Here is a 110,304-nt window from a genome sequence, read left to right on the forward strand (position 1 = left end):
CTTCACCTGGACCAAGACCGCCGACGAGATCCTCAACTCCCTCGCCGACTACCTCACCAAGGTCGGTGCCGGCAGCCAGATAACCGAGCAGAACTAACCCTCAGGATTTCTGGCGCATCACACTAGCTGTCCGCGTAGGTGCGTGAGTCCTTGACCAGGTCGTCGCAGAAAGCGGCGACATCGTTGCCGATGAGTTGCAGGACTCCCTTGCCGGACGCCACGCCCTCCTCGAAGAAATCGACAATCCCTGTGAGCAGTTGCCCGTCGGACAGGTCGACCGCTGCGGCGTCGACCACTGCGACCTTGAAGAGATACCTCTGTATTTCCTTGTAGACGATCTGGTAGTCCGGCGGCAGCGCCTTGACCCGTGCCAGGTGCGCCCGCCACTGCTTCTTGCCCTCGATGATGTCCTGGATGCCCACGTCAGCCTCCCAGTCGGCTCAGTTTCCTTGCGACGTTCCTGTTCAACTGCTCGCGCCACCGGTCGCGATGGCTTCGGGCTCCTTCTCCGCCGGCCAGTGCGGCGCAGAAGCCCTTGATGTCGTCGTCCAGCACCTCGTGAATGCTCTGTCCGTCCGCCGCTGTTTCCTCGAGCAGCCCCAGGGCGTTGTCGAGGATCGGCATCAGGTTGCGACCCGTGAAGCCCGCGTAGGGGAAGAGGTGAACCGTGATCTGATCCCACGCCGCCCGGTGGTCGGCCGGCAATGCCTCGGCCCGGGCTCCGAACGCCTTCCATTCCCTCGTGAGATCGCTGCCCGTCATGGTCTCCCAGAGCTTCATCTCCCGCCCTCCTTGAGCTTGTCGATTCGTGATGAGACGTACTCCCACTTCGCCCAGAACCTCGCGAGTTGCTCGCGCCCCACGTCGTTGAGCGCGTAGAACTTGCGCGGCGGCCCCATCCCGGAGGGCCGCTTCGTCACCTGGACGAGTCCGTTCTTCTCCAGTCGCAGCAGGATGGTGTACACCGTCCCCTCGACGACGTCGGCGAAGCCGAGCTCGTTCAGCCGACGTGTGATGGCGTACCCATAGGTCTCCTCGCCACCGATGATTTCCAGCACGCAGCCCTCGAGCGTGCCCTTGAGCATCTCCGTCAGGTCGTCCATCGCGGCCTCTTCGATCTCCTGGTACTGCGTGACACTTAGTACCACTACACAGTGCCACCGGATAGTGGGTCATGTCCAGCACATGTCCCCTGCGGCTGACCGGAGTTGATGGATGCTCTGACGCCGCTTCACCTCATCTGGCACAGTGAGACAACGAAGAACCAGGGACGGTGCCGCCGCATGGAAACAGCCTCCTTACCAGCGCAGCGCAAGATCCTGGGCTGGGTTCTGCGCGTCACGGGCTGGATCCTGCGCATAGCGGGCAGCGTGGCGATCCTGGGCAGTGTGCAGCGCTCCAAGACGCTGTCGGCGACCACGAACGCGCCCGGTTACACGGGGCCTCCCTGGTTCGTCCAACTGCTCATCTGCCTCGGCATCATGATCGCGGGTGGTGTGGTCTTCTGGCTCAGCCTGGTCGTGGGGCGGCGGGCCCGTGTGCATACGACGCACCTCGTCGCCGATCTGTCGGCCCTCGTGCCGGGTTCGTATGTCCTGTACCTGCGCCCCTTCACACAGGACATGAGCTCCTCCGGCATTGCCCCGGCCGCGGAGAACGACAACGCGTTCACCAACCCCGTTCGGTCGATCGCGCGATCGGGCCGCACCTACGAGGAGCGGCTCCGCAGGATGTTCCGGCAGTTCGGGCCGATGATCGCGATCGGCAGACCGGGGGAGGCGCTGCCCGGCGGGTCCGGGGCGCGCAGGACCTACCTTCCGCTCGACGACTGGAAGGACACCGTCGGGGAGTTGATCGACAACGCCCGTCTCGTCATCCTCGGCGCCGGGCCGGGGCCCGGCACGGTGTGGGAGTACGTGGAGATCATGCGCCGCAGGGACCCGTCCCGGCTTGTCGTGCTGGTCACCAATGCGGCCGAGTACCTGCGGTTCAAGGCATCGACCATCGCCGAGGTCGAGGGCGTGCTGTTCGAACTCAAGCACAAGTACGGCGACTTCTGGCAGCCCCCGATCCTGCCGGACCTGCCGGCACCGGCGAACCCGAAGGTCGCACGGGCCTTCTACTTCAAGGCGATGATCTATTTCACCGACGGCTGGGAGCCCCATCTCGCCTGGTTCGACAGGTCCGCCGTGAAGGGCACCAACACCAGAAGGATCGCCAAGCACTTCACGCGGCAGCTGGAGCCCGTGATGACGCACATCAGCCGGGGATCCCAGCCCCCGGTCCGGCAGCCCGGGAGCGGGTGACACGGTCATGCGCGGCGGCGTGGATGGCCTGGAGGTACGGCAGGTCCTGGCGCTGGGTGGGCTCGTCCAGTGACTCGTACGGGACGAGAGCGGGATGCTGGGGGTTGCGGGTCTCCATCCAGGCCGCCCAGGCGTTGTGTACGTCAACCTCCGTGACCTGCATGCCCTTTGCCCGCATGAGGACGGCGTACAGGAGGAAGAGCGCGTCGGCGTCCTCCGGCGGCTGGGCGTGTGCGGGCAGGTGGGACCGGATCAGACGGGCGTCGTCGCGCAGGTACGTCATGAGAGAAGCCTGCCCAGACACAGCAGTCCGTGCAAGAAAGCGAAGACCCAGGGGATCATCCGCTCGCTGAAACCGAGTTCGGCGTAGCGGGTCCGCCAGGAGGCCGCGGGCGTACGGGTCAGGTGCTCCCACTCGTCGGTGAAGACCTTGACCGGGAGCTGTGTCTCGAGCGTGTTGATGACGTCGAACTTCGCCCGGTTGAGGTCGCGGTAGCTGCGCAGCTGGAGCCACCAGGTCATCGAGATCGCCAGTCCTGCCAGGGCGATGACCGGGGCGGCCCACAGAGGTGCGTGCCGGGGATTGGTCAGGGAGATGCCGACCGTGCCGACGAAGGCCGTCTGGACGGAGAGGAAGAAGGCGTTGGCCAGGCCCCGTCGTGCGGACACCCGGTCGGCCATTTCCACGGCCAGTTTGTACAGCTCCAGGACCGCTGCCGGGGGCTCTCGGTCCGCCGAGTCGGCGGTCGGTGTCGGTGATGCGCTGCGGGGGTCAGGGATCACAGTCATCATGATGACGTACGGCAACCGGCCTGCCCAGCAAGCCGGTTGCCGTACCGTCACGTCACGCGCGTTCCGCTGCCGGGACCTCCTCCAGGAGTGCCTCGCCGTAGAGGTCCTGGACCCAGTTGGTCTGGTACACCGTGTCCAGGTACCGCTCGCCGAGGTCAGGGGCGATGGCGACGGCCGTGAGGTCGTCGGCGTCGTGCTTGTCGAGCCAGGTCAGGGCGCCGCTCACCACCGTGCCCGTGGAGCCTCCGAAGAGGAAGCCGCGGCGGGCCAGGCGGTGGCAGGTGCGGATGGTGTCCGCCTCCTCGACCAGGATCACCTCGTCGACGTAGGAGTCGTCGAGGATCGCCGGGCGGACGCTGGTGCCGAGGCCGGGGATCATCCGGCGGGCCGGCGGGCCGCCGAAGGTCACCGAGCCGACGGCGTCGACCGCGACGACCCGTACGTCGCGGTGCGCCTCGCGGAAGTAGCGGGCGCACCCCATCAGGGTGCCCGTCGTGCCGGCGCCCACGAACAGGACGTCGAGGCGCGGGAACTGGCGGTCGATGGCCGGGGCCGTGGTGCGGTAGTGGGCGCGCCAGTTGGCCGGGTTGGTGTACTGGTTGAGCCATACGTACCGGTCGTCGGAGGCGCACAGGGCGTGTACGTAGGCGATCCGGGCGCCGAGGAGGCCGCCGGTCGCCGCGGGCTCCGTGATGATGTGCACCTGGCTGCCGAGTGCCTCCATCAGACGCCGGGTCGCCAGGTTGCAGCGGGCGTCGGTGACGCACACGAAGCGGTAGCCCTTGCTTGCGGCGATCATGCTGAGGGCCACGCCCAGGTTTCCGGAGGAGGACTCGACGATGGTCGAGCCCGCGTGGAGGGCGCCGCTTCGCTCGGCGGCCTCCACCATGGCGCTCGCGGCCTTCAGCTTGATGGAGCCGGCGAAGTTGAAGCCCTCGCACTTGAGGAAGAGCGAGTGACCGAGGATCGGCCTCAGGTTGACGTAGAGCTCGTCCTCGTTGAAGTCCATGGGGACGGATATGACGCGTTGCACGGTACCCCCCTTGTCCGACACGCAGCTTCGGCCGGTCACCCGTACCTGCGCAGTTCGTGGAAGAAGTCGTCGACGACGTGCAGTTCGCCGGAGCGGACGACTTCGTCGTAGACGTACTTGCCCACGGCGAGATCGAGCACCCCCAGCCCGAAGGGCGAGAAGATCACCGGACGGTCCAGCGGGACGGATGCCTGTCCCGTCAGTACGTCGTGGAGCGTGCCGTCGAGGAAGTCCCGGCGGCCGGTGCGCTGTTCGGCGAGGTGGGGTGAGGTGTCGGCCTTGAGGCAGTGGTCGACGTCGTCGACGAAGTTGGCCGAGGCGAGCACGATGTCGGGGGAGAGGTCGCGCAGGGAGACGTGCAGGACCAGCGGGTTGTGGTCGAACCACGACACGTCGTGGACGTGCGGCTTGCCGGCGACGGTGGCGAACACGACCAGGTCGCTGTTGCGGATGAGCTGTTCGGCGCTGTCGTGCACGGTGATCCCGGCGGTGGCGCCGGACTGTTCGAGGTAGGTCCGGAAGCCGGCCGCGCTGTCGGCGGAGAGGTCGTGCACCCCGATGCGGTCGAACGACCAGCCGGTGCCGGCCAGGAAGGTGTGGATGTAGCGGGCGATCAGGCCCGTACCGATGAACCCGACGCGCGTGGGGCGGCGGCGCCGGGCGCTGCTGAGCCGGTCGGCGGCCAGTGCCGCGGAGGCGGCGGTCCTGGTGGCGCTGATGATGGAGCTCTCGAGGCAGGCGAAGGGGTATCCGGTGCGGCGGTCATTGAGGATCAGTACGGCCGAGGCCCTCGGGACGCCGGAGGCGATGTTCTCCGGGAAGCTGGAGATCCACTTGAGGCCGTCGACTCCGACACCGCCGCCGATCGAGGCGGGGAGGGCGATGATGCGGGAGGACGGACGGTCGGCGAAGCGCAGGAAGTAGGACGGCGGGTTGACGGAGTCACCCGCCCCGTGCACTCGGTAGGTGGCGTCGACCACCTCCACGATCTCCTTCTCGCGGCCCTTGAGGGCCTTGTGCACCTGCCCGCCGGAAATCACCGCGAAGGGCGGCACCGTGACCGCTTCGGGTTCCTCGGCGTCCTGGGGGGTGGAGTGGTGCGTGGTCATCGGGTGGTCACCTCGAAGGTCGGATTGCAGTCGGCCAGGCGCACCGCGTCGGTCATCGCGACGAGCACTTCACGCGGTCCGTCGAAGGGCTCTCTGCTGTGTGCGGTACGGATGTTGTCGACGAGGAGCACATCGCCGGCCTGCCAGGGCTCGCGGACGGTGTGGGCCTCGTAGACCTCGTTGAGCAGCTGGACGATGTCCTCGCCGACCGGGTCGCCGTTGCCGAAGCTGGTGTTGAACGGCAGGCCGTCGGCGCCGTAGACGTCCACGAGGTACTCGTGGATCTCCGGGGCCATGGTCCATTCGTTGAGGAACGCGATCTGGTTGAACCAGCAGCGCTTGCCGCTGTTGGGGTGGCGCACCACGGCGCTGCGGCGCTGCCGGGTGCGCAGTCCGCCGTCGGGGAGCCACTCGAACTCGATGGCGCGGGCGCGGCAGTAGGCCTCGACGGCGCCGCGGTCCTCGGTGCCGAAGGCCTCCTCGTAGGACGCGCCGATCTCGTCGTTGTAGTTGCGGGTGAGCAGCCAGCCTTCGCGCTCGAAGCGTGCGACGAGCTCGGCGGGCAGGGCCTCGAGCACGGCGGGGGAGTCGGCCACGGCGGTGGCTCCGCCCTCGGTGGGTGCCTTGAGGCAGGCGAAGAACATCAGGCCGGGGAACTCCAGGGTGTAGCTCATCTCGTGGTGCATGCACATCGGCTGGTTCTGCGGCCACTTGGTGGAGGAGTAGATGCCGTCGGCGTAGGTCTTGCGGGGCGCGAAGGTCTCCGTCTCGGTCATCAGGCGGCCGGCCAGCTGCCGGAAGACGGCGGCGGTGCCGTCCGGGTCGTGCAGCCCGAGGCCGCGGACCAGGACCGCGCCGTGGACGGCGACGGCCGCGCGCAGGGCGTCCCGGTGCTCGGCCGCCCAGCGCGACGGGTCTCCGGTGTCCTTGGCCAGCAGGATCGGGGGCCGGCCGGGGTGCACGTCCACGTCGAGCAGCGGCGCCGAGGATGACGATGGCATGGGGCAGTGTCCTTTCCGATTGCGTCAGGAGGAGGCCGTCACGTGGGCCGCGTCCAGTACGGCCTGTGCTGTCAGCTCCGGGCGGGTGCGGGCGAAGTAGTGGCCGCCGTCGGGCAGTACGCGCAGCTCGACGTGGCCGGCGAGGAACTCCCAGGCGCGGTGGCGGTCCGGGGCTCCCGTGGTGAAGGGGTCGTCGGCGGCGAGGACCACGGTGACCGGGGCGGTGAGCTTCACCGCGGGCGGGTCGTCCAGGGCGCCGGCGAGGTGACCGTGGGCGGATACGCAGTCGTGGCGGTAGGCGGCACCGGTGTGCTCGGCTATGTCGCCGAGGTCGGTGTAATCGCCGGCCGCGGTCAGCTCCTTGGCTATCTCGGCGTCGCCCATCTCCGTCAGGCGCGCGATCTCCTCGCGCCGGTAGGCGGCGGTGCCGGGCAACTGGGATCCGAGGAAGACCCGCTGGACGGGCGTCCCGCGCTCCTGGAGACGGCGGGCCGTCTCCAGGGCGATCGCGGCGCCCGAGCAGTGGCCCCACAGCAGGACCGGGGTCGTGCCGAGCCGGACGATCTCGTCGACCGCCCGCTCGGCCACCCGGTCCATGGGGGCGAAGGGCTCGGTGCCGGCGGCCGGGTCGTTGCCGGGAGGTTCGGCCGCGTGGACGGCCAGCCCGCTGCCGCGCAGCGCCTTGGCCAGCGGCTGGAAGTTGACCGCGTTGCCGCCGGCGTAGGGGAAGCACACGAGGGTGCCTGTCCGTTCGCCGTCCGGCTCCGACAGCGGCTGCAGCAGCCCGGGGCGGGGTGCCGACCTGCCGTCGATGAAGTCGGCGAGGTCGGTGAGTACCGGGTGGCGGGTGAGGTCCTTGAGGGAGACGGTACGGTCCAGGGCGATCGCGAGCTTCACCGCCGAGAGCGAGGTGCCGCCCCGGTCGAAGAAGTGGTCCTCGCGGCCGATTCGTTCCTGCGGGACGCCGAGCACCTCGGCCCAGGCCTTCGCCAGCCGCCGCTCGGTCGGGGTGCGCGGTGCGTCGTACTCCTCGCCGGCGCCGTCGAGTTCGGCGGCGAGCGCCGTCAGCGCCTTCCGGTCGATCTTGCTGTTGGCGGTGAGCGGCAGGCGCTCGCGCCAGTGGAAGGCGGTCGGGACCATGTACGCGGGCAGCGACGCCCCCAGTTGCTCCCGCAGCGAGGTGGTGTCCAGGGGGGCGGTGCCGGAGTAGAAGGCGACCAGGTACTTGCCCTGGCCGCCGTCCCGTTCGGCGACCACCACGGCACCGTCGCGGACGCCGGGCACCAGCAGGAGGGCGTTCTCGATGTCGCCGATCTCGATCCGGAAGCCGCGGACCTTGACCTGGCTGTCGCGCCGGCCGAGGAACTCCAGCTTGCCCTCCGGCAGCCAGCGGCCGAAGTCGCCCGCCCGGTAGAGCCGTTGGCCCTCGCGGTGCGGGTCGGGCATGAAGGCGAGCCGGGTGCGCTCGGGGTCGTTGACGTAGCCGCGGCCGACGCAGACGCCCGAGAAGACGATCTCGCCGGGGGCGCCCAGCGGCACGGGCGACAGGTGCTCGTCGACGATATAGACGCGCACGTTGTTCACGCAGGGGCCGAGGGGGACCCGGTCGCGGTCCGGCACGCGGTCCATGACCTCGTGGTTGGTGTCGTCCGACGTCTCGGTCAGGCCGTAGGCGTTGACCAGCTTGATGCCGGGCTCGGCCGCGAACCAGCGCTGGGTGAGCTCCTTCTTCAGCGCCTCGCCGGTGACCGACACACAGCGCAGGTCCGGCAGTTCGCGGGAGTCGCGCTCGAGATGGGACAGGACGGCCTCGAGATAGGAGGGGACGACCTGGAGCACGGCGACCCGGCCGTCCGTGATCCTCTCCACGAACCGCCCGACGTCCAGGACCACTTCCTGCTCGATCAGCAGGGTGCGCCCGCCGACCAGGAGCGCGGAGACGAGCTGCCACAGCGAGATGTCGAAGCACTGGGGCGCGGTCTGGGCGACCGTCGTCCCCTCGCCGATGCCCAGGTCCTCGATCTTGGCGTAGAGGTGGTTGAGCATGCCCGCGTGCTCGCACATCGCGCCCTTGGGCTCACCGGTGGAGCCGGAGGTGAAGTAGATGTAGGCGAGGCGGTCCGGTGCGATCGCGATGCCGAGGTCGTCCTCGGCGTGGTCCTCGCGCACGGCCTCGTCGATGACGAGCGTACGGACGCCCGGCAGTGAGCCCAGGGCTTCGTCGAGGGTGGTCGTGCTGCCGGTCTCGGTCAGGACGAGGCGGCACTGCGCGCGGGAGAGCATGGAGACGATGCGCTCGGCCGGGAAGTGCGGCTCGACGGGCAGATAGACGCCGCCGGCCTTGAAGACGGCGAGGACGGCCGTCATCCAGTCCAGGTCGCGCTCGGTCACCACCGCGACCACGCCCTCGGCGTCCAGCCCCCGGTCCAGCAGGGCCCGGCCCAGGCGGTTGGCGCGGGCGTTGAGCTCCCGGTAGGTCAGCTCCCGCTCGCCGTGCACGGCGGCCACGGCATCGGGGTGGGTCCGTACCCGCTCCTCGAACAGCTCGTGGAAGCGGCGGTCCGGCAGCTCCCGGTGCGGCCCGGCGAGCCCCTCGAGCTGGAAGCGGAGTTCCCCGGCGGACAGCAGGCTCTGCCGCGCGTGCGCGGCGTCCGGGTCGGCCGTCATGAGCGTGAGCGCGGTGAGGTGGTAGCCCGCGATTCTCGCGGCGCAGTCCGCGTCGAACGCGTCCGTCCGGTAGCGCAGCCGCAGCACGGGCCGGCCGCCGCTCCGCGGGACTCCCACGCCCAGCACGGTGGAGGCGGCGCGCTCGCCGCAGTCGCCGGACGGATGGAACACGGTCTCGAACAGCGATCTGCTCAGGCCGAGTTCACGTCTGAGGTCCTCGAACGGGACGTCCCGGTACGTCAGCAGCTCCGACTCGGCGAGCCGGACGTCCAGCGCCAGCGCCCGCCACGACTTGGGCCCGGCCGTCAGCCGGCAGGGCAGGACGGGGCCGGCCTCCCCGGCGGCGTAGCCGGTGGTGACCTCCTGCTCGCCGGAGAGCGCGGCGAGCACCTTGACGTGCGCGGCCAGCAGCAGCGACCCGAGCGGCACCGCCAGGTCGTCCGCCAGCGTGCGCAGGGCGTCCGCGAGGTCGTCGGGGATCGCCGTCTCGTACTCGGCGACTCCCGGCGCCGGGGCGGACGTCCACCGCGGGATCGCGGTGAAGCCGCCGGCGGTCAGCGTTCTCCGCCAGAACTCCCGGCCGTTGTCCAGTGACATGTTCATCGAACCTTCCCCCCTCGGCCGGTGACGGCCGCGGTGACCGGTGCCGCCGGGTTGCCGCCCCACCGCGCGTGCGGGGGGATGTCCTCGCCCTTCATGAGGAAGGAGTCGGCGGCGAGCACCGCGCCGTCGCCCATCGTCACGCCGTAGTGGACGAGGGAACCGACCCCGAGAGTGCATCCGGCACCGAGTGTGCTGCGGTCGGACTTGAACGTGCCGTCCTCCTGCGAGTGGCACTGGATCCTGCTGCCCGCGTTGAGCGTGCAGTCGTCCCCGACGGTGGTGAGTGTGCGCTCGGACGGGTAGCAGCCGTCGTCGAAGACGCGCTTGCCGACCCGCATGCCCAGCAGCCGCCAGATCATGTTCTTGAACGGAGTGCCGTTGAACGCGGCGAAATGGGTGTCCGGCACCTTCCACAGGCGCTCGTGGTGCCAGAAGTAGCGGTCGTAGATGGAGCACACCTGCGGCTCCAGCGGACGGAAGCGCGTCATGCACCGCTCGACCAGCGCGTAGTAGAGGGCGGTCCACGCCAGCGCGGCCACCAGGACCACGGCGTCCAGCACATGCCCGGCGGCGCCGTAGCGGCCCATCGTCGCGAGCGCCAGCAGCGTGAGCCCGAGGATGTGCACCCAGCGAATGAACAGGACGACGCCCATGGTCCGCAGGTTGTAACGGTTCTTCAGGGAGAGGCGGTGGTGCAGTTCGTCCCCGTCGCGCAGGTGGTCGAAGCGGGTGTCGCGCTCCACGGACCGGGGAATCTCGAAGCACGGCGAGCCGAGCAGGCCCACGTTCTCGCGGATCTCGCCGTCGAGCGGGACCATCACCTTCGTCGCCATGAGGACGTTGTCGCCTGTCCTGCCCCCCGAGGGGTAGGCGACGTGGTTCCCGAAGAAGCTGTGCTTCCCGATCGTCGTCCGGGACACGTTGAAGGACGTGCTGGAGAAGTCGGCGTTGATGATCGACAGCCCGTCGGCGACCATCGTGCCGCGGCCGAAGGAGCTCAGGTACGGCGTCTCGTGCTGCAGGCCGATGCCGAAGTTGGAGCCGGTCTGCTCGGCGTTGGTCAGGTCGTACCCGAGGCAGCGCAGGTAGTGGACGATGTAGGAGCTGTCCCCGAAGAGCCAGATGAAGAACTTGGTGTTGGTCATGCGCGCGATCGACCGGTGCAGGCCGTAGCGGAAGCCGTACAGCGGATAGACCGTGTCCGGCTTGATCACCAGACGCATCAGCCGCGGAACGGTGAACAGCACCACCAGGCCCACGACCACGAGGCCGGCGAACAGCAGCAGGGAGACCAGCAGCGCGTCGGTCCAGAACGCCCCCGACGTGATCGGTTCGGTGACCGCGTCCTTCCGGCCGACCAGCTCCGGCGCATGGTCGAGCAGGAGGTACGGGACCACGACGAACAGGGGGACGATCAAGAAGAACGCTTTCAGCAGACCGAACAGCCCGAAGGTCGCCCGCCGCAGCGAACCGCACTTCGCCGGTGCGACCCTGATGTAGTCCACGTCCGTGCGCTGCGCCGGGGACCCGTGCCAGTGCTGTCCCTCCGGGACGGACTGGCCGCTCTGCAGCGCGGACGTGTGGCCGAGCTGGGAGCCGTCGCCCATCGAGGTGTTGATGTCGAGCACGGTCTTCTCGCCGATGTACACGTCACTGCCGAGGGTCACCGTGCCGGTCTGGATCCGCCCGGCGTGGGCCCGGTAGCAGAGGAGGAACGCTTCCTTGCGGATCACCGTCCCGGAGCCGACCGTCAGCAGGTCGGTGCACACCGGCAGGGAGCGGGACAGGATCGTCACGTGCTTGCCGATGCGCGCGCCGAGGGCCCGCAGATACAGCACGTACAGCGGGCTGCCGACGAAGAGGACCAGCGGGTTGGCGTGCACGAGCACCTTGACGATCCAGAAGCGCAGATACGTCAGGCCCCAGACCGGGAACTCACGGGGCTTCCACCGCCCGACGAGAATCCATTTCGCCACGACCGGGAAGGTGCACAGGCCGATGAACTCGGCGCCGCCGAAGACGACGGCCCGCCCGTAGACGCCGGCCACGCCCGAACCGTCCGCGACCCACCCATAGCCCCGGGTGGTGGCGAGAGCGGTGAGGTAGGAATACCCGAGAAAGAACAGGAGTTGGAACGTACCGCAGAGGACATAACGCGCCGTGCTGCCCGGCTGCACCACCTCGACGGGTTCCGGAGGCGGGGGTTCGGCATGAGCGGGTTCGGTTTCCGCGAGGGCCGTCGCCAGGCTCCGGACCGTAGAATTCCGGTAGATGTCCTTCATGGACACCGTCGGCAGCTCCGGACGCTTTCTGACCTTCGCACAGAAATGAGCCATGACCAGCGAGTCGGCGCCGAGATCCTCGAAGAAGTGGCTGTCGGGCCCGACTTGAACGGTGCCCACGAGCTCTGCCAGCACTTCGGCGAAGATTCTTTCCGTGTCGCTCGCCGTATGGACGGCAACTCCCGGCGAGCGCAAGGAATCGGCGGGGTCGTCGGCCGAGATGTTGGCGGGTTTTCCCACCACGTGAGCTCCTCCCGAGTAGGTGCGGTGGTGCGAATGTGCCGATGGGGACGTGAAGTTACCAGCGTGACGGATGTGTTGATCACGGAAGATGACCGGGAATCGGTGGCGCAATCAGGCCGCGTGCGCGATGATCTCCGTGGGAAAGGCGAACCTTAGAGAAATGATCTAGTGATGCCCCACGGCGTCAACAGCGCCGGTCTCTGGCAGGGGTCGGAGCATCGTATACAGACTTTCGCATCGGCGCCTCCCCTCCGCTCCGAGCATACGGGACTGTTGAAGAACGTAAGGTTCGACCCTGGGCCAAGCCAGCGGAGAAATAGGCCAACGGAAAATGATGCGTACCTATGCCGGAACCCGTCGTCCGCCCTCCGGTACCGGACGGGTGTCCGCTGAGCGGTGAAATGGCCCGCCACCTGTTATTACGCCGCCGTTTTCCCCGCCCCGCGGACCGGGTCCCGCCGCCCACTTCCGCGACATGGAGCGCACGCGTCCGCCGCTCGCCAGGGGAGAAACGGCCGATGCGCGCGCGTCCATTGGCTCCGGCTCTGGCGCAAAACAGGTAGCGGGACCGGTTTCCTTCATAAAAATTTGATCCCTGCACGGTAATGACGCGCCATGATTCTTAAACCAAGCGTCAGTTCGTACGTAACGGCACTGTGAACATCCCGCTACGCCGCCCCGTGATGCCGGAGCACGCCGAGCAGCACCTCGGTGAACTCCTCGGTGCCGGCCGAGCCGCCCAGGTCCGGGGTGCGCACGTCGGTCGTGGCCAGGGCCGCGGCGATCGCCTCCGTGACGGCACGGGCCGCGGCGGGGTGTCCCAGGTGGTCCAGCATCATCGCGGCCGACCAGACGGCCCCCACCGGGTTGGCGATGCCCCGGCCGGCGATGTCCGGCGCCGAGCCGTGCACCGGCTCGAACATCGACGGGTACGCCCGCTCCGGGTTGAGGTTGGCGGCGGGGGCGAGGCCGATGCTGCCCGCGACCGCGGCGGCGAGATCGCTGAGGATGTCACCGAACAGGTTCGATCCCACCACGACTTCGTAACGTGAAGGATTCAGAACGAACTTGGCCGCCAGCGCATCGACGTGTTCCTGTTCCCAGCGCACCTCCGGATGCCGCTTCGCGGTCTCGCGCACCAGCTCGTCCCAGAACGGCAGCGTGTGCACGATCCCGTTGGACTTGGTGGCCGAGGTCAGCAGCCCGCCGCGCCGCTCGGCGAGCGCGAAGGCGTACTCGAGCACCCGCGTCACTCCGGGGCGGGTGAACACCGCCTGCTGGACGGCCATTTCGTCGTCGAAGCCGCGGTTCATCCGCCCGCCGATCTCGCTGTACTCGCCCTCGACGTTCTCCCGCACGACCACGAAGTCCACGCCGTCGGGCCCCACGGTCCGCAGCGGGCTCGCCACCCCCTCGAAGACCCGGATCGGCCGCAGGTTGACGTACTGGCGGAACCCGCGGCGGATGGGGATCAGCAGCCCCCACAGCGAGACATGGTCCGGCACCCGGGGATGCCCGACCGCGCCCAGCAGGATCGCGTCGTGCTCCCGCAGCCGGTCCAGTCCGTCCTCGGGCATCATCGCCCCCTCGCGCAGATAGCGCTCGCAGGACCAGTCGAACTCGGTGTAGGAGAGGGCGATGTCGTGCCGGGCGGCCACGGCGTCCAGCACGCGGCAGGCGGCGGGCAGGACCTCGGCGCCGATGCCGTCGCCGGGGATGCGGGCGATGCGGTGATGGGTTGTCATGGTATGGATTGCAGCAACGGGACCGCGAACCCGTCCAAGACGAAAGGCCCATGGGACTTATAGGACGCACCTATCCACGGCTGTCCTCGGCTTCCACGGCACATGCGAGGAACGCCCGGGCCGCCGGGGTCGGGGCCGTCCGCCGGCTCACCAGCGCCACCCGGAGGCTCGTCACCGGCTCGATGTCCAGCACCAGCGCCCCGGCCCCCTCCGCGAACTCCCGCCAGGAATCCGTCACCACGGCCAGACCGGCACCGCCGAGCACCAGCGGAAGGATCGCGATCCGGTGCTCGGTCTCCACGGCGGTCACCCACGCGATCCCCGCGTCCCGGAGGCCGTCCACGTACGCCCGTATCCCCGTCCCCCGCTGGCCCACGATCAGACGCTGCCCGGCGAGCTGCTCACGACGCACGGGCGAGCCGGGCGGGAACGGCCCGTCGGGCGCGGTGAGCAGCACGAACCGCTGCTCCAGGACGGGATGGTGACGTACCCCGGCCGCCTGCGGCATCTCCTCGAGGGGCCCGGAAGTCGCCACCAGCCCCAGCTCCGCCGCCCCCGTCCGCACCGCCTCCATCACCTCCCGCGGCGTGAACGCCGCCCGGATCACCACCGAGACCCACGGGTACCGCTCGGAGAAACGCCGGACCATCCCGGTCAACGGCTCGATCGACTGCGAGGGCATCGCGGCGATGTCGACCCGGCCCCCGCGCAGCCCCTCCACCGACTCCACGGCCGCACGCGCCAGTTCAAGGCTCCGGACGGCCTCACGGGCCGGCCCGATCAGCGCGGCCCCGGCCTCGGTCAGCACCGCCTTGCGGCCGATCCGGTGGAACAGCTCGCTGCCCAGGTCGCGTTCGAGCGTACGGATGGTCTGAGACAGGGACGGCTGCGCCAGATAGAGCGCGGACGCCGCGCGGTTGAACCCGCCGTGGTCCACGACGGCCAGGAAGCACTGGAGCTGCCTGACATCCACCGCTGCGCCCCTCCTTGCAGGTCTCCTTATAGGCCCGGCCTATGAGCATTGTCGCGGAATGCTCTTGGACCGCGGGACGCGGGGCTGGTGTGATCGGGAGATGAGCGGACTCCTGCCCTCCGAGTTCTCCCCTCACCTCGTGGATGCCGACGGTGTGTGCATCAACACGCGCATCGCGGGCGACGGTCCGCCCGTCCTGCTGCTGCACGGCTATCCACAGACCCACCTGATCTGGCATCAGGTGGCACCCGCGCTGCTCGCCGCCGGGCACACCGTGGTCCTCACCGACCTGCGAGGGTACGGCGACAGCGACAAACCGGACTCCACGCCGGACCACGCGGCCTACTCCAAGCGCCGCATGGCGCACGACCAGTTGCTGGTGATGCGCGACCTCGGCTTCGACCGCTTCGCCGTGGTCGGCCACGACCGCGGGGCCCGGGTCGGCCACCGCCTCGCCCTCGACCACCCGGACGCCGTCACGGGGCTCGCGGTCCTCGACATCGTCCCCACCCGGCACGCCTTCCGGAACGCCGACGCCGCCTTCGGACTCGGCTACTACCACTGGCTGTTCCTCGCCGCCGGTGACGGCATCCCCGAGCGCCTCATCGGCGCCGACCCCGGCTTCTGGGTCCGCACCCGCATGACCGCCCGTCACCGCGGCGGCACCCCCTTCAGCCCCGCCGCGCTGGCGGAGTACGTACGGTGCTTCTCCGACCCCGCCGCCATCCACGCCTCCTGCGAGGACTACCGCGCCGCCGCGGGCATCGACCTGGTCCACGACGACGAGGACGCCGCCGCGGGCCGCCGCGTCATGTGCCCGGTGCTCGCCCTGTGGGGCGAGCACAGCTTCGTGGGCGGCCACTACGACGTGCTCGCCGCCTGGCGGGAGTACGCCGCGGACGTACGGGGCCGGGCGCTGCCCTGCGATCACTACCTGGCGGAGGAAGCGCCTGGTGAGACGGCCGAACTGCTCGGGGAGTTCCTGGCCGAGTTCTCGGAGGTCACTCGAATGGAGTAACGCCGTGTGCGGCGCCGCGGCCGCGAAGCCAATGCTGGGTGTCTGTTCGCGCATTTTCGCGCGACGAGGGAGGTTCCCATGCAGATACGCCGGATCCTGGCTCCGCCGGTCATCGCAATGACCCTCACCGCCCTCGGCGGCACCGCGGCGACAGCGGCGCCGACAAGACCCGCTGATCCCACGCCCGTTTCCGAAGATCTGTGTGAACGAGGCGGTGGTTACATCGACATACCGGGCGACGACCTGGACGGCCCGCTGTTCGTCTGTGTCGGCGGCATGTACGACGGCTACTTCGTCAACCTCGGCGACGACGGGGACTACGGCGACTGGTGGTCGTGAGCCTGCCCCCTGCCCTGTTCGACCAGCCGCGAGCAGGGCAGGGGCATGTTTTCGGGCCAGTACTGCCTCAGGACACCGCGGCCGACAGCTCGTGCAGATAGCCGGCCAGGTAGCCCAGGTCGGTGGCGCGGGCGAAGGCGGGGTGGTCGCGGAACTCGGGGAGGCGGGACAGGGCCTTGCGGCCGTAGTAGCCGCCGTGGGCGGCGGCGGGGGACGGGAGGCCGTCGCCGGGCCAGTCGGGGTCGGCGGCCACGAACGGCAGGCAGCGTTCGAAGAGTTGGTGGCAGACCGCGAGGCCCCGGCGCAGCACCACGTGGTAGGGCTCGTCCGGGCCGATCGGGTAGGGGACGGTGGCGAGGAGCGGGCCCGTGTCGATGCCCGCGTCCACCCGGTGGAGCGTCGCGGCGAACTCGCGCTCGCCGTGCAACATGGCGTAGACCAGCGCGACTTCGGGCAGGCCGCGATAGGCGGGCAGCGGTCCGTGATGGACGTTGATGACGCGCAGCCCGGCGGAGAGCACCGGGGCGCGGAAGAGCATGGGGTTGTTGACCGACCAGACGATGCCGTCCGTGGAGACCGCGGCCAGTTCGCCCGCGGCCTCGTTGACGTCCGTGACGGGCAGGAAGGGGACACCGTGCCGGGAGGCCGGGGCGGCGTCCGCCGCCGACCGGCTGCAGACGGTGTCCACCTGCATGCCGCTGTCCAGGGTGTGCCGTACGGCGCGCCAGAGCAGCGCGCCCTCGCCAACGAAGATCATGGCTTGCTCCGCAGTGCTTCGACGGCCTCGACGACCCGGCCGAGGGTGAGGTGGTCGCCGAGCGGGCCGAGACGGTCCAGGAACTGCTGCTCCGCCGCCTGTCCGAGCACCTCCGCGCCCAATGCGGCCAGCATCTCCAGGACGGTGAGCGAATCGCCGCCCAGCGCATGGAAGTCGGAGGAGGCGTCGAGGTCCGCGGCGTCGCAGTGCAGGACGCGGGCCCAGATCGCCGTGGTCACGTCCGTGGCGTCGGTGCCGGTGCCGTTGTCGGTGTCGTTGTCGGTCGGGGGAGCGTCGTGGAAGGGGCTCGGGAGTGCGTTGCGGTCCGTCTTGCCGCTGGACGTCTCCGGCAGTTCCGGCAGTGCGCGGATCACGGTGGGCACCAGGTGGGGCGGCAGCGTACGCGCCAACTCGGCCCGCACCGCCGCCTCGTCGACCGTCGCCGTGCCCTGGGCGGGGACCACGAAGGCGCACAGGGTCTGCGCGCTGTCGTCGTCCTTGCGGCGGGCGACCACGGCGGCCTGGGCGATGTCCGGCAGCGCGGTGAGCGCCGCCTCGACCTCGGCCGGTTCGACACGATGGCCCCGGATCTTCACCTGGGCGTCCATCCGCCCCGCGTACTCGAGCTGTCCGTCCGGCAGGCGCCGGGCGAGGTCGCCGGTGCGGTAGGCGCGGCGGCCGTCCGGCAGCCGGACGAAGCGTTCGGCGGTGAGGTCGGGGAGGCCGAGGTAGCCGCGGGCCACCTGGACGCCGGTGACGTGGAGTTCGCCGAGCGTTCCGTCGGGGACCTCGGCCTGCTGCTCGTCCAGTACGGCCACGCCGGTGCGGTGAACCGGCACGCCGATCGGCGAGTTGGCGCGCGCGGTGTCACGGTCGACGACGGCGACCGTGCAGGAGATGGTCGCCTCGGTGGGGCCGTAGACGTCGGTGATCAGGCAGTCGGGGCCGAAAGCGGCACGGGTACGGCGGGCGGTGGCCGCGGTGAGGTTCTCGCCGCCGATCTGGAGGGCACGGATGCCGCTCGGGCGGATGCCGAGCCGGTCGGCCAGGTCGAGGTGGGTCGGGGTCAGGCCGAGCGTGTTGGCCTGCCTGCCCGAGAACATCGCGCGCAGTTTGAGGTGGTCGAGTTCCCCGCGCACCGGCACGACCGCGCCGCCGTGCAGCAGCGGCGGGAAGATCTGCATCATCGACAGGTCGAACCCGGGCGAGAAGGAGTACGCCATGCGCGTCTGTTCGTCGCACCGCTGGAACGGGGCGAGCCAGCCCGCCGCGTTGGCCAGGCTGCGGTGCTCGACCTGAACTCCCTTGGGCCTGCCGGTGGAACCGGAGGTGTAGATGACGTACGCCAGGTCGTCCGGCGCGGGGTCGGCGGCGGCGAGGGCCGTCCTCGTCCGCAGGTCGACCTGCTCGAAGGACGCCAGATCCTCGAGCACGACGGCCGTGCAGTCCGCCTCCTTCGCCTTGGCGGCCTCGGCCGCCTCCGCGAGGCAGAAGCGGGCGTGCGCGTCGTGCAGGAGTTCCGCGACCCGCGGTGCGGGGTTGCGGATGTCGATGGGCAGGAAGGCCGCGCCCGCCTTGAGCACGCCCCACACCGCGGCCAGGCCGAGGGCCGAGCGGTCGGCCAGGACGCCGACCACCTCGCCGCGCCGTACCCCTTGTTCCAGGAGCAGTCCGGCGACGATGTCGGAGCGGCGGTCGAGTTCCCCGTACGTCCAGTCCGGGCCGTCGCCGGTGACGGCGACGGCGTCGGGCCGCGAGGCGGCCTGGGCGCGGAACAGCCGTACCACCGTGTCCTCGAGGGACGGCAGCCCGCCCGGCCGTGGTGCCAGGAGCCGCTCGGCGACCTCGGCTCCGGTGGGGCGTGCCGCCGGAGCACCGGTGTGCAGCACGGCCTCGATGCGGTCGAGCAGGGCCTCGCAGCGTGCTCCGGCGTCCGCCGCACCACGGGCGGAGACCACCAGCTCGGTGTGGCTGTCCAGTTCGAGCATCACGATGCTGACGGGGATCAGCGGCGCGTGCACGGGCAGGACGTACGCGGTCGTGGCGGTGAACTCCGCGGCGGTGAACTCCTCGAGCTCCAGACGGCCCGCGTGGGAGACGACCGCCGAGGCCAGGTGGCGGTGCCGGGAGTGGGAGGCGGCGCGCGCGGTGCGTACGGCCGCCGCGGCGGCCGGCAACGGCAGCCGGGCCAGGGCGGTTTCGAAGCCCGGCGCCAGCTCGCGCCGGGCGGCGAGGGCGTCGAGCAGCCGCCGCTGTACGGCGTCCGGGCCCTCCGAGGGCGTGACGTCCAGGAACACCGGCAGCGCCAGGTTGGCCGTCGAGGCCAGGCCGGGGGCGTGGCGCCGCAGGTCCACCGGCACCATGATGCGCGCCGTACCGCCGGTGGCCTCCGCGACTGCCGCCGCCACCTTGGCCGTCGGCGCCGCGTGCCGGCCCGGCACCGTACGCCGCCGCCACGCCGCGCCCGTGCCCGCCCGGCCGCCCAGCGGCGAGCGCTGGTCGAGCCCGGTGCGAGGCCGGCGGCCGGTGTGGCCGAGCGTGGCGAGCAGGCCGTGGTCGGTCTCGGCATCCGCGGCGCCGCGCAGCGGTTCGCCCCGCAGCGCGCGGAACACCTCCGCCGCCCACAGCGTCAGCCCCTTGACGTCCATCACGGCATGGGAGGCCCGGAAGACCACGGTGCCGGGCCCGCCCGTGACCAGCAGCACCTCGCAGCCCGGCCGGCCCTCCGACTCGGCCAGCGGCAGCGACAGTTCGGGCAGACCGGTGAACGCGGCGCGGTCGAAGCCGTCGCCGTCGGTGACCACGACCCGGGCGGGCCGGCCGCTGTCCGTCCACGTCCGGCCGCGGCGGACGAGCCGCGCACCGGGGCAGACGGCCGAGGCCTCGGCCACGGCCCGGCTCAGCGCCAGCGGGTCGAGCGCGCCGGTGCCCTCGATCACCAGCTGGATCACGAGCAGTTCGCCCAGCCGCGCGGCGGCCAGGTAGGACCACTCGGTCGGGGAGACGTCCCGGCGGAAGACCGGGGTGCGGGGTGTGATGGTCAAGGTGTCACCCTCCGGACGAACGTGTCGGTGCCGCCGATGTCGTCGATCCATGCCGCGAGCCGGGCCATCCCGGTCTCGTGGTCCACCGCCGGTGCGCCCAGGTCGCGCCTGGCCGCCGAGGTGTCGTACGTCGCCGACCGGGTCAACAGGGCCACCGAGTAACGGGAGATGGAGGGTGCGACGTGCCGGGCCAGTGGGGGGAGCTTCCAGAGCAGGTCCGCGGTGAGTGCCGCCGCGTCCAGGAGCGGGCGGGGGACCGTACGGGTGGGGGGCGTGCCGCCGAAGCGTTCGGCGAGGCCGGCCAGCAGGCCCCAGAGCTCCACCGGCTCGTCGTCGGCGATGAAGTACGCCCTGCCGCCGACCCCTTCGGCCCGCGTCGCCCGGACGCTCGCCTCGGCGGCGTTCTCGCAGTAGCACAGCGAGGCGTACACCGGCCTGCCGCCGGAGAGGTCGGGCAGGCCGCCCGTCAGCATCTTGCCGAGCAGCCGGGGCATGAAGCCGGAGTGGTCGCGCGGGCCCCAGACGGCGCGGGGGCGCAGGGCGACGGTGGTGAAGTCCGGCCGGTCGTGGGCCAGTACGAGGCGCTCCGCGGCCGCCTTGGTCCGCGAGTAGTGGTTGAGGAAGTGCCGGGGGTAGGGCTCGCTCTCGTCGATGCCGAGCCGGTCCCCGTCACGGATGCCCATGAGCGCGCTGGGGCTGCTGATGAAGACGAAGCGCCGGGCCCCGGCCTCGCGGGCCGCCGTCAGCAGCCGCCGGGTGGCGAGCACGTTCTCGTTGAAGAACTGGGCGCGGGTGCCCCGGTCGGTGACGCGGGCCGCGCTGTGGTGCACCGCCTCGATCCCGGTCATCGCCTCGCGGACCGCCGCCGCGTCGCGCAGGTCGCCGTGGACGAACTCGACGCCGGGGACGGTGCGCAGATGGCTGAGGTCGCTCGTGTGCCGCACCAGGACCCGTACGGTGTCGCCCGCGCGCACGCAGGCGTCGACGATGTGGCCGCCCAGGAACCCGGACGCGCCGGTCACCAGCACCTTCATGCGCCGGCCTCCTTGCGTCCGCCGGTCCGCCACCAGGTGGCGCCGAACAGCATGGTCAGCCCCGCGGTGGCCAACGGCCGCCGTCCGGTGGCGCGTTCGTGCTCGGCACGCAGCGCGGCCGGGATCTGGGCGGCGTGCACGCCGACGCTCAGGGCGGCGTCGACCCACCACAGGGCGGTGAGCGCCCTGGTGCGGCGGGACTGGAGCGGATAGCCCGCGAGATACGCCCAGCCGAGCACGGGCACGGAGCGCAGCGCCAGATCCGCGGCCGTGGGGCGGCGGCTGCCGGTGAGTCGGTCCTCGGCCCAGCCCGCCAGCAGCTCCCGGCGGATCTTGGCGTTGTGGCGGACGTCCACGGGGAAGCCGGGATGCGGCAGGAAGTCCGCGACCGGCTTGGTCATCGGGTGGTTCGCGCCGCGTTCGCGCAACTCGGCCTCGATCCGCGGCCATTGGATGCTCTTGATGCCCGGTTCCAGTTCCACGCAGAGCACCGGCCGCTGCCCGCCGTGCGGGCCGAAGCCGACGAGCGCGGTGCGCGCCACCTCCGGGTGGTCGTTGAAGACGCTCTCGCAGCACACCGTGTGCAGGTCGCCGTCGGCGGCGCGGACCCGGTGGCTCTTGCGCCCGCAGAACCAGACGCGGCCCTCCTCGTCGATGCGGCCGACGTCACCGGTGCGGTGCCAGCGGACCTCGCCGTCCTGGATCTTGTGTGCGGCGTCGGCGTCCGAGGCTTGGTAGTAGCGCGGGCTGACGGCCCGGCCGCTGACCACGATCTCGCCCATCTCGCCGGGGGACACCGGAAGTTCGGGGCTCCAGTGAGGGACGGGGTCGTCGTCGACCGCGATGACGCGCACCGAGGTGCCGGGCGCCGGGCGGCCGACGCAGACACCGGGCTTCTCGATGGGGAGGCCCTCGGCGGGCAGGGCCTCGGCCTCGCGGCTCTCCAGGAGCGTCATGGGCAGGGCCTCGGTCGCGCCGTACGTGCTGTACACCCGCGCCTGCTCGGGCAGGACGGCCCGCAGCGCGGCCATCAACTCGGGCCGCACCGGGGCCCCTCCGGATATGAGCATGCGCAGCGACGGCAGTCGGGTGCCGGTGCGGGCCAGATGGGCCTGGAGCGGACCCAGCAGGGCGGGGGAGGCGAACATCGCGTTGACCTCGAAGCGGCTGATCGCGTCGGCCAGCAGCTCCGGGTCGGCGGCGCCGACCTTGCCCATGTCCATCTTCGGCACCACCACGGTCCGGCCGGCCGCGAGGTCGAGCACGCCGAGGAGGGGCAGGGTGACCAAAGTGGTGCGCAGGTCGGGCGTGTAATGGCCTTCCTCGAGGCCGTACGCCATGCCGCGCAGCATCTCCACGGTGAACTCCACCGGTTTGGCCGGGCCGGTGCTGCCCGTGGTGTGACCGATCATCACCAGGTCGTCCGGCCCGGAGGGCGGCGGGGGCAGCGGCGGCCGGCCCGCGCCGAGGGTGATCAGCTCCTCGAGCATGGAACCGTCCCTGCGGCCCACCGTGATCACGCTGCGCACCCCGGCGAAGGCCCGGGGCCGCAGCAGCCGCAGGGCGTGGGCCTGCGGCACGCCGACGAAGGCCTCGACACCGGCCCGTTGGAAGCAGTCCAGCATCCTGCCCGGTCCCATGCCGGGGTCGGCCACCACGGGGACCGCGCCGAGGCGCAGCATCGCGAACACCAGGGTCAGCAGGTCGGCGCCCGCCGGCACGAGCAGGGCCGTACGGGTTCCGCGCCCGACGCCGTGCTCGCGCAGCCCGGCGGCGCAGGCGGTGACCCGGGCGGCGAAGCGGGCGTAGTCGACGGAGGCGTAGGCGGGGCGGCCGGAGGGATCGCGGCGGTCGCCGTCGGGGTGAACGACCGCCGCCTTGCGGGGCGTTCGGTCCGCGTGCCGGGCGAGCAGGTCGGGCAGGAGGGCATCGGGGAGGGTGACGGTGTCGGTCATCGGCGCACCGTCCCGTCGGCCGTGGCGGGCAGGCGGTACAGCGAGGCGGCGGAGCTCGGCCCGGCGCCGACGGTGAGGAAGAGAACCCGGTCGTACTCGCCGAGCCGGCCCGCGTCCCGCGCCTGCTCGAGACCGTGGACGAGCGCCGAGGTGTGCGGGTCGCCGCGCAGGCCCTCGACGGTGACGGCCGCGTCGGCCGACAGGCCCAGGCGTGCCGCGAGTTGAGCGGCGAAGTCGGGCGATGGCTGGGAGGTGACCAGCAACGTGCCGTCCGCGTCGGCGCCTTCGGCTGCCAGGACGCGGTGCGCGGTGTCGGCGGCGAGGTCCAGCATCCGCTCGAGGGCGTCGTCGTCGCGGTCGACGACGATGGTGTCCCGTCCGCCGGAACCGGCCTCCCGCATCGGCAGATGGCCGTTGACGCCGTGCGGGCCCGGCAGCGTCCGGTGGTGCACACGGCCGAAGCCGTACGCGTCCTCGGTGCGTTCGAGCAGCAGCGCCCCGCCGGTGCTCGCGTAGGGGAACGCGGTGGTGCCTGCCCGGTCCGGGTCCATGGAGGGGTGGGTGTCGGAGGCGACCACCATCACCCGGCGCGCCCCGCCGGCCGCCAGCAGCGCGCCCGCCGCCTGGACGGCGTTGAGCATGCCGCAGGCGCCGTTCATGAGGTCGAAGGAGAACGCGGCGTGCCGGCCGGGGTCGCGCAGGTAGTCGAGGTTGATGCCGATCCGCTTCTGGATCAGCGCGGCGTTGGAGGGTTCGACGGTGTTGCGGTCGCGGTAGACGCCGACGTTGATCAGGACGTCGACGTCCGCGGGGGTGAGCCCGGCCCGTTCCAGGCACGTGCGGCCCGCCGCCGCCGCGTACGCGACGGAGCTGCCGGTGTCGTCGGTGGGGCTCACCGCGGTCGAGGTGATGACGGTCGCCACGGTCAGACCTCCAGGGATGACACGGTCGCGGACAGGAAGCCGGCCACCACGCCCGAAGCGGCGGGCACCATGAGGATCTTGGATCCCTTGGGGATCCGCCGCTCGGCGAGGGCCTGGTGCAGCACCAGGTAGTGGGAGGTGGTCGCGGTGTTGGCGAACTTCTCGACGATCGAGACGGTCTCCGGCATCGGGGTCTCGAAGAGACGCCCGCCGAAGTCGTTCACCATGTCGATGAACCGGCTGCCGACCTGGTGGTGGATGACGAAGTCATAGCCCTCGTCCGCGAACCGGCGTCCGCTGCGGGCCAGTTGGTCGCCGTGGAAGGCGGGCCACAGCGAGAACCGGTCCTCGTTGTGCATCTCCTGGTTGTTGGTGTACATGGCCAGGTCACCCGTGTCGTCGCTGGGCATCGCCAGGCACAGGTGCGAGTACTCGGAGCAGGTCATCAGCTCGATGTCGTGGATCACGTCGGCGTCGTCGGTGGCCCGGTCGACCACCACCGCCACCGCCGAGTCGCCCACGGACAGCGAGGCGAACTGGGGGTCGCGGCTGTGCTCCATCTCACGCGCGGCGGTGAAGGCGATGGGAGTGGCGTGCTCCCCGCTGACGACGATGCCGTTGCGCACCTCGCCGGAGCGGATCATCCGGTCCAGCAGATAGACGCCCGTCATCATGCCCGCGCAGGCGTTGGACACATCGAACCGCACGGCGGAGACCGCGCCGATCTCGTCGGCGATGCGGTGCGCGAGCGAGGGCTCGAACTGGAAGCGCCGCCCGTCCGTGGTGCGGGTGATGGAACAGGAGATCACGACCTCGATCTCCTCCGGGGCCCAGCGCGAGCGGTCCAGGGCGTCGCGGGCCGCCGAGACCGCCATGGTCAGGCAGTCCTCCGGAGCGTCCCCGGAATCATCCGCGACGCGCCGCTCGGCCATTCCCGTGATCTTGAAAAGATCGATTTCCGGAGCCTTTTCCATACGGGCGAGGAGTTCCGGGGTGCTCATGGCCTTCGCGGGCAGATACGTGCCGATGGCTTCTAACCTGCTCTTGTTCACAATATTCTCCCGGCCTGCCTTGAGCCGTTAAATGGGTGACGAAATCCGAGTGGCATGCAAGTGCCGTGTGACGGGCGCCACGTTGCAGGTCGGAGGGGTGGTGTCCGGTCCGACCGCTATTCGACGATAGGACGTCGAGGGGTTGGTTCCGCAAAATTTCCGCTCAGTCCCGGCGGCCGGTCGCGCCGGTGGCGCGCTGTTCTGCCTTCGGTTTCCCCGGGTTACCCCGGCGATTTCGCCATGGAATTTTTGTCCGGATCTCGACCATGCCGCCGTTCGACCCCGTTCGGCCCTTGCGGAATTTGATGAAGGCTTAACGACGCGGGAGTTGCGACGGAAATACGGGCACGGGTCGGGGTCCGGGACCGCCCTCGCGCCCGTGGGCGCGATTGGGGCCGTTTCCATGGGTTGGCGTACTATGTCCCGACGTCGTTCTTTGCGTTCTCGGCCGTTGGCGAAACACGTAGGGCCGGTACGCAGTGCAGTTGGCGCTTTCCGATCGGTACGGCAGAGGTGCACAGGCGCGTCCTGACCCATGTCACCGGCCAGAACGGAAAGCACCTCGTGGATGTGAGCGCGGCCCCGCGCAAGGGCCTCAGCCTCTTCGCCCTGATCATGATCGGTCTGGGATCCATCTTCGGCTCCGGCTGGCTCTTCGGGGCCGGCCAGGCGGCCCAGGTCGCCGGGCCCGCCGCACTGGTTGCCTGGGTGATCGGCGCCATTTTCATCGGCATGATCGCCATGTCGTACGCCGAGGTCGGCGCGGCCTACCCGCTGCCGGGCGCCATGGCGCGGTTCGGCTCGATCACGCACGGTCCGGTGCTGGGCTTCATCACCGGATGGGCCGTGTGGATCGCCACCGCCTCCCTGATCCCCATCGAGGCCATCGCCGGCACCCAGTACATGTCCTCGTGGAGCTTCGGCTGGGCGCGGGACCTGGTCTCCGGCGGCAGCCTCTCCGGTACGGGCATGGCCATGGCCCTGTTCCTGACCGTCGCCCTGTGGTTCGCCTGCTACTGGTCGGTCGCGCTGCTGGCCCGCGCCAACAACCTGCTCACGCTGGTCAAGTTCGCCATTCCGGTCCTGGCCTGCGGCGCGCTGATCGCCTCCGGCTTCCACACCGGCAACTTCACCAACCACGGCGGCTTCGCCCCCAACGGCTGGTCCGCGGTGCTCACCGCCGTCACCGCCTCGGGCGTCGTCTTCGCGTTCAACGGCTTCCAGGCCGTCGTCAACCTCGGCGGCACCGCGAAGAACCCGGGCCGCGCCATCCCGCTCGCCCTCGTCGGCGCGCTCTCCCTCGGCCTGGTCATCTACCTCGCCCTCCAGGTCGCCTTCCTCGGCGCCGTGCCGCCGGAGCGGCTCGCGGAGGCAGGCGGCTGGAGCGGCATCAACTTCGCCTCCCCCTTCGCCGACCTCGCCAAGCTGCTGATGCTGCACTGGGTCGTCACCATGCTCCAGTTCGGCGCGTTCATCTCGCCCAACGGCGCCAACATCGGCAACGTCGCCTCGGCCGCGTACCTCGCCCAGAACCTCGCCGAGACCGGCTTCTTCCCCAGGAAGATCGCCGAGGTGCACCCCCGCTACGGCGTCGCCCGCCCCGCCATGTGGCTGAACCTGGGCTTCTCCGTGCTGCTGCTCGTCACCATCGGCCACAGCTGGGAGGCCCTGGCCAGCGTCGTCTCGGCCGCCATGGTCGTCTCGTACCTGATGGGCCCGATCGCGGTCGGCGTCCTGCGGCAGACCAAGCCGGACCTGCCCCGCCCGTTCCGGCTCCCCGCCGCACGCGTGCTGTGCCCCGTCACCTTCGCGTTCGCGGCCTGCGCCCTGTACTGGTCGAAGTGGCCCAACACCGGCAAGGTCGCCCTGCTCACGCTGGTGTCCGTCCCCATCGCCGCGGCCGTGCTGCGCCGCCGGGGCGGCATGAGCCTGCGCCGCCAGTTCGCGCCCGCCTGGTGGATGGTCGCCTTCCTGCTGTGGCTGGCGCTGCTGTCCGCGCTCGGCAGCACGAAGTTCGGCGGCCACGGGGTGATCCCGGGCGGTCTCGACATCGCGCTGGTCGCCGTGTCGGCCGTGGGCTTCTACTTCTGGGCCGTACGCGCCGGTGTCCTCGCCCACCGGGCCGGGCTGCCGGGCCCCGACCCCGTGCTCGACACCGACCCGCGCCCCGAGCGGGAGCCCGAGCTCGTCGCCGCCTCCTGACGCGTACGCATACAACGGGACTGCCCCCGGCCGGAGTTCACCGGCCGGGGGCAGTTCTGCTGTGTTGAATTCAAAGCTGTGTGAAGCTTGTCAGGCGAGCTTCGCGATCGCCTCGTTGAAGGTCCGCGACGGACGCATGACGGCCGAGGCCTTGGCCGCGTCGGGCTGGTAGTAGCCGCCGATGTCGGCCGGCTTGCCCTGGACGGCGTTCAGCTCGTCGACGATCTTCTGCTCGTTGGCGGTGAGCTCCTCGGCGAGCGGGGCGAAGACCTTGGCCAGCTCGGCGTCCTCGGTCTGCTTCGCCATCTCCTGCGCCCAGAACAGGGACAGGTAGAAGTGGCTGCCGCGGTTGTCGATGCCGCCGACGCGGCGGGTCGGGGACTTGTTCTCGTTGAGGAAGGTCGCCGTGGCGCGGTCGAGGGCGTCGGCGAGGACCTGGGCGCGCTGGTTGCCCGTGGTCTTCGTGTACTGCTCCAGCGACGGCACCAGCGCGAAGAACTCGCCCAGCGAGTCCCAGCGCAGGTAGTTCTCCTTGACCAGCTGCTGGACGTGCTTCGGCGCGGAGCCGCCGGCGCCCGTCTCGAACAGGCCGCCGCCCGCCATCAGCGGGACGACCGACAGCATCTTGGCGCTGGTGCCCAGCTCCAGGATCGGGAACAGGTCGGTCAGGTAGTCACGGAGCACGTTGCCGGTGACGGAGATCGTGTCCTTGCCGGCGCGGATGCGCTCGACGGAGAGCTTGGTCGCCTCGACCGGGGCCAGGATGCGGATGTCCAGACCCTCGATGTCGTGCTCGGTCAGGTACCGCTCGACCTTGGCGATCAGCTGGGCGTCGTGCGCGCGGTTCTCGTCGAGCCAGAAGACCGCCGGGTCGCCGGTGGCGCGGGCGCGGGTGACGGCCAGCTTGACCCAGTCACGGATCGGGGCGTCCTTGGCCTGGCAGGCGCGGAAGATGTCGCCGGCGGAGACGGTCTGCTCGAGGACGACGTTCCCGGCCTGGTCGACCAGGCGGACGGTGCCGCCGGTGGCGACCTCGAAGGTCTTGTCGTGGCTGCCGTACTCCTCGGCCTTCTGCGCCATGAGGCCGACGTTCGGGACGGAGCCCATGGCGGCCGGGTCGAAGGCGCCGTGGGCGCGGCAGTCCTCGATGACGGCCTGGTAGACGCCGGAGTAGCTGCTGTCCGGCAGGACCGCGAGGGTGTCGGCCTCCTGGCCGTCCGGGCCCCACATGTGGCCGGAGGTGCGGATCATGGCCGGCATGGAGGCGTCGACGATGACATCGCTCGGGACGTGCAGGTTGGTGATGCCGCGGTCGGAGTCGACCATCGCCAGGGCCGGGCCCTCGGCGAGCTCGGCGTCGAAGGACGCCTTGATCTCGGCACCGTTCGGCAGGGACTCCAGGCCCTTGAGGATGCCGCCGAGGCCGTCGTTCGGGGTGAGGCCGGCCGCGGCCAGGTCCGCGCCGAAGGCCGCGAAGGTCTTGGGGAAGAAGGCGCGCACCACGTGGCCGAAGACGATCGGGTCGGAGACCTTCATCATCGTGGCCTTCAGGTGCACCGAGAACAGCACACCCTCGGCCTTGGCCCGGGCGACCTGGGCCGAGAGGAACTCGCGCAGGGCGGCGACGCGCATGACGGAGGCGTCCACGACCTCGCCCGCGAGCACCGGCACGGACTCGCGCAGCACGGTGGTGGTGCCGTCGTCACCCACGAGCTCGATGCGCAGGGTGCCGTCCTCGGCGATCACCGCGGACTTCTCGGTGGAGCGGAAGTCGTCGGCGTCCATGGTGGCGACGTTCGTCTTGGACTCGGCGGTCCAGGCGCCCATGCGGTGCGGGTGGGTCTTGGCGTAGTTCTTGACCGACGCGGGGGCGCGGCGGTCCGAGTTGCCCTCGCGCAGGACCGGGTTGACGGCGCTGCCCTTGACCTTGTCGTAGCGGGCGCGGATCTCGCGCTCCTCGTCGGTCTTCGGGTCGTCCGGGTAGTCCGGCAGCGCGTAGCCCTGCTGCTGCAGCTCGGCGACCGCGGCCTTCAGCTGCGGGATCGAGGCCGAGACGTTCGGCAGCTTGATGATGTTGGCCTCGGGGGTCTTGGCCAGCTCGCCCAGCTCGGCGAGCGCGTCACCGATGCGCTGGCTCTCCTCGAGGTACTCGGGGAAGAGGGCGATGATCCGTCCCGCCAGGGAGATGTCACGGGTCTCCACACGGACCCCGGCCGTCGAGGCGTACGCCCGGACCACCGGCAGGAACGAATGCGTCGCCAGGGCAGGGGCTTCGTCAGTGTGCGTGTAGATGATGGTCGAGTCAGTCACCGGGTGCTCCGCTCCACGTCTGCAACATTGCTCGACATCAAGATATCTCGTGGCCGGACCCCTCTCGACATGACCCTGCCCACCGGCGGCACGGACGGGACACGTGCCGCCGGGAGGCGGGCGTCACCGCGCCCGGCACACGCGCGGGGCCTTCTCCTTCACGCCGAGCAGCCGGAAGTAGTTCTGCCCGAGGGCGATGTCGCGGAACGCCTCGTCACCCAGGGCCTTGTTGATGCGGCTGGTGACCTCCAGCTCCTGCTCGTAGACCGCGTAGTCCTTGTCCCGGGACGCCACGAAGTCGGTTCCGGGAATGGCCCTCGTCGGGTGCCGGTCGAGGAACGCGGCGTATTTCTGCCGGACCCCCGGTTTGCTGAAGTAGCTGTCCTCGAGCACCCGCCAGCTCAGGTCGAGCGTGAGGTCGGGGTGGGCGTCGAGGAGCCGCTCCATGATGCGGATGTGCCGGTCGGGGTCCATGGTGGTGAGTTCCTTCGAGAGCCCCATGTGCGCCCACACGATCTTGTTGTGCGGATAGAGCCGGAGGGTCTCCTCCATCAGGTGCAGGTATTTCGTCGGTTCCGCGTCGTTCCCGAGATCCGAGTGGAAGGTGATCGGGATTCCGCGGTCGCGCAGCACCTTCATGAACGGTGCCCAGTCGCGGATGTTCGCGCTCGTCGCGGCCTTGTGGTGGTTGGGGAACAGGGCCTGTTTGACGACGTTGACCTCGCCCGCCCACCGGAACATCCCCGGGAACTCCCGGTCGTAGAGGGCGATGCCGGGCGGAATGGTCTCCGGGCGGTTCAGGTCCATGAAGGTCATGGAGAGGGCGAGCCCGGGGTCCTTCGGCCGGTTCTCGAGGTAGTTCTCGGCGTTGACGAAGTCGTTCGCCATGCTCGGCCGCACGGGCGTGCCCGGGCAGTTGAGGTAGTACGTGCAGGCCGAGCCCGCCGGTACCTTCTGCCCGATGCCGTACATGCTCGCGTGGCGGACCCCGCTCTTGCGCAGGTAGCCGGTGAGTTCGTCGAACGGGATCGCCTCGCCGCCGAAGGGGCGGAAGTGGAGGTGGCTGTCGACCGCCGAGGTCCAGGGCTCCTTCGCCCGGTCGAAACAGCCCTGGTCGGCCAGGGCCGTGCCGGCTCCCGCCGGGGACGCGACGATGGCCGCCGCCGTCACGAGAGCGGCGGCGATGCCGATTCTTCTGCTGATACGTAATGTGCTGATGGCGGCCTCCGGATGTCCTTGTGACCCACAGGGGAATGTGGGCTTCCGGAGTGTGCCCCGGACAGGAGGGGCACAGTCATCACACTTGTATTGCCCGTGACCACAGTTCGCAGCCGAGCACGAGCGGCATGGAACCCTCGTGGATCCGGGCGGTGTAGGGGCGGCGGAACAGCTCGCGCACCGGAGCCGGGTCGATCAGCCCGAGCTCGGCCAGGCGGGAGGTGTCCCACAGCGCGGCCAGATCGTGGCGGGCCCGTTCGAAGCCCTCGGCCGCGATGGTCGTACCGTCGCCCTTGGTGCGCCGGGCCAGGAGCTCACGGGGCATGACGTCCGCCATGGCCGCCTTGATGAGCGGCTTGAACTCCCAGGGCGTCACGCGCTGTTCGGGCCTCACGGCCAGGCAGGCGCCCACGACGCGGTCGTCGAGGAAGGGGGAGGCCGGGGCGTGGTCCGGGGCCTCGAGCAGCTGGTGGAACTGACGGATCAGGCGTCCGGCGCCCTGGACCGCCAGCAGGTCGGAGTGCCGGCCCCGCGCCGGGGCGAGCGGTTCGGCCGTCCGCGCCGCGTCGCGCAGGGCGCCGGTCACCAGGTGCCGGGCCTCGGGCGTGAGCCACCGCGGCAGTTGGACGGTGCCGCCCCAGTCGAAGAGGCGGTTGCGCTCGGCGCGTGTGTGCCCCCGGGACAGGGCCTGCGCCTCGGCCGCGAACCAGCGGCGGTACGAGCCGCGGTCCGCCAGGGTCCGGACCGTGGGGCCCAGGGGCAGGCCGGTGAGCCGGTGCAGGGTCCGCAGCCGTTGGACGGCCGGCAGCGGCTTGCTGTGCAACAGGTCGTGGTAGTAGGCGGGGTGGCCCGACAGGAGCTGGTCGCCGCCGAATCCGTCCAGATGCAGGCGCGCGCCGTGCGCGCGGGACCTCTCCCGCCCGTTGCGCAGCCTCGGGCCGGACAGCAGGGCGATGGACGGCTCGTCGGGGAGGCCCTCCATGCCGAGCAAGCCCTCGAAGAACAGGGGGAGTTCGCTGCCGGGGAAGACGACGTGCTTCACCTGCGGCAGAGCCTTCGCGGCCTTCCTGGCCCAGTACAGGTCATCGTCCGCGGTGTCGTCGTTGTCCATCGTGAACGCGGTCAGCGACGGGTGTTCGCGGGCGGCCAGCACGGTGAGGGAGGTGGAGTCCATGCCGCCGGAGAGGTCGGCGCTGACCGGCTCGTCGCCACGGGTGCGTACCCGTACGGCGTCCTCCAGCGCCTGCCGCAGCACCCCCGCGCCCTGCGCGAGGGAGAGCACCGGCTCCGGGGCCTGCCACCAGCGCTTCACCGCGGAGCTCCGCCCGTCCGCGGTGAGCGTGAGGTACGAGCCCGGGGGCACCGCCGCGACGCCCTGCCACAGCGGCCGTTCGCCCAGGGGGTGCGGCAGGGTGTCGAGCAGCCGCAGGGCGAGTGCGGTGCGGTCGAGCGGTGCGTCGAGCAGCGCGGCCAGGACGTCGGCCCGGTCCGCCGCGACCGTCGTTCCGCCGAGGCGGCCGTGGAAGACCCGGCGCATCGAGGAGGCGCTGCCCTGGACCCTCAGGCGTCCGCCCACCGACGCGACGATGTGGAAGCTCCCTGCCCAGGACGCGCCCAGCGAGTCGAGTTGTGCGAGGTCGTTGATCCGGGCCGCTGCTGCGGCCAGTTCGGCCTCCGTCACCGAGCACTGGCCGATGACGGCGAGGCGGGTGTCGCCGTGTTCGGCGCACCGTACGTGCGCCGCGGCCGGCCGGCCGGCCACGAAGGGCCGGCCGGACCGGTGCGTCATGATGTGCGCGGCACCCGGCGGGAGCCGGTCGGCGGCCATGGCGGCCGTCTCGTGGTCCGGCAGGACCACGAAGTACTGCTTTCCGGTACCGACCATGTCGACCTCTTTCACCGGGTCCGGCGCATCATGCGCGATTTACCAGAAGTCGCGCGGGATCGAGCCAATCGGCTCGAAGTTCTTGAAGCCGAAGTAGCCGGTCTCCTCCTGGAAGGAACCGCACTCGAACATCTCCGGGGCCTCGTAGGCCCGGAGCTCGCGGTCCTCCATGCGCTCGTCGCTCTTCATCACGCATTCACCTCCTGCTGATGTGACGGCCCAGGGTGCACCGGACACCGCTTCCAACAGCCAAAAGAGGCCGGTGAATTCGGATCCTCGCACTGTTTCCCTGGCGAACGTTCGAACACTAACCGCGGCCGGTCGTGGTGATCAAGGATTCTTTTCCTTCGACAGGCGCAAACGGAAGGTCAGGTACCGCATTCCTCTAGGGTAGTTGACCTCGTCTTTACTCGAATATCTACCATAAGGCGGTCATTTCGGTGGAACTTCCACGCGTCGAATTCAGGATGCTCGGGCCTCTCGAAGCCGTATCCGGCGGACGTGCCCTTCCGCTCGGCGGGCCGAAACAGCGGGCCCTGCTCGTCACGCTGCTGGTGCACGCCAACACCGCGGTGTCCGGGGAGCGCCTGTGCGACGCGATCTGGGGAGCCACCCCGCCGGCCTCGGCCCAGGCCAATGTCCGCAGCTATGTCGCCGCCCTGCGCCGCGTGCTCAACACGCCCTCGGGAGAGGGCAGGCTGAGCATGGGGCACCAGGGGTACCGGCTGCGCGTGTTGTCCGACGAAGCGGACCTGCACCGCTTCGAGGACCTGGCCGCGCGCGGCCGCACCGCGCTCGCCAAGGGCGAACCCCGGGAAGCGGCCTGCCTGTTGAAGAAGGCCCTCGACCTGTGGCGCGGCGCCGCCTTCGAGGGAGTGACCCTCCACGAGGCCCTGCACATCGAGGCCATGCGCCTGGAGGAGTCACGGCTGGCCGCGTTCGAGGACTACGCCGAAGCGCGCCTGGCACTCGGCGAACACCACGAGACCGTGGGCATGCTGCGGGCCCAGGTGGCGCAGTACCCGCTGCGCGAATCGCTGTGGGCCAAGCTGATGACCGCTCAGTACCGCTGCGAACGCCCCGGCGACGCACTGGAGTCCTACGCCCTCGCCCGCGCCGCGCTGCGCGACGAACTCGGCCTCGAACCGGGCGCCGAACTGCGCCGGTTGCACCGCGCCGTACTCACCCGCGACCCGGCACTGGGCGCGCCGCCCGCCCCCGTACGGCCGGCCGGGCCCGCGCCCGTGTGGCGGACGGTCGACCAACTCCCGGCCGACACCGCCGCCTTCGTGGGACGGCACCTCGTCCTGCCCCGGGCCGCCGCCCTGCTCGAACCGACGGCAGTGGCCCCAGGCACCGCCCCCGTCGTGCTGCTCACCGGCCCGCCCGGAGTCGGCAAGACGGCCCTGGCCACCCGGCTCGCCCATCTCCTGCGGCACGCCTTCCCCGATGGCCGGCTCTTCCTGCGCCTGGACGGCGCCCGTGGCACACGGCGACCGTCGGGTGCCGTCCTCGCGGACCTGCTGCTGAGCCTGGGCGTCACCGGCTCGTCCATACCCGAGGCGACGGCGGACCGCGCGGGGATGTTCCGCTCGCTGCTGTGCGGGCGCAGGGTGCTGGTGGTGCTCGACGACGTGCACGGCGAGGACCAGATCCGTCCGCTGCTGCCGGGGACGTCCCACAGCGCGGTCCTGGCCACCAGCAGGACACGGCTGACCGGACTCGAGGGCGCGCACCACGTCGACGTCGCCCCGTTCGACGACGACGAGTCACGCGCCCTGCTGCGCCGCCTGGTCGACCCCCGGCGCCTCGCGGCGGAACCGGAGGCGACCGAACGGATCCTGGCCGCCTGCGCCGGACTGCCCCTGGCCCTGCGGGTGACCGGGGCGAGGCTCGCGGCCCGTCCGCACCGCCGGGTGCGGACACTGGCCGACGAACAGGGCGGCCCGGCCACGCCCTTGGCCGGTGACCTCGCCGTCCGCGCCTGCGCCGCGGCCTGCCGCGACCTCGAACCCGGCACCGCTCGCGCCCTGCGGGCCATCGGCCTGCTGCCGGTCCCCGAGTTCCCGGCCTGGGTGCCGGCCGCCCTGCTAGGGGGTGGCCGATGGGTCGGCACGAGCCCTGCGGCGCCTGGCACGGCGCCTCGCCGCGTTGTCGCATCACCCTCCCCCATAGCCCTGGACGGGCATGGGGGTGCCCCCATCGCCCAGTACGCGGGTGATGCTCCGCCTTGCGATGCACCGCACCAGACACCGCAGGGCCCGCACCGACCCATCGGCCACCCCCTCGACGTCCGCGACCCCGGCCGCGCCGTCGAGGCGCTGCTCGACGCGGACCTGATCCAGGTCGTGTGCGCCGACGCCCAGGGGCAGCCGCGCTACCGGATGCACGACCTGGTGCACGGTCACGCCGCGGAACGCGCCCTCGCCGAGGACCCGCCGTCGTGGCGGCGGGCGGCGGTGGCCCGGGTCCTGGACGGCTGGCTCGCCCGGGTCCGTACGGCGGACCGGCTCGTCCGCGGCGGGCGCGGCGAGCTCATGGGGGACGGGGCGGGCGACCCCGTCGGCTGGCTGGAGAGCGAACGCACCACCCTCGTCACCGTCGCCGAGTTCGCCGCACGCGCCGGGTACGGCACGCACACGGCCGCCCTCGCCTCCGCCCTGGAGGACGTCTGCCACCTGCGCAACTGGTGGGACGAGTGGGAGCGGGTGGCCCGGGCCGCGCTCGAGCGCGCCACCGCCGACGGCGACACGGTCGCCGTCGCGGTCGCCCAGGGCTCGCTGGCCCGGGCCTCGGCCGTACGCGGCCGGGTCGACGACGCCGTGACCCGGTGGGCCACGGCCATCGGGCGGCTGGACGAACTGGGCGAGGAGCGGCACGCCGCCCGGCTGCGCACCCACCGCAGCTTCGCGATCGCCGACCGGGGCATGGCCGAACTCGCCTGCGCGGACGCCGAGTCGGCCGTCGCCGTACTGGAACGCCTCGGCGACGCGCACGGCCGCATCCTCGCCGTACGCAGCCTCGGCAACGCCCTCGTCTGCCGGGGACGGCACGAGGAGGCGATCGGCCTCCTGGAACCGGCCGTCGAGACGGCGGAGCGGCTCGGCCGTGCCCTCGCCCTCGCCGACCTCCTCCAACTGCTGGCCGTCGCCGAGATCGCCCACGGCCGGTTCGGCCGGGCCGCCCGCCATCTGCACCGCGCCCTGGCCGAGTTCCGGATGGTGCGGCACCGCCCCGGCGAGGCGTACGCCCTGCTGACCATGGGCCGGCTGCACGTCGGGCTCGGCCCCGACCAGGCGCCGCGCGCCCTCGGCCCGCTCGGCGAGGCCGCGTCCGTGTTCACCGAGCTCGGCGAGCGCCGAGGCGAGACGCTCACCTCCTACTGGCTCGGCCGGACCCACGCCGCACTCGGGGAGCAGGGCCTGGCGACCGGTCATCTCGCCGCGGCGCTGGCCGGGTTCCGCAGCCTGCGCATGACGGACTGGGCCGAGCGCGCCCAGACGGAGATCAACACCCTCCGGAAGGCCGCGGCTTCGGGCTGAATCCCTCCTTGTGCGTTTTTCATGCGCGAGGAGTGAACGGTGGGCTCCAGTCCACGAAGGGAGGCGCGGTGTCCGATCTCACCGCACCAGATACCTCGCCCGATACCTCCGATATCGAACTGGCCGCCGTCGAAGTGATGCGGGAAGTCCTGTCCCACCAGCGCCGGATGCGCGACGGCGGGTGCACCGGGAGCATCTGCCCCCGGTGCGTCAGCCACCACCTGGACGCGATCCGCGACGCCATGGAGAGCGGCCGGCGCATCGAGTTCGTGCTGCCGGCCTTTCCGACCAAGTCCCCCAATCCGGCCAAGGTGATCAGCCCGCTGCCCGATCTGGCCGAGGAACTCGCCCTGCGCTTCCTCGAGGCCCTGTGCGAACGCATCGAGGCCATCCACCCGCCAGGGGCATCCATAGTGATCTGCTCCGACGGCCGGGTGTTCAACGACCTGATCGGCGTGAGCGACGAGAACGTCACCCGCTACGCCCGGGAACTCGACGCGATGATCACCAGGATCGGTGCCACCCACCTCGAACAGTTCACCCTTGACGATGTCTACAGCGGTACCGGGCACGAGGACATGCGCGCCATGCTGTCCGCCGGATTCGCCCCGACGGTCGAGGAACTGCGCGCGGAGGTACGCGGCGGCGGCGCCCCGCTCGCCATGTACCGCGGCATCACCCGCTTCATGCTGGAGGACCAGTCCGGGCCGCACTACACCGGCAGCAGGGCCGCCCTGCAGCGCAGATGCCGCGAGCTCGCCTATCGCGTCATCCAGCGGAGCAGGGCCTGGGGAGACCTGCTGACCCGGTTCTTCCCCACGGCCGTACGGCTGTCGATCCATCCCCAGCCGTGCGGCACCGACAAGATCGGCATCCTGCTCGCCGACACGCCTGACGCGTGGCTCACCCCCTGGCACAGCGTCGCCGTCGAGACCGGCGGTCGCTACACGCTCATGAAGCGCGACGACGCGGAACAGGCCGGGGCGCGGCCCGTGTTCGTCGCGGGCCGCCACAGCCACTACGCACTGACCCCCACCACCGGAGTGCACCATGACCACTGACCTCACCGTCATACCCCTCGAACCCTTCGGGGCGGCCCTCCACGCACCACAGCCGGGAGCACGGGTCGACGACCTGCCCGTCGAGCCCCTGCGGTCGCTCGTCCGGGAGCACCACGTCCTCCTGCTCCGCGGCTTCGACCCCTTCGACGGACCCGAGGCGCTGTCCGCGTACTGCGAGCGGTGGGGCGTGCCGAGCGTCTGGCCGTTCGGCACGGTGCTCGAGCTCGTCGAGCAGGAGAAGCCCGAGGACCACATCTTCGACCACAGCCACATGCCGATGCACTGGGACGGCATGTACCGCGAACAGGTCCCGGAATTCCAGGTGTTCCAGTGCGTACAGGCCCCCGGCGAGGGCAACGGGGGAGAGACGACCTTCTCCCACACCACCGCCGTGCTGGAGCACACCGACCCGCACACCGTCGCCCAGTGGTCGAAGGTGACCGGCACCTACCACCGCGCCATGGCGTTCTACGACAGCACCACCGTCTCCCCGGTCGTGACCGCCCACCCCGTGCACGGCGCCCCGGTCATCCGCTACAACGAGCCCACCGACGGCGCCGACGCGGACTTCGTGAACCACCCCGACCTCAACTTCACCGGGCTCCCGGACGACGAACTCGCCGAGGCGCACCGCAGCCTGCGCGCGGCCCTGTACGACCCCGCGCACCTCTACGCCCACAGCTGGCGGACCGGCGACCTCGTCATCACCGACAACTACACGCTGCTGCACGGCCGGAACGCCTTCACCAGCGGCGCTCCGAGACACCTGCGCCGCGTCCAGGTGCTCGGCACCCCCGCCCTCGACAACCCGGGACTGGTGCGATGAATGCCAACGAGCTGATGACCGCCAACGAGCTGATGACGGGCGACGAGTACCTCGAGAGCCTGCGCGACGGCCGCCACGTGTACCTCCACGGCGAGCGCGTCAAGGACGTCACCACCCACCCCGCCTTCCGCAACTCCGCCCTGTCCGTGGCCCGCCTCTACGACGCCCTGCACGACCCGGCCACCGCCGACGTGCTCACCGGCACCGACACCGCCACCGGCATCCGTACCCACAAGTTCTTCAAGCCGAGCCGCTCGGCGGCCGAACTGGTCGAGGCACGCGAGGCGATCGCCGCCTGGGCGAGGATGAGCTACGGCTTCCTCGGGCGCACCCCCGAGTACAAGGCCTCCTTCATGGCGGGCCTCGGCGTCAACGCCGACTACTACGGGCCGTACGCCGCCAACGCCACCGCCTGGTACGAGCAGTTCGCCCGCAAGGCGCTGTACCTCAACCACGTCATCATCAACCCCCCGGTCGACCGCAAGCGGGCCGTCCACGACATGGAGGACGTCTTCGTGCACGCCGTGCGCGAGACGGACGCCGGCGTGGTGGTCAGCGGCGCCAAGATGCTGGCCACCGGTTCCGCGATCACCAACGCGGGCTTCGTCGCCCCGGTCGGGTCGGCGGCCCTCGCCCCGGGCAAGGCCGAGGCGTTCGCCCTGGTCTTCTTCGTCCGCATGGACAACCCCGGCGTGAAGCTGCTCTGCCGCACCCCCTATACGCAGGGCAGCCCGTTCGACCGTCCGCTCAGCAGCCGGTTCGACGAGAACGACAGCGTCCTCCTGCTCGACGAGGCCCTGATCCCGTGGGAGGACGTCCTCGTCCACCGCGACATCCAGCGGTCCACCGGCTTCTACGCCACCTCCGGCTTCCCCAACCTCTACAACTTCCAGTCCGGGACCCGCCTGAGCGTCAAGCTGGAGATGATGGCCGGGCTGCTCTCGCGCGGCACCAAGGCCAACGGCACCGACGAGTTCCGCGGCGTACAGGCGGCCGTCGGCGAGATCATCACCATGCGGGACATGGTGTGGGCGCTGACCTCCGCCATGGCGTACGACCCCGAACCCGGCAGCGGCGGCACCGTCGTGCCCCGACTGGAACACGCCTCCGCGATGCGGATGTACAACGCGCAGGTGTGGGACCGCGTCCACGAGCTGTTCGAGACCACCCTGGGCGGCGCCCCGCTGGCCGTCCCCTCGAGCGGCCGCGACCTGGCCGACCCCGAACTGCGCCCGCTGATCGACCGCTTCTACCGTGGCGCGGACACCAGCGCCCTCGACCGGATCAAGCTGCTCAAGCTCGCCTGGGACGCGATCGGCACCGAGTTCGGCGGACGCCACGAACTGTACGAACGCAACTACTCGGGCAACGGCGAACAGGTCCGCCTCGACGCCCTGAAGTGGGCGACCCGCCGCGGCAGCCTCGCCCGCTACGAGGCCCTGGTGCAGGACTGCCTCGACGACTACGGCATCGACGGCTGGCAACGCGGCCCCTGGCACGACGAAGGAGGCGAGTGACCATGTGCGGCATCACCGGCTGGGTGGACTTCACCCGCGACCTCACCACACAGACCGGCGTCCTCGGCGCCATGACCGACACCCTGACCGCCCGCGGACCCGACGCCCGCGGCGTATGGCCGGACACCCACGCCGCCCTGGGCCACCGGCGGCTGGCCGTCATCGACCTCGAGCACGGCACCCAGCCGATGCACACCCCCGAACGCGGCCCCGGCGACCGGCCCCGCGCGGTGATCTCCTACGGCGGCGAGATCTACAACTTCCGCGAACTGCGCGAGGAACTCGTCCTGGCGGGACACCGCTTCACCACCCGCAGCGACACCGAAGTCGCCCTGCGCGCCTACCTGGAGTGGGGCACGGACTTCGTCCACCGCCTCAACGGCATGTACGCCATCGCGATCTGGGACACCGCCCGCGAGGAACTGCTCCTCGTACGCGACCGCCTCGGCGTCAAGCCGCTCTTCTACCAGCCCACCCCCGGCGGCCTGCTCTTCGGCTCCGAACCCAAGGCCATCCTCGCCAACCCCCTGGCCCGCCCCGCCGCGGGAGCCGAGGAACTCTGCGACGCGCTGCTGTTCCTGCGCACCCCCGGACGCGTGCCCTTCCGCGGCATGCGCGAGGTCAAGCCCGGCCACCTGGTGCGCGCCGGCCGCGACGGCGTCACCGAGGAACGCTACTGGGCCCTCGAGGCCCGCCCGCACACCGACGACCTGCCGACCACCATCGCCACCGTCCGCGAACTGCTCGACGACATCGTCCCGCGCCAGATGGTCGCCGACGTCCCGCTGGTCTCGCTGCTGTCCGGCGGGCTGGACTCCAGCACGGTGACCGCCATCGCCGCCCGGACCCGCGCCGCGAACGAGGAGCAACTCTCCACCTTCTCCGTCGACTTCACCGGACACACCGAGAACTTCCGGGCCGACCCCATCCGCCCCACCCCGGACGGCCCGTACGCCCTCGAAGTCGCCCGGCACGTCGGCAGCGACCACCACATGATCACCCTCGACCGGTCCCGGCTGCTTGACCCGGCCGTCCGCCGCACCGTCCTGCGCGCCTGGGACCTGCCGTTCAACTTCGCCGACCTGGACGTCTCGCTGTACCTGCTCTTCGCCGCCGTACGGGAGCACGCGACCGTGGCCCTGTCCGGCGAGGGCGCCGACGAGGTCTTCGGCGGCTACCTGTGGTTCTCCGACCCCGTGGCACGGCAGGCCGAGACCTTCCCCTGGCTCAAGCTCGGCGCTCACCGCGGCCTCGACCCGCGCAACCTGTTCCACCCCTGGTTCATCGACGGCATCGACCTCGCAGAGTACGAGGCCGACCTCTACCGCACCGCGCTCGCCGAAGTCCCTGTCCTGGACGGGGAGAACGCCGAGGACCGGCGCACCCGCGAACTCGGCCACCTCACCCTCACCCGATGGCTGCCCATCCTGCTCGACAAGAAGGACCGCATGGGCATGGCCTCCGGCCTCGAGGGCCGGGTGCCGTTCTGCGACCACCGCCTCGTCGAGTACGTCTTCAACATCCCCTGGACCATGAAAACCTTCAGCGGCGAGGAGAAGGCACTGCTGCGCGCCGCGGCCGCCGACCTGCTGCCGGAGTCCGTCCTGCGCCGCAAGAAGGCCGCCTACCCCACGATCCAGGACCCCGCCTACGACCGCACCCTCATCACCGGCCTCGCCACGGCGTCCGGTGAGGCGGGCGCACCGCTGAGCCCGTTCCTCGACGGCGACGCGGTGCGGCGCCTCACCGCCAAGACGGCCGTCGGAAGCCTGTCCGAGTTCGAGCGGATCCTCGTGGAGTCCACCGTGCGCCTGGACGACTGGCTGCGCACCTACCAGGTCGAGCTGACCGATGTGAAGGGAAGCAACTGATGCACGCGATCGAGATCCGCGAGACCGGCGGCCCCGAGGTCCAGCTGTATGTCGAGAAGCCCGACCCCGGCGCTCCCGGTGAAGGACAGATCCTCGTCGAACTCGCCGCCGCCGGCGTGAACTTCATCGACCTCTACCGCCGCGAGGGCCGCTACCCGCTGCCCGTGCCGTGCGTCCCGGGCGAGGAGGGATCGGGCACCGTACTGGCCGTCGGCCCCGGGGTGACCCGCTTCGCGCCCGGCGACCGGGTCGCCTGGACGACCGTCCTCGGCAGCTATGCGACGCGCGTCCTCGTCCCGGAGGAGAAGGCCATCCGCGTGCCGGACGAGGTCGACCTGCGCATCGCGGGCGGCATACTCGTCGGCGGCATGACCGCCCACTTCCTGGCCAACGACTCCTACCCGGCGCGCGAGGGCGAGACGGTACTCGTGCACGCGGCTGCGGGCGGGGTGGGGCAGTTGCTCACCCAGATGCTCAAGCGGCGTGGTGTGCGGGTCATCGGCACGGTGTCCACCGAGGAGAAGGAGAAGCTCGCCCGCGCCAACGGCGCCGACGAAATCATCCGTTACACGGAGTACCCGGAGACCGGCGACCTCGCCGCCGAGGTGCGCCGCCTCACCGGGGGCGAGGGTGTGCACGCGGTCTACGACGGCGTCGGCGCCGCGACGTTCGACGCGAGCCTGGCGTCGTTGCGGACGCGCGGGACGCTGGTCCTCTTCGGGGGCGCCAGCGGGGCGGTGCCGCCCGTCGACGTGATGCGGCTGCTGTGGGGCGGGTCGCTGACCCTGACGCGCCCGTACCTCGAGCATTTCCGGGCCACGGTCGAGGAGTTCGAGCGGCGGGCGGGAGAGGTGTTCGACGGCATCGTCAACGGAACGCTGACGTTCACGGTCAGCGGGACGTACCCGCTCGCCGAGGCCCACCGGGCGCACACCGACCTCGCGGCCCGGCGCACCACCGGCAAGCTCCTGCTCCTCCCGGAGGCGACGCATGGGTGACATCGTCGGCGCGGGCCTGCTCTCGCACGCGCCGGTCATCATGTTCCCCGAGGACGTACGGCTCCTGGAGAACGGAGGCCGCGACTTCACGCTGATGACGGGCCTGGAGCAGCTCCGCCGCGAGGTGATCGGCCCGGCCGATTACGACACCGTCGTCGTCTTCGACTCGCACTGGGCGACGACGACCGAGGTGGTGATCACCTCCCATCCGTGGCGCGCGGGCGTGTTCACCTCGGACGAGATGCCTGCCGCGATCAGCCGGCTGCCGTACGACGTCCCCGGCGACCCCGAACTCGCCCGGACCGTGGCGGAGTTCGCCGGGCGGCAGTCCCTCTGGATCAGCGCCAACGACGATCCGTACCTTCCGGTCCACTACGCGACGCTCAACCTCTGGACGCACCTGGGCAGGACCACCGGCAAGCCGTGGGTCTCCGTCTCGGTCTGCCAGACGGCCACCACCGAGGACTTCCTCGAGATCGGCGCCTGCATCGCGGAAGCCGTCGGCAGCCTCGACCGCAAGGTGCTGCTCGTCGCCTCGGGCGGTCTCTCGCACCGCTTCTGGCCGCTGGCCGAGCTGCGCAACCGCATGGCGGGGGACCCGGCCAACATCGTCACCCCCGAGGCCCGTGCGGCGGACGAACAGCGCATCGCCTGGCTCGAGTCGGGCCGCCATGGCCAGGTGATCGCCACGATGCCGGAGTACCTCCGCTTCGCTCCCGAGGCAGGGTTCGGCCACTACCTGATGCTGGCCGGCGCGGTGGGCGGCGCGGCGTGCGGGGCCCCGGGGCGCCGCTACGGCATGTACGAGAACGGCATCGGAACCGGCCAGGTCCACCTCTGGTTCGACCGCCCCGAGGGCGGGTGGGTCCGGCAGGGCTGAGGCACCCGGTTCGCCCCCGGCCTGCGGGCCGGGGGCTTTTCTTGAACGATTCTTGAACGATCGGTCGTGATCGGTTAGCGTCATGGGCATGGGCAGAAACAAGGAGTTCGATCCGGACGCGGCACTGAGGGCCGCGCTGGATCTGTTCTGGCGCAAGGGGTACGAGGCCACCTCGATGCAGGACCTGGTGGAACACCTGGGCATCAACCGGGGCAGCCTCTATGCCACTTTCGGCAGCAAGCACGAGCTCTATCTGCGCGCCCTGGACCGCTACTGCGAGCTGCGCGGCGACGCCACGCTCGAACTGCTCGGCCGCCCCGGCCCGGCGCTGCCGGCAGTGCGGGAGCTCGTGGCCCTGTACGCGGACGAGTGTCACACCGACCAGGACCGGAAGGGCTGCCTGGTCACCAACGCCGCGGTGGAGCGGCTGCCCGGCGACGCCAAGGCCGAGCGGCGGGTGGAGAACGGCCTGGGCGAGCTGGAGGCGGCACTGCTCGCGGCATTGACGCGGGCCAAGAGCCAGGGGGAGCTGGGGGAGTCCGCGCAGCCGCGCGCGCTGGCACGCTTCCTGGTCACCTTCCTGCAGGGCGTACGGGTGGTCGGCAAGACCGCCGACAGCCGCCGGCGGCTCGACGATGCCGTGGCCCAGGCGCTGACTCTCGTCCGCTGATTCCGCCCCGGCCTGACGCCGGGGCATCTTTCTGCCTGTTTTTTGGAACGTTCGGTTATGAAAGGTTGTGAAGGTTGTGGTGGGGGAGATGAAGCGAGCCGCGGTGCCCCGCGCGGTATATGTCCTGTCCTTGGGGATCTTCGCCATGGTGACCAGTGAGTTCGTGGTCGCCGGGCTGATGCCGCAGATGGCCGCCGGTCTGCACACCGGCATCGCGCGGATCGGCTATCTCATCACCGCGTTCGCCGCGGCCATGGCCCTGGGCGGGCCGTTCCTGACGGCCGCGCTGGTGCGCGTGGCGCCGAAGTCGGCGCTGATGGTGCTGTTCGGCATCTTCCTGGCCGGCAACGTGCTGGCCGCGACGGCCGGTTCCTACGCGGTGATGCTGGTGGCCCGGGTCATCACCGGGACCGCCTCCCAGGCGTTCTTCGGCGTCGCCATTTCCCTGAGCTCCCGGCTGGCCCGCCCCGAGATCCGCGGCCGTGCGATAGCCGTGGTGCTGAACGGACTGATGCTGGGCACCCTGCTGGGCCTGCCCATGTCCACGCTGATCGGTGAACACCTGGGCTGGCGGGCCGCGTTCTGGGCGATCACCGTCCTGACGCTGATCGCCGCCGCCACCACCGTGGCGGGGGTCCCGCGCTCCGACGCGGCCGGCGCCGACGGGAACGTACGCGCCGAACTGACCGCCTTCCGCAACCGCCGGCTCTGGCTGGTGCTGTCCACCAGCACCCTGGTCATCGGCGCCACCTTCGCCGCGTTCAGCTACTTCACGCCGATCCTCACCGAGGTCTCCGGCTTCTCCGACGGCACCGTTCCCGTCCTGCTGGTCGCCTACGGAGCAGCCACGGTGCTCGGCAACTTCGTCGTCGGCCGCCTCGCCGACCGCCACACCCTCCGCGTGCTGCTGTGCGGGCTCGCCCTGAACCTGGCCTTCCTCGCGGCCTTCGCGCTGACCGCCGAGCTGCCCGCCGCGGCGGTGGTGTGCATGCTGGGCATCGGACTGGTGGGCGTCACCATGAACCCGGCGATGATCACCCGCGTGCAACGCACCGGCGGCGACGGGCCGTTGGTCAACAGCGTCCACACGTCCTTCATCACCCTGGGCGTGATGATCGGTTCCTCGGTCGGGGGAGCGATGATCGGCACGTACGGCCTGCGCGCACCGCTGTGGCTGGGCGCGGTACTGGCGGCGGGCGGTCTGCTCACGCTGATACCGGAGCTGACCGCCCGCCGCGTCCCCGCGGCCGCCTGCGTCAGTTGAACTGCCCGGGCGGGCGCACCAGGTCCCGCATCAGGACCTTCTCCTCCGGGGTGAAGTCCTTCTTGGGCTTGACCTTCACGTCCTTGACCGGTGTCTTGTTCACCTTCGTCAGCCAGCTCGTCCGTATGTCGGTGAAGAACGTGACCTCGAACGTATTGGTCCTGTGACCGAAGCCCAGTGCGGTGGAGGCATCAAGGGTGGCCGCATTGAGCACGATGTAGTGGTTGTTGATGTCCTTGGTGCTCTCCGCCCAGGGGACCTCGCTGCCGACCGTCCAGATCCCGTTCTTCTTCTCCCAGAGGAAGGTCCGTGCGGAAGGGATCGCCATCTCGTAGTTGAAGTCCTCGTCGTAGGACCCGTCGAAGAGGCGAGCGGTCGCGATCGCGAAATCCCGGCCCGATGCCCGCAGATACTGCGCGTAGGAGTTGATGTCGTCCTTCGCCTGGTTCTTGATGTCCTGGAGGAGCGTGGGCCACACCTGTTTGGCACTGATGCTGGGCAGCATGCCGCCGGTCCACGGCTTGCGCACGGTCAGCCCGTCGTTCAGCCGGAGTTCGGCCGAACCCCAGCGGTCCTTCTTCTCGCCCCTGTAGCACGTCATGTTGGCCATGTGAGGAACCTATCCATGCGTAACTTGCATTCGCATCAGCGCAATTCGGCCAGGGCCGTGGCAGTTCACCACGGCCCTGGCCCGTGCACGCTCAGTCGTTGGTGCCGGTGTCCCAGGCCGGCTCGCCGTCCCGGTTGTAGATGACCACGTTGTGGTCGTCCTGGACGACCAGGACGGAGCCGCGATTGTCCGGTGACCCGGTTCCTGACTCCCAGATGACGCGCTGGTCCTCATCGAAGACCACAAGGTTGCCGTCGTATGCGAAGAGGACTTCATGCCCGTTCGGGTAGACGTTCTCGGCCTGCCACGTCGGCTTGTCATCCTGGTACAGAACGAAGTTCCCGTCGTCCTGCAGACGCAGGGACGAGTCACCCTGTCCATTGATCAGCGCCTGGTTGCGCAAGATCCTGGTACCGGCTGGGAACTTGGCGTCCGCCATGCTCGTGCCCTTCCTGACCTGGGTTGCTCCGGGGCTCGTCCCCCGGAACGGCCCACACGCTACCGACGCGCCCTCCGGCGGCATCAGGGCGGAAACGGCGCGTCTCGGTCACCCCGGTTGCGCGCCGGTGCCCGGACAGGAGGCGAGCAGCACCCGGGTCGACGCGAGCAGGGGACTCGCCTGTCAAAGGGTGCCCGTGCCGTCAATGTGGTTGTCAGGAGTGCCCGATGGCCAGCATGTGAGAGCTGGCGGCCAGAAGGTCCGGGTACGCCTCGGCCAAGCGGGCCGCCGCCAACGCGGCGCGGAACATGGGAGTATCGGCGAAGTGCTCGCCGGTGTGCTGTTCGGTGGCCTTCAGCAGGGACCAGGTCGGCCCCTCGATGCCGTGGACGTCCACCTCTTGGAAGCCGGCGAGGTCCAGCTCACTCGCAAGACCGTCGGGTGTGTGGAAGTACGCGGCTGTAAAGCCCTTGCGCCCCGGGTCGTGTCGCCCGGTGGCCAGGATGTCCTGTACCGCGTCATGAACGCGTTCGCGGTCGAGCCAAGTGGTCGCCGTGTGCTCGAACAAGGAGGCGTAGCGGCCGATCGCGGCAGCCGCGATCACGCCTCCTGGCTTGAGAACACGGCGGGCTTCCCGCAGGGCCTGGAGCCTGTCCTCCTGATCGAGCAGGTGGTAGAGGGGTCCGAGGAGGAGAACGACGTCGTAGGAATGGTCAGCCGCACCGAGTTGTCGTGCGTCGCCGATTTCTGCGGTGCACCCGGCTTGTTGTGCCGCTTCGACGTGCCGCGGAACGGGGTCGACGAGGCGGACGGTGTAACCGTCGTCGGCCAGCCACAGGGCATGGGCACCGGGTCCTCCTCCTACGTCCAGGACGCTTGCGGGTGCCGACGGGAGGTGGCGGCGCAGAAGTTCTTGGGTACGGACCAACTCCAGCCTGCCGTCCGCGGAAGAGGTCAGCCGTGTTGCCTCGTCGAATCCCTCGGAGTAGAAGGCGATGATCTCGGGGGCGACTTCGGGCGCGGGAGTCATGGGGAGCATGCTGTCCCTTGACCGGTCAACCTGTCCAGAGATGCGGAGTGATGAACCGTGCCCATGTTGAAGTACGAACAGATTGCCGACTCGCTGCGCAGGCGCATCACCGAAGGTGAGTTCAGTCCCGGTGATCTCCTGCCGTCCGGCCGGGACTTGTGCGAGCAGTGGGGCGTATCGAGGGCCACGGTCAACAAGGCGCTGGACGTTCTGCGTGCCGATGGCGTGGTCGTATCGCGGCAGGGCCTGGGGTTCCGGGTGACAGATGCGCCTCTGGCCAGGCCGGCGGGCGGAAGGCGCGCCGATAGTGCGCGAGTGACCGGCGGCCGCCCCTTTCGCAGGCTCGGAACCCCTGCCCGGGAGGTACCGCCTGCCAGGATCCGGCAAGCTCTTGGCCTCCGGCCCGATGAGTCGGCTCTGAGGAGGGACCGCTTCGTCCTGCTCGAGGATGGAGCACCGCTTTCGCTGGTGAGCGCCTGGTTCCCGCCGGACGTGGCCGATCATTGCCCTCGCCTGGCGCAGACGGGGCCGATCGCCGAGGGGACCACCAACTACGTGGCGCGCGAGACGGGGCGGCGGCCGGTCATGGGGATCGACACCACGACGGTTCGGCTCGCCACGGCGGAGGAAGCCGTGCGGTTTGAGCGTGGTCAGCCCCTGGCGGTGGCAATCGACCTGCACGTTGCCCATGACGAAACTGGGCGTGCGTTGGTGTGCGAAGAGGGTTTGACGCCCTCGGATCTCTGGGAGCGGGTGGACAAGTACCCCATGGGGCACAGCATTTGACTTGACTGGACCGGTTTACCGGTCCAGTGTATTCCCCGTGACTCAGGACTGCCCTGACCATCTGTTGTGTTCCGTTCCCCGTCCGGACCATCGGGCGTTGCCCGAATGGGTTGCCCTGGGGGTGCGCGTCTTTGATACCGGACGGGGGCGAGTCGGGATCGTCCACGGGATCGGCGACCCCGTCCGCTTCTCCGACGACTCGCCGTCCGGCTGCGTCTGGCTCTTGCCGCCAGGCGGCGGTTGCGAATGGCGCGCCGGCATCGGCGAGATCGAGAAGTGTGAGGAGGGGATAACTGGCGTCAGGCCTTGCCCCGACCCCGGGTCCTTGGCTGACCACGGTCCAAGTGTCCAACGGGTGTCCGTGGTTCGCGCGGACGGCGTCACCGAAGCCCCCGCAGCTCACGTGGCCGCGTCATGAAGTGGACGGTGCCAACCCCGCCTCTCTCGGCCGCTTCGCCGTCGGCCGCTCCGCCTTCGCGCCGGCCACCGCTGAGGCCGTGGTCGAACTCCTCGACCACCACGGCGTCCCGCTCGCCGGTGTCCACGTGGCCATCGTCGGCCGTTCCGCCGTGGTGGGCAAGCCACCTGCCCACCTCCTGCTCAACCGCGACGCCACGGTGACCGTCTGCCACTCCCGCACCCGCGGCCTCCCGGATGTCACCGCGCGCGGGCGTCCTGGTGGCCGCGGTCGGCCGGGCCGGTCTCATCACTGCCAACCATGTCGGGAAGGAGGCGATGGTGGTCGATGTGGGCACCAACGCCACTGAAGACGGTGGGCTTGTCGGCGACGTGGCGCCCGAGGCGGCGGAGAGGGCAGCCGGGCTCACCCCCGTGCCCGGAGGCGTCGGGCCGGTGACAACCGCCCTTCTCCTTCGGCACACGGTGCGAGCCGCCGAACTGGTCAAGGGATAACCGCCGTCGGTCAGACGAGGCGATGACCGCCGTCGACGTGCAGCACCGTTCCGGTGACGAACTCGTTCCGCATCACCGACGCAAACGCCTGGGCGATGTCGTCGGGAGTGCCGATGCGCCGGGCGGGGAGCCGCTCGGCCAGCTCGGCGAAGGCCGTCCGCTTGTCCATGCTGAGCTGGTCCCAGATGGGGGTGTCCACCCAGCCGGGGGAGATCACGTTGACCCGTACCGGCGCCAGTTCGACCGCCAGCCCGTACGCCAGCGAGGCGAGCGCGCCGTTGGCCGCGGCCACGATCGTGTTCGAGCCGTTCGGGCGGTACGCGTTGATGCCCGAGGTGTAGGTGAGGGAACCGGTCACATGCCCGGCCGCATACTTGCCGACCAGCCAGGCGCCGAGCAGCTTGGTGTCCACGATGGCCCGGGCGGTCGCGGTGGCGACGTCGGTGGTACGGCCGTACACCCCGGTCGCGTCCGCCGCGGTGACCGCCACGTGCTCCACCTGTCCGGTCCGGGCGAACAGGTCGGCCACGTCCTGCTCCTGGCCGATGTCCGCACGTACCGTGCGTATCCTCCCTTGCAGTTCGGCCCGGGCCGTTGCGAGCCGGTCCGTGGACCGGCCGGCGATCGTCACCTCCATGCCGTCGGCGAGCAGGGTGCGTGCGAGGGCGAGGCCCATTCCGGAACTTCCGCCAATGATCAGTGCGTTGGTCATGGTCCGAGGTTCCGCCACTGCCGGGGCGGCAGGAAGGCCGCGCCGTTCCTGGTAGTGCCACGGCCACCCAGGAATGGATCACCGGTGGCACACTCGACACCATGAACGCGATGGCAGAGTTCCTCCGGATCCGGCGCGGGCGGATAGGCCCGGCCGACGTCGGCCTGCCCGTCGGGCCGGGTGCGCGGCGTACCCCCGGACTGCGCCGCGAGGAACTGGCCGCACTGGCCGGGGTGAGCGTGGATTACTACATACGGATCGAACAGGGCCGGGAGACCGCCCCCAGCGACGCCGTACTCGACGCACTGGCCCGCGCCCTGCGGCTCACCGACGACGAACACGCCCACCTGCTCGGCCTCGCCGACCGCACCGCCGGCCGGACCCCGCGCCGTCGGCGGGCCGACGTGCAAGTGGCCCGACCCGGGCTGCGATTGCTGCTGGAGTCGGTCCGGCCCAGCCCGGCGTACGTGCTCAACGAGGTCAACGACGTACTGGCCGCCAACCCGGAGGGCCTGGCCCTGATGCCGGGCCTCGGCGACTGGCCGCCCGGACAGCGCAACACGATCCGCTACGCCTTCCTGCACCCCGCCGCGCGGACGCTCTTCGCCGACTGGGACCGGGTGACCCGCAACTGCGTCGCACACCTGCACACGGCCGAGCTGACCGACCCGGAGCGTACGGCCACGCTCGTCGCCGAACTGTCCGAGGCCAGCGTCGAGTTCGCCACGCTGTGGCGTCGCCACGACGTCTGGGTCAAGCGCGGCGGTGAAACCGCCTTCCGCCACCCCGTGATCGGCCCGCTCACCCTTGCCATCGAGGTGCTGGGCACCGACGTCAGCGGCCAGCGCCTGCTGGTCTACCAGGCCGTGCCCGGCACGGCCGAACACGACTCCCTGGTCCTGCTGGGCATGGCAACCGAGGCCGCGGGCTGATGGCGCCTGCCCCCGAGCCGCTCGGGGGCAGGGAGCCGGGCCGGGGTCAGCGGCCGGGAAACGGGATGCCGGTCAGTTTGCCCGGTGCCTTCGTGGCGGTTGCTCGGCGGAACCCTTCGGTCAGGGAGGGAGTGCGGAGGAGGTCGCCAGGGGTGACGAAATCGGGTTGGGCCTCCATGACGCGGATCTGGTCCAGGGCCTGCTCCGGCGGCAGGCTGCCGTCGTGCTCCTGGGGGTTGCGGGCCCGGTGCAGGGCGTTGCCGAAGGCGGCCATGGAGCTGAGCAGTTCCTTGTCGCTGGGATCGGTGAGGGCCGATGGTGCGGGCAGGTGCAGTACCGACGGCAGGGCGCCGGCCTTCCCGACGGCCGTGGCGTAGGCGGCGACCAGGGGTGCGAGTGCGCTTTCCGCGCCGGCGGGATCGAACGTCTTGGCAAGCCCCACGGGCAGGCCGGGCAGCGCCGGGTGGGCATGGGCCCACTGCAGAAGTGTCTGCCCGTGGCCCTGCCCGTCGTCGCCGATGGACAGGGCGTATGGCGGTTTCGGTTGCGCCTCGCGGTGGCAGCGGTAGACGAACTCCGAGCAGATCATGGGCTGTTGGCCGCGCTCGGCCATGGCGTTGACCGCGCCTGCCGCATGGTCCAGGACGGTGCGCACCATGCGTCGCCCGCCCAGTGGCATGGGAGCCCGGCGGGTCACGCACAGGACCGCGAGCAGCAGGACTTGCTGGTGGGCGTAGGAGGCCTTGCGGGTCAGGTAGCCGTGTGCCACGTCCAGGACCGGGGCCATGTCAGCCGGCGCCTTGGTCAGGGTGCGGCCGACGGCCAGGTCGTGCTTGTCCATGGCCCGCTCGAACGAGACGGTGCGCAGGCCCTCGCCGACGGCCTCGGCGAGGGTGTCGTGGTCCAGGACGAGCGAGGCATGACTGACCTCGCTGCCGTCGAGCAGGCAGATCGCGCGCGAGATCCACTCCGTACCGCGGGTCAGCAGGACGTCGCCGGGCTTGAGCGAGTCGGGAAGGGGCATGCGGATTCCTCCGTGCGACAGGGAGACATTGACACGATGCGATGCCCTGTGGAACGGAGCGGCAAGCGGCCGCTGCCCGCATTTCCGCCGAACGGATGGCACCAGACGCCGTCCTGGGCAGCACGCCGCCACGGCGCCGGCGGACACGACGCCCGCAGCCCTGGCCGCCTGCCGCTGAGGCGGGAACGGCTCAACTGCCGCAGACGGCAACCAGTTCGGCGGCCTCCTCCGTGATCGACCGGGCGAGCAGGTCCAGGTCGGGCACGGCGACGGCGTCGGCGAGCAGGCCGTAGAAGACGCGGTCCTCGTACGTGGTGATGCCCACGGCGAGGGACTGCCCGGGCGCGAGCGGGGCGAGCGGATAGGCCTCGCGGACGGGGCTGTCCGCGAGCCTGAGCCCTTGGGCGCCGCGCAGCGGGACGCTGGAGACGAGCAGGTCGTAGAAGAGGCGGCCCGAGCGGGCGATCAGGCGGCCGCCGAGACGGTGGCCGAGGGTCGGGACGAACTCGGCGAGCAGCGCGATGGCGCCCGGGCCGCTGGCGGGCCCCGCCTTCTTGTTGCGCTCCATGTCCGCGCGCACCGCGCGCAGGCGGGCGAGGGGCTCGGCCTCGTCGACGGGGAGATGGGCCACGTAGCCGGAGAGCCGGTTGCCCGCGCTCGGGTCGCTCGGGTCGCGCAGCGACACGGGGACGAGGGCACGGGGGCGTACGCCGTCGGCGCCGTCGCCGCGCTTGTCGAGCCAGCGCCGCATACCGCCCGCGAACACGGCGAGGAGGACGTCGTTGACGGTGCCGCCCGTGGCCTCGCGGACGCGGCGCACGTCGCGCAGGTCGACGATCACGCCCTCGGCGCGGCGGGCGCCGGTGCCGCGGGAGGTGAGGGCCGACGAGACGGGCACGACGCGGGCACCGCGGGCCATGGCGGAGGCGATGGACAGGCCCCGTCCGGCGTCGGTGACAGCGCCGCGCACCAGGCCGGTCAACTCGCGCAGTTCGGGCAGGCGCAGGCCGCCGGAGCTGTTCTTCCGCGACCGTGGCGCGACGGCCGGGGCGGGCCCCGCGCCGGCGCCGGCGGGATCCAGGAGCGCCATGACGTACGACGCCGCGCGCACGCCGTCCGCGTGGGCATGGTGGAACGTGAACAGGACGGCGAAGGACGTACCGTCCGCGCCGGGCAGCACATGCGCGGCCCACGGCGGCCGCCCCCGCTCCAGGGGCCGCTGCATCAGGGTCCCGGCGGCCGCGTGGAAGTCCCGTACGGGCGCGGTGAGATGCACGTGGTGCAACGGGTCGTAGTCGGGGGCGACATGGCGGGCGGAGCCGCCGACGGGGAACAGGACGGGGCCGATGCGGGTGTCCAGGCCCGGTACGCGGGCGGCGCGGGCGGCGAGCAGCCCGGCGGCGCGCTGGGCGGCGTCCGGGGTGTCGGCGTCGAAGACGAAGAGCCCGCCCATGTGCAGGGGATGGCCGGCGGACTCGATGTTCCAGAAGGAGAGATCGAGCGGGGTGAGCAGTTCGGGGGTCACTTCAGAGGTAGAGGTCACGTGGTCTCCGAGGTCACGGGGGGATGGGTGAGCTCGAGCGTCGGGTGTGGCCGGAGGGGCGGCGTGGCGTTGCTGGGCGTAAGCGAGCAAAAGTCAATCGCCGTCGGTCGACTACGGTCAAGTGCGGCCATGCCACGCTGCGTTAACGAAACATGAAAGCCTGTCGGAATTCAGCCCTCCCAAATCCCCCCTGATCGCACCTGTTCCCCGGGGTTACCGCAGCCGACCGCTGTGCGGGCTTCACGCACTACTTGTCCGGATCGGATCCGCCGGGGGCGATGGCTCCGGTGCCGAAGACCGGCCAGCCGATCTCCGTGCGCCACTGCGAGGAGTCCTTCGTATCCCGCGGCCCGACCAGGTAGTGCTCCCGGATCGGGCCGTCGACGGCCAGAGCGTGGCGCGCCACATGAGTGGCCAGGATGAGGAGACCGAGCCATGACCACTGTCGCGACCCCGCTGAACCTCGAGCTGACGTCGGACGAGATCACCGACCTCGTGACCCGCTACCTCGCCCTCTGGAGCGAACCGGACCCGGCGCGCCGCACCGCGGCCGTCGCGGCGCTGTGGGCACCGGGGGCGATCCAGCTCGTCGAGGGCGCGGAGTTCCACGGCCACAAGGAGCTGGACGAGCGCGTCGCGCAGGCCTACCGGGAGTTCATCGCCGGCGGCGCGTACACGGTGACAGTGGCGGACGACACCCGCGGCCACCACGACTGCGTGGTGTTCACCATCCAGCTGGAGGCCGGGGGAGAGGTCGAATGGGCGGCGCGGGTCGTCCTCCTCCTCGACGAGGACGGCCGCATCCGGCATGACTACCAGCTGACGGTCAAGGACCTGCCGACGCAGTAGTGAGTGGCGGAAGTGTGGGGGTGGGCTTGGGAGTTGGTGGCCCGAGCCCACTGGGCACCATCGACTCGAACCTCTCGCGACGAGGTTGCCCTTCCTGGGGTCATGGCCAAGGCCGGGTGATCGCCAGCACCGAGATCACCGTGGAGAACGCTCCGCACGCTGATTACCTGTACCGCTTCGGCATTTACTCCCGTAGTGGCTCCGTCACCGGCCTTTGAACAGCCCGTGGCCCTGCGGTTGGGGATCGATGATGATCCCCAACTTCGGTCGGACGATGGGTTTGTGAACGTGTATGCCGGTCACAGCGACTCCGGCCGGCCCGCACCAACGCGAACAACGCCAGCGGGAGGAAGTAGTGAGACGGCCTACCGCTGGTCGTCGGTCGGGGGCCGGTTGCCGAGCTGCTCGTCGAGCTTCTGCTTGGCTGTGTCGACCTGGCTCTGGTACTTGTTCCCCGTCTTCGCGTCGAAGGCGTCACCCGCCTTCTCTACACCCTGCCGGGCCGTATCCTCGTGGCCCTTCAGCAGGTCCTTGAGCTTGTCGAGCATGGACATGGCCGTCCTCCTGAGAAGCGCCTGACTCATCCAGGATCGCCGGAAGGGCGGTGCGGCGCATCCCGGCCACCACGTTCCCCATCTCCGCCGCCCCGATGGTCGCAAATCAAACCGCCCTCCGGGTCCAACCCGCGACGCTGGGTCCACTGGCCCTGATCGCCGACGACCTGGGTGAGGACATCGCACTTCGGGTCGCCCGCCAACTGGTCATGTACCTCAAACGCCCCAGCAGCCAGAGCCAGTTCAGCATCCCCCTCGAACAGGTCGCCACGATCAGACGTATCGAGCGGATCGCCACTCTGTGCGGTTTCGGTACGACGGACACTCTCGTCCGCGCGTTCCGCAGGCGTCTCAACACCACACCCACCGAGTACCGCCTCGGATTCAGGCATGAGAGCGCCGACCCCATCGCCCGGCACGGAACCCGCCACGGAACCGGACCGGATCGGCATGGGCAAGCGGTCGCTGTGCAGGACGAAACCCAAACCGCCTGATCGATGTGCAGGAAGCAACTTCCGGCATGACATGAGTGCTGCCTACTGTGACGGCGCTTGGCCTCTCGAAGGATGAGAGCGGCCTCGTCCCGGCTCCGGGGCGCTTCAACAGAGATGGGATGTCGGAGAATATGCAAAAGCGTTACGCACGGAAGGCGGGCTTGCTGTTCGCCTCGCTGGCCGCCGCTTGCGCGACGATCGTCGCCGTACCCGGCTCGGCGTCGGCAGCGTGCCGTGGTTACGGTTGCGATGGCCATGACTCCAATGCCCAGACCTGGCAGACCGGGCCCCAGACGGACTCGGGCCCGTACGACTACGGCGGCGGATACAGCATCGAACTGCGCACGGGCAAGACGGACGGTGACTGGTACGCATGGGGCCGGGTGAGATACCCGGGCGGGGACAACCCCGGCAACTACACCGTGACTCTGCAGCGCTGCAAGTCGGACCACACCGTCTGCGAGACCGTGCAGTCCTCCAACCTCACCGATCTCCGGACCATTTCGGATGGGAACTACATCATCGCCCGGACCGGCATGTACTACGACCCGTGGGACCGCACCGCGCGCGCCTGTATCCACCGCAATGGCGACAGCAGCGAGACTTGCACGCAATTCATCTAAGAGCGGCGTGCAACTTGGCGGGGCGCGGAGACGGCCACCGTGCCTGTCCTCGGCGCGGGCTAGGGCTGTCCCGTAAGACGCGCTTCGACTGACGGTGGCAGGACGCAGATCTACAAGTCGGTGGCAAGCTGAACGGTGGTAGGGGACGATCGCGAGGGCACGCCCCTTCTCGCGCCGTACGCATCCGAGTTCGTTGCGGTGTTCAGCGGGTGTGGTGCCGTGCTGACGACGGATCGATGCTCGGCCTGGCCTTTCCACGCCAGGCCGGAGGGGGCGCGCGTGTCACTCACTCTTGAAGATCGCTTGGCCATCAGTGAACTGGTCTCGTTGCATGGTCACCTTGTTGACGACGGAAGCCTTGACCGGTTGGAGGAGTTGTTCACCTCCGATGTTGTCTATGACCTCACCGACTTCGGTCAAAAGCCGCTGTTCGGGGTGGAGGCCATCCGAGAAGCGGCATGGGCGCTAGGGGCTGCCAACCCCGTCGCGCATCACGTCACCAACGTCGTTGTGACGGCGTCGGCAGACGGCCGAGTGCAGGTCCGGTCCAAGGGACTGGGCATCAAGGCGGACGGCTCCTGCGGTTCCGTCTCCTACGACGACACCGTCGTGCGCACCGCTGACGGCTGGCGGATCAGTCATCGCAAGGTATCGCCACGACGTATTCCCTTGGGCGGGACGACGAAGTCCGGTTGATCAGGTATGCCTCGCCTCGCCTGGTCCTACGGGCTGTTCCGCGAGCGGGGTTTCGTGGTCGGCATCACCGCGTACTTCGTGTACTTCATGTCGATGGGATCGTTCTTCCTGCTGTTCGCGATGTACATGCAGGAAGGCAGAGTCTGGGGCCCGCTCCCGTCGGGGCTGCTCTTCACCACGATGAGCGCCGGCTTCTTCGGCTCGTCGTTCCTCGCCGGGAGGATCGGGGCGCGCATCGGCGTGGACGGGACGGCCGACTGGGTCGCGCCCGGTCTGCTCGTCGCAGGCTTCGGCATGGGCCTGGTCGCCGCGCCGCTGCCCACAGCGGCGATGGCTGGTGTCGACCCGAAGCACGCCTCCGCCGCTTCCGGAGTGCTGTCCACGGCGATGGAGGGCGGCGCGGCGCTGGGCGTCTCGCTTGTTGGGCTTGTCTTCTTCGGGACACTTGGGGAGTCGCCGGTGCCGGGCGGCTACCCCAAGGCGTTCTGTCTGAGCATCGCCGTGATGGTGGCGTTCCCGGTCGTTGTCGCGTTGCTCGTGCAGGCGCTACCCAAGCCGGGCCGCCGACATGGCGGGAGGGCGTCATGGCGGCGGCCCGGCTTGGCGCCCTCGTCAGCGAGCGGCGAGGAACTCGAGCGTGTCGATCACGCGGTTCGAGAAGCCCCACTCGTTGTCGTACCAGGCGACCACCTTGACGTGGCGGCCCTCGACGCGGGTGAGGGCCGAGTCGAAGATCGACGATGCGGGATTGCCCGTGATGTCGGACGACACGAGCGGGTCCTCCGAGTACTCGAGGATGCCGGCGAGCGGCCCCTCCGCCGCGGCGCGGTACGCAGCCAGCACGTCGTCGCGCGTCACGTCGCGGGCGACGGTCGTGTTGAGTTCGACGATCGAGCCCACCGGCACCGGTACGCGGATCGAGTCGCCCGACAGCTTGCCGTCGAGGTTCGGCAGCACCAGGCCGATCGCCTTGGCGGCGCCGGTCGTGGTCGGCACGATGTTGACGCCGGCGGCCCGGGCGCGACGGGCGTCGCGGTGCGGACCGTCCTGCAGGTTCTGCTCCTGCGTGTAGGCGTGCACGGTCGTCATGAACCCGTGCTCGATACCGGCGAGTTCGTCGAGGACCGCGGCCAGCGGCGCGAGCGCGTTGGTGGTGCAGGAGGCGTTCGAGACGATCGTGTGCACGGCCGGGTCGTAGGCGTCGGTGTTGACCCCGAACGCGAGCGTGACGTCGGCACCGTCCGACGGCGCGCTGACGAGTACCTTCCTCGCGCCCGCGTCCAGGTGGGCGCGGGCAGCCTTCGCCGAGGTGAAGCGGCCGGTGGCCTCCAGGACGATGTCGACGCCGAGTTCGGCCCACGGCAGCTGCGCCGGTTCGCGCTCGGCCAGCACCGTGATCCGACGGCCGTCGACGACGAGGGCGTTCCCGTCGACGGTCACCGGGCGCCCGAGTCGCCCGGCCGTGCTGTCGTAGGCGAGCAGCCGGGCGAGAGTGGCGGGCTCCGTCAGGTCGTTGACGGCGACGATCTCCAGGGCGCTGTCGCGCTCCAGCAGTGCGCGCAGCACATTGCGTCCGATGCGGCCGAATCCGTTGATGGCGATGCGAGTCATGAGTGATGTCCCTTCCCTTCGCCACCAGGCTCCTCCGTGGCCGGCGCCGCTGACAGTGGCGGGATCGCCACGGTTCAAAAGGATCCCGCCACGCGGCGCCGGGCGGGGCTACTCGCCCTGAGTGAACGTGCGCCGGTACTCGCTCGGGGTGGTGCCGAGGATGCGCTGGAAGTGCAGGCGCAGGTTCGCACCGGTGCCGAGCCCGACGTCGGTGGCGATCTGTTCGACGCTGCGCTGCGACCGCTCCAGCAGTTCGCGGGCCAGGTCGATGCGGGCGCGCATCACCCACTGCATCGGCGTGTAGCCGGTCTCCTCGACGAAGCGCCGGGAGAACGTGCGCGCCGAGACCCCCGCCTGCCGCGCCAGTATGTCGAGGGTGAGCGGCTCGCCCAGCCGGTGCAGCGCCCACTCGCGGGTGGCGGCGAACCGCTCGCCGTGCGGCTCGGGAACGCTGCGCGGCACGTACTGGGCCTGGCCGCCGCTGCGGTAGGGGGCCGCAACCAGACGCCGGGCCGCGTGGTTGGACGCGGCCACTCCGAGGTCGCCGCGCAGGATGTGCAGGCACAGGTCGATCCCGGAGGCGGCGCCGGCGGAGGTGAGCACGCTGCCTTCGTCGACGAACAGCACGTTCTCGTCGACCCGGACGAGCGGGTGCCTGGCCACGAGTGCCCGCGTGTAGTGCCAGTGCGTCGTGGCGCGCCTGCCGTCGAGCAGGCCCGTGGCGGCGAGCGCGAAGGCGCCCGTCGAGATGGCGGCGAGCCGCGCGCCCCGGTCGTGGGCGGCGATCAGTGCGTCGACGACGGCCTGCGGCGGGTCGTCGCGGTCGGGGAACCGGTAGCCGGGGACGAAGACGATGTCGGCCCACGCAAGGGCGTCGAGGCCGTGGGCGACGTAGTACGCGAGACCATCGCCGCCGGTCACGAGGCCGGGCGTCGCCCCGCATACCCGCACCTCGTACGGCATGCTCGCGCGGGTCGTGAAGACCTGCGCGGGAATTCCGACATCGAGCGGCTTCGCCCCCTCGAGCACGAGGACGGCGACGCGATGCTGGCGGGAGGGTGGCACAGGAAGAGGTTACGTGGGGCGTGACTTCGGTACGCCCACTGCGCGGACCGGGCAGACGACACACCGGCCGGGCTGTCTTCCACGTCGCAGTCCACCGTCCGTCCCACCCTTCGCCCGCCTCCAGCCGGTCTGAGAGGGCTTTTTGAGACGGTTTGATGCTTCTGTTATCGCTTGAACGTGTGGGTCAGCGGTCACCAGGACAAGGAGGACCCCAGCCTGGTGGTGGGGCGCCAGTGGAGACATGGGGATGCGCTATGCGCGGAGGTGCTTGCTGTCCCGGGTTGGAATCAGGTCACACAGGCGCAAGTGAGCGTCCGGGGCCGGGAGAGGGACGGCGGGCGAAGTGTGGCCAACGGGTGGAGGTGAGACCTTCGGGGCAGGGTGGTCGGGTGTGGCCGCTTCGAGCAGCAGGGTCAGCACTGCGGAGGCGTGGTTCGTCATGTTTTCTCCAGGAGCCGACGAGGTCAGGTGATCCCTGTCTTCACGGCGAACCGGTAGTCGGCGAACCGGCCGCTGGGGCAGCGGACAGGGAGGACCTCGTGACAAGCGCTGGCGGGGAAGAACACCATGCTGTCGCATTCGGGTGCGATGATGCGCCCGCCCGAGTCAGTGGCTACTGTGCCGCCGGTCGCCGTGGTGTCGTACAGGCGCAGTCCGCCACCGTCGAAACCGCATGGTTCGCGGTGGAAGTAGTACACGCACGAGATGGCCTTGGAGACGTCAGGAGCCTTGTCGTCGTCAATGTGAGCGCTGACGTATCCGCCGTCACCTTGTGCGATCAGCATCGAGTTCGTGTGGGTCAACGTCAGGTCGACGCCGAGGACTTCCAGAACCAGGGGTAGCGCGTTGGCGATCAGCTGGTTGAAGGTCGGGCTCCGTACGGGCAGGACAAGGGAGGTACGTCCCTCGGGCGTCAACTCACCGCTCACGGGATCGATGACCGCCCCTTGGACGAACTCCTCCTGATGGTCAAAGGCGAAGCCCAGCAGGGCGTTGACAGCCTGGCGCCCCATGAAGTCGTGGAGTTGAACGAACGGTGTGGGTACCACCATCCGCGGTGCCCATCGTTCCGGGCGCGGTACCGCTTCCTGATCAATCTCGATCTGGTCTTTCGGTTCCATGGTGTATCCGCCCATGAGATGCACGGTACAGCGCTCCTCGGCGCCCAACAGTGGGCGAACAGGCCATCCTTCAGAGGGTTTTGTGATGGTTGATAGCTATTTCGTCCTGTGGGTTGGGTGAGGTGGGAAGGTCGCGCCCGTGTGGAACGCTATGGCCGGGCCTGGAGGGGGCGGTCGGGGTCAGTGGCGTGGTCGGTCGCGGACGACGGCTCGTAGTTGGTCGACGCGGGCTCGGAAAGCGGCGGTGTGGTCGGGGTCCGGGTCTGTGTTGGTGGTGGTATGGCAGGGGCGGCAGAGGCCGCCGGGGAGGGCTTCGGGGCGGCCGGGGGTGCCGCAGTTGGTGCATTCCATGATGCGGGGCGAGGAATGCGGTGCGGGGTAGGGGAGTTCGGGTGGCATTTTGGTGGTGAGGCGGGTGCGGATGAATGCGCCGGGGGAGTGGATGGGTTCGGTGGGGAGGCCGGTGGTAAGGATGCGGGTGAATTCGTTGGTGGTGATGCCGCGTTGGAGCCACTCGGCGGCGAGGGGCTCGAGGGCTTCGCATTCAGCGGCGGAGAGGGCGAGGCGGGGGTTGGCGCGGCCGAGGGTGGCGAGGGCGGTGTAGGCGGGGGAGCGGCCGGGCGTCTCCTGCTGCGGCTGCTGCTCCTCTTTCGGGGTATCGCCTGCGAGGAGGGTTGACCACCAGGTGTCGTCGTGTGGGGTGCGGCTGAACACGGTGCGGGTGACCCACTGCGTACCGATGACTTCGCGGACGCGGCGGAGGTATCCGGCATCGGAGAGGTTGTTCAGGGCGGTGCGGATGGCCTGTTGGCCGTAGGCGGGGATCGTCTTGGCCAGGGTCTTTACGTCCATGGCCGCACCGTCGGGGAGGCGGTCGAGGTGGGCGGCGATGGCTGCTTCGCGGGCGGGCAGGTGGGCGAAGTCGTCGGCGGTGCGGGGCACCTGGTCGGGCGCGGTGCGCTTGCCGTAGCCGGGTGCGGCCATGGGGGGAGCGGCGATAGGGTGGGCGATAGCCATGGGATCAACTCCGTGATCTTGATGGTCAGGCCCTCGTCGAGTGTTCTCAGCACTGGCGGGGGCCGTTTGCTTGCTCCGCACGCTATACGGCCATGGCGGGCCGCGACGCCACCGATTGCGAAATGTCATCCGTACGAGTGCGCACGGGAGTTGGGAGGGTGGGTGGGAGAGAACCCAACCAACCATTCCTTGGATAAAGGGCTCGAATCCCGGGCCCCGAAGCCCGAAGCTCAAGCACCGGTGCAGTCGGCGGTGCAATTTCCCAGGTGCGAGGGATGGTTGACATTCATCGGTGCCACCACGAGCTTCGGGTATCGGGCGTCGGGCTGCGACGCTCAGGGCAGGTCAGCAGTCGTCAGATGTCGTACCACGCGTAGTGGTAGTCGTAGTTGGGGAAGTCGTGCGGGAAGTCGCGACGGGCTGTTACGTACGAGGTGCCGGCAATGTAGGGCGTGCTCAGGAAATTCTGGTTGCGTGTCGACAGGATGTACCACATGTTCGCGTCCCGCCCGGGAATGCGCAGGTAGCTCCACTCTTGGCTTTTGTCGTTCGGGTCGCACTTCGCGATCCATGCCAGACCCCAACCAGCAACGTCGGGAAGGCATTTGTCGCTCAGATAGGGCCGGATTTCATAGTTGGACCCTCTCGGTATGAGGGCCCACAGCTGCCTGCTGTCATGGCGTTTGCAGCCTGCGTACGTGGCGGTGCCCTGGAACGCGTTTGCCAGGTCGGGCGCGGTGCTCATGCACAGGCCCTGGGACATGTTCCTGAACTGGTATGCGGTCTCCGTGGCATGCGCGGGCCCCGTGCCCGCGCATACGCTCCCCGCTGCGATCATGAGCATTGTCGTCGCCGTGACGGCCGCCCTGCGCATGTGCTTCATCGGGCCTTCCCGGCGGGTCGGTGGGCGCCAGGATGCCAGTGCGGGGCTGTGGCACGTACCCCTTGGTCCGCTGAGCGGAACGGCGCATGAATCCGTAGTACGTCTGGTCCAGGCCAAGCCGCAGCGGTTCATGAATCTGTCCGGCAAACCTGTTGTCACTGTCCTGCGGGCTTACGGCATTTCGGTGCAGCGGCTTCTCCCGGCCGCGACGACCCGGCGTTCCCCTTCGGGCTGCGTTTGGTGGACGAAGCTCCGGGAACCCTGCACCACGCCCGGCTCCGCTTCGGCGCTGGACGCCCGCCGCAGGGACCAAGGACGGGGCAGTTCGTTCTGTCGGCATTCCCGGAACCCGAGCAGACGGTACCGCCGGCGTCCTCGGACCGCTGTGCGGGCACTACCGAGGCGTTTGTCCTGCGTGGTCCGGGCGCGACGCAACCGGAACCGGGCTTTCCCCGCACCGTTTCCGGCTCCGGGCAATAGGCCAAAAGTGGGGCCTACACGCAGTTGACCGTTCATCCGGCGGGCAAACAGACTTGGGTCCTCGCCGCAACGGCCCAGCACGGCAAGGCTGACACCCCCTGGAGAGGCCCGTGTCCCGGAACGCCGTATGCCCGCAGGAAGGCCTGAACGAGGAAGCCATCGCGGTCGTGGGAGCGGCCTGTCGGCTGCCCGGTGGCATCCATGGACCGGACGCGCTGTGGGAAGCGCTGACGACCGGCCGCGACCTGGTGACCGCGGTGCCGCCGGAGCGGTTCGAAGCGCATCTGTTCGGGAACGGGCACGGGCCGGGCCGGAGCCCGGCCGCCGTCGGCGGGTTCATCGGTGATCTCACCGGGTTCGATGCCACGTTCTTCGGCATCGCTCCCCGGGAGGCTGCGCGTCTCGACCCCCAGCAGCGGCTGCTGCTGGAGCTCGCCGTGGAAGCCGTCGACGACGCCGGTGTGTGCCGTGAGAACTGGGCGGGCAGCGACACGGGAGTTTTCGTCGGGGCGTCCACCAAGGACTTCGGCGACCTCCAACTCGCCCGCCCCGCACGGTTCGACGCGGGCACGATGACCGGCGTCGCAGGGGCCGTCATCGCCAACCGCGTCTCCCATGCCTTCGACTGGCGCGGAGAGAGCATGGTCGTGGACACCGCCTGCTCCTCCTCGCTGACCGCCCTGCACCACGCCTGTGCGTACCTGCGGGCCGGGCGGGGCCGGGCCGCGCTGACCGGCGGGGTGAACGTACTGCTCAGCCCCTGGCCGTTCGCCGGTTTCGCGGCCGCGTCCCTGCTCTCGCCATCAGGCCGCTGCCACACGTTCTCGTCCCGCGCGGACGGATACGTGCGTTCCGAGGGCGGGGTCGTGCTCCTTCTCAAACGCCTTGGCGACGCCCTGGCAGACGGGGACCGCGTCCACGCGGTCGTCCTGGCCACCGGGGTCAACAGCGACGGCCGCACCCAGGGCCTGGCCCGGCCCAACCCCCGGGCCCAGGAGGCCCTGCTGCGCTCGGTTCACGCCGCGGCCGGGTATGACCCGGACCGGCTTGCCTATCTCGAGGCGCACGGCACGGGGACGGTGGCCGGGGACGGTGCCGAGTGCGAGGCCGTCGGCCGGGCTCTCGGCGCGCTGCGTTCCCGGGCGCTGCCCATGGGCTCGGTGAAGTCCAACCTCGGCCACCTGGAGCCCGCTTCGGGCCTGGCCGGGGTGCTGAAGGCCATGCTGATCCTGCGGCATCGCACCATACCGCCCACCCTGCACGCCGAACCGCTCAGCCCGGAGATCGACTTCGAGAGCTGGAAGCTACGGCCCGTGCTGCGGTGCGAACCGCTGGCCGGCGAACCGTGCCCGGTCGTGGGAGTGAACAGCTTCGGCTTCGGCGGAGCCAACGCGCATGCCGTCCTCGCCCCCGCCCCGCCGCCGGCCGCGGTGGCCCTGCCGACTCCCCGCACGAAGGACGGCGAGGTCACCGCGCGACCGCTCCCGGTCATGGTGAGCGCCGCGGACCCGGCGGGTCTGGCACAGTCCGCCGAACGGATGGCGCGACGGCTCCGCGACTCCGCGGACGCGGAGTTCTACGACCTGGCCCACACCGCCTGCCGACGCCGAACCGTCCATCGTCACCGCGCCGTTGTGCTCGCCACCGACCGGACCGAGGCCGCCCGAGGGCTGGATACCGTGGCCGAGGGACGGCGCACGGGTGCCGTCGGGTCGGGCCGTGCCGCGCAGGACGGCAGGATCGTCTTCGCGTTCTCCGGCTTCGGATCGCAGTGGCCCGGCATGGGGGCCGGGCTGTTGCGTGACGATCCGGTCTTCCGCGCTGCCGTGCGGCGGCTCGACAAGGCGCTGCGTCCGCACCTGGGCTGGTCCGTCCACGACGAGCTCGCCGCTGCCTCCACGACCCGGCTGGGCCGTACGGAAGTCGCCCAACCGCTGCTGTTCGCGGTGCAGATGGGCCTGGTGGCCGTTCTGAAGGAGCGGGGAGTGCACCCTGCGGCCGTGGTCGGGCACAGCGTGGGGGAGGTCGCGGCCGCCTGCACCTCCGGGGCGCTGGACCTGCCGACCGCGGCCCGTGTCATCGCGGCCCGCAGCCGCGTCCAGGCACCCACCGTCGGCGGGGGGCGCATGGCCGTGGTGGGCCTGCCCGTAGCCGAGGCCCGGGAGGAAGTCGCCCGTGCCGGAGGCCGCTTGGCGATGGCCGCGGTCAACAGCAACCGTGATGTCACGCTCGCCGGGGACGAGAGCGTCCTGAAGGAGCTGGGGGAACGTCTCACTGGCCGGAAGGTCTTCTTCCGGCTGCTCGACCTCGACTACGCCTTCCACAGCTCTGCCATGGACACCGCCCAGGCCCCCCTGCGCGCCCTGCTCGGTGACGTCGAACCCGGTCCCGCAGCCGTGCCCTTCGCCTCCGCTGTCACCGGCGGCCTGCTGCCGGGCGAGGAGCTCGACGCTGCCTACTGGTGGCGCAACATCCGTGAGCCCGTCCTGTTCCGCGATGCCACCCGGACTCTGTACGACCAGGGACACCGCGTCTTCCTCGAGGTTGGCCCCCACCCCGTCCTCGTCCCCTATCTCAAGCGGCTGCCCCTCCCCGGGGAGGACCACGTGGCGGTGGCCCGCACCTGTGCCCAGGGCGGTGACGACCGCCGCGACCTGGACCGGTGCGTGGCCCAACTCCTCGCCTTCGGCGGACAGCCGGACTGGGACGTGTACTTTCCCCGGCCCGGGCGCCTGGTCGACCTGCCGGCCTATCCCTGGCAGCGGGAGCGCCACTGGAACGGTGAGACCCACTGGTGGACCCATGCCGCGGGTGAGCGGCCGACCGCGTCCGCCCACCCACTGCTCGGCCCCCGGCTCGCCTCCTTCGAACCCGTCTGGTCCGGCCCCCTGGAGCCGTCCCGGCTGCCCTGGCTGTCCGACCACAAGATTGTGGGCGCGGTGACGATGCCGGCCGTCGGCTACCTCGAAGCCGCCTTCGCCGCCGCCGGGGAGAGCTTCGAGGGCCCGGTGGAGGTACGCGACCTGCAGATCGTCCGTCCCCTGACCGTGGCCTCGGCCGACGAGGCCGCCGAGACCCCCGCGCCCCGGCTCCAGGTGTCGCTGTCGGACCAGGACGGGTTGCTGAGAATCGCCTCCCGGCCGGACGACCACGCCGACTGGCGGCTCCATGCCCGTGCCCGGGTCCGGCCCTTGCTGCGCCCCGAGCCGGAACCGGCCGTGGTCGGCGAACCCGCCGGGCCCGGCACGGTGCGCGTGACCAGGAGCGAGCACTACGCACGTGCCGAGCGGTCGGGGCTGGTCTACGGGCCCGCCTTCCGGGTCCTGCGCCACCTCGACGTGGGCGAGGACGAGGTGTTCGCGTCCTACGCCGCTGCCGGACCGACGGAGGCGTTCCGCGCCCATCCGGCGCTCCTGGACGGGGCGTTGCAGGCGGGAGCCCAGCTGCTGGCCGCCACGGACGGCCACGACGCCGTCCACCTGCCGGTGACGATCGAGGCGGCGCGGCTGTGGCGGCCTGTGCCGGCCACCGGCTGGATCCACGTCCGTGCCCGCAGGGACAGGACCCCCGAGGTGTGCTGGGACGTCCGCATGATGGACGGCGATGGCCGTACCACTGTGGAGCTCGAAGGATGCTCGCTGCGCCCGCTGCCCGCCGATGCGGCCCGGAGCCGGTTCGGCCGGTGGGAGACGGTGCTCCATGCCCGGGCCCACCCGAGCCTTCCGCACCCCGCGCCGCGCTCTGCAGAAGTCACCTGGGACAGACTGGCCGACGCCGCCCGCCGCGCGGCGGCCGACGGGCCGGCGAACTGGATGCAGCGGGACGACGAAGCCGTGCGCCGCGGCCGGGAGATCGTCGCGCACTGCACCGCCGTCGCTGTCGGCTCGTTGGTCACCGCCGCCGATTTCTCCGTTGACGAGCTGATCGCCGGGGGCATGGCCGGCAAGCACGCGCGGCTCATGGCCATCCTGCTGCCCATGGCCGAGGCACACGGGCTGTTGTGCCGGATCCCCGGCGCCCCCGGCCCCCGTTGGCGGTTGACCAGTTCGCCCGAACCGCAGCGCGTGGTCGGGGACGCGGTCCGCGACTGCCCCGAACTCGGCGCCGAACTGGCTGTGTACGCCCGGTGCGGCCTGCACCTGGCCGAACTCCTGCGGGGCGCCCGCGACCCGCTGGAACTCCTCTTCGCCGAGGCGGACCGGCATCTCATCGAGCGGCTCTACAGCCACGCCCCCCACATGAGCACATACTGCCGCATGTTGCGGGACACGCTCCGCGAGCTCGTGGCCGCATACCCGCCCGGCCGCCCGCTGCGCATCCTCGAAGTCGGCGCCGGCACGGGCGGGATGACCGACTGGCTGATGGACGTCCTGCCGGCCGACCGCACCGAATACGTTTTCAGCGATGTCTCCGAGGCGTTCTTCCCACGCGCCTGCCGCCGTTTCGCCCGGCACCGGTTCATCGACTACCGGGCCGTCGACATCGACCGCCCGCCTGCCGAACAGGGCCTCACCGAGGGGTCGTTCGATGTGGTGGTCGCCCACAACGTGCTGCACACGGCCCAGGACCTCGGACGGGCCGCCAGTCACCTGGGGCGGCTGCTGGCCGCGGACGGCTGGCTCCTCGCGATCGAATCGCACGACGAGACCTTCGTGGCACCGATCTTCGGACTCCTGGACAGCTTCTGGGCCTTCACCGACACCGGGCTGCGGAACTCTTCCCCACTGATCGGCTCCGCACAGTGGGAGTCGCTGCTGCACGCCCACGGCTTCGCCGAAGCCCATGCCGTCGGGGCCAGTACAGGTGCCGGTGCCGGGGCCGGTGAGCGGGCCCTTTCCCTGCTGTGCGCCCGGCGTTCGGCGGATGCCGCAACTGCCGAGCCCGTCCTGCCCTCCGCCTCCCGGCCCGCCGCACAGTGGATCGTCGCGGCGGAGCAGCCCGACGGCGCACCGGCCCGCCGCCTCGCAGCCCTGCTGGGCGAAGCCGCGGGCCCCGGTGTCCACCACGTTCCCATGCCGTCCAGCAGCGACGCCTGGGCCGGGCACCTGGCGTCCGCCGGAGCAGGGGCACACATCGTGCTCCTGCTCGACGGCGAGCGGCCTCCCCTCACGGATCCGGAGGCGGTCATGGCCCAGGCGGTGCGCCGCATCGCCGTCCTGGCCGACTTCGCCCGGGCCTACGCCCGGCTCGATTCCCCCGCCGACGTCGCCGTATGGCTCGTCACCTGGTCCGGCGCCGCGCTGCCCGACCCGGCAGGTGCCTCGTGCCCCGGCGACGCCGTGCCCTGGGGCGTCGCACGCTGCCTGGCCGCTGAGCATCCGACGCTGACGGTACGCCGCGTCGCCCTCGACGACGGCACCGATGCGGCCGGTGCCGTCCGGTTCCTGGCCCGTGAACTGCTGGAGCCCACCACGGAGGACGAGATCCTGCTCACCGCAGACGGACGGTTCGTCCCGCGCGTCCGCTACGGCCCGTACACGCCCGTCGCGCCCTCGACCGGCGACACACCCAAGCCGTACCGACTGGAGCTGCGCGACCCGGGGGTCTCCCACCGCCTGGTCTGGACGGCGGCCGGACCACCCGTGGCCGGGCCGGACGAGGTCCTGATCGAGGTGCGGGCCGCGGGGCTGAACTACAAGGACGTCATGCTCAGCATGAGCATGCTGCGGCCCGACTCTGTGGGGGGCGCCGTCGGCGGGCCGTGCCTGGGGCTGGAGTGTGCCGGTGTCGTCATCGCCGTCGGCTCACGGGTGACGGGCCTGGCACCGGGAGACCGCGTGTGCGCCCTTGCCACACCCGCGCTCGCCTCCCACGTCGTCGCGCGGAGCACCACGACCGCCAGGATTCCCGACGGCATGAGCTTCGCCGAGGCGGCCACCATGCCGGTCGTCTTCCTGACCGCCCACTACGGCCTCGGCCGGCTGGCCGGGCTGGCGCGCGGCGAGACGCTGCTGGTGCACGGAGCGGCCGGAGGCCTGGGACTGGCCGCGCTGCAGTACGCGCGCTCCCGGGGCGCCGAGGTGATCGCCACCGCGGGGACACCGGCCAAACGGGACCTGCTGCGTGCGCTCGGCGTCGGGTGCGTCCTCGACTCGAGAAGCCCGGACTTCGCCGAGCGGGTGCGGGAGGCCACCGGCGGGCAGGGCGTCGACGTGGTCCTCAACTCCCTCGCGGGGGACGCGCTCTTGCGCGGCGCCGAAGTGCTGCGCCCCTTCGGCCGGTTCGTCGAGGTCGGCAAGCGTGACATTGACGGTGACACCCATCTGCCGATGGGGCTGTTCCGGCACAACGTCTCGTTCCACGCCGTGGACATCCACAGTCTCGTGCAGGGCGGGGAGGGGCCTCAGGAAGTGATGCAGGAGGTCTTCGACCGCCTGGGCGGCGCCTATACGCCGTTGCCGTACCAGAGCCATCCGGCCGAGCGCGTCGAGGACGCCTTCGGAGCCCTGCGGCACTCACGACACATCGGGAAGGTGGTGGTCACCTTCGACACACCGCCGTCCGTGCTCGAAACACCACAGGCCGCACCTGCGCCCGATCCCGACGCCGCGTACCTGGTGACCGGCGGCCTCAGCGGCCTGGGAGCCGCCACCGCCCGGCACCTCGCCGGCCGCGGGGCGCGCCGGCTGGTGCTCGCCGGCCGCCGGGGCCCGGCGACACCGGGGGCCGATGCCCTGACCGTGGAGCTCGCGACGCGCGGAGCCGCCGCATCGGCCCACGCGGTCGATCTCGGCGAAGCACGCGCCGTGGCCGCACTCGTGCAGGAGGTCGCGGCGGAAGGACGGCCGTTGAAGGGCGTCGTCCACGCCGCCATGCTCCTCGACGACGCCCCGCTGGCCGAGCTGACCGAAGAACGCATCCGCGCCGCCCTGCGGGCCAAGCTGCTGGGCGGATTGCTGCTGGATGCCGAAGTCCCCGAGCCCGTCGACTTCTTCGTCGCCTGTTCCTCGACGGCCGCCCTGCTGGGCAGCCCGGGGCAGAGCGCCTACGTGGCGGGCAACCTCTTCCTGGAAGCCCTGGTCCGGTCGCGGCGGATGGGGGGTCGCCACGGACTGGCCGTCGCTTGGGGAGCCATCCGCGACACCGGTTACGTCGCTCGCGAGGGACTCGAACAGTCCTTGGAACGCAGGGGGATCGGCGCGATCACGGCCGCCGAGGCGTGCGCCGCCCTGGACGGGGTCCTGGCCGCCAGTGAAGCCGTCGTGGGAATCGGCCGGATCGACTGGAACCGGCTCGCATCGGCCGTTCCGGCATTGGCGGCACCGAGGTTCGAGGAGGTGATCACGATCCCGGCGGACGGACAACAGGGCGATGGGCCCGAGCAGTTGCGCCGGCGGCTGGCCGACGCCGCTCCCGGGGAGGCGCTGACCATGGTGACCGACGTGCTGGCCCGGGCTGTCGCCGAGGTCCTGCAGACCACCCCCGACCGCGTCGACCGCGGGCGCCCGCTGGACGAACTCGGCCTGGACTCGCTGATGGCGGTGGAACTCGTCGGCGTCGTCGCCCGCCGCCTGGGCTGCGAGATCCCCACACTGGAACTGCTCAATGCCGGCAGTGTCACCGACCTCGCGTGCCGGGCCCTGACCCGTATCGACCGTGAACCCTCCCCCGCACCCCGATAGACAGGGACCCGGACATGCGTATCGACTCCCGCATCGCCGTGGCATCGGCTGCCCTCTGGCTGCCGGCCGGACGCAGCACCGCCGAGGACGCGCTGATCGACGGCATTCTCGCCGACCACCACAGAGTGCCTTCCGGCCTCGAGTCCGTTCCCGAGGGCCGCGGGGAGACCCCCGAGGAAATGGCCGCCGCGGCCGTGCGCCTGGCCCTGAAATCCACCGGCCGCACGCCGGACTCCCTGGACCTGCTGGCCTACACCTGGGCCGCTCGCTTTGCCAAGGCCCCGTACTCGCCGCCCCACCGGCTCGCCAGGTTGCTGTCGGCCGACAACTGCTCGTCGGTCGGCATCACCCAGGTCTGCAACGGCGGGGCCGCTGCACTGGAAACCGTCGTGGCCCGCATGCTCACCGAGGACCGTATCCACCTTGCCGCGGCGGTGAGCGCCGACAGCTTCGAGCAGTTCGGCACACTGCGCTGGAACGATCCGGGGATGCTGGTCGTCGGGGACGGCGCCGCGGCGGTGGTGCTGTGCCGGCCCCCCGGACCGCTCGTCCTGCGTGCCCTGGCCACCAGCGGACACACCTGCTCGGGGGAGCTCGACGTGGGGGAGAACGTCCGGCACTTGGTCCCGGGTGCGGAGGCCGTGACTTCCGCTGCCACGATGCTGGCCGCGGAGGCGCACGGCAAGGAGGAAAGCGGTCGGTGCGCCCACCGGGCCGTGTGCGATGCCCTGGCCGACGCGGGGCTGGAGGCGGACGACCCCAGGATCAAGGAAGTGCTCCTGCCCCGGGTGACCCCTTCCTTCCTCGACGGCTTCCTCTGCCCGGCGTTGCCCGCCCCTCTGCGCGCCAAGGCGAGAGTTCCCGATCTGCACACCGGCCATCTGGGCGCGGGCGACGTCCTGGCCAATGTGGAGTACGTCCTGCGATGCGTTCCCCTGGCACCCGACGAGCATGTGCTGATCGTCAACACTGCGCAGGGTGTCACCGCGTCATGTGTGGTGCTCGCCGGGGGCGAGATGGGATAGGCGGCGCGGGCGTATGGATCAAGTTCGGCCGGTCGCAGGCGTGTTGTCCAGCGTCTACCGGCCAGCGTTGACCTGACCAGCGTTGACCTGACCGAATGGGGGAGCATCGGATGGCCGCAGGAAAGACAATCGACGAGGCAGCCCGCCAATACTACAAAAGCGAGGTTGCCGAGGGAGTCGACCGCTTCTTTCGGGACTGCATTTCCAACTGTCCTTGGTGTGGTTCGGCATCCATTGGTACGTGCATACGCGCCCGGGACATGCAGCAGGCCAAGCCCGGAGTGTTCACCCTGGACAGATGTCACGAATGCCGGCATGTCTTTCAGAATCCTCAGCTCAATATCGAGGGGCTGAGCTTCTACTATCGGAACTCCTACGACGTAGTCGGCACCAAGGCCGCTGATCTGGTGGCAAAGTTGGCGACAGGTTGTATTCGTAGGCGCGCGCTCATGGTGCAGCCGTATGCCGCGCCACAGAAATGGCTGGACGTCGGTGCTGCTTATGGGCACTTCTGTTGGATAGCCCAGCAATTCTGGCCGGACACCAGATTTGATGGCCTTGACATCGATGACGGAGTTCTCGTGGCCCAGCGTCGGGGCTGGATCCGAACGGCGTATCAGGGAATGTTCCAGGATCTTGCACCCGCTCTGCCTGAGCGATACGACATGGTCAGCATGCACCAGTATCTGGAACATACGCCCGATCCTCGCCTCGAGCTCCAGCTCGCAGCGAAGGTGCTCAATCCAGGAGGTCATCTTCTGATCGAGGTACCCGACCCCGAATGCCCTCCCGCTCGCCTTTTCGGTAGGTATTGGTACGCGTGGACGCAGCCGCATCACCTGCATATGTTTCCGCTCGACAACCTCAAGGAAGCGCTGACCTCTTCCGGATTTTCTGTTGTGGCTGTCGAACGGCGAAGCGACGTGCGCTTGGACTTTGCTGCGGCTGCCCGCATTCTCCTCTTTATGGAGTTCGGGCCGAATCCGGTCCGCCCGTGGGCGCCACGACCGGCTACTGCGGTCGACTATGCGCGCCGCATCACCGCATTGGCCCTCGGCGGATTTACAATTCCCGCCTGTTTCTTCCTCGATCAAACCGTGGGGAGACTCCTGCTGGGAAACAGGAACGCCTACAGAGTCTTGGCTGCGAAGTCTTCGTAGCCGGATCAAGCACTGTTCCCGACGGCGCCAAGTGCCAGCGTGGCCGGTTCCCGTGATAAGGAACCGGCCTTTTGGCTGTAGCGGCGGCTGCCGTCAACGACCCGCCGCTGCGCGCTGCTTCGCGTAGCCGGTCGCCGCCAGGGCCAGGGCGAGGCCGCCCGTGGAGTAGAGCTGTACACGCGTGCCCGCGTCGAGGGTCATGAGGACGAGGACGCCGATGACCCCGGCCAGGGCCACCCAGGTCAGATACGGGAAGCACCACATGCGCACCGCCAGCTTCTCCGGGGCCTCGCGCTCGAGGCGGCGGCGCAGGATCAGCTGGGAGACGGCGATGAAGCCCCAGACGATGAGGACGACCGCGCCGACCATGTTGAGGAGCCAGGCGAAGACCGTGGTGGGCCACCAGTAGGAGAGGAGCACGGCGAAGAAGCCGAAGGCGGAGGACGCGAGCACGGCTCGACGCGGGACGTTGCCGGAGACCTTGGCCAGGATCTTCGGGCCCTGGCCGCGCGACACCAGGGAGTGGGCCATGCGGGAGGAGCCGTAGATGTTGGCGTTCATCGCGGAGAGCAGGGCGATGAGGACGACCACGTTCATGATCTGTCCGCCGGCGGGGACGCCGAGGCGGTCGAGGACGGCGGCGTACGGGCCGTTCTCCGTGATCGACTTGTCGTGCCACGGCAGCAGCGTGACGATCACCAGCATCGAGCCGACGTAGACGATGCCGATCCGCCACATCGTCGTGCGCACGGCCTTGACCACGCCGCGCCGGGGGTTCTCGGACTCGGCGGCCGCGATGGTCACCGTCTCCAGGCCGCCGTACGCGGCGACCGAGGCCAGCAGGCCGATGAGCAGGCCGTTCACGCCCATGGGCATGAAGCCGCCGTCGTGCACCAGGTGCGCGGCGCCGGGGGAGTGCGTGCCGGGCAGGAGGCCCGTGATCGCGAGGATGCCGAGGCCCAGGAACAGCGCGATGGCGCCGATCTTCAGCGTGGCGAACCAGAACTCGAACTCGCCGAAGTTCGAGACCGCCGCCAGGTTGCTGCCGCAGAACAGGGCCATGAAGACCAGCACCCACAGCCACGACGGGACACCCGGGAACCAGCCCTGCATGATGTGGGCCGCGCCGATCGCCTCGATTGCCACGCCCACGACCAGCAGCGTCCAGAACATCCAGCCCGCCGTGAACCCGGCCCACCGGCCGATGGCACGGTCGGCGTGGACGGAGAAGGAACCGGAGACCGGGTTCGCCGCCGACATCTCGCCGAGCATGCGCATCACGAACATCACGAGCAGGCCGGATATCGCGTAGGCGAGCACGATCGACGGCCCGGCGGCGGTGATGCCGGCACCGGAGCCCACGAAGAGGCCCGCGCCGATGACACCGCCGAGGGCGATCATCGAAAGGTGCCGCTGTTTGAGGCCCTTCGACAGCGGAGGGCTCTGCGGTGTGGAGTTCTCGGTCTCCGGGGGAGGAGACGTGAGTGTCCGGCTCATGGTCGCGCCTGTCCAGTATGCGAGATCGGAAGGCATGAGTATGGACGGACGGCCGGAGAGGCGTACGGGCCGTCCGTTATCCGGACGGTTGCCTCACTCAGGGTGATCGTGACGCGGCGGTACATTTCCGCGTCGGTCCAGGTAGCGGCGCCACATGCCGTACGCGGCGGCCTCCTCGGGGCGCTGGAGTCCCATGCGGTTGCAGTGCATGTGCAGCAAGCTGAGCGGGATGCCCTGCCGGTCGGACCACAGCGTGCCGTCGGCCTCCGCGCGGTCGAGACGCGCGGCGAACTCGGGGCCGGTCCGGGCCCAGGACTCCCCGGCCCCGGCCAGGGCCCGGGCGTCGGGGCCGTCCGCGCCGCCGCCGCCGACCGTCCTGGCCAGGTCGTGGCGGGCGGCGGGTCCGGGATCAGGGCGCGGGCCACGTGATCCAGGCTCAGGGCGGTCAGGGCCTCGCGGGACGACTCGCCGCGTTCTTCCTGGGCCGGCATATCTCTGCCATCAGTTCCAGGGTGCGCGCCCGCAGGGCGTAGGGCGGGCAGGCCGTGGTGACGACGAGTTCGTCCGGACGGTAGGCGTCGAGCACGCCGGAGAGCGCCTCGGCGACCCGGTCCGGCCCGCCCGCCAGGACGTCCAGGGTCCGGTACGACTCCAACGGCTGGGCGAGCCCGCGGAGTTCGGCCCAGTTCGGCTGCGCGGCGAGCTCCTGCAGTTCCGCCCAGCCCGGCTGTGCGCCGCGCGGCATGTTCGCCCAGGACAGGAACCCGAGCAGGGAGCGGACGTCGGCCTCGTCCTCGGCACAGACGACGCGCACGCACACGGCGGCGTACGGACGGTCGCCGGGACGCCGCGGACGGAACCGCTCCCGGTACATCTCGACCAACTCGGGCTTCGCGTCGGGGTGGACGAACTGGGCCAGGCACATCGCCATGCCGTTCTCCGCGGCGGCCTCGGCGCCGCCCGGCCCGGCCGCCATCATCCACAGCTCCGGCCGCTCGGCGGCGGGCAGGTGGGGGCCGTCCGGATCGGCGCCGTCGATCTCGGCGATCAGCGAGGCGATCTGCTCGCCGTAATCGGCCCGGGGGCCGGGCGCGAGCAGCTTCTGGATCTTCGGGTCGGCACCCGGGCCACGGCCGATGCCCAGGTCGATCCGGCCGGGGTACAGCCGGGACAGGAGGTTGAACGTGGACGCCACCTTCAGCGGCGAGTAGTACGGCAGCAGCACCGCGGCGGAGCCCACCCGGATCGCCGCGGTGGCCGCGGCCGCCGCGGCGACCAGGATCTCCGGCGATCCGCAGCCGCTGGTGGGGCCGTGGTGCTCGGCCGCCCAGAACCGGTGATAGCCGTGTTTCTCGGCATGCCGGGCCAGCTGTACGGCCTGTTGGGCCGCCGCCGTGGCGCCCGTAGCGGCGAAGACCGGTACCTGGTCCAGAACTGACAAGTGCACGTGCGGTTTTCCTTTTCAGTTGGTTCAGTTGGTTCGGTCGATTCGGTCGGTTCGGTACATGAGGCTGTGCCACATCGCGTACGCGGTCCGCGCCCGCCCCGGGGTGGCGGCGCCGCAGCTCGTCGCAGAGGGCGTCCGACTCGACGGCGTCGCGGGCGAGCTCCAGGGCGGTGCGCACGGGGGCGGTGGCGCGGACGGAGACGGTGCCGTTGTCCGTGACGGGCAGCCATACGCGTCCGCGGGCGATGTGCGCCAGGTCGTTGACGCGGATGCCGGTGCCGTCGGTCTTCACCACCGGAGGTGGCGAGAATTCGATGGCGCGATAAAAGGCGAGCCGGGATGGCCGGAAACAGCGTCCCTTCGGCAACACGGAATCCCCCCGTTCACGAGCGCACGAGAATTTCGGACTTCACGCGCCGGATTCCCGCGAAAACCGTGGGAGATCGGTGGGAGATCATACGTCCGCCGAGGTGAGGGCGCTGTGACGTGCTTCATGCGCGCTCTGCGGAACCGACCCCCGAGATCGATGTGCTGTGCAGCTTCCCTGTAGGGTCGGTGGACCTGACACCAGCTCACGCCGTATGAGGACGGGGCCATGGCACGCGGCACATTACGGATCTACCTCGGTGCGGCACCCGGCGTGGGCAAGACGTACGCCATGCTCGCCGAAGCGCACCGGCGCCTCGAGCGGGGAACCGATGCCGTCGTCGGCCTCGTCGAGCACCACGACCGCCCGCGCACCCGGGCGCTGCTGGCGGGGCTCGAGACGGTGCCGCGTCGCGTGCTGGAGCACCGCGGTGCCACGTTCGCCGAGATGGACGTGGACGCCGTACTCGCGCGCGGCCCGGAGGTCGCCCTGGTGGACGAGCTAGCGCACACCAACGTCCCCGGTTCCCGCAACACCAAGCGGTGGCAGGATGTCGAGGAACTCCTCGCGGCCGGCATAGACGTCGTCTCGGCCGTCAACATCCAGCACCTGGAATCACTGGGCGATGTCGTCGAATCCATCACCGGTGTCCGGCAGCAGGAGACTGTCCCCGACGAAGTGGTGCGCCGCGCCGACCAGATCGAACTGGTCGACATGTCGCCTCAGGCCCTGCGCCGCCGCATGGCCCACGGCAATATCTACCGGCATGTCGATGCCGCCCTGTCCAACTACTTCCGGCCGGGCAATCTCACCGCCCTGCGGGAGCTGGCCCTGCTGTGGACTGCCGACCGGGTCGACGAATACCTTCAGAAATACCGTGCCGATCACCGAATTTCCTCCACCTGGCAGGCCCGGGAACGCATTGTCGTCGGCCTCACCGGCGGCCCCGAGGGCAGCACCCTGATTCGCCGCGCGGCCCGGATCGCCGCCAAGGGGGCGGGCAGCGAGGTTCTCGCCGTCTTCATCTCCCGCAGCGACGGCCTGAATTCCGGATCGCCGTCGCCCGGAGAGCTCGAGGCGCAGCGGAAGCTCGTCGAAAACCTCGGCGGCTCCTTTCACCAGGTCGTCGGGGACGACATTCCCACCGCCCTGCTCGAATTCGCCCGCGGGGTCAACGCCTCGCAGATCGTGCTCGGTTCCAGCCGCCGCAGGGCGTGGCAGTACATCTTCGGGCCGGGCGTCGGCGCCACCGTGGCCCGTGAGTCCGGCCCCGACCTCGACGTGCACATCGTCACCCACGAAGGGGTCGGCCGGGGGCGCGGACTGCCGGTGGCCCGCGGGGCCCGGCTCGGCAGGACACGCATCCTCATGGGCTGGGCCGTCGGCTGCGGAGGCCCGGCACTGCTGACGCCGCTGCTCACCCAGTGGCAGACGGGGCTGGGGCTCTCCAACGACATGCTGCTCTTCCTCGCCCTGATCGTCGCCGCGGCGCTGCTGGGCGGGATGGCCCCCGCGCTGGCGTCGGCGGCGTTCGGCTCCCTGCTGCTCAACTACTTCTTCGCCCCGCCGTACCACCGCTGGCTCATCAACAACCCGCGCAACATCGTCGCCATCGTGGTCTTCGCCGCGGTGGCGGTCTCGGTGGCCTCCGTCGTCGACCTCGCCGCCCGGCGTACGCACCAGGCCGCCCGGCTGCGCGCCGAGACGGAGCTCCTCTCGCTGCTCGCGGCCGGCGTGCTGCGCGGCGAGACCTCGCTGGACGCCCTGCTGGAACGGGCCCGCGAGACCTTCGCCATGGACTCGGTCGCCTTGCTGGAGCGCACCTCCGAGCACACGCCGTGGACCTGTGCCGGGAGCGTCGGGCCGGACCCGATCGCCTGCCCCGAGGACGCCGACGTGGACGTGCCGCTCGGCGACACGATGTCGCTGGCCCTGACCGGGCGCGTACTGCCCGTCGAGGACCGTCGGCTGCTGTCGGCGTTCGCCGCCCAGGCCGCCGTGATCCTCGACCGCAGGCGGCTGCTCGGCGAGGCGGAGCAGGCCCGCGAACTCGCCGAGGGCAACCGCATCCGCACCGCCCTGCTCGCCGCCGTCTCGCACGACCTGCGCACCCCGCTCGCCGCCATCAAGGCGGCCGTGTCGAGCCTGCGTTCCGACGAGGTGGTGTGGTCGCCCGAGGACAAGGCCGAACTGCTCTCCGGCGTCGAAGGGGGAGCGGACCGGCTCGACCACCTCGTCGGCAACCTGCTGGACATGTCACGGCTGCAGAGCGGAACGCTCAGCCTGCTGATGCGGGAGGTCGACCTCGACGAGGTGGTGCCGCCGGCGCTGGGCGGCGTGCCGCCCGGGTCGGTGAGCGTGGACGTCCCCGAACACCTGCCGATGGTCGTCGCCGACCCGGGGCTGCTCGAGCGGGTGCTCGCCAACCTCGTGGAGAACGCCGTCAAGTACAGCCCCGCGGGCGAGCGGGTCCTGGTGGCGGCCGGTGCCGTCGGCGGCCGCTTCGAGGTACGCGTCACCGACCGCGGACCCGGAGTGCCCGAGCCCGCCAAGGAGCGCATCTTCGAACCCTTCCGGCGCGGGGACGCGCCGCGCGGCGTCGGCGTGGGCCTCGGCCTCGCCGTGGCCCGGGGCTTCGCCGAGGCCATGGGCGGCACCCTCGTCGCCGAGGACACCCCGGGCGGCGGGCTGACGATGGTGCTGACCCTGCGGGTGGCGGGCGTCACCGTCCCGCGTCGCCGCACGCCGGACGGTTCGTCAGCACGCGCTTGATCACCGCCTCGGTGGTGTCCAGCGCGACCGAGAGATCGGCCCGCAGCTGTGCGGGGAGGGCGCCGCTGCCCAGCCCGCACGCCTCCACCGCCGCGGTGAGGTCCCGTAGCCGGTCCGCCGTCAACAGCGCGGCGCAGCCTTCGTGTTCCAGGAGGTCGCGCGCCGCGTAGCCGTCGCGGGACTCCACGGTCCGGCGGATCAGTTCGTCGGCGATGCCGTCGACGGAATCGCCGACGGCGTCGAGGACCGTCAGGCCCAGGCGGGTGCCGAACACCGTGAGGCGCGGCTCCGGTTCGACCTCCCGGTACCGGTCGAGCGCGGCCGCGGCGAGGGACGGGCCGCCGGGTGCCCGGCGGCGGCGTGGCACAGCACGGTCAGGCACGCGGTCACGGCGTGCTCCCACGGCTCGCCGTCGGCGGTGTCCTCGAGCAGCGTGAGCGCGCCGTCCGCGTCGCCCGCCGTGATGCGGGCGATCACCGCCACCTGGCGCCCGTCGAACATCCGCGGGCCGACGCCGCCGCGGCGGCGGAGATGGGCGTACGCCTCCCGCCACCGGCCCGCACCGGTCAGGGCCCGGGTGCCGTCGGCCAGGTGGACGGTCCACAGCCAGTGCCGCAGCGCACGGTGCTCCGCCGCCGACGCGGCCAGGCCCGCGAGCGGGACCGGGACCCCGCCGACGACCGTGTCCGTACGGGCGGCCACGGCTTCGTACAGGCCGTCCAGCAGCCGGAAGGCGGCGTCGCCGGAACCGTCACGGATGAGCAGGCGCGCGAGATTGACCAGGGGCTCGAGGGCGTGACGCGCGCTGCGCGCGTCGAGAGGACGGGCGCTCAAGTGCGCGTCGGCGTGCCGCCGGCACCACTCCCGGGCCGGCTCCGGCAGCCCGCAGTCCGAGGCCAGCAGAGCGGCCTGGTTGTGGACGACCGAGGCCTTCGCGATGTCGTCCTCCCGGTCGGCCGAGCGGGCGAGCGCGCAGAGCCCGGCGACACGGTCCGCCAGGGGAGTGCAGGCCGGGCGGGGACGGGGGACGAGCGGAAAACGCCGCGCTATGGGTCCGGTGGGGTCCATGTGATCGACTCTAACGTCCATGACCGGGGCTTCTGCTGGGCATGCTGTCCTCGAGGGTGGTACACCCCAACACAAGCGGCAAATGGTGCTGTTGCGCATGACAGTCATGCTTATGGTGAAGCTTCGTTGCATTGGCCACTACAAGGGACAGGCCCGACAGTACGTGAGGGAAGGGGCGGGTCTGAGTCCGGGGGTGGGTTCATGCGTGTCGGGCTGCGGGATCGGATGCGGCTGACGCGGGCGGTGGTGCGCCATCGCCGGTGCAAGGCAGGGGTGTTGGCGGCACTGCTCGACGGCGGGCCGCTGCCGTGCGGCGAGGTACGGGCGACGGCGGCGGACGCCGCCCGCGCGGCGCGGGTGGCCCAGCGGATGGTGTGCGGTTTCACGAACCAGTTCAAGGAGGCGGCTCTGACAGCGGTGGCGTTGCGTGAACTGGGCCATGACGCGGCCCTGGTGGTGGGCGCGGAGCCCGTACCGGACGGCGGGGAACGGCGGTTGTGCGCCTGGGTGGAGGCCGGCGGCGGCGTGGTGTCCACCGCGCTGCCCGTCGAGACGTTCTGCGTGCCGCTGGCCCGCTACCCGGAGAGGACGGCCCGATGATGTGCACCCACGCGGGGCGGATCACCGGCTTCGTCGGCTACTTCCGCTCCTGCGGTGTGACGGTCAGTCAACTCAGGGCGTGCGGCTGCCGCGTGCCCGTCACCGGGCGCGTGGAGCTGTCGGCCTTCACGGACCAGCCCGAGCTCACCCGTACCTGGTGCAACCCGGCCACCCGCACTGTGGGCCGGGAGGCCCTCGCCCAATTCCCCGTGTTCTACTCCGAGACCGGTGACGGGGTGCGCTTCTCCACCGACGTGCGCACCGCCGTGAGCGGCGGCGCACGGCCGTACGGCCCCGGCGTGGCGGCGCTGCTGACCGGCACCGCGCCGCCGTCGCCGCTGACCCCCTGGCGGGGCGTCCTCCGGCTCCCGGCCGGAGCCGAACTGTCCTGGTCCGACGGCAGCGTACGGATCCGGCTGCACGAGACCGACCTGCGCGAGCTGCCGTCCGGCACCGGTATCCGCGAGGCCCTCGCCCACGCGCTGGCCACGACCGCGGGCGGGCAACTGGCCGTCTCCGGCGGGCCGGGCTCGCTCGCGCTCGCACAGGTCGCGGTCGAGGAGGGGATGCTGCTGACCGCTGTGCACGCCCACCTCGACCTGCCCGTGCTCGACCGGCGTCGGCAGCGGATCGGCGCCGTGCTGCCGCGCTGCGAGGTCACCGACGCGACGGCCGCGTGGCACGCCCGGCGTGACCAGAACCCGCCGCCGCTGCCCTCGGACTGCGACCCCTGGGCCGCCTTCCTCACCGCCCGCGCGGGCGGACTGGCACCGGTCAGCGGTGCCGGCATGACCCGGCTGCTCTCCCCGCCTCCCGCCCTCCGGCGGTCCTGGCTGCGCACGGGCTGGCGCAGGCTGACCGACGTCCGGCCCGCCGCGGGCCTCACCGGACTGCCCGCGCGCCGCGCTTGGTTCCCGCCTGATGTTCCCGCTTTGCCGCGGGAGGGCCTGCTGGGGCCCGGCGCGCTGGCGGCGGCGTACGAGGCCGCCACCGCACGCACCGCCGGTCACCTGGTCCCCGGCACGGGCCGCGCCGCCGTCCGCGCCCGCATCGCCGCGATCTGCGGGCTGCTCGACGAGTGCGCGTGGGCGCCGAAGGCGCTGCTGCCCGTGCTGCACCCCGCCGTGGTCGGCGCCGTCCTCGCGACGGCACGCCGCCGTCCGGGGCGGTCGCTGCTGGACGGACTCCTGCCGACCGGCAGCCGGTCGCTCGATCCGCCGGTGACGGGCAAGGAACGGCTGTTCGCGGCGGCGTGGTCGGCGGCCGGGCTGGCCGAACGGCCCGGCCGGGACGCCCTGTTGGGCGCCCTGGTCGGCGGCGACTGGGTCCGTCCCGACGCCCTCGCCACCGCCCTGGCCACCCCCGGCGGGCGGCTGCGCAACGCCCTCGAGCTCCACCGCCTCCGCGCGGCCTCGGCGGCGTGGCCCGGCGTCTTCCACCAGAACGGCATGTCCCCGGAACCCGCCCCCGACGCCGCCGCCCCCGCCTCCGACCTGCCCGACGGACTCGCGGCACGACTGCGGAACGGCGACGGACTCGCCGTTCACCCCCTGCCGTTCGGCGGCGTCATGGTCGTCGACCGCGCCGGCCTGGCCGCCGTCGAACTCGACCCGTCCGCCGCGGAACTCCTCCGCAACAACGGCCCGAACGGCGCCCAAGGGCTCTCGGAACGGATCCGCGACCGCCTCGCCGCGGGCATCGCCGAAGGCTGGCTGCTGCCTGCCGGGGCGGCTCGGGGAGGTGACCGATGACGATCCTGTCGGCCGTATGCGCCGTGCTCGCCGCGGTGGCGGTGGGACTGCCCGCGTACGACGCCGCCGCCAAGCTGCTGGAGCGGCCGCGCACCCGGCTGAGCCGTCCGCTGCACGGCCGCGCGGTACGGCTCACCGACCCCGTCCCGGTGGTGGCCGCCGAGGCCGCGGTCGTGCTGCTGGCGGTCACGCCGGTCAGCGTCCGGCTGCGGTGCGGGGTGGTCGCGGCACAGTATCTCGCCTGCGCGGTGGCCGTGTTGGCCCTGCGGGGGCGTACTGTGCTCGCATCGGTGTGCGTCGGCGCGAGCGCGGTGCTCGGTGCGACCGCCGCCCTCGAGCCGGTGCCGGTCCGGACCGCCTCCCTGGCCGCGGCCGATGCGGCGCTGACCGGCGTGGCCGTGGCGGCCGGCCTGTGGTGGCCCCGGGCACGGGCCGTGCGCCGGGCGACCGATCCGGCGAGGATCCCGCTGATCGAGCGCATCGTTGTCTTCGGGGCCGCCGACTGCCCGCATTCCACGGGGCTTTGGACACACCGGTATCAGCTCATCGCGCTGTGCGCCCGGCCGGTCGAGTTCTGCCTGGTCGACCGGCTGCCGGGTGGCTCACCGGCCGAGCGGGCCGCCTGGGCGGAGGCGGGTGGGGCCGTGCCGGCGGTGGTCGGCTACCGGGCCGACGGGCGGCGTGTGTACGGGCCTGTGTTCGGTACGCGGCCGATCCGCGAGCTGTTGGGGGCGGTCGTCAGGGCCGAGTGAGCTCGCGTGTGGGCGGCGTGGTGCAGTTCGGCGCGGTAGCGGCGGCTGAACTCGGCGCATTCCGCCGGGTTGTGGCCGTACCAGGTGCGGAGCCGGATCGAAGAGGGGACGCACGCGGATCGCTGACCCGGGCGGTGGCCGCAGGAACAGCACCAGCGTGGGGCCGGAGGGCAGTTGAGAGGAGGCGTCGTTGTGCAGGGCGGAAGCGGACATGCCCGTCCGGACGAAGAATTGCCAATACCTGTGGATCACGCGCTCTATAGACTCGCCGGATGATCAATGGTCTTCTCCGCCTCACCGTCCTGGGGTGTGCGACGCCCTATGCAAGCGTCGACAACCCGTGCTCGGGCTATCTGGTGTCCAGCGGCGAGACCCGGGTCTGGATGGACGCGGGCAGCGGGACGTTGGCGCAGTTGCAGCGGCATGTGCGGCTCGATGAGGTGGACGCGATCTGGATCTCACACCTGCATGCCGATCACAGCGCGGACCTGCTCACCGCCTATTACGCGGCGCTCTTCGCGGACATTCAGCTCGCTGCGCCCATCCCCCTGTACGGGCCGCCAGGCATTGCCGACCGGCTGGCACACTTCCTGACCAACAGCCCGATGCGCAGCGCGGTCGAGTCCGCCTTCGCCGTTCACGAGCTGCATGACGGGCATCAGGCGCGCGTCGGCGCACTCACCATGACCAGCCGTGCAGTGGAGCACGGCATCCCGGCCTTCGCTGTGCGCATGGAGACCGAGGGCCGATCGCTGGTCTACTCCGGGGACACGGCACCGTGCGCGAACCTCACGCGACTGGCCGACAGATGCGATCTGTTGCTGTGCGAGGCCGAGAGCACCCAGGCACCGGGCGAGGGCGATCGGGTGCACCACACGCCGGAAGACACCGGCGACACTGCTGCCTCGGCCCGGGCGAGCCGGTTGATCGTCACCCATGTCGGCCGTTTTCTCACCCCACAGCAGGCGGTGGCACGAGCCTCGGCCCGGTTCGACGGTCCCGTCGACTATGCCGCACCTGGTGCCACTTTCTCGGTTGGCTAGGTGTTCTGTCCCTCGGGGTCGTGTACCCGGGTGAGAACTCCCCTGTCGTCAGGGACGTAGACGCGCCCGCGATTCTTGGTGATCTTGCGCTCGATCTCGGTTTGCAGGTCGGTGCCGGTCATCTCGGCAAGGGCTGCGAGGTAGAGGAAGGCGTCGGCCAGTTCCTCGCCGAAATCGGGGAGGTGCTTGCGCCAGGCGGTGAATGCCTCCCCCACCTCAGCGTTGAGCAGGCCGAACTCCAGTGGTACGTCACTGGTGTTGAACCCCTTTTCGATCTTGTTGTCCCAGGCGAGCTTCTGAGCTGAGCGGATGTCCACGAGTCCTCCGGCGCAGTGATACAGATGCTGCCGGAGCCTAGCGAGAGGCGTGTGGCTCCCGTTGGATGGGGGTGAGCGGCACGGCGGTACCAGGCCGACACAGCGGTGCGGCTCCTCTGCCTGAGCGAGGAGTCGCCGAACATGCTTCTTGATGTTCGATGCGCCCCTACAGTCGCGCGGGTGAGCTACGTGAGTCTGCTGCGGCAGCGTCCGGTCCTCGTGCTGTGGCTCGCCGAGACGCTGTCCGTCTTCGGTGACCGTTTCTTCACCCTCGCCTTGGCGTGGACGGCCTGGCGCAGATCCGGGGCGGTGGCCATGGGCCTGGTCGTGGTGCTCGAATCAGTGCCTCACCTGCTGATCGGCACCTTCGGCCGGAAACTGGTCGCTAAGACCGCCGGGTTCCGGGTCCTGGCCGTCATCGAGGCGGTGCAGATCGCAGTGGTAGGGGCGATGCCGTGGCTGTGGCAGTCGACCGGTCTGGGCGGCGTCCTGGCAGTGATCCTCGTGATCGGCACCTGCGACGCGCTGACCGGCCCGAGCCTGTCAGCCCTGGTGCCCGGGCTGGTGCCTGGCGAACGGGTCCGGCAGGTAACGGGGTTGATGGACATCTCCAACCGGCTGACCTGGTTCCTCGGCCCTGGCTCAGCCGCCGTGCTGCTGGCCTTCCTTGCCGCCGAGGACCTGTTCCTCGTCGACGCCGCCACCTTCGCCGTCTCTGCGGCTGCTTTCGCCTGGCTCGGTCGTGCGGTGCCGCAGGCCGCCCGGATCACTGCTCCGGAGTCCGGCGGGGCGGCGAAGCCGACTGAGGTGAAGGCGCTCGCCGTGCTGCGGGCCCGGCCGGTGATCACGGGCGCCTTCGTCCTCAGCGCGGTCGGGGAGTTCTTCCAGACCGTGGTGTCCATCGGGCTCCCCATCTTGCTGACCGAGCGCCTGCACGCGGGGCCGGGGTCCTATGCCTTGGCGCTGTCGGCGATGGGGGTCGGCTCGGTGGCGGGAAACCTGCTCGCGGGCAACACCAAGGTGGCCGCCCGGTTCCCGGGTGGGTTCTGCGCGGTGTGGGCAGTGCGGGGGCTGCTGCTGGCGGCGATCGCAGCAAGCCGCGGCCTGACAGAACTGGTGGTCCTGGCCGGGATCGGGAGTGTGCTGATGCCGGTGACGTCGATCGGGCTGAACGCGAAGATCGCGGCGCTGGACGGGCCGGAGCGATTGCGGATGTTCAGCGTGTACTCAGTGAAGCTGCATGTGGCGAGCATGGGCAGCATGCTGGTCCTGCCCGCGTTGCTTCAGGGGGCGCCGAAGATGTCTTTCGTCCTGGGCGGCGCGGCGACCGCCGGAACCGCCCTGGTGGTATGGGCGGTGCTGACGGTCGTCGACCGTCGGACGAAGAACCCCGGCCGCGAGGCGGAGCTTGTCCGCACCTGATCCCGCGCCCCCGAGAACGGCAGGGGCCGGGAACAACGTCCCGGCCCCTGCTGCTGGTTGTGATCACCGGCGGTCCATGGCCGCGACGCGGTCCATCCACTCGGTCTTCATCTCGCCCAGCTCTGTGCGGAACCGGTCGAGATCAGTGCCGTAAGCCAGGACGCAGCCGCCCCTCATGTCGGCGGCCGCCTGGCATCCGTGGACGAGCCGGCCGCCGAGCGCGGCGTGGGCGAGTACGGATTCCCGGCGGCGGGTCTCGTTGAACCACGAGCCGTGATAGAGCTCGTCGATCTTCTTCCCCTCATCCTCGGTGAAGCCGTAGACCACTGAGGTGGCGACGGGGAAGAACCAGCACGGCCCGACGTTGGCCAGGTGGCCGTCTTCGTTGACTCGGTTCAGGGACATGATCGTGGTCGCCTCGCGCAGGGCCTTCAGCTCCCGCTCGGTGACGTCCAGGTTGCCGACGCCGACGTACTCGTCGCGGAACAGGTACGCGGCAACCTGGTAGGCCGTGGCCAGGACCTCGGCCGGGTCGGTGGTGGGCTTGCCGTGGGCCTGGACGAACTCCAGGGCCCGCTGCTCGATGGCCTGTTCGCTCGTCTCGGTGGTGCTCAGGAGCTCGGAGCGGACGAGGTCCCAGTCGACCAGGAGCCAGCCGGGGTTCTCGTAGCGGAAGAAGTACTGGCCGGGGTTGATGGTGATGGTCCGGCCGGTGACGGTGATGCCGTCGATGCGGTTCCACGTCTCGGTGAACGCCTCGGGCAGTTCGACGGAGAACGTCCGGTGTGCGGTTGCGGTCTTCATGACGCGCCTCCAACGATTCCGGTGTGGAGGCACCCCGATGGTGCGGGGTGCCGCTGGGGGCCGTCCCGTCCAACGGGGAGTGCAGGCTCTGCGGGCGGGTCGGCTGCCCCCAGGACACCGCCGACGCACGGGGTGCCGGAAGCCGTTTGAGGGTGCCGGGCGTTGCTGCTGGGTTGCCGACCGTTGCCTTCCTCCTGGTTGCCCTGTTCCCGACCGCGCGAGCGTGGCAGCACACTGGGGCCGTCCCCTGGCCGGGAGGTGGTGCACCCATGGGTCCGGTGCTCGAACGCCATCCGCTCCATACGCTTCTCATCCGCGAGCACACCACCGCCGCCGCCTACCTCAAACGGGTCGCCGACCGGCACCAGGCCCTGGGCTACGGGCAGATGGCCCACCGCAAAGAGAAGTTCTCCCGCTGGATCAGTGGCACCGAGCCGGAGCTGACCGCCCAGCTCGCCATGGCCGACCTGCACAGCATCGACCCGGAGGAAGTCCACCGGCGTGGCTGGCCTCACTGGATCCTCCTTGCCCTGCGTGACGACTGTTCCGTATGGGAGTTGCCGTGGACGGCGGCGGGTACGGTGGAAGCACTGGAGCAAGCGGGAGGGGGTTCCGTGGACCGACGCGGCTTCGTCATCGCCTCACTGGGTACGCTCGCGGCCAGCGGCGCCCACTGGGCCGCCACCACCCCCGCCGCTGTCGCTGCCACCCACGGGCGCCGCGTTGGCCCCGAGGCGGCCGCGCTGTTCGAGACCCGCCTGCACACTCTGCGGCACTTGGACGACGCCGTCGGCTCCACCCACGCCTACGACGCCGCCATCGCCGAGTTACGGCTGATTACGGGGGTGCTCACCACCAGCACCTACACCGACGCCACCGGTCGGCGCCTGTACGCGGCCGCTGCCGAAGCCTGCCGCCTTGCCGGATGGTGCGCGTACGACAGCGGGCGCCTGGCGGACGCCGAGAAACGCTTCACCGCCTCGCTGCGGGCCGCCGCGACCGGTGGCGACGCCACCCTGGGCGCGAGCACGCTCGCGTTCTGGGCCAACCTCCGCTACAGCGCGAACGACCCCTACGGCGCCCTCGGCCTCGTCGAGCGCGCCCTGGAAGCCCGGCACAAGATCACCTCGGGCCGGGTACTGGCCATGCTCCACGCCCGCCAGGCCCGCGCCCACTCCAAGGCCGGTGAACACACTGCCGCCTACCGAGCCATCGACGCGGCATTCACCGCCTACGACCGCGCCGGGCCCGCCCAGCGTGACCTGCCCTCGATGTACTGGATGACCCACGGCGAGGTCCACGAAGTTGCCGCCTCCTGCGCGCTCTCCCTCGGCGAACCCGCCCGCGCGCTTGAGCACTTCGGCGCCGCCTTGCGGCACGAGGACCCGTATGACACCCACACCGAGGCCCGCGGCGCAGGGATCTATCTCGCCCGCCAGGCCGAAGCCCACCTCGCCCTCGGCGACATCGACGCCGCCGTCTCCGTCGCCGAGCAGGCCATCGACCAGTTCGGCGGCGCCGACTCCGCCCGCAGCACCAGCACCCTGGCCGACCTGCGTGGCCAGCTCGCCGCCCACCGCACCGCCCGGCCCGTAGCCGATTTCCTCGACCTCACCGCATAGCGCTAGCCACCGCAATCGAGGGAATCGGCTGGCACATCCACGACGAGAGCCAACTCCGCCGACAGCCACCACGCCGCTCCGGCGAGATCTACCGTCGTGAATTGCCTGACACTGCCGTGGAGTTCCAACCAGCTCGCCTACTCGGCCCGATGGTTCCGGGTCAGTGCAGTGTCCGCAGTTCGGGCACCTGCAAACTAGGGGACTCGATGCCTGGAACCGAGTCCCCTCCTCCAGTCGTTCACCCAGCCTGAGGGGGTCAGCCCTCGCAACGGACGTACCTTGGGACTCCTCCATCAAGAGCTGCGAGCGCAGCGACGAATCGGCGAGAGAGGCGGGGGTTCAGTAAACGCTCCGCTCTGCTGGCAGGGAAGAAGGCAAGCCCGGACAGCTCTCCGTCGCTTGGACGGAGGCTCCCGGCCGTCTCCTCATCAAGCACCCCGCCATCGAATATAAAGGCCAGTTGGTCGTCCCACGGGCCGTGAGGAGCAACCCAGTCCACGACAAGTAGCCTCTGGATCTCTACCGTCAAGTTCAGTTCTTCTTTGAGTTCTCGAAAAGCTGCGAGATCAGGGGGCTCGTTGGCTTCGGCCATACCCCCCGGGGAGGTCCCAACCAGGCTTGTAGTTTGGGTCAACCAGCAGGAATTTACCGGAGGGTTGCGTAGTAAGACGTCAGCGCCTACGCGCTTACGGGCCTGCTTGGCGTTACCTTCGGCCAAATATGCATTCCAAGCTTCAGGGTCTGAGGGAGTTGGCTTCATCCGAGAGAGTCCTTGCTGTGCGGTGGCATGAGATCAGCAAGTAGGAGGGACTGGTTGGCTCGCCAAGCACGGCCGGTGGGTGTCGTACTCGGTCGGTATGACTATCACCGATGCCGTCTACAAGCCCGTGTGCATGGATGGTCCGCGTGTCACTGTCCCTCGGGGTCGTGTACCCGGGTGAGAACTCCCCTGTCGTCAGGGACGTAGACGCGCCCGCGATTCTTGGTGATCTTGCGCTCGATCTCGGTTTGCAGGTCGGTGCCGGTCATCTCGGCAAGGGCTGCGAGGTAGAGGAAGACGTCGGCCAGTTCCTCGCCGAAATCGGGGAGGTGCTTGCGCCAGGCGGTGAATACCTCCCCTGCCTCGGCGTTGAGCAGGCCGAACTCCAGTAGGACGTCACTGGTGTTGAACCCTTTTTCGATCTTGTTGTCCCAGGCGAGTTTCTGAGCTGAATGGATGTCCATGAGCCCTCCGGCGCAGTGATACGGACACGGTAGCTGTAAGCCTTGGCCATTGAGGTGTCTGTGCAGGTCAGCGGGGCTGGTTGTGGGTGCGGGAGCGGTCAGCGCGAACGTGATCGTTTGTGGAGACGCCACGTGACGCATGCCGCACAAGCCGTCCCGAGGCTCGGTAGCGTGTGCGCAAAGATCGAGGAGGGGGTCCGGCGCGATGACGGACGATTTGGCATGGATCGGCGAGCACTGGTACAGCGGTGCGATCGTCAAGGATGGGATGCTCTCGGACATCTGCCTCACGGCGGTGCGGGGCGTGGACCCGGTGGACTTCGTGGTCCGCCTCGGTGCTGACCGTCGCATGGCCGAACGGCCCGTACTGTTCAAGGACTTCGACAGGCGGAGCGTGGACCTGGGCGACAGCGTGGCGATGTTCGGCCGCAGCGGTGAGTGGGCGTACGTCCTGGAGGTCGAGCGGTCAACCTGGCATCTCATCTTCCTCGACCGGCTGGGCCAGGACACCTTGATGGGGCAGGGCGACGAACTTGTCTGCCTGGATCGCTTCCTGCACGAGCACCCGTGGGTGCGCTACGTCGACGCCGTCGGGGAAGTGTGTTCCGTCGAGCCCGGTGACGGACTGCTGGAGACCCCGGGCTCCCCCGAGGACCGGCTCGGGACGTTCGCCGCGCTGGATGCGGCCATGCGCCAGGCGGGCGCGGTGCGGGACACTTTCCCCGGCTGCGAGGACCCCGAGGATGAGGACGAGGAGTTGGCGAGGCGGCTGTTCGGGGCGGTGGGCGAGCATCTGGGGCTGTTGCTGCCGCGTCGGAAGATCGAGCAGGGGTTGCTGCCCGCGGTGCACCTGCCCTCGCCGCTGTGAACCGGTAGCAGCGGGGGCGCCGCGCCCTCTCGGTACGTCGCCCCGATGGGCGCCCACCTCGTGGCTCGAGCGTTTTCGTCGAGCACGCAACGGGCCTCCCAAGCACTGCTTCCATCTGCGACTACCTGGAAGGGCGCGACGTATGACCGCCAACGCAGCCGACGAGCAACAGCACCGAGAAGCACGTATCCGCCTTTACGAGCAGATGTACAGAGGCGGCGTGCTGCTGCCCCAGCAACTGTCCGGCGCGTTCCTGAACGTACCCCGGCACTCCTTCGTCCCGGCCTTCTACCGCCGAATCGCAGAAGGGTTCGTACCGTGGCGCGCCACGGTACGAAGGCATGAACGCGTGGCTTGCGGCTGTGTACCAGGACGAATCGCTGATCACCGAACTGGACGGCACACATGTCGAGGACGCGCCGGATGAGTGGGTGTCAGGGGTACCCACCAGTTCGAGCACGATGCCGAGCCTGATGGCCGACATGCTCGATGCGCTGACTGTGGAGCCGGAAAACAACGTCTTGGAGATCGGCACAGGATCGGGCTACAACGCCGCTCTGCTCTGCCACTTGGTGGGCGAGGGGAACGTGACAACCGTCGACGTCAACGCCCGCTTGATCGATCTCGCTCGACACCGTTTGAAGGCTGTCGGCTACCGTCCGGTTGTTGCATGCGCAGACGGGCGACGGGGATATGGCGAGAGGGCTCCGTATGACCGGCTTATCGCCACGGGGTCCGTGCAGAGTATCCCTTCTGCCTGGCTTGAACAGTGCGCACTCAATGCGGTCTTGGTGGTTCCGCTGAAGGGAGCTCTCGCGGGCGGCATGATGGCCCGTCTCCAGAAGACCGGCGATGGGACCGCCGCCGGTCACATCCTCCACAGCCCGGCTGCATTCATGCCTCTTCGAGGGCAACATCCACCGGTGCACCCCTCGCAGGCTGAAGCGGGGGAGGATCGGGCGACGCCGGTTCCAGGGCACGTGATCGACGACTGGTCGTTCTCGTTCTTCGTCCAACTCCACCTGCCCGCAACAGTGGTCCGTGATTACACCGCACATGATGTGGTGCGTCTGTACGACACCGAGAATGGATCGGAAGCCCGCGTCACGAAGCCACGGGATGGCGAGCCGATTGTGACGGTGAGCGGCCCAGGGGACTTGTGGGCGTTGGTGGAGCAGGCGCATGCCGATTGGGTCGCTCTGCACAGGCCACGGCGAGAGTGGTTCACCATTCACGTCACGTCTGATAGGCAATGGCTGGCCTTCCGCACAGCGGATGATACGGAACTGACGTGGCCCCTGCCGGCGGCTGTCGGCTAAAGGAACTGGGCCTTCAGGGTTCGGAACGTGATGTCGTGAGAGCCCTCAGTCGCCGGCGGGTCGCATCGGCTCCGCCTCGGCCGCTGCCCGCCGGTCATAGGTTCGGCGGGCAGCGAGTACCTCGCCTTGGTGTTCCTCGGACCAGTCCTGGATCGCCGTCAGCAGGCCGGTGAGGCTGTGACCGAGCTCGGTGAGTTCGTATACGACTTTCGGCGGGATCGTGGGGTAGACGGTGCGGGTGACCAGGCCGTCGCGCTCCATGGTCCGCAGTGCCTGTGTGAGCATCTTTTGCGTGACGCCGTCCAGGCGGCGGCGCAGTGCGTTGAAGCGCAGCGGCCCCTGCTGGAGGGCGCCGACCGTGAGCAGGGCCCATTTGCTGGTGAGCAGCGAGAGTACGGGGCGGGACGGGCAGGTCTGGAAGTAGGCGTCGGCGCCACCGTATTGCCGCAGGTCGTTGCAGGTATCCATAGGGAACCTGGGTATCAGGAGGGTGCCTTCTTCTCAAGTGTCACCGTGTGGCGCAGGCTGGTTGTGCGCCGCGCGGCGACCGTGAGAGATCAGCAAGACGATCAGTAAGAGGGGTACGTCATGGGTGTGCGTATGCGCGCCGTCAGTCAGCTTGCCTTCGGTGGTCCCGAGGAGCTGCGTGTGGCGGAGGTGGAGCGTCCGGAGCCGGTGGCCACCGAGGTGCTGGTGCGGGTCGAAGCGGCCGGCGTGAATCCGGTGGACGCGAAGTTCCGGGCAGGCGTGGTCCCTTGGGGGACGCTGCCGTTCATCCCCGGCTGGGATGTCTCGGGGGTGGTCGAGGCGGTCGCGCCCGGCGTCACCCGCTTCGTGCCGGGTGACGAGGTGTACGGACTGGTGCACTTCCCGTGGCGCGGCGGCGGCTACGCCGAGTACGTCACCGCTCCGCCCCGCCACCTGGCCCACAAGCCCGCCGCCCTCACGCACGTCGAGGCCGCGGCGCTGCCGATGGCGGCGCTCACCGCCTGGCAGGGATTGGTGGACACAGCACGGGTGTTGGGCGGGCAGCGGGTGCTGATTCTCGGGGCGGCCGGCGGGACGGGCCACCTGGCCGTACAGGTCGCCAAGGCGCTCGGGGCGTACGTCATCGGCACCGCGCGGGCGGAGAAACACGCGTTCGTGCGTGGCTTCGGCGCGGACGAGGTCATCGACTACACCACGACCGATGTCGGCGCGGCGGTACGGGACGTCGACGTGCTCTTCGACTTGGTCCCGGGTGACGACGCGACGCGGGCGGTGGAGGTGCTGCGGCCCGGCGGGATCCTGGTGAGCGCCACCCGTGCGGCGGCCGTGCCGGGCCTGGCCGAGCGGGGGGTGCGCTTCGCCGGCCTCGGCGTCGAGCCTGACTACGCCTCACTGGAGAAGCTCAACGCGCTCATCGAGCAGGGGCGGCTGCGGGTACACGTTCAACGCAGTATGCCGCTGACGGAGGTGGCCGAGGCGCACCGCCTGATCGAGAGCGGGCGAGTGAAGGGAAAGATCGTCCTCGTTCCCTAGGGCGGGGCCTGCGTGGGGCTTACTTGGATTCGACTCGTCCTACCGGGTCGGGGCCGGTCGTCAGTTCCTCGCACGCCGTCTGCCAGGTGGGGGCGCCGGGGTGAAGCCGGGTGTGGAGGTAGGCCGCGGTGAGCCGGGCGAGGGCGGCGACTCGCTCGGGGTTCTCGTCCGTGGTCTCGGCGGCGTCGTATCCGGCGATCCCGCCAAGTCCGTGTTCCGCGTCGAACAGGGTGAGCAGGGTCTTGGGGCCGGGGGCGAGGGTGTAGGGGTCGGCGTGCCAGTCGGGCCCCATGTCTGTGAAGTGCCGGGAGTCGTCCTTGTCGCCGGCGACGACCAGTGCTGGTGCGGTCATGGTGGAGAAGTCGACGGCTCCGATGATCGGCCACTGCTCGGCCATGGGCCCGTTGAGGACTTCGCCGCCCCTGCCGGGCGCGGCGAGCAGTACGCCCGCCTTGATCCGGGGCTCGACGAGGTGGACCACGTTCCCGGTGTCGGGGTCGTTGAGCCCGGCGCCCAGCAGGAGGGCGGCGGTGAAGCCGCCGAGCGAGTGTCCGGCGAGGGCGGCCTTGGTGGGGTCGATTCGTCCCGAGAGCTGGGGCACGGTGCGCTCGATCACGTCGAGCCGGTCGAGGATGTGGGTCATGTCCTCGGCGCGGGAGCGCCAGAAGTCGGGTGCGCCGGGTGCGTCGGCGACCAGGTGGCTCAGTGTGCGGGAGGTGAGGTGGGTGGGCTGGACGACGGCGAATCCGTGGGCGGCCCAGAAGTCGGCGAGCGGCGCGTAGCCGTTGAGCGAGGAGAGGTTGTTCGAGGGGCCGTGACCGTGGGAGAGGAGGATGACGGGGAGGTCGGTTCCGGTCGCGGGTGCGGAGACGCGCACCTGGAGGTCCACGGGACGTCCGGGTACGGAGAGCACTACGGGGCTGAAGGACAGGACCGGGACGGGATTGCCCAAGGCGTCGGCGCTGGTGGCAGTGGATGTGCTCACGATGTGGATTCCCTTCGGTGGCACCTGCCGTCCGCTGGTCTGCTGCGACCGGCGAAGGGCAAGGCGGTCAGGAGCGGCGCGCTTCGGCTAACCTGAAACGGATCGCCGCTCCATTTAGTATTCGGAGCAGTGTTCCGTTTTGTCAATCGGTCTGGAAGGACTACGTGATGGCCGCCGAGAGCCCCGCAGGGGAGTCACCGTCCCGAGGCAAGCGGGCCGACGCCCAGCGCAACCGGCAGACGGTGCTCGCTGCCGCCGCCGAGGTGTTCGTCTCCTCCGGCGTCGACGCGCCGATCCGCCAGATCGCGGCCCGGGCGGGTGTCGGGATGGCCACGATCTACCGCCACTTCCCGACCCGGGCGGATCTCGTCACCGCCGTCTACCAGCACCAGATCGAGGAATGCGCCGAGGTCGGCCCGAACCTGCTGGCCGCGGCCGACTCCCCGTTCGACGCGCTGCGCCAGTGGATCGACCTCTTCGTCGACTTCCTGGTCACCAAGCACGGACTCGCCGACGCCCTGCAGTCCGACAGCGACCGCTTCGCCGCGCTGCACGCCTACTTCCTCGACCGCCTGCTGCCCGTCTGCGCCCAACTGCTCGACGCCGCGGTCGAGTCCGGCGACATCAGGCCCGGCACGCAGCCGTACGAGCTGATGCGCGGCATCGGCAACCTCTGTATCGGACGCGACAACGACCCCCGCTACGACCCCCGACGCCTGATCGCTCTCCTCCTCCAGGGACTCCAGCGACCTCACGCGTCCTGATGCCGCTACGTGCCCGCCAGCCGGTAGCCCCGCTTCGGGACCGTGCGGACGATGCCCGCGTGGGGGCCCAGCGCCTTGCGGAGGCGGGCTATGGAGACGTCCACCGCGTGGTCGTCGGCGCGGCTGTCCGGCCAGGCGCGGCGCAGGAGTTCGCCGCGGCTGACGACGTGGCCGGGGCGTTCGGCCAGGACGCGCAGGACCGCGGCCTGCAGCGGGGGCAGCCATATCTGTCGGTCTGCGTGCAGTAAGGCGTTGCCCTGCAGGACCACGCGGTCGGGGGCGGGGCTCAGTTCCCAGCGGCCCAGCCGGGGGAGCACGTCGCCGAGCGTCCGGACGAGTGCGCCGAGGCGGCCCCGTTGGGGAAGGTGGACCGGCACCCCGGCGTCCCGTAGGGGCTGGGCGCACAACGGGCCGACGCAGAAGGCCGGTACGGGGCCGTGCAGGGCCGCGAGGAGACGCTCGCGGTGACCGGCCGCGGCGGCCGCTTCCAGCAGAGCCACGGCGGCCGGCGCACTGGTGAAGGTGAGGGCGTGGATCTCCGCGCGTACGGCCGACTCCACGAGTCGGCGCACCGGTTCGGGATCCGGCGGAGGCCCCCACCGGTACACCGCGAGTTCGATGACCTCCGCACCCCGCTCGCGCAGCGCGGCGGCGAACTGGTCGAGCGGTGCGCCGTGTTCCTGGACGGCCACCCGCCTGCCGCGCAGGTCGCGGGCCAGCAGCCAGGAGAGCAGCTCCTCGCAGGACTCGCCCTCGGGCGAGAACGCCTCCTCGAGGCCGCTCGCGCGCACCGCCCCGGTCGCCTTCGGCCCACGGCTCGTGACCGTGGCCCCGCGGCAGGCCCGTACGAGCGCATCGGCCATGCCCCAGCCCTCGGCGGCGCTCATCCAGCCGCGCCAGCCCACGCCCGTCGTGGCGACGACGTAGTCCGGCGGCGCGGCCAGACAGCGCTCGGTCGCCCGGCGCAGCGCGGTGTCATCGCCGAGCGGCACGATGCGCAGGGAGGGTGCCTCGACGACACGGGCGCCCCGACGGGTGAGCAGCGCCACCAGCTCCTCGCGGCGGCGCGCCGCCGTCACCCCGATCGTGAATCCCGTGAGGGGCCCTTCCGTACTCATGAACCGCAGGGTCCCTCGTGCTTGTTACCGGCGCGTTGCGCCCTTGTGATCCCCAGGTCAGCAGCGACGGCCGCCTGTTAACGGCAGATGCACCGCACATCACGGGGCCACGGGCCGGACGTGACGGGTTCGTACCGTGGAAGCAACAACGCGGATGCGGCCGTGTAACAGGGCAGGCCGACGCTCATAGCCATGACGACCGACACCCACTGCCCGTACTGCGCACTTCAGTGCGGCATGCGGCTGCGCCCCGCGGCCCCCGGTGCCGCGCCCGGAGCGCCGCCCGCGGAGGTCGCCGAACGGCCCGGATTCCCCGTCAACGAGGGCGCGTTGTGCGGCAAGGGCCGCACCGCGGCCGCCGTCCTGGCGCATGCCGCGCGGCTGACCGCGCCCCTGGTGCGCGACCCGAGCACGGGTGAGTTGTGCGAGGCGTCGTGGGGGGAGGCCCTGGATGCTGTGGCGGAGGGGCTCGCCGGGGCAGCCGGACGGTACGGCAGGGAGGGCGTCGGCGTCCTCGGCGGGGGCGGGCTCACCAACGAGAAGGCCTATCTGCTCGGCAAGTTCGCCCGTATTGTGTTGGGTACGCCGTTCATCGACTACAACGGGCGGTTTTGTATGTCATCGGCCGCCGCCGCCAACCGTGCCGCCTTCGGCATCGACCGCGGGCTGCCGTTCCCGCTCGAGGACATCGCCACGACGGAGTGCGTCCTGCTGGTCGGCGCCAACCCGGCGGAGACCATGCCGCCCGCGCTGCGCTACTTCACCAGGATGCGGGCGAACGGCGGGCAGTTGATCGTCATCGATCCGCGGCGCACCCGTACGGCCGAGCAGGCCGATCTGCATCTGCGCCCGGCCCCGGGCACCGATGCGGCGCTCGCCCTCGGGCTGCTGCACCTGGTGATCGCCGACGGGCTGCTGGACGAGAAGTTCATCGCCGCCCGCACCACCGGCTTCGATCAGGCCCGGGCGGCGGCCATGGCCCACTGGCCGGAACGGGCCGAGGAGATCACGGGCGTTCCGGTGGAGCAGATGCGGGAAGCCGCCCACCGGTTCGCCCGCGCCGGCTCCGGCATGGTCCTCACCGCGCGGGGGAGTGAGCAGCACAGCAAGGGCACCGATACCGTCCGTGCCTGGATCGATCTCTGCCTGGCCACCGGCAAGTCCGGGCGTCCGGGCAGCGGTTACGGCTGTCTGACCGGCCAGGGCAACGGCCAGGGCGGGCGCGAGCACGGGCAGAAGTCCGACCAGCTCCCCGGCTACCGCTCGCTCGCCGACCCCGAGGCCCGCGCCCATGTCGCCGCGGTCTGGGGCGTCGACCCCGAAACGCTGCCGGGGCCCGGGGTCTCCGCGTACGAGCTGCTCGACCGGGCGGGCACCCCCGACGGGGTACGGGCCCTGCTGGTCATGGGCACCAACCCGGTCGTCTCCGCACCGCGCGCCGCCCATGTCACCGACCGGCTGCGGGCGTTGGACTTCCTCGCCGTCACCGACGTCGTGCGCTCCGAGACCGCCGAGCTGGCCGACGTCGTACTGCCCGTCGCCCAGTGGGCCGAGGAGACCGGCACCCTCACCAACCTCGAGGGCCGCGTCATCCTCCGCCAGGCCGCCCTCGCCCCGCCGCCCGGTGTCCGTACCGACCTGTACGTTCTCCATCAACTCGCCGCCCGGCTCGGGGCGGAACGCGGCTTCCCCGACGACCCCGAGGCCGTCTTCGGTGAACTGCGGCGCGCCTCGGCGGGCGGGCCCGCCGACTACGCGGGCATCGACTACGACCGCATCCGGGCCGAGGACGGTGTCTTCTGGCCCTGCCCCAGTTCTCAACACCCCGGTACTCCGCGGCTTTTCCTCGACCGCTTCGCCACCCCCGACGGCCGGGCCCGCTTCGGCGGGGTGCACCACCGGCCGCCGGCCGAGGAGACCGACGCCGACTACCCGCTGCACCTCACCACGGGCCGGGTCACCGCCCAGTACCAGAGCGGCGCCCAGACCCGGCGGGTCGCCGAGCTCAACGCCGCCGCCCCGGGGCCGTTCGTCGAGCTGCACCCGCGCCTCGCCGAGCGGCTCGGCATCACGGACGGGGACCCGGTGGCGGTCACCAGCCGGCGCGGCCGGGCCCTCGCCCCCGCCAGGGTCACCCCCGGCATCCGTCCCGACACCGTCTTCATGCCCTTCCACTGGGACGGCGAGGGCCGGGCCAACACCCTGACCAACCCCGCCCTGGACCCCGTCTCGAAGATGCCGGAGTTCAAGGTCTGCGCCGTAAAGGTGGAAAGGGTCGAGAAGGCATGAGTACCGCCCGGCGCATCGCCGTCGTCGGTGCCGGGATGGCGGCGGCCCGCTTCGGGCGGCAGCTGCTCGACCAGGCACCGTACGGCAGCGTGGAGTTGACGCTGTACGGCGACGAGCCCCACGCCCCGTACAACCGCACCCTGCTCGCCGAGGTCCTCGTCGGACGGTACGACGCCGGCGCCATCGGGCTGCCGTACGGGACCGGCGCCGTGCTCCGCACCGGCGCGGGGGTCGCCGCCATCGACCCGGCCGCGCGGACCATCCGCCTCGCCGACGGCACCACGTCCCCCTACGACGAGCTGGTCCTCGCCACCGGCGCGGAGCCGGAGCAACCGCCCGAGGGCGCCCACGCGTTGCGCACCCTCGACGACTGCCGCCGGATCGCCGGCCGGGCCCGTACCGCCGGGCGGGCCCTGGTGATCGGCGGGGGAGTGCTCGGCGTCGGCGTCGCCCGGGCGCTCACCGCCCTGGGGCTGCACACCGAGATCGCCCACGCCGGGCCCTGGCTGCTGGAGCGGCACCTCGACGAGGAGTCGGCACGGATGCTGCACCGGCACCTCGCCGCCCTGGGCGTCGTCACCCACCTCACCGTCCAGCCCACCGACATCAAGCGCTGGTCGGACGCCGATCTGGTCGTCGCCGCCTGCGGGGTACGGCCCCGTACGGCCCTGGCCCGTGCCGCCGGGCTCCGGGTGCGCCGGGGCATCGTGGTCGACGACCGCCTCGCCACCTCCGCACCGCACGTGTACGCGATCGGCGACTGCGCCGAACACCGCGGAACCGTCCACGGCCAGGCCGGACCGGCGTGGGCGCAGGCCGACGTGCTCGCCGCCCGCCTGTCGGGGGCCGGCCCGGGTGCCCTCTGCACCGGCACCCGGGCCGTGACCCGCCTGACGGCGGGGGAGCTGAGCCTGGCCGCCTTCGGTGATCCCCGCACGGACGGTGCCGCCGACCGCGACGTGGTGGTCGTCACCGACACCACCCGGGGCACCTCGAAGCGGCTCGTCCTCGACGGCGACCTGCTCGTGGGCGCCGTCCTCCTCGGCGACCTCACCGCCCTCGGCGACCTCACCGCCCTCGGCGATCTCGTCCGCACCTGGCGCCGCGAAGAACCCCTGCCCGCCGACCCGTTGAGCCTGCTCATTCCTGAAGGAGCCCGTACATGACGGAGAAACGCCTGGTCCTCGTCGGGCACGGCATGGTCGGCCAGCGCTTCCTCGAGGCCCTCCACGACCGGCCGGCCCCCTACGCGGTGACCGTGCTCGCCGCCGAACCCCGGCCCGCGTACGACCGGGTCCGGCTCACCTCCGCCTTCACCGGCACCTCCGCCGAGGAACTCTCCATGTGCCCGGCCTCCTTCCTCGAGGAGCACGCCATCGACCTGCGCCTCGGCGACCCCGCCGTGGCCGTCGACCGCACCGAGCGCGTCGTCACCACCGCCTCCGGCGACCGGGTCCCGTACGACGTGCTCGTCCTCGCCACCGGCTCGTACCCCTTCGTCCCGCCCGTGCCCGGACACGACGCCCCCGGCTGCCACGTCTACCGGACCATCGAGGACGTCGACGCCATCCGCGAACACGCCGCCGGGGCCAAGACCGGTGCCGTCGTCGGAGGAGGACTGCTCGGGCTCGAGGCGGCGGGGGCGCTGCGCGCCATGGGGCTGGAGACCCATGTGGTGGAATTCGCGCCCCGGTTGATGGCCCTGCAGATCGACGACGCCGGAGGCGCCCTGCTGCGCCGCAAGATCGAGGACCTGGGCGTCGCGGTGCACACCGGGGCCGGGGCCGAACGGATCGAGACCGGCGCGGACGGCACCGTGCAGGCCATGGCGCTCTCGGACGGCACCGTGCTCACCACCGGCCTCGTCGTCTTCTCGGCGGGCGTACGGCCCGAGGACCGGCTCGCCCGCGCGTGCGGCCTGCCCGTCGGCGACCGCGGCGGCATCGTCGTCGACACCGCCTGCCGCACCGCCGACCCGCACATCTGGGCCATCGGCGAATGCGCCCGCGCCGCCGACGGCAAGGTCTACGGCCTCGTCGCCCCCGGCTACGCCATGGCCGAGACCGCCGCCCGGCAACTGCACGAGCAGAGCGGCGAGTTCACCGGCGGCGACACCTCCACCAAGCTCAAGCTCCTCGGCGTGGACGTGGCCAGCTTCGGCGACGCCCACGGCGCCACGGAGGGCGCGCTCGACGTCACGTACGCCAACAGCCGCGCCGGCGTCTACAAGAAGCTGGTCATCGGCGCGGACGGCGCCCTCCTCGGCGGCGTCCTCGTCGGCGACACCGACGCGTACGCCACCCTGCGCCCGCTCGTCGGTACGGGAACCCCGCTGTCCGTTCCGGCGGAACAGCTGCTGCTGCCCGCCCCCGCTGGCGGAGGCGCCGCCCCGCTCACGGACGATGCCGTGGTCTGCTCCTGCCACAACGTCGACAAGGGCACCATCCGGGCGGCCGTCACCGACAAGGGGTGCGCCTCCGTCGCCGCAGTGAAGAAGTGCACCAAGGCCGGTACGGGCTGCGGCAGTTGCGAGAAGCTGCTCGGGACGATCGTGACCGAGGAGCTCGCCGCCACGGGCGTCGAGACCGCCCGGGGGCTGTGCGAGCACTTCACCCACACCCGCGCCGAGCTCTACGAGATCATCCGGGTCAAGGGGATCAGCAGTTTCGGCCGCCTCCTCGCCGAACACGGCACCGGGGACGGCTGCGCGGTCTGCAAGCCCGCCGTCGCCTCCATCCTCGCCCAGCTCGGTGACACCCCCTACATCCTCGACGGCGAACAGGCCGCGCTCCAGGACACCAACGACCACTTCCTCGCCAACCTCCAGCGCAACGGCTCCTATTCGGTCGTGCCGCGCATCCCCGGCGGCGAGATCACCCCGGCCGGGCTCATCACCATCGGGGAGATCGCCAAGGACTACGGCCTCTACACCAAGATCACCGGCGGGCAGCGCATCGACCTGTTCGGCGCCACCGTCGACCAGCTCCCCGCCATCTGGCGCCGCCTGGTCGACGCCGGGTTCGAGTCCGGCCACGCCTACGGCAAGGCCCTGCGCACCGTGAAGTCCTGCGTCGGGCAGACCTGGTGCCGCTACGGCGTCCAGGACTCCGTCGCCCTCGCCATCGAACTCGAGCTGCGCTACCGGGGACTGCGCTCCCCGCACAAGATCAAGGCGGCCGTCTCCGGCTGCGCCCGCGAGTGCGCCGAGGCACAGAGCAAGGACTTCGGCGTCATCGCCACCGCCGAGGGCTGGAACCTCTACGTCGGCGGCAACGGCGGCATGACCCCCCGCCACGCCGACCTGCTGCTCAAGGACGCCGACCACGCCACCCTCATCCGCACGGTCGACCGCTTCCTGATGTTCTACATCCGCACCGCCGACCGCCTCGAGCGCACCGCCCGCTGGCTGGAACGCCTCGAGGGCGGCCTCGACCACCTGCGCGCCGTCGTCGTCGACGACGCGCTCGGCATCGCCGGCGAACTCGACGAACTGATGGCACGCCATACCGCCGACTACCAGGACGAGTGGGCCGCCACCCTCGCCGACCCCGAACGGCTGCGCCGCTTCGTCTCCTTCGTCAACGCCCCGGGCACGCCGGACCCCTCCGTGCGCTTCCTGCCCGAGCGCGGCCAGATCCGCCCGGCCGTCCCCGCCGGCCCGAACACCGAGGTGCGTGCGTCATGACCGACACCGTCCAGCCCGCCGGGCGTACCGCGCAGCCGCCGCCGGACGCCCTCGTCGAGATCGGCCACGGCTCCGAGTGGACCGCCGTCTGCCGCTACGGCGACCTCACCCCCGGCCGGGGCGTCACCGCGCTCGTCGGCGGGGAGCAGGTCGCCCTCTTCCGGCACACCACCGGCGACCTCTACGCCCTCGCCAACCAGGACCCGTTCAGCGACGCCTGCGTCATCTCCCGCGGCCTCACCGGCAGTCGGGACGGCGCCCCGACCGTGACGTCGCCCATGTACAAGCAGACCTACGACCTGCGCACCGGTGCCTGTCTCGACGAGGACACCGCACCCGACGGCTCCCCGGCCGCCCTGCGCACCTGGACCGTACGCACCAGCGGCCCCCCGGTTCCCGTGCGGGGCACCGTGCCCGAATGGCGGCCCGAGGACCCCGAGTTCTGGGAGCGCACCGGCGCCCGCACCGCCCGGCGCAACCTGGTGCTGTCCGTCCTCACCGAGCACATCGGCTTCTCGGTGTGGAGCATGTGGTCGGTGCTCGTCCTTTTCCTGGGCCCGCAGTACGGCATCGACCCCGCGGGGAAGTTCACGCTCACCGCCGTGCCCACCGCCGTCGGCGCGGTCCTGCGGCTGCCCTACACCCATGCGGTGGCCCGCTTCGGCGGACGGAACTGGACCGTCATCAGCGGCCTGCTCCTGCTGCTGCCCACCGTGTTCCTGGCCGTCGTGCTGCGGCCCGGCGTCTCGTACACCACGCTGCTGGTCACCGCCGCCGTGGCCGGGGTCGGCGGAGGCAACTTCGCCTCGTCCATGGCCAACATCAACGCCTTCTACCCGCAGCGCCTCAAGGGCCGGGCGCTGGGCATCAACGCGGGCGGCGGCAACCTCGGCGTGCCGGCGGTCCAGCTCGTCGGCCTCCTCGTCCTCGCCACCGCGGGTGCGGGCCACCCCCGGCTGCTGCCGCTGTGCTACATCCCGCTGATCGCGCTCACCGTCGTCGCCGCGGCGCGGTGGATGGACAACCTGCCGGTCCGCCACCGGCATCCGGCCCTGCGCGAGATCACCCGCGACGGCCACACCTGGCTGCTCTCGGTGCTCTACCTCGGCACGTTCGGCTCGTTCATCGGCTTCGGCTTCGCCTTCGGGCAGGTCCTCCAGGTGCAGTTCCAGGACCAGTTCGACACCCCGGTCAAGGCCGCCTACCTCACCTTCCTCGGCCCGCTGCTCGGCTCGCTCTCCCGCCCGCTGGGCGGCGCGTGGGCCGACCGGCACGGCGGTGCCCGGGTGACCGTCGCCGTCTTCGGGGCCATGGCGGTCTCCGCCGCGCTGATCCTCGTCGCCGCCCAACAGGGCCTGGTCGCCGTCTTCTTCGCGGGCTTCGTCGCGCTGTTCGTCCTCAGCGGCATCGGCAACGGCTCCGTCTACCGCATGATCCCCGCCCTCCACCACGCCAAGGCGCTGGCCGCGGCCCAGGCGGGCACGGACCCGGCCGCGGCACATGCCGCGGCCGAGCGGCGGGCCGCCGCCCTGATCGGCCTCGCGGGCGCCGTCGGCGCCCTCGGCGGCCTGCTGGTCAACATCGCCTTCCGCCAGTCCTTCCTCGCCACCGGCAACGGCGAAGCGGCGTACGTCGCCTTCCTCGCCTTCTATGCCGTCTGCGCCCTCCTCACCCTGGCCGTCCGCCGCGGCTCCGGTGTGTCCGGCAGGTGAACAGGGCTGTTCCGCGCACCGGTCAGCACCTAGGCTGACCGGTGCAGCTGGTTCGCCCTGCCCGCCAGGCAGGCGCGTCGCAAGAGGGAATCCGGTGGGAATCCGGAACTGCCCCGCAGCGGTGAGCGGGAACGACCGCCGTCATGAGCACTGGGCCCGTAGGGACCGGGAAGCGACGGTCAGTAGGTGTGCGCCATGCACGCGCCCGCGAGTCCGAAGACCTGCCGCTGCCCGTGCGCGACCAGTGCGCACGGAAGGTCCGGTGACCTCGAGGGCGGGTCGGCGCGCGCAGCACCGCGGTGTGCGGTGTCAGCCGTACCCTTCGCGCCCCCGGTCGTCCCCGGGCCTCCTGGGCAACTCGCGAAGGAGAGTTCCATGACCCGCAAGACCGCGGCCGCGGCAGCACGGGCCACCGTGTACGGCTATCCCCGTCAGGGCCCCGACCGGGAACTGAAGAAGGCCGTCGAGGGCTACTGGAAGGGCCGGGCGGACGCCGACGGGCTGCGGCGGACCGCCGCCCGACTGCGGGCCGCCACCTGGCGCGGCCTCGCCGCCACCGGGATCCACGAGGTCCCGACCGGCGACTTCTCGTACTACGACCACGTCCTCGACACCAGCGTCATGGTCGGCGCCATCCCCGCCCGCCACCGGGCCGCCGTCGAAGCGGACGCCCTGGACGGCTACTTCGCGATGGCGCGCGGGACCAAGGACGCGGCGCCGCTCGAAATGACCAAGTGGTTCGACACCAACTACCACTACCTCGTGCCGGAACTGGGCCCCGGCACCGTCTTCGCCGCCGACTCCCGCAAGCAGGTCGGGGAGCTGAAGGAGGCCCTCGCCCTAGGTCTCACCGGACGCCCCGTGCTCGTCGGCCCGGTCACCTACCTCCTGCTCGCCAAGCCCGCCCCCGAAGTGGCGCCCGGCTTCGACCCGTTGACCCTGCTGGACCGGCTGCTGCCCGTCTACGCCGAGGTGCTCGCCGACCTGCGGGCCGCCGGCGCCACGTGGGTGCAGCTCGACGAGCCCGCCCTCGTCCAGGACCGCACCCCGGCCGAACTGAACGCCGCAGCCCGCGCCTACCGTGAACTCGGCGCCCTCACCGACCGCCCTCAGCTCCTGGTCGCCTCCTACTTCGACCGGCTCGGCGAGGCACTGCCCGTCCTGGCCAAGGCCCCCGTCGACGGGCTCGCCCTCGACTTCACCGGCCGCGCCGCCGCCAACCTCGACGACCTCGCCGCCGCCGGCGGCCTGCCCGGCAAGCGGCTCGTCGCCGGAGTCGTGGACGGCCGCAACGTATGGATCAACGACCTCACCGCGTCGCTGACTACCCTCGCCACCCTCCTCGGCCTCGCCGACCGGGTCGACGTCGCCGCCTCCTGCTCGCTCCTGCACGTCCCGCTCGACGTCACCGCCGAACGCGACATCGACCCACAGGTCTCCCGCTGGCTCGCCTTCGCCCGGCAGAAGACCGCCGAGATCGCCGTGCTCGCCCGCGGCCTGACCGAGGGCACCGACGCCATCGCCGCCGAACTCGCCGCCAACCGGGCCGGCCTGGCCTCCCGGGCGGGCTCGGCCCTCACCCACGACCCGGCGGTACGTGCCCGTACCGCCGCCGTCACCGCCGCCGACGCCCGGCGCGACCGGCCGTACGCCGAGCGGGCAGCCGCCCAGCGCGAACGCCTGGGCCTGCCCCTGCTGCCCGTGACCACCATCGGCTCCTTCCCGCAGACCACCGAACTGCGCACCGCCCGCGCCGACTTGCACGCAGGCCGCATCGACACCGCGGCCTACGAGCGGCGGATCGAGGCCGAGATCCGCGATGTCGTCGCCTATCAGGAGAAGGCGGGCATCGACGTCCTCGTCCACGGCGAACCCGAACGCAACGACATGGTCCAGTACTTCGCCGAGCAGCTGACCGGCTACCTCGCCACCCGGCACGGCTGGGTCCAGTCCTACGGAACCCGCTACGTCCGCCCGCCGGTCCTCGCGGGCGACGTCTCCCGCCCCGGGCCGATGACCGTGCGCTGGACGTCCTACGCCCAGTCGCTCACCGGCCGCCCCGTCAAGGGCATGCTGACCGGTCCCGTCACCATGCTCGCCTGGTCCTTCGTCCGCGACGACCAGCCGCGCGCCGAGACCGCGCGCCAGGTCGCGCTGGCCCTGCGCGACGAGGTGACCGACCTCGAGGCCTCCGGCACCGCCGTGATCCAGGTCGACGAACCCGCGCTCCGCGAGACGCTGCCGCTGCGCGCCGCCGACCGCCCCGGGTATCTCGCCTGGGCCACCGAGGCGTTCCGGCTGGCCACTTGCGGCGTACGCCCGGACACCCAGATCCACACCCACATGTGCTACGCGGAGTTCGGCGACATCCTCCGGGCCATCGACGACCTCGACGCCGACGTCATCAGCCTGGAGGCCGCCCGCTCCCATATGCAGGTCGCCGGTGAACTCGCCGGCGTCGGCTACCCCCGCGAGGTCGGCCCCGGCGTCTACGACATCCACTCCCCGCGCGTCCCGGCCACGGCCGAGGCCGTGGCCCTGCTGCGCAGGGGACTTGAGGCCATCCCCGCCGAGCGGCTGTGGGTCAACCCCGACTGCGGCCTGAAGACCCGGGCCTGGCCCGAGGTCCGTGCGTCCCTGGAACACCTGGTGGCAGCGGCCCGCGAGATCCGCGACGGCCTGCCGCCCCGGACGGCCGGCTGACACCGTGCGCCCCGGCCTCCGGGCCGGGGCACATCAGATGCCGTGCTTCGCAATGGTGATTCTCGGGTGCCACTGGTAGAAGCCGATGCGGTCCTTGCCGCTGATGACCTGGAAGCGGAACTCGTAGCCGGCCTGGCCCTGTGCTTCTATGACGCTGTACCAGAAATAGCCCTTGATGACCGAGGTTGTATAGGACGTCTCGCTCTCCTGGGGAGCCGGGGAGGGCACGAGGGCGTCGTCGACCAATCTCCTCGGCGGCGATATGAGCTCCTCGCCGCTCTTCGGCGTGAACCGGTACAGCATGGCGCTGTATTCGTCGCTGAACGACAATGTCTCCGCACGCCACCTTATGATGTCGAGAGGGCGTGCCTTGAGACTCAGATCGACGCCGGGAAATCCGGTGAACCTGTTCTGGCGATTCATCATGTAGATGAGGCTGCTGCTGACCCGTGTCGGATCGTCGGGGTCGCCGGAGGTCGGGTAGTTCTTGACGATGGTGTGGGTGTCGAACGTGACCAGCACGTCGATGATTTGTGCGTTCTTCGGGGCTGCCATTGCTTCGGAGGCTATTTCCGCTGTCATGGCTCCCTCTCCTTTGCCGCAAGGGTGGGATGACGGCAGAGCCACTCGGCCGACGGGCTGCCGAGTGGCTCTGCCGCTATTTCACTGACCGCGCTTCACGATGGTGATCGTCGGGTCCCACTTGTAGAAGCCGACCCGTTTCCCGTCTCCGTCGATGAGCTGGAAGTAGAAGTCGTACCTGACCGTGCCAGGTGACAGAGCGATCGTGAACCAGTGGTGGTTCTTAATGTCTTGTACCTCGAAGTCGTACTCCACCCCGTCCCTCTTGGGGTAGGGGACGACAACCTCGGCGACCAGGGCGCTCGGGGTGGATATGAGATCTACCCCGCTGTGGTGCTTGAACCGGTACAGCAGGGCGCTGTATTCGGTGTTGAGCGACAGCGTCGTCTCGCGCCACCTGATGACGTCGAGGGGGTTGGCCTTGAGGTTCAGCTCGGCGCCGGGGTAACCGATGATCCGGTCCTGACGTGTTGTCATGTAGATGAGGCTGGTGCTGATCCCGGTCGGCCTGTCGGGGTCTTGGGAGGGCTGCTTGTAGCGCTCGACGATGGTGTAGGCGTCGAACGTGACCAGCACGTCGAGGATTTGCGAGTTCAGCGGGGCGGGGAATACCTCGCGCACTTCTTCTTCCGTCGTCACGATCCCTCTCCTTCGCTGCGCTTGCTTTTGCCGAATTTCGCACTCGCTGTTCGATTGCGGGTCACACACTCGCACCGAATGGGTGCGCTGACAAGCGCGGCATTGAGGGGGTGTATGCGTTTCCGGACAGGAATAGTCCAAGCTGTCCCGAGGCGGCGCAGCCCGAAAGGCTCACCGGTCGGGCAACGCGGAGGACGCAAGGGAAAGCCCGTGTCACATCGGTGACTTGGGTGACGTCCCGAGAGCGGCGTGTGATGTCCGTGGGGCTGGGGCAGGCGAGGGGTGCCGTCCCCGCGACGGAATCGAGAGCGGCCTCACCTGACGGGAAGTGCGCCGTTCTTGATGCGGGTCATCAACAGGCGCAGCCCGGAACGGGTGACGGACACGAACACGTCGGGGGCGTCGCTCTCGAAGACGTGGACGATGTCGGCATGAGGGACTGCCGCCAGATGGAGACAAGCGGTCCCCGCGTCGCTGTAGGACGATTTCTGCCCATCGGGCACAGTCACGTCCGGTCCTCTCGGAGGGCTCAAATCGCTTGAGCGATACGGTGGATGAGGTCACGCGACGGTTCCGGACCGAGGGCGGCCCTCTGCATCCGGTCGAGCTTCAGGCGGTACATCTCCAGCTGTGCGGGCGCGTCGATCAGCGCGCACTGGTGGGCGACGTCGGCGATCACGGTGTCCAGCTGGGGGACGGGGCCGCTGCAGTAGTCGACCCCCATGCCGGTGCTGGCGAACGCCGTACGGAACGGGAGCACCACGAGGGTGATGCTCTGCATCGCGCTCATGACGAGGAGATGTTCCAGCTGCGCCCTGGCCACCTTGGGGCCGCCGAACTGCATGTGCAGGACGGCCTCGTGGATGATCGCGGTGTACGGAGGAGGGTCGTCGCGGAAGAGGATCGCCTGCCGCTTGATCCGGTGCGAGACCCGCTGTTCGATCTCGTGCGGCAGCAGCGGCGGGACGGCCTCGCTGAAGATCGCGCGTGCCTGGTCGGCCGTCTGCAACAGGCCGGGAACATTGGCCACTTGGGTGACGCGGAGCGAGACCGCGTCGTGCTCGATCTCGGCGAGGTCGATCAGGCCGGTGGGCAGATGGTCCCGGTACCCCTCCCACCAGCCGGGCCTGCGCTCGTCCGTCGCCATCGCGGCGAGGGCGTCGATCAGTGCGGTACTGGAACAGTCGTAGGCGCGGGCCAGCGCCCACACCCGGTCGGTGCCGACCCTCAGACGGCCGGCCTCGATGCCGTACACACGTGACCCGGTGATGCCGAGCCGGGCCCCCGCCTGTGCCGCGGACAGGTCCGCACGCTCCCGCAGTCTTCTCAGCTCCGTGCCGAGGCGTCGGCGCCGGACAGTGGGCAGCGGCGTGCTCGGTGGCATCGTGCTCCTCTTGCGTTGCACACAGAGAGACTTCCTGGCCACCGTAATAGCGTTCCGACACCGTACGCACAACGTCGAACTGACGGACGGGGATTCACCTCAGGCGGTGTAGAGCTCCGGCCGGCGGTCGCGCAGATACGGCGTGGTCCTGCGGGCCCGGGCGAGGACCGCAGGGGCGACCTCGCCGACGAGCAGCCGGTCGCCGTCGCCCGCGTCCGGGCCCAGGCTCTCCACCCGGCCGTCGGGCGCGGCGATCGTGGTGTGCCCGCAGAAGGACAGACCCCCGTACTCACCGGCCCAGTTGGCGTAGGCGATGAACAGCTGGCTCTCGAACGCCCGCGCAGGGACGATGGTGCGCGCGACGAAGTCCCACGGTTGCATCAGACCGGTGGGCACCAGCAGCAGCTCCGTGCCGGAGACGCCGTGGGCCCGCACGGCCTCGGGGAACTCGACGTCGTAGCAGATCAACAGGCCGACGGTGAGGCCGCCGAGACGGGCCTGCACCACGCCGTCCGCACCGGGGGAGAACAGCGTCTGCTCGGCACGGCCGTAGAGGTGCGCCTTGCGGTACACCGCCAGGGTGCCGCCGTCCGCGCCCACGAGCCGGGCCGAGTTGTAGACGTCCTCGCCGTCCCGCTCGGGCCAGCCGTGCACCATCGCGATGCCGGCCTCCCGGGCGATGGCGGAGATCGCCTCGCACTGCGGCCCGTCGACCGGGCCGCCGGCCTCCCGCAGGCCCGCGGCCCGCAGCGGGTAACCGCCCAGCGACATCTCGGGGGTGACGAGCAGCTCGGCGCCCGCCTCGGCGGCCTCGCGGGCCGCCTCCCGCAGCCGCTGGAGGGTCTGCGGAACGCCCGGCCTCCCGCACCGGGCCTGCAGGCAAGCGATCTTCACCTGGCTTCTCCCAGGAAGTCCGGGGCTTCAGTCCTGGGAGGAATGGGTCCTTGGCGCGGAGCCGCGAAGCGGTGGAGTTCTCTTCGCATATGCCGGTGCATCAACTTGATTCCTCAAGTCCGGTCCTACTAGCGTATGTTGCGTGAAGATTGTTGCGCAGGTGAAGCTGACGCCTGTGTCCGCGTATGACGCGGACGCGTTGGCGGCGACCCTGCGTGCCTGCAACCGGGCTGCGAACGCGGCCTCCGAGGTGGCGTTCGAGAAGGACCTGAAGCGCCGGAACGTGTTGCAGGGTGCCGTGTATCACCGGATCAAGGCTGATTTCGACCTCGGCGCGCAGGCGGCTGTCCGCACCGTGAAGAAGGTGTGCGACGCCTATGCGGCGTTGAAGGGGAACATCAAGGCCGGGAACCTCGGCCTGGAGGGCTCCAGGCGGCGTGTGCGAGCGGAGTCCAGGCCGATCGTGTTCCGAGAAGGTGCGGCGCAGCCGTACGACGACCGTATTCTGACCTGGAACCTGGATGCCCGGACCGTGTCCATCTGGACGGTTGCCGGGCGTCTCAAGCACGTCCCGTTCGTCTGCTCCCCCGGGGCAGTGGAACTGCTGCGTTCGCGCAAGGGGGAGTCGGACCTGGTGATGCGTGACGGGATGTTCTTCCTGATCGCCACCATCGACCTGCCCGAGCCGCAGTTGTCCGAGCCTGAGGGGTTCCTCGGGGCGGATCTCGGGGTCGTCAACATCGCCACCACATCCGACGGTGAGATTCTCGCCGGGCGCCGCCTGAACCGGTACCGGCGGCGCCACCGTGAGCTTCGGCGGAAGTTGCAGAAGAAGCGCACCAAGTCC

At 70.6% G+C, this 110,304-nt stretch carries 90 protein-coding genes, 3 pseudogenes and 1 riboswitch; of the genes and pseudogenes, 40 read left to right on the forward strand and 53 right to left on the reverse strand.

Annotated elements, in window-relative coordinates; all coding sequences use genetic code 11:
- Positions 1-122 precede the first annotated feature (122 nt).
- The 3 genes from ACV530_RS26215 to ACV530_RS26225 are packed head-to-tail and all read right to left on the reverse strand — an operon-like array spanning position 123 to position 1,103.
- Entirely contained in the window at positions 123-422 is a 300-nt protein-coding gene (locus ACV530_RS26215) for a DUF1048 domain-containing protein (protein WP_494335076.1), read from the reverse strand.
- 1 nt (position 423) lies between these two features.
- Complete coding sequence (locus ACV530_RS26220; protein WP_494335077.1) at positions 424-780, reverse strand: DUF1048 domain-containing protein; 357 nt, start codon at positions 778-780, stop codon at positions 424-426.
- A complete protein-coding gene (locus ACV530_RS26225; RefSeq protein ID WP_494335078.1) occupies positions 777-1,103 on the reverse strand; it encodes a PadR family transcriptional regulator in 327 nt (108 codons plus the stop codon). The genes ACV530_RS26220 and ACV530_RS26225 overlap by 4 nt, the downstream gene beginning before the upstream one ends.
- Positions 1,104-1,283: 180 nt before the next feature.
- Between ACV530_RS26225 and ACV530_RS26230 the strand changes: the two genes are divergently transcribed.
- On the forward strand, positions 1,284-2,306 hold the full coding sequence (locus ACV530_RS26230) for a hypothetical protein (RefSeq protein WP_494335079.1): 1,023 nt from the start codon (positions 1,284-1,286) through the stop codon (positions 2,304-2,306).
- Here the strand turns inward: ACV530_RS26230 and ACV530_RS26235 are convergent.
- From ACV530_RS26235 to ACV530_RS26275, 9 genes are all read right to left on the reverse strand, one after another.
- Positions 2,260-2,589, reverse strand: a complete 330-nt coding sequence (locus ACV530_RS26235) for a DUF7701 domain-containing protein (RefSeq protein ID WP_494335080.1) — start codon at positions 2,587-2,589, stop codon at positions 2,260-2,262. The genes ACV530_RS26230 and ACV530_RS26235 overlap by 47 nt on opposite strands.
- On the reverse strand, positions 2,586-3,089 hold the full coding sequence (locus ACV530_RS26240) for a RipA family octameric membrane protein (protein WP_494335081.1): 504 nt from the start codon (positions 3,087-3,089) through the stop codon (positions 2,586-2,588). Before ACV530_RS26240 ends, ACV530_RS26235 begins: the two co-directional genes overlap by 4 nt.
- A 61-nt stretch (positions 3,090-3,150) precedes the next feature.
- Positions 3,151-4,107, reverse strand: a complete 957-nt coding sequence (gene sbnA / locus ACV530_RS26245) for a 2,3-diaminopropionate biosynthesis protein SbnA (RefSeq protein WP_494335160.1) — start codon at positions 4,105-4,107, stop codon at positions 3,151-3,153.
- A gap of 59 nt (positions 4,108-4,166) precedes the next feature.
- Positions 4,167-5,240, reverse strand: coding sequence for a 2,3-diaminopropionate biosynthesis protein SbnB (sbnB, locus tag ACV530_RS26250; protein WP_494335082.1), 1,074 nt, complete (start codon positions 5,238-5,240; stop codon positions 4,167-4,169).
- A complete protein-coding gene (locus tag ACV530_RS26255; protein WP_494335083.1) occupies positions 5,237-6,241 on the reverse strand; it encodes a TauD/TfdA family dioxygenase in 1,005 nt (334 codons plus the stop codon). Before ACV530_RS26255 ends, sbnB begins: the two co-directional genes overlap by 4 nt.
- A gap of 24 nt (positions 6,242-6,265) precedes the next feature.
- A complete protein-coding gene (locus ACV530_RS26260) occupies positions 6,266-9,511 on the reverse strand; it encodes a non-ribosomal peptide synthetase (protein ID WP_494335084.1) in 3,246 nt (1,081 codons plus the stop codon).
- Positions 9,508-12,036 carry a Pls/PosA family non-ribosomal peptide synthetase gene (locus tag ACV530_RS26265; RefSeq protein ID WP_494335085.1) on the reverse strand — a complete coding sequence of 843 codons (2,529 nt, stop codon included), beginning with the start codon at positions 12,034-12,036 and terminating at the stop codon, positions 9,508-9,510. The genes ACV530_RS26260 and ACV530_RS26265 overlap by 4 nt, the downstream gene beginning before the upstream one ends.
- 668 nt (positions 12,037-12,704) lie before the next feature.
- Positions 12,705-13,781, reverse strand: coding sequence for a tartrate dehydrogenase (locus tag ACV530_RS26270; protein WP_494335086.1), 1,077 nt, complete (start codon positions 13,779-13,781; stop codon positions 12,705-12,707).
- Between the two features lie 70 nt (positions 13,782-13,851).
- A complete protein-coding gene (locus ACV530_RS26275) occupies positions 13,852-14,754 on the reverse strand; it encodes a LysR family transcriptional regulator (protein WP_494335087.1) in 903 nt (300 codons plus the stop codon).
- Between the two features lie 100 nt (positions 14,755-14,854).
- Here ACV530_RS26275 and ACV530_RS26280 point away from each other — a divergent pair, with 100 nt between their 5' ends.
- Both ACV530_RS26280 and ACV530_RS26285 read left to right on the forward strand, forming a co-directional pair.
- Complete coding sequence (locus ACV530_RS26280) at positions 14,855-15,772, forward strand: alpha/beta fold hydrolase (protein ID WP_494335088.1); 918 nt, start codon at positions 14,855-14,857, stop codon at positions 15,770-15,772.
- A gap of 78 nt (positions 15,773-15,850) precedes the next feature.
- The gene (locus ACV530_RS26285) at positions 15,851-16,111 is read left to right on the forward strand and encodes a hypothetical protein (RefSeq protein ID WP_494335089.1); all 261 of its coding nucleotides are present in this window, start codon (positions 15,851-15,853) and stop codon (positions 16,109-16,111) included.
- A 67-nt stretch (positions 16,112-16,178) separates the two neighbouring features.
- On the opposite strand, the gene ACV530_RS26290 is transcribed toward ACV530_RS26285, so the two are convergent.
- From ACV530_RS26290 to ACV530_RS26315, 6 genes are read right to left on the reverse strand one after another with little or no spacing between them, the layout of a single operon-like run.
- Complete coding sequence (locus ACV530_RS26290) at positions 16,179-16,868, reverse strand: formyltransferase family protein (protein ID WP_494335090.1); 690 nt, start codon at positions 16,866-16,868, stop codon at positions 16,179-16,181.
- Positions 16,865-19,912, reverse strand: coding sequence for an amino acid adenylation domain-containing protein (locus ACV530_RS26295; protein WP_494335091.1), 3,048 nt, complete (start codon positions 19,910-19,912; stop codon positions 16,865-16,867). The genes ACV530_RS26290 and ACV530_RS26295 overlap by 4 nt, the downstream gene beginning before the upstream one ends.
- The gene (locus ACV530_RS26300; protein ID WP_494335092.1) at positions 19,909-20,946 is read right to left on the reverse strand and encodes an NAD-dependent epimerase/dehydratase family protein; all 1,038 of its coding nucleotides are present in this window, start codon (positions 20,944-20,946) and stop codon (positions 19,909-19,911) included. The genes ACV530_RS26295 and ACV530_RS26300 overlap by 4 nt, the downstream gene beginning before the upstream one ends.
- The gene (locus tag ACV530_RS26305) at positions 20,943-22,901 is read right to left on the reverse strand and encodes a fatty acid CoA ligase family protein (RefSeq protein ID WP_494335093.1); all 1,959 of its coding nucleotides are present in this window, start codon (positions 22,899-22,901) and stop codon (positions 20,943-20,945) included. The genes ACV530_RS26300 and ACV530_RS26305 overlap by 4 nt, the downstream gene beginning before the upstream one ends.
- A complete protein-coding gene (locus ACV530_RS26310; protein WP_494335094.1) occupies positions 22,898-23,824 on the reverse strand; it encodes a hypothetical protein in 927 nt (308 codons plus the stop codon). The genes ACV530_RS26305 and ACV530_RS26310 overlap by 4 nt, the downstream gene beginning before the upstream one ends.
- Positions 23,825-23,826: 2 nt before the next feature.
- Complete coding sequence (locus tag ACV530_RS26315) at positions 23,827-24,876, reverse strand: 3-oxoacyl-ACP synthase III family protein (RefSeq protein ID WP_494335095.1); 1,050 nt, start codon at positions 24,874-24,876, stop codon at positions 23,827-23,829.
- Between the two features lie 564 nt (positions 24,877-25,440).
- On the opposite strand from ACV530_RS26315, the gene ACV530_RS26320 reads away from it, so the two are divergent.
- Positions 25,441-27,078: an APC family permease gene (locus tag ACV530_RS26320; protein ID WP_494335096.1), complete on the forward strand. Its 1,638-nt coding sequence runs from the start codon at positions 25,441-25,443 to the stop codon at positions 27,076-27,078.
- A 90-nt stretch (positions 27,079-27,168) separates the two neighbouring features.
- On the opposite strand, the gene ACV530_RS26325 is transcribed toward ACV530_RS26320, so the two are convergent.
- The 4 genes from ACV530_RS26325 to ACV530_RS26340 form a co-directional block, all read right to left on the reverse strand.
- Complete coding sequence (locus ACV530_RS26325) at positions 27,169-29,388, reverse strand: NADP-dependent isocitrate dehydrogenase (protein ID WP_494335097.1); 2,220 nt, start codon at positions 29,386-29,388, stop codon at positions 27,169-27,171.
- A 123-nt stretch (positions 29,389-29,511) separates the two neighbouring features.
- Entirely contained in the window at positions 29,512-30,558 is a 1,047-nt protein-coding gene (locus tag ACV530_RS26330) for an amidohydrolase family protein (protein ID WP_494335098.1), read from the reverse strand.
- A gap of 127 nt (positions 30,559-30,685) precedes the next feature.
- Complete coding sequence (locus ACV530_RS26335) at positions 30,686-32,491, reverse strand: asparagine synthase-related protein (protein ID WP_494335099.1); 1,806 nt, start codon at positions 32,489-32,491, stop codon at positions 30,686-30,688.
- Between the two features lie 39 nt (positions 32,492-32,530).
- A complete protein-coding gene (locus tag ACV530_RS26340) occupies positions 32,531-32,680 on the reverse strand; it encodes a keywimysin-related RiPP (protein ID WP_494335161.1) in 150 nt (49 codons plus the stop codon).
- A gap of 251 nt (positions 32,681-32,931) precedes the next feature.
- On the opposite strand from ACV530_RS26340, the gene ACV530_RS26345 reads away from it, so the two are divergent.
- From ACV530_RS26345 to ACV530_RS26385, 9 genes are all read left to right on the forward strand, one after another.
- Positions 32,932-36,033: an AfsR/SARP family transcriptional regulator gene (locus tag ACV530_RS26345; RefSeq protein WP_494335100.1), complete on the forward strand. Its 3,102-nt coding sequence runs from the start codon at positions 32,932-32,934 to the stop codon at positions 36,031-36,033.
- A gap of 68 nt (positions 36,034-36,101) precedes the next feature.
- Complete coding sequence (locus ACV530_RS26350; protein ID WP_494335101.1) at positions 36,102-37,094, forward strand: L-tyrosine/L-tryptophan isonitrile synthase family protein; 993 nt, start codon at positions 36,102-36,104, stop codon at positions 37,092-37,094.
- Positions 37,084-37,920 (forward strand): TauD/TfdA dioxygenase family protein, encoded by an 837-nt coding sequence (locus tag ACV530_RS26355; RefSeq protein WP_494335102.1) that lies wholly within the window; start codon positions 37,084-37,086, stop codon positions 37,918-37,920. The genes ACV530_RS26350 and ACV530_RS26355 overlap by 11 nt, the downstream gene beginning before the upstream one ends.
- Positions 37,917-39,437, forward strand: coding sequence for a 4-hydroxyphenylacetate 3-hydroxylase family protein (locus ACV530_RS26360; protein ID WP_494335103.1), 1,521 nt, complete (start codon positions 37,917-37,919; stop codon positions 39,435-39,437). The genes ACV530_RS26355 and ACV530_RS26360 overlap by 4 nt, the downstream gene beginning before the upstream one ends.
- Before the next feature lie 2 nt (positions 39,438-39,439).
- Positions 39,440-41,308 (forward strand): asparagine synthase (glutamine-hydrolyzing), encoded by a 1,869-nt coding sequence (gene asnB, locus ACV530_RS26365; protein WP_494335104.1) that lies wholly within the window; start codon positions 39,440-39,442, stop codon positions 41,306-41,308.
- Positions 41,308-42,306 carry a quinone oxidoreductase family protein gene (locus ACV530_RS26370; protein WP_494335105.1) on the forward strand — a complete coding sequence of 333 codons (999 nt, stop codon included), beginning with the start codon at positions 41,308-41,310 and terminating at the stop codon, positions 42,304-42,306. Before asnB ends, ACV530_RS26370 begins: the two co-directional genes overlap by 1 nt.
- The gene (locus ACV530_RS26375) at positions 42,299-43,186 is read left to right on the forward strand and encodes a DODA-type extradiol aromatic ring-opening family dioxygenase (protein ID WP_494335106.1); all 888 of its coding nucleotides are present in this window, start codon (positions 42,299-42,301) and stop codon (positions 43,184-43,186) included. Before ACV530_RS26370 ends, ACV530_RS26375 begins: the two co-directional genes overlap by 8 nt.
- An 88-nt stretch (positions 43,187-43,274) precedes the next feature.
- Positions 43,275-43,856: a TetR/AcrR family transcriptional regulator gene (locus tag ACV530_RS26380; RefSeq protein ID WP_494335107.1), complete on the forward strand. Its 582-nt coding sequence runs from the start codon at positions 43,275-43,277 to the stop codon at positions 43,854-43,856.
- Between the two features lie 103 nt (positions 43,857-43,959).
- Entirely contained in the window at positions 43,960-45,120 is a 1,161-nt protein-coding gene (locus ACV530_RS26385; protein ID WP_494335162.1) for an MFS transporter, read from the forward strand.
- Here the strand turns inward: ACV530_RS26385 and ACV530_RS26390 are convergent.
- The 3 genes from ACV530_RS26390 to ACV530_RS26400 form a co-directional block, all read right to left on the reverse strand.
- Positions 45,113-45,730 (reverse strand): hypothetical protein, encoded by a 618-nt coding sequence (locus ACV530_RS26390; protein ID WP_494335108.1) that lies wholly within the window; start codon positions 45,728-45,730, stop codon positions 45,113-45,115. The genes ACV530_RS26385 and ACV530_RS26390 overlap by 8 nt on opposite strands.
- 91 nt (positions 45,731-45,821) lie before the next feature.
- Entirely contained in the window at positions 45,822-46,169 is a 348-nt protein-coding gene (locus ACV530_RS26395) for a hypothetical protein (RefSeq protein WP_494335109.1), read from the reverse strand.
- A 214-nt stretch (positions 46,170-46,383) separates the two neighbouring features.
- Positions 46,384-47,199 carry a class I SAM-dependent methyltransferase gene (locus tag ACV530_RS26400; protein ID WP_494335110.1) on the reverse strand — a complete coding sequence of 272 codons (816 nt, stop codon included), beginning with the start codon at positions 47,197-47,199 and terminating at the stop codon, positions 46,384-46,386.
- A gap of 63 nt (positions 47,200-47,262) precedes the next feature.
- On the opposite strand from ACV530_RS26400, the gene ACV530_RS26405 reads away from it, so the two are divergent.
- Both ACV530_RS26405 and ACV530_RS26410 read left to right on the forward strand, forming a co-directional pair.
- Positions 47,263-47,985 (forward strand): GntR family transcriptional regulator, encoded by a 723-nt coding sequence (locus tag ACV530_RS26405; protein WP_494335111.1) that lies wholly within the window; start codon positions 47,263-47,265, stop codon positions 47,983-47,985.
- A 497-nt stretch (positions 47,986-48,482) separates the two neighbouring features.
- Positions 48,483-48,897 (forward strand): annotated as a pseudogene (locus ACV530_RS26410) (hypothetical protein).
- A 10-nt stretch (positions 48,898-48,907) separates the two neighbouring features.
- On the opposite strand, the gene ACV530_RS26415 reads toward ACV530_RS26410, so the two are convergent.
- Complete coding sequence (locus ACV530_RS26415; RefSeq protein ID WP_494335112.1) at positions 48,908-49,609, reverse strand: SDR family oxidoreductase; 702 nt, start codon at positions 49,607-49,609, stop codon at positions 48,908-48,910.
- Between the two features lie 101 nt (positions 49,610-49,710).
- Between ACV530_RS26415 and ACV530_RS26420 the strand changes: the two genes are divergently transcribed.
- Positions 49,711-50,541 carry a helix-turn-helix domain-containing protein gene (locus ACV530_RS26420; protein WP_494335113.1) on the forward strand — a complete coding sequence of 277 codons (831 nt, stop codon included), beginning with the start codon at positions 49,711-49,713 and terminating at the stop codon, positions 50,539-50,541.
- A 46-nt stretch (positions 50,542-50,587) separates the two neighbouring features.
- Here the strand turns inward: ACV530_RS26420 and ACV530_RS26425 are convergent, their stop codons facing one another.
- The 3 genes from ACV530_RS26425 to ACV530_RS26435 form a co-directional block, all read right to left on the reverse strand.
- The gene (locus ACV530_RS26425) at positions 50,588-51,565 is read right to left on the reverse strand and encodes a C40 family peptidase (protein ID WP_494335114.1); all 978 of its coding nucleotides are present in this window, start codon (positions 51,563-51,565) and stop codon (positions 50,588-50,590) included.
- Positions 51,566-51,755: 190 nt separating this feature from the next.
- Positions 51,756-53,090: a wax ester/triacylglycerol synthase family O-acyltransferase gene (locus tag ACV530_RS26430; protein ID WP_494335163.1), complete on the reverse strand. Its 1,335-nt coding sequence runs from the start codon at positions 53,088-53,090 to the stop codon at positions 51,756-51,758.
- Positions 53,091-53,355: 265 nt separating this feature from the next.
- Positions 53,356-53,514, reverse strand: coding sequence for a GyrI-like domain-containing protein (locus ACV530_RS26435; protein WP_494335115.1), 159 nt, complete (start codon positions 53,512-53,514; stop codon positions 53,356-53,358).
- A gap of 29 nt (positions 53,515-53,543) precedes the next feature.
- Between ACV530_RS26435 and ACV530_RS26440 the strand changes: the two genes are divergently transcribed.
- The gene (locus tag ACV530_RS26440) at positions 53,544-53,957 is read left to right on the forward strand and encodes a nuclear transport factor 2 family protein (RefSeq protein ID WP_494335116.1); all 414 of its coding nucleotides are present in this window, start codon (positions 53,544-53,546) and stop codon (positions 53,955-53,957) included.
- A 365-nt stretch (positions 53,958-54,322) separates the two neighbouring features.
- Here ACV530_RS26440 and ACV530_RS26445 read toward each other — a convergent pair whose 3' ends face one another.
- Complete coding sequence (locus ACV530_RS26445; RefSeq protein WP_494335117.1) at positions 54,323-54,511, reverse strand: antitoxin; 189 nt, start codon at positions 54,509-54,511, stop codon at positions 54,323-54,325.
- A gap of 146 nt (positions 54,512-54,657) precedes the next feature.
- On the opposite strand from ACV530_RS26445, the pseudogene ACV530_RS26450 reads away from it, so the two are divergent.
- The 3 genes and pseudogenes from ACV530_RS26450 to ACV530_RS26460 all read left to right on the forward strand — a co-directional run.
- Positions 54,658-54,900 (forward strand): annotated as a pseudogene (locus ACV530_RS26450) (AraC family transcriptional regulator); the annotation flags it as partial.
- Between the two features lie 266 nt (positions 54,901-55,166).
- The gene (locus ACV530_RS26455) at positions 55,167-55,628 is read left to right on the forward strand and encodes a hypothetical protein (protein WP_494335118.1); all 462 of its coding nucleotides are present in this window, start codon (positions 55,167-55,169) and stop codon (positions 55,626-55,628) included.
- A gap of 279 nt (positions 55,629-55,907) precedes the next feature.
- On the forward strand, positions 55,908-56,324 hold the full coding sequence (locus ACV530_RS26460) for a nuclear transport factor 2 family protein (RefSeq protein WP_494335119.1): 417 nt from the start codon (positions 55,908-55,910) through the stop codon (positions 56,322-56,324).
- Between the two features lie 26 nt (positions 56,325-56,350).
- Here the strand turns inward: ACV530_RS26460 and ACV530_RS26465 are convergent, their stop codons facing one another.
- From ACV530_RS26465 to ACV530_RS26490, 6 genes are all read right to left on the reverse strand, one after another.
- Positions 56,351-56,707 carry a hypothetical protein gene (locus ACV530_RS26465; RefSeq protein ID WP_494335120.1) on the reverse strand — a complete coding sequence of 119 codons (357 nt, stop codon included), beginning with the start codon at positions 56,705-56,707 and terminating at the stop codon, positions 56,351-56,353.
- A gap of 229 nt (positions 56,708-56,936) precedes the next feature.
- Entirely contained in the window at positions 56,937-57,935 is a 999-nt protein-coding gene (gap, locus tag ACV530_RS26470; protein WP_494335121.1) for a type I glyceraldehyde-3-phosphate dehydrogenase, read from the reverse strand.
- A 108-nt stretch (positions 57,936-58,043) separates the two neighbouring features.
- Positions 58,044-59,000: a GlxA family transcriptional regulator gene (locus ACV530_RS26475; RefSeq protein ID WP_494335122.1), complete on the reverse strand. Its 957-nt coding sequence runs from the start codon at positions 58,998-59,000 to the stop codon at positions 58,044-58,046.
- A 464-nt stretch (positions 59,001-59,464) separates the two neighbouring features.
- The gene (locus ACV530_RS26480) at positions 59,465-60,136 is read right to left on the reverse strand and encodes a 2OG-Fe(II) oxygenase (RefSeq protein WP_494335123.1); all 672 of its coding nucleotides are present in this window, start codon (positions 60,134-60,136) and stop codon (positions 59,465-59,467) included.
- 165 nt (positions 60,137-60,301) lie between these two features.
- Positions 60,302-61,138, reverse strand: a complete 837-nt coding sequence (locus tag ACV530_RS26485) for a hypothetical protein (protein ID WP_494335124.1) — start codon at positions 61,136-61,138, stop codon at positions 60,302-60,304.
- A gap of 355 nt (positions 61,139-61,493) precedes the next feature.
- Entirely contained in the window at positions 61,494-62,021 is a 528-nt protein-coding gene (locus ACV530_RS26490; protein ID WP_494335125.1) for a ricin-type beta-trefoil lectin domain protein, read from the reverse strand.
- 590 nt (positions 62,022-62,611) lie between these two features.
- On the opposite strand from ACV530_RS26490, the gene ACV530_RS26495 reads away from it, so the two are divergent.
- The 3 genes from ACV530_RS26495 to ACV530_RS26505 all read left to right on the forward strand — a co-directional run bounded on the left by ACV530_RS26495 (position 62,612) and on the right by ACV530_RS26505 (position 72,308).
- Positions 62,612-70,123 (forward strand): SDR family NAD(P)-dependent oxidoreductase, encoded by a 7,512-nt coding sequence (locus ACV530_RS26495; protein WP_494335126.1) that lies wholly within the window; start codon positions 62,612-62,614, stop codon positions 70,121-70,123.
- A gap of 14 nt (positions 70,124-70,137) precedes the next feature.
- The gene (locus tag ACV530_RS26500) at positions 70,138-71,148 is read left to right on the forward strand and encodes a beta-ketoacyl-[acyl-carrier-protein] synthase family protein (RefSeq protein ID WP_494335127.1); all 1,011 of its coding nucleotides are present in this window, start codon (positions 70,138-70,140) and stop codon (positions 71,146-71,148) included.
- A 110-nt stretch (positions 71,149-71,258) separates the two neighbouring features.
- The gene (locus ACV530_RS26505) at positions 71,259-72,308 is read left to right on the forward strand and encodes a class I SAM-dependent methyltransferase (protein WP_494335128.1); all 1,050 of its coding nucleotides are present in this window, start codon (positions 71,259-71,261) and stop codon (positions 72,306-72,308) included.
- 93 nt (positions 72,309-72,401) lie between these two features.
- Here ACV530_RS26505 and ACV530_RS26510 read toward each other — a convergent pair whose 3' ends face one another.
- The 3 genes from ACV530_RS26510 to ACV530_RS26520 all read right to left on the reverse strand — a co-directional run bounded on the left by ACV530_RS26510 (position 72,402) and on the right by ACV530_RS26520 (position 75,252).
- The gene (locus ACV530_RS26510) at positions 72,402-73,805 is read right to left on the reverse strand and encodes an amino acid permease (RefSeq protein ID WP_494335129.1); all 1,404 of its coding nucleotides are present in this window, start codon (positions 73,803-73,805) and stop codon (positions 72,402-72,404) included.
- A gap of 93 nt (positions 73,806-73,898) precedes the next feature.
- Positions 73,899-74,189 (reverse strand): lantibiotic dehydratase C-terminal domain-containing protein, encoded by a 291-nt coding sequence (locus tag ACV530_RS26515; RefSeq protein ID WP_494335164.1) that lies wholly within the window; start codon positions 74,187-74,189, stop codon positions 73,899-73,901.
- A 61-nt stretch (positions 74,190-74,250) separates the two neighbouring features.
- The gene (locus ACV530_RS26520) at positions 74,251-75,252 is read right to left on the reverse strand and encodes an MsnO8 family LLM class oxidoreductase (protein ID WP_494335130.1); all 1,002 of its coding nucleotides are present in this window, start codon (positions 75,250-75,252) and stop codon (positions 74,251-74,253) included.
- A gap of 595 nt (positions 75,253-75,847) precedes the next feature.
- On the opposite strand from ACV530_RS26520, the gene ACV530_RS26525 reads away from it, so the two are divergent.
- On the forward strand, positions 75,848-78,391 hold the full coding sequence (locus tag ACV530_RS26525; protein WP_494335131.1) for a DUF4118 domain-containing protein: 2,544 nt from the start codon (positions 75,848-75,850) through the stop codon (positions 78,389-78,391).
- Here ACV530_RS26525 and ACV530_RS26530 read toward each other — a convergent pair.
- Together ACV530_RS26530 and ACV530_RS26535 are read right to left on the reverse strand one after the other, a co-directional pair.
- Positions 78,342-78,665, reverse strand: a complete 324-nt coding sequence (locus ACV530_RS26530) for a hypothetical protein (RefSeq protein ID WP_494335132.1) — start codon at positions 78,663-78,665, stop codon at positions 78,342-78,344. The genes ACV530_RS26525 and ACV530_RS26530 overlap by 50 nt on opposite strands.
- Entirely contained in the window at positions 78,641-79,459 is an 819-nt protein-coding gene (locus ACV530_RS26535; protein ID WP_494335133.1) for a hypothetical protein, read from the reverse strand. The genes ACV530_RS26530 and ACV530_RS26535 overlap by 25 nt, the downstream gene beginning before the upstream one ends.
- 201 nt (positions 79,460-79,660) lie before the next feature.
- Here ACV530_RS26535 and ACV530_RS26540 point away from each other — a divergent pair, with 201 nt between their 5' ends.
- From ACV530_RS26540 to ACV530_RS26555, 4 genes are all read left to right on the forward strand, one after another.
- A complete protein-coding gene (locus tag ACV530_RS26540) occupies positions 79,661-80,059 on the forward strand; it encodes a hypothetical protein (RefSeq protein ID WP_494335134.1) in 399 nt (132 codons plus the stop codon).
- Entirely contained in the window at positions 80,056-81,810 is a 1,755-nt protein-coding gene (locus tag ACV530_RS26545) for a hypothetical protein (RefSeq protein ID WP_494335135.1), read from the forward strand. The genes ACV530_RS26540 and ACV530_RS26545 overlap by 4 nt, the downstream gene beginning before the upstream one ends.
- Positions 81,807-82,562 (forward strand): hypothetical protein, encoded by a 756-nt coding sequence (locus ACV530_RS26550; protein ID WP_494335136.1) that lies wholly within the window; start codon positions 81,807-81,809, stop codon positions 82,560-82,562. Before ACV530_RS26545 ends, ACV530_RS26550 begins: the two co-directional genes overlap by 4 nt.
- 272 nt (positions 82,563-82,834) lie before the next feature.
- Positions 82,835-83,605 carry an MBL fold metallo-hydrolase gene (locus ACV530_RS26555; RefSeq protein ID WP_494335137.1) on the forward strand — a complete coding sequence of 257 codons (771 nt, stop codon included), beginning with the start codon at positions 82,835-82,837 and terminating at the stop codon, positions 83,603-83,605.
- Here the strand turns inward: ACV530_RS26555 and ACV530_RS26560 are convergent.
- Positions 83,602-83,922, reverse strand: coding sequence for a nucleoside triphosphate pyrophosphohydrolase family protein (locus ACV530_RS26560; protein ID WP_494335138.1), 321 nt, complete (start codon positions 83,920-83,922; stop codon positions 83,602-83,604). The genes ACV530_RS26555 and ACV530_RS26560 overlap by 4 nt on opposite strands.
- A gap of 180 nt (positions 83,923-84,102) precedes the next feature.
- On the opposite strand from ACV530_RS26560, the gene ACV530_RS26565 reads away from it, so the two are divergent.
- Positions 84,103-85,344, forward strand: a complete 1,242-nt coding sequence (locus ACV530_RS26565; RefSeq protein WP_494335139.1) for an MFS transporter — start codon at positions 84,103-84,105, stop codon at positions 85,342-85,344.
- 63 nt (positions 85,345-85,407) lie between these two features.
- Here the strand turns inward: ACV530_RS26565 and ACV530_RS26570 are convergent, their stop codons facing one another.
- Positions 85,408-86,148 carry a hypothetical protein gene (locus ACV530_RS26570; protein ID WP_494335140.1) on the reverse strand — a complete coding sequence of 247 codons (741 nt, stop codon included), beginning with the start codon at positions 86,146-86,148 and terminating at the stop codon, positions 85,408-85,410.
- 269 nt (positions 86,149-86,417) lie between these two features.
- Between ACV530_RS26570 and ACV530_RS26575 the strand changes: the two genes are divergently transcribed.
- A complete protein-coding gene (locus tag ACV530_RS26575) occupies positions 86,418-87,770 on the forward strand; it encodes an NsdA family TPR-like regulatory protein (protein WP_494335141.1) in 1,353 nt (450 codons plus the stop codon).
- A 256-nt stretch (positions 87,771-88,026) separates the two neighbouring features.
- Here ACV530_RS26575 and ACV530_RS26580 read toward each other — a convergent pair whose 3' ends face one another.
- Positions 88,027-88,530: an NUDIX domain-containing protein gene (locus ACV530_RS26580; protein ID WP_494335142.1), complete on the reverse strand. Its 504-nt coding sequence runs from the start codon at positions 88,528-88,530 to the stop codon at positions 88,027-88,029.
- 149 nt (positions 88,531-88,679) lie between these two features.
- The gene (locus tag ACV530_RS26585; protein WP_494335143.1) at positions 88,680-88,994 is read right to left on the reverse strand and encodes a MazG-like family protein; all 315 of its coding nucleotides are present in this window, start codon (positions 88,992-88,994) and stop codon (positions 88,680-88,682) included.
- 205 nt (positions 88,995-89,199) lie between these two features.
- On the opposite strand from ACV530_RS26585, the gene ACV530_RS26590 reads away from it, so the two are divergent.
- Together ACV530_RS26590 and ACV530_RS26595 are read left to right on the forward strand one after the other, a co-directional pair.
- Positions 89,200-89,862, forward strand: coding sequence for a hypothetical protein (locus ACV530_RS26590; protein WP_494335144.1), 663 nt, complete (start codon positions 89,200-89,202; stop codon positions 89,860-89,862).
- A gap of 341 nt (positions 89,863-90,203) precedes the next feature.
- Positions 90,204-91,181 (forward strand): methyltransferase domain-containing protein, encoded by a 978-nt coding sequence (locus ACV530_RS26595; protein ID WP_494335145.1) that lies wholly within the window; start codon positions 90,204-90,206, stop codon positions 91,179-91,181.
- 45 nt (positions 91,182-91,226) lie between these two features.
- On the opposite strand, the gene ACV530_RS26600 is transcribed toward ACV530_RS26595, so the two are convergent.
- The gene (locus ACV530_RS26600) at positions 91,227-91,649 is read right to left on the reverse strand and encodes a winged helix-turn-helix transcriptional regulator (RefSeq protein ID WP_494335146.1); all 423 of its coding nucleotides are present in this window, start codon (positions 91,647-91,649) and stop codon (positions 91,227-91,229) included.
- A 132-nt stretch (positions 91,650-91,781) separates the two neighbouring features.
- On the opposite strand from ACV530_RS26600, the gene ACV530_RS26605 reads away from it, so the two are divergent.
- Positions 91,782-92,702, forward strand: a complete 921-nt coding sequence (locus ACV530_RS26605) for an NADP-dependent oxidoreductase (RefSeq protein ID WP_494335165.1) — start codon at positions 91,782-91,784, stop codon at positions 92,700-92,702.
- A gap of 19 nt (positions 92,703-92,721) precedes the next feature.
- On the opposite strand, the gene ACV530_RS26610 is transcribed toward ACV530_RS26605, so the two are convergent.
- Entirely contained in the window at positions 92,722-93,687 is a 966-nt protein-coding gene (locus ACV530_RS26610; RefSeq protein WP_494335147.1) for an alpha/beta hydrolase family protein, read from the reverse strand.
- 167 nt (positions 93,688-93,854) lie between these two features.
- On the opposite strand from ACV530_RS26610, the gene ACV530_RS26615 reads away from it, so the two are divergent.
- Positions 93,855-94,451: a TetR/AcrR family transcriptional regulator gene (locus tag ACV530_RS26615; protein ID WP_494335148.1), complete on the forward strand. Its 597-nt coding sequence runs from the start codon at positions 93,855-93,857 to the stop codon at positions 94,449-94,451.
- Between the two features lie 5 nt (positions 94,452-94,456).
- Here ACV530_RS26615 and ACV530_RS26620 read toward each other — a convergent pair whose 3' ends face one another.
- Entirely contained in the window at positions 94,457-95,569 is a 1,113-nt protein-coding gene (locus ACV530_RS26620) for a uroporphyrinogen-III synthase (protein ID WP_494335149.1), read from the reverse strand.
- 192 nt (positions 95,570-95,761) lie between these two features.
- On the opposite strand from ACV530_RS26620, the gene ACV530_RS26625 reads away from it, so the two are divergent.
- From ACV530_RS26625 to metE, 5 genes are all read left to right on the forward strand, one after another.
- Positions 95,762-97,858 (forward strand): molybdopterin oxidoreductase family protein, encoded by a 2,097-nt coding sequence (locus ACV530_RS26625; RefSeq protein WP_494335150.1) that lies wholly within the window; start codon positions 95,762-95,764, stop codon positions 97,856-97,858.
- A complete protein-coding gene (locus ACV530_RS26630; RefSeq protein ID WP_494335151.1) occupies positions 97,855-99,024 on the forward strand; it encodes an NAD(P)/FAD-dependent oxidoreductase in 1,170 nt (389 codons plus the stop codon). The genes ACV530_RS26625 and ACV530_RS26630 overlap by 4 nt, the downstream gene beginning before the upstream one ends.
- Positions 99,021-101,543, forward strand: a complete 2,523-nt coding sequence (gene nirB / locus ACV530_RS26635; RefSeq protein ID WP_494335152.1) for a nitrite reductase large subunit NirB — start codon at positions 99,021-99,023, stop codon at positions 101,541-101,543. Before ACV530_RS26630 ends, nirB begins: the two co-directional genes overlap by 4 nt.
- On the forward strand, positions 101,540-103,255 hold the full coding sequence (nirD, locus tag ACV530_RS26640; protein ID WP_494335153.1) for a nitrite reductase small subunit NirD: 1,716 nt from the start codon (positions 101,540-101,542) through the stop codon (positions 103,253-103,255). The genes nirB and nirD overlap by 4 nt, the downstream gene beginning before the upstream one ends.
- A 30-nt stretch (positions 103,256-103,285) precedes the next feature.
- Positions 103,286-103,498: riboswitch (cobalamin riboswitch) on the forward strand.
- A 132-nt stretch (positions 103,499-103,630) separates the two neighbouring features.
- Complete coding sequence (gene metE, locus ACV530_RS26645) at positions 103,631-105,958, forward strand: 5-methyltetrahydropteroyltriglutamate--homocysteine S-methyltransferase (RefSeq protein ID WP_494335154.1); 2,328 nt, start codon at positions 103,631-103,633, stop codon at positions 105,956-105,958.
- Between the two features lie 33 nt (positions 105,959-105,991).
- Here the strand turns inward: metE and ACV530_RS26650 are convergent, their stop codons facing one another.
- The 5 genes from ACV530_RS26650 to ACV530_RS26670 all read right to left on the reverse strand — a co-directional run bounded on the left by ACV530_RS26650 (position 105,992) and on the right by ACV530_RS26670 (position 109,457).
- The gene (locus ACV530_RS26650; protein ID WP_494335155.1) at positions 105,992-106,540 is read right to left on the reverse strand and encodes an AidA/PixA family protein; all 549 of its coding nucleotides are present in this window, start codon (positions 106,538-106,540) and stop codon (positions 105,992-105,994) included.
- An 81-nt stretch (positions 106,541-106,621) separates the two neighbouring features.
- Positions 106,622-107,179: an inclusion body family protein gene (locus ACV530_RS26655; protein WP_494335156.1), complete on the reverse strand. Its 558-nt coding sequence runs from the start codon at positions 107,177-107,179 to the stop codon at positions 106,622-106,624.
- A 314-nt stretch (positions 107,180-107,493) separates the two neighbouring features.
- A complete protein-coding gene (locus tag ACV530_RS26660) occupies positions 107,494-107,688 on the reverse strand; it encodes a DUF397 domain-containing protein (protein ID WP_494335157.1) in 195 nt (64 codons plus the stop codon).
- A 20-nt stretch (positions 107,689-107,708) separates the two neighbouring features.
- Entirely contained in the window at positions 107,709-108,563 is an 855-nt protein-coding gene (locus tag ACV530_RS26665; protein WP_494335158.1) for a helix-turn-helix domain-containing protein, read from the reverse strand.
- Between the two features lie 99 nt (positions 108,564-108,662).
- The gene (locus ACV530_RS26670; protein WP_494335159.1) at positions 108,663-109,457 is read right to left on the reverse strand and encodes a carbon-nitrogen hydrolase family protein; all 795 of its coding nucleotides are present in this window, start codon (positions 109,455-109,457) and stop codon (positions 108,663-108,665) included.
- Between the two features lie 199 nt (positions 109,458-109,656).
- Here ACV530_RS26670 and ACV530_RS26675 point away from each other — a divergent pair.
- Positions 109,657-110,304, forward strand: a pseudogene (locus ACV530_RS26675) (RNA-guided endonuclease TnpB family protein); the annotation flags it as partial.

Source organism: Streptomyces sp. SX-6, assembly GCF_059089585.1.

Bases quoted from the DNA above. Each gene is read 5' to 3' on its own strand.
- ACV530_RS26500 (WP_494335127.1), top strand. From the start codon at position 70,138: ATGCGTATCGACTCCCGCATCGCCGTGGCATCGGCTGCCCTCTGGCTG.
- ACV530_RS26285 (WP_494335089.1), top strand. From the start codon at position 15,851: ATGCAGATACGCCGGATCCTGGCTCCGCCGGTCATCGCAATGACCCTC.
- ACV530_RS26540 (WP_494335134.1), top strand. From the start codon at position 79,661: ATGCGTGTCGGGCTGCGGGATCGGATGCGGCTGACGCGGGCGGTGGTG.
- sbnB (WP_494335082.1), bottom strand. From the start codon at position 5,240: ATGACCACGCACCACTCCACCCCCCAGGACGCCGAGGAACCCGAAGCG.
- ACV530_RS26480 (WP_494335123.1), bottom strand. From the start codon at position 60,136: ATGGGCGGATACACCATGGAACCGAAAGACCAGATCGAGATTGATCAG.
- ACV530_RS26620 (WP_494335149.1), bottom strand. From the start codon at position 95,569: ATGAGTACGGAAGGGCCCCTCACGGGATTCACGATCGGGGTGACGGCG.
- ACV530_RS26550 (WP_494335136.1), top strand. From the start codon at position 81,807: ATGACGATCCTGTCGGCCGTATGCGCCGTGCTCGCCGCGGTGGCGGTG.
- ACV530_RS26545 (WP_494335135.1), top strand. From the start codon at position 80,056: ATGATGTGCACCCACGCGGGGCGGATCACCGGCTTCGTCGGCTACTTC.
- ACV530_RS26270 (WP_494335086.1), bottom strand. From the start codon at position 13,781: ATGACAACCCATCACCGCATCGCCCGCATCCCCGGCGACGGCATCGGC.
- ACV530_RS26225 (WP_494335078.1), bottom strand. From the start codon at position 1,103: ATGGACGACCTGACGGAGATGCTCAAGGGCACGCTCGAGGGCTGCGTG.
- ACV530_RS26235 (WP_494335080.1), bottom strand. From the start codon at position 2,589: ATGACGTACCTGCGCGACGACGCCCGTCTGATCCGGTCCCACCTGCCC.
- ACV530_RS26615 (WP_494335148.1), top strand. From the start codon at position 93,855: ATGGCCGCCGAGAGCCCCGCAGGGGAGTCACCGTCCCGAGGCAAGCGG.
- ACV530_RS26630 (WP_494335151.1), top strand. From the start codon at position 97,855: ATGAGTACCGCCCGGCGCATCGCCGTCGTCGGTGCCGGGATGGCGGCG.
- ACV530_RS26370 (WP_494335105.1), top strand. From the start codon at position 41,308: ATGCACGCGATCGAGATCCGCGAGACCGGCGGCCCCGAGGTCCAGCTG.
- nirB (WP_494335152.1), top strand. From the start codon at position 99,021: ATGACGGAGAAACGCCTGGTCCTCGTCGGGCACGGCATGGTCGGCCAG.
- sbnA (WP_494335160.1), bottom strand. From the start codon at position 4,107: ATGGACTTCAACGAGGACGAGCTCTACGTCAACCTGAGGCCGATCCTC.
- ACV530_RS26360 (WP_494335103.1), top strand. From the start codon at position 37,917: ATGAATGCCAACGAGCTGATGACCGCCAACGAGCTGATGACGGGCGAC.
- ACV530_RS26230 (WP_494335079.1), top strand. From the start codon at position 1,284: ATGGAAACAGCCTCCTTACCAGCGCAGCGCAAGATCCTGGGCTGGGTT.
- ACV530_RS26665 (WP_494335158.1), bottom strand. From the start codon at position 108,563: ATGCCACCGAGCACGCCGCTGCCCACTGTCCGGCGCCGACGCCTCGGC.
- gap (WP_494335121.1), bottom strand. From the start codon at position 57,935: ATGACTCGCATCGCCATCAACGGATTCGGCCGCATCGGACGCAATGTG.
- ACV530_RS26305 (WP_494335093.1), bottom strand. From the start codon at position 22,901: ATGACCGACACCGTCACCCTCCCCGATGCCCTCCTGCCCGACCTGCTC.
- ACV530_RS26375 (WP_494335106.1), top strand. From the start codon at position 42,299: ATGGGTGACATCGTCGGCGCGGGCCTGCTCTCGCACGCGCCGGTCATC.
- ACV530_RS26600 (WP_494335146.1), bottom strand. From the start codon at position 91,649: ATGGATACCTGCAACGACCTGCGGCAATACGGTGGCGCCGACGCCTAC.
- ACV530_RS26290 (WP_494335090.1), bottom strand. From the start codon at position 16,868: ATGATCTTCGTTGGCGAGGGCGCGCTGCTCTGGCGCGCCGTACGGCAC.
- ACV530_RS26355 (WP_494335102.1), top strand. From the start codon at position 37,084: ATGACCACTGACCTCACCGTCATACCCCTCGAACCCTTCGGGGCGGCC.
- ACV530_RS26650 (WP_494335155.1), bottom strand. From the start codon at position 106,540: ATGACAGCGGAAATAGCCTCCGAAGCAATGGCAGCCCCGAAGAACGCA.
- ACV530_RS26570 (WP_494335140.1), bottom strand. From the start codon at position 86,148: ATGAAGACCGCAACCGCACACCGGACGTTCTCCGTCGAACTGCCCGAG.
- ACV530_RS26625 (WP_494335150.1), top strand. From the start codon at position 95,762: ATGACGACCGACACCCACTGCCCGTACTGCGCACTTCAGTGCGGCATG.
- ACV530_RS26555 (WP_494335137.1), top strand. From the start codon at position 82,835: ATGATCAATGGTCTTCTCCGCCTCACCGTCCTGGGGTGTGCGACGCCC.
- ACV530_RS26415 (WP_494335112.1), bottom strand. From the start codon at position 49,609: ATGACCAACGCACTGATCATTGGCGGAAGTTCCGGAATGGGCCTCGCC.
- asnB (WP_494335104.1), top strand. From the start codon at position 39,440: ATGTGCGGCATCACCGGCTGGGTGGACTTCACCCGCGACCTCACCACA.
- ACV530_RS26380 (WP_494335107.1), top strand. From the start codon at position 43,275: ATGGGCAGAAACAAGGAGTTCGATCCGGACGCGGCACTGAGGGCCGCG.
- ACV530_RS26280 (WP_494335088.1), top strand. From the start codon at position 14,855: ATGAGCGGACTCCTGCCCTCCGAGTTCTCCCCTCACCTCGTGGATGCC.
- ACV530_RS26220 (WP_494335077.1), bottom strand. From the start codon at position 780: ATGAAGCTCTGGGAGACCATGACGGGCAGCGATCTCACGAGGGAATGG.
- ACV530_RS26445 (WP_494335117.1), bottom strand. From the start codon at position 54,511: ATGTCCATGCTCGACAAGCTCAAGGACCTGCTGAAGGGCCACGAGGAT.
- ACV530_RS26340 (WP_494335161.1), bottom strand. From the start codon at position 32,680: ATGAAGAGCGACGAGCGCATGGAGGACCGCGAGCTCCGGGCCTACGAG.
- ACV530_RS26575 (WP_494335141.1), top strand. From the start codon at position 86,418: ATGGGTCCGGTGCTCGAACGCCATCCGCTCCATACGCTTCTCATCCGC.
- ACV530_RS26300 (WP_494335092.1), bottom strand. From the start codon at position 20,946: ATGAAGGTGCTGGTGACCGGCGCGTCCGGGTTCCTGGGCGGCCACATC.
- ACV530_RS26260 (WP_494335084.1), bottom strand. From the start codon at position 9,511: ATGAACATGTCACTGGACAACGGCCGGGAGTTCTGGCGGAGAACGCTG.
- nirD (WP_494335153.1), top strand. From the start codon at position 101,540: ATGACCGACACCGTCCAGCCCGCCGGGCGTACCGCGCAGCCGCCGCCG.
- ACV530_RS26425 (WP_494335114.1), bottom strand. From the start codon at position 51,565: ATGCCCCTTCCCGACTCGCTCAAGCCCGGCGACGTCCTGCTGACCCGC.
- ACV530_RS26405 (WP_494335111.1), top strand. From the start codon at position 47,263: ATGTTGAAGTACGAACAGATTGCCGACTCGCTGCGCAGGCGCATCACC.
- ACV530_RS26440 (WP_494335116.1), top strand. From the start codon at position 53,544: ATGACCACTGTCGCGACCCCGCTGAACCTCGAGCTGACGTCGGACGAG.
- ACV530_RS26590 (WP_494335144.1), top strand. From the start codon at position 89,200: ATGACGGACGATTTGGCATGGATCGGCGAGCACTGGTACAGCGGTGCG.
- ACV530_RS26595 (WP_494335145.1), top strand. From the start codon at position 90,204: ATGAACGCGTGGCTTGCGGCTGTGTACCAGGACGAATCGCTGATCACC.
- ACV530_RS26485 (WP_494335124.1), bottom strand. From the start codon at position 61,138: ATGGCTATCGCCCACCCTATCGCCGCTCCCCCCATGGCCGCACCCGGC.
- ACV530_RS26395 (WP_494335109.1), bottom strand. From the start codon at position 46,169: ATGGCGGACGCCAAGTTCCCAGCCGGTACCAGGATCTTGCGCAACCAG.
- ACV530_RS26420 (WP_494335113.1), top strand. From the start codon at position 49,711: ATGAACGCGATGGCAGAGTTCCTCCGGATCCGGCGCGGGCGGATAGGC.
- ACV530_RS26490 (WP_494335125.1), bottom strand. From the start codon at position 62,021: ATGAAGCACATGCGCAGGGCGGCCGTCACGGCGACGACAATGCTCATG.
- ACV530_RS26505 (WP_494335128.1), top strand. From the start codon at position 71,259: ATGGCCGCAGGAAAGACAATCGACGAGGCAGCCCGCCAATACTACAAA.
- ACV530_RS26390 (WP_494335108.1), bottom strand. From the start codon at position 45,730: ATGGCCAACATGACGTGCTACAGGGGCGAGAAGAAGGACCGCTGGGGT.
- ACV530_RS26335 (WP_494335099.1), bottom strand. From the start codon at position 32,491: ATGGTCGGTACCGGAAAGCAGTACTTCGTGGTCCTGCCGGACCACGAG.
- ACV530_RS26255 (WP_494335083.1), bottom strand. From the start codon at position 6,241: ATGCCATCGTCATCCTCGGCGCCGCTGCTCGACGTGGACGTGCACCCC.
- ACV530_RS26535 (WP_494335133.1), bottom strand. From the start codon at position 79,459: ATGGACCCCACCGGACCCATAGCGCGGCGTTTTCCGCTCGTCCCCCGT.
- ACV530_RS26525 (WP_494335131.1), top strand. From the start codon at position 75,848: ATGGCACGCGGCACATTACGGATCTACCTCGGTGCGGCACCCGGCGTG.
- metE (WP_494335154.1), top strand. From the start codon at position 103,631: ATGACCCGCAAGACCGCGGCCGCGGCAGCACGGGCCACCGTGTACGGC.
- ACV530_RS26605 (WP_494335165.1), top strand. From the start codon at position 91,782: ATGCGCGCCGTCAGTCAGCTTGCCTTCGGTGGTCCCGAGGAGCTGCGT.
- ACV530_RS26580 (WP_494335142.1), bottom strand. From the start codon at position 88,530: ATGAAGCCAACTCCCTCAGACCCTGAAGCTTGGAATGCATATTTGGCC.
- ACV530_RS26400 (WP_494335110.1), bottom strand. From the start codon at position 47,199: ATGACTCCCGCGCCCGAAGTCGCCCCCGAGATCATCGCCTTCTACTCC.
- ACV530_RS26510 (WP_494335129.1), bottom strand. From the start codon at position 73,805: ATGAGCCGGACACTCACGTCTCCTCCCCCGGAGACCGAGAACTCCACA.
- ACV530_RS26585 (WP_494335143.1), bottom strand. From the start codon at position 88,994: ATGGACATCCATTCAGCTCAGAAACTCGCCTGGGACAACAAGATCGAA.